At 66.1% G+C, this 115,343-nt stretch carries 104 protein-coding genes, 2 tRNA genes, 3 rRNA genes and 2 pseudogenes (2 of these 111 cut by a window edge); 33 read left to right on the forward strand and 78 right to left on the reverse strand.

Annotated features, from left to right (window positions below; all coding sequences use genetic code 11):
• Window positions 1–1,271, reverse strand: the 5' portion of a protein-coding gene (gene alsS / locus G6N38_RS27275; protein ID WP_163751230.1) for an acetolactate synthase AlsS. 424 nt of this gene lie to the left of the window's left edge; 1,271 of the gene's 1,695 nt are visible here — the first part of the coding sequence; its start codon is at window positions 1,269–1,271; its stop codon lies off the left edge, out of view.
• A gap of 86 nt (window positions 1,272–1,357) precedes the next feature.
• Window positions 1,358–4,168, reverse strand: a complete 2,811-nt coding sequence (locus G6N38_RS27280; RefSeq protein ID WP_163751231.1) for a helix-turn-helix transcriptional regulator — start codon at window positions 4,166–4,168, stop codon at window positions 1,358–1,360.
• A 213-nt stretch (window positions 4,169–4,381) separates the two neighbouring features.
• Between G6N38_RS27280 and G6N38_RS27285 the strand changes: the two genes are divergently transcribed.
• Window positions 4,382–4,711: a hypothetical protein gene (locus G6N38_RS27285; protein ID WP_163751232.1), complete on the forward strand. Its 330-nt coding sequence runs from the start codon at window positions 4,382–4,384 to the stop codon at window positions 4,709–4,711.
• A gap of 29 nt (window positions 4,712–4,740) precedes the next feature.
• On the opposite strand, the gene G6N38_RS27290 is transcribed toward G6N38_RS27285, so the two are convergent.
• Window positions 4,741–6,267 (reverse strand): serine/threonine-protein kinase, encoded by a 1,527-nt coding sequence (locus tag G6N38_RS27290; RefSeq protein WP_246227472.1) that lies wholly within the window; start codon window positions 6,265–6,267, stop codon window positions 4,741–4,743.
• 418 nt (window positions 6,268–6,685) lie between these two features.
• Window positions 6,686–7,606, reverse strand: a complete 921-nt coding sequence (locus G6N38_RS27295; RefSeq protein ID WP_163751233.1) for an AraC family transcriptional regulator — start codon at window positions 7,604–7,606, stop codon at window positions 6,686–6,688.
• Between the two features lie 136 nt (window positions 7,607–7,742).
• On the opposite strand from G6N38_RS27295, the gene G6N38_RS27300 reads away from it, so the two are divergent.
• Genes G6N38_RS27300 through G6N38_RS27315 form a run of 4 tightly spaced genes read left to right on the forward strand, consistent with a single transcriptional unit; the run spans window position 7,743 to window position 9,918 of the window.
• The gene (locus tag G6N38_RS27300; RefSeq protein ID WP_246227473.1) at window positions 7,743–8,375 is read left to right on the forward strand and encodes an NmrA family NAD(P)-binding protein; all 633 of its coding nucleotides are present in this window, start codon (window positions 7,743–7,745) and stop codon (window positions 8,373–8,375) included.
• Window positions 8,376–8,398: 23 nt separating this feature from the next.
• A complete protein-coding gene (locus G6N38_RS27305) occupies window positions 8,399–8,842 on the forward strand; it encodes a nuclear transport factor 2 family protein (RefSeq protein ID WP_163751234.1) in 444 nt (147 codons plus the stop codon).
• A 42-nt stretch (window positions 8,843–8,884) separates the two neighbouring features.
• Window positions 8,885–9,259, forward strand: coding sequence for a hypothetical protein (locus G6N38_RS27310; RefSeq protein ID WP_163751235.1), 375 nt, complete (start codon window positions 8,885–8,887; stop codon window positions 9,257–9,259).
• Window positions 9,256–9,918 carry a hypothetical protein gene (locus G6N38_RS27315; RefSeq protein ID WP_163751236.1) on the forward strand — a complete coding sequence of 221 codons (663 nt, stop codon included), beginning with the start codon at window positions 9,256–9,258 and terminating at the stop codon, window positions 9,916–9,918. Before G6N38_RS27310 ends, G6N38_RS27315 begins: the two co-directional genes overlap by 4 nt.
• A gap of 425 nt (window positions 9,919–10,343) precedes the next feature.
• On the opposite strand, the gene G6N38_RS30875 is transcribed toward G6N38_RS27315, so the two are convergent.
• The gene (locus G6N38_RS30875; RefSeq protein WP_246227474.1) at window positions 10,344–10,694 is read right to left on the reverse strand and encodes a hypothetical protein; all 351 of its coding nucleotides are present in this window, start codon (window positions 10,692–10,694) and stop codon (window positions 10,344–10,346) included.
• 25 nt (window positions 10,695–10,719) lie between these two features.
• On the opposite strand from G6N38_RS30875, the gene G6N38_RS30880 reads away from it, so the two are divergent.
• The 3 genes from G6N38_RS30880 to G6N38_RS27330 all read left to right on the forward strand — a co-directional run bounded on the left by G6N38_RS30880 (window position 10,720) and on the right by G6N38_RS27330 (window position 12,541).
• On the forward strand, window positions 10,720–10,956 hold the full coding sequence (locus tag G6N38_RS30880) for a hypothetical protein (protein WP_246227475.1): 237 nt from the start codon (window positions 10,720–10,722) through the stop codon (window positions 10,954–10,956).
• 167 nt (window positions 10,957–11,123) lie between these two features.
• Window positions 11,124–11,984: a nucleotidyltransferase domain-containing protein gene (locus G6N38_RS27325; protein ID WP_163751238.1), complete on the forward strand. Its 861-nt coding sequence runs from the start codon at window positions 11,124–11,126 to the stop codon at window positions 11,982–11,984.
• Between the two features lie 5 nt (window positions 11,985–11,989).
• On the forward strand, window positions 11,990–12,541 hold the full coding sequence (locus tag G6N38_RS27330) for an SLATT domain-containing protein (RefSeq protein WP_163751239.1): 552 nt from the start codon (window positions 11,990–11,992) through the stop codon (window positions 12,539–12,541).
• A gap of 69 nt (window positions 12,542–12,610) precedes the next feature.
• Here G6N38_RS27330 and G6N38_RS27335 read toward each other — a convergent pair whose 3' ends face one another.
• The 3 genes from G6N38_RS27335 to G6N38_RS27345 form a co-directional block, all read right to left on the reverse strand.
• Entirely contained in the window at window positions 12,611–13,483 is an 873-nt protein-coding gene (locus G6N38_RS27335; protein WP_163751240.1) for a DUF2971 domain-containing protein, read from the reverse strand.
• Between the two features lie 61 nt (window positions 13,484–13,544).
• Window positions 13,545–14,018, reverse strand: coding sequence for a hypothetical protein (locus G6N38_RS27340; protein ID WP_163751241.1), 474 nt, complete (start codon window positions 14,016–14,018; stop codon window positions 13,545–13,547).
• A gap of 278 nt (window positions 14,019–14,296) precedes the next feature.
• Window positions 14,297–14,476 carry a hypothetical protein gene (locus tag G6N38_RS27345; protein ID WP_220101374.1) on the reverse strand — a complete coding sequence of 60 codons (180 nt, stop codon included), beginning with the start codon at window positions 14,474–14,476 and terminating at the stop codon, window positions 14,297–14,299.
• Window positions 14,477–14,639: 163 nt separating this feature from the next.
• On the opposite strand from G6N38_RS27345, the gene G6N38_RS30885 reads away from it, so the two are divergent.
• Window positions 14,640–14,918, forward strand: coding sequence for a tyrosine-type recombinase/integrase (locus G6N38_RS30885; protein WP_246227476.1), 279 nt, complete (start codon window positions 14,640–14,642; stop codon window positions 14,916–14,918).
• Window positions 14,919–15,007: 89 nt separating this feature from the next.
• Here the strand turns inward: G6N38_RS30885 and G6N38_RS27355 are convergent.
• Together G6N38_RS27355 and G6N38_RS27360 are read right to left on the reverse strand one after the other, a co-directional pair.
• Window positions 15,008–15,081, reverse strand: a tRNA-Pro gene (locus G6N38_RS27355).
• A 79-nt stretch (window positions 15,082–15,160) separates the two neighbouring features.
• On the reverse strand, window positions 15,161–15,928 hold the full coding sequence (locus G6N38_RS27360) for a sulfite exporter TauE/SafE family protein (protein ID WP_407663024.1): 768 nt from the start codon (window positions 15,926–15,928) through the stop codon (window positions 15,161–15,163).
• A gap of 142 nt (window positions 15,929–16,070) precedes the next feature.
• Here G6N38_RS27360 and G6N38_RS27365 point away from each other — a divergent pair, with 142 nt between their 5' ends.
• Window positions 16,071–16,754: a nitroreductase family protein gene (locus G6N38_RS27365; RefSeq protein WP_163751243.1), complete on the forward strand. Its 684-nt coding sequence runs from the start codon at window positions 16,071–16,073 to the stop codon at window positions 16,752–16,754.
• Here G6N38_RS27365 and G6N38_RS27370 read toward each other — a convergent pair.
• The 23 genes from G6N38_RS27370 to G6N38_RS27475 form a co-directional block, all read right to left on the reverse strand.
• Window positions 16,751–17,062 (reverse strand): hypothetical protein, encoded by a 312-nt coding sequence (locus G6N38_RS27370; protein WP_163751244.1) that lies wholly within the window; start codon window positions 17,060–17,062, stop codon window positions 16,751–16,753. The two genes, G6N38_RS27365 and G6N38_RS27370, sit on opposite strands and share 4 nt — an antisense overlap.
• Window positions 17,063–17,112: 50 nt before the next feature.
• On the reverse strand, window positions 17,113–18,516 hold the full coding sequence (gene der / locus G6N38_RS27375; RefSeq protein ID WP_163751245.1) for a ribosome biogenesis GTPase Der: 1,404 nt from the start codon (window positions 18,514–18,516) through the stop codon (window positions 17,113–17,115).
• Window positions 18,513–19,193: a (d)CMP kinase gene (cmk, locus tag G6N38_RS27380; protein ID WP_163751246.1), complete on the reverse strand. Its 681-nt coding sequence runs from the start codon at window positions 19,191–19,193 to the stop codon at window positions 18,513–18,515. Before cmk ends, der begins: the two co-directional genes overlap by 4 nt.
• The gene (locus G6N38_RS27385; protein WP_163751247.1) at window positions 19,190–19,933 is read right to left on the reverse strand and encodes a pseudouridine synthase; all 744 of its coding nucleotides are present in this window, start codon (window positions 19,931–19,933) and stop codon (window positions 19,190–19,192) included. The genes cmk and G6N38_RS27385 overlap by 4 nt, the downstream gene beginning before the upstream one ends.
• Window positions 19,926–20,615, reverse strand: coding sequence for an SMC-Scp complex subunit ScpB (gene scpB / locus G6N38_RS27390; protein ID WP_163751248.1), 690 nt, complete (start codon window positions 20,613–20,615; stop codon window positions 19,926–19,928). The genes G6N38_RS27385 and scpB overlap by 8 nt, the downstream gene beginning before the upstream one ends.
• Window positions 20,616–20,617: 2 nt before the next feature.
• A complete protein-coding gene (locus G6N38_RS27395) occupies window positions 20,618–21,433 on the reverse strand; it encodes a segregation/condensation protein A (RefSeq protein ID WP_163751249.1) in 816 nt (271 codons plus the stop codon).
• A complete protein-coding gene (locus tag G6N38_RS27400; RefSeq protein WP_407663025.1) occupies window positions 21,430–22,308 on the reverse strand; it encodes a ParA family protein in 879 nt (292 codons plus the stop codon). Before G6N38_RS27400 ends, G6N38_RS27395 begins: the two co-directional genes overlap by 4 nt.
• A 77-nt stretch (window positions 22,309–22,385) precedes the next feature.
• Entirely contained in the window at window positions 22,386–23,438 is a 1,053-nt protein-coding gene (xerD, locus tag G6N38_RS27405; protein WP_246227477.1) for a site-specific tyrosine recombinase XerD, read from the reverse strand.
• The gene (locus tag G6N38_RS27410) at window positions 23,435–24,058 is read right to left on the reverse strand and encodes an NUDIX domain-containing protein (protein WP_163751250.1); all 624 of its coding nucleotides are present in this window, start codon (window positions 24,056–24,058) and stop codon (window positions 23,435–23,437) included. The genes xerD and G6N38_RS27410 overlap by 4 nt, the downstream gene beginning before the upstream one ends.
• Complete coding sequence (locus tag G6N38_RS27415; protein WP_163751251.1) at window positions 24,051–25,814, reverse strand: CTP synthase; 1,764 nt, start codon at window positions 25,812–25,814, stop codon at window positions 24,051–24,053. The genes G6N38_RS27410 and G6N38_RS27415 overlap by 8 nt, the downstream gene beginning before the upstream one ends.
• Before the next feature lie 147 nt (window positions 25,815–25,961).
• Window positions 25,962–26,903: a copper transporter gene (locus tag G6N38_RS27420; RefSeq protein ID WP_163751252.1), complete on the reverse strand. Its 942-nt coding sequence runs from the start codon at window positions 26,901–26,903 to the stop codon at window positions 25,962–25,964.
• 25 nt (window positions 26,904–26,928) lie between these two features.
• Window positions 26,929–28,113, reverse strand: coding sequence for a putative cytokinetic ring protein SteA (gene steA, locus G6N38_RS27425; RefSeq protein ID WP_163751253.1), 1,185 nt, complete (start codon window positions 28,111–28,113; stop codon window positions 26,929–26,931).
• Between the two features lie 171 nt (window positions 28,114–28,284).
• Window positions 28,285–30,036, reverse strand: coding sequence for a DNA repair protein RecN (gene recN, locus G6N38_RS27430; protein ID WP_163751254.1), 1,752 nt, complete (start codon window positions 30,034–30,036; stop codon window positions 28,285–28,287).
• A 7-nt stretch (window positions 30,037–30,043) separates the two neighbouring features.
• The gene (locus tag G6N38_RS27435) at window positions 30,044–30,967 is read right to left on the reverse strand and encodes an NAD kinase (RefSeq protein WP_163751255.1); all 924 of its coding nucleotides are present in this window, start codon (window positions 30,965–30,967) and stop codon (window positions 30,044–30,046) included.
• Window positions 30,964–31,773: a TlyA family RNA methyltransferase gene (locus G6N38_RS27440; RefSeq protein ID WP_163751256.1), complete on the reverse strand. Its 810-nt coding sequence runs from the start codon at window positions 31,771–31,773 to the stop codon at window positions 30,964–30,966. Before G6N38_RS27440 ends, G6N38_RS27435 begins: the two co-directional genes overlap by 4 nt.
• Window positions 31,774–31,782: 9 nt before the next feature.
• Entirely contained in the window at window positions 31,783–31,959 is a 177-nt protein-coding gene (locus tag G6N38_RS30305; protein WP_170314191.1) for a hypothetical protein, read from the reverse strand.
• 8 nt (window positions 31,960–31,967) lie between these two features.
• Window positions 31,968–32,993, reverse strand: coding sequence for an HAD-IIA family hydrolase (locus tag G6N38_RS27445; protein ID WP_163752479.1), 1,026 nt, complete (start codon window positions 32,991–32,993; stop codon window positions 31,968–31,970).
• A 1-nt stretch (window position 32,994) separates the two neighbouring features.
• A complete protein-coding gene (locus tag G6N38_RS27450; protein ID WP_407662840.1) occupies window positions 32,995–33,831 on the reverse strand; it encodes a tetratricopeptide repeat protein in 837 nt (278 codons plus the stop codon).
• Window positions 33,832–33,952: 121 nt separating this feature from the next.
• Window positions 33,953–34,066, reverse strand: a 5S ribosomal RNA gene (gene rrf, locus G6N38_RS27455).
• Window positions 34,067–34,200: 134 nt separating this feature from the next.
• A 23S ribosomal RNA gene (locus G6N38_RS27460) occupies window positions 34,201–37,316 on the reverse strand.
• A gap of 384 nt (window positions 37,317–37,700) precedes the next feature.
• Window positions 37,701–39,220, reverse strand: a 16S ribosomal RNA gene (locus G6N38_RS27465).
• The 16S, 23S and 5S rRNA genes sit together here, the layout of an rRNA operon.
• 399 nt (window positions 39,221–39,619) lie before the next feature.
• Window positions 39,620–40,891, reverse strand: a complete 1,272-nt coding sequence (tyrS, locus tag G6N38_RS27470) for a tyrosine--tRNA ligase (protein WP_163751257.1) — start codon at window positions 40,889–40,891, stop codon at window positions 39,620–39,622.
• 27 nt (window positions 40,892–40,918) lie between these two features.
• The gene (locus G6N38_RS27475) at window positions 40,919–41,530 is read right to left on the reverse strand and encodes a DNA-3-methyladenine glycosylase (protein ID WP_163751258.1); all 612 of its coding nucleotides are present in this window, start codon (window positions 41,528–41,530) and stop codon (window positions 40,919–40,921) included.
• A 59-nt stretch (window positions 41,531–41,589) separates the two neighbouring features.
• On the opposite strand from G6N38_RS27475, the gene G6N38_RS27480 reads away from it, so the two are divergent.
• From G6N38_RS27480 to G6N38_RS27490, 3 genes are read left to right on the forward strand one after another with little or no spacing between them, the layout of a single operon-like run.
• Window positions 41,590–42,354: an ABC transporter ATP-binding protein gene (locus tag G6N38_RS27480; protein WP_163751259.1), complete on the forward strand. Its 765-nt coding sequence runs from the start codon at window positions 41,590–41,592 to the stop codon at window positions 42,352–42,354.
• Entirely contained in the window at window positions 42,288–43,106 is an 819-nt protein-coding gene (locus G6N38_RS27485; RefSeq protein ID WP_163751260.1) for an ABC transporter permease, read from the forward strand. Before G6N38_RS27480 ends, G6N38_RS27485 begins: the two co-directional genes overlap by 67 nt.
• Window positions 43,103–43,714, forward strand: coding sequence for a TetR/AcrR family transcriptional regulator (locus tag G6N38_RS27490; RefSeq protein WP_163751261.1), 612 nt, complete (start codon window positions 43,103–43,105; stop codon window positions 43,712–43,714). The genes G6N38_RS27485 and G6N38_RS27490 overlap by 4 nt, the downstream gene beginning before the upstream one ends.
• On the opposite strand, the gene G6N38_RS27495 is transcribed toward G6N38_RS27490, so the two are convergent.
• From G6N38_RS27495 to G6N38_RS27505, 3 genes are all read right to left on the reverse strand, one after another.
• Window positions 43,711–43,911 carry a Trm112 family protein gene (locus tag G6N38_RS27495; RefSeq protein WP_163751262.1) on the reverse strand — a complete coding sequence of 67 codons (201 nt, stop codon included), beginning with the start codon at window positions 43,909–43,911 and terminating at the stop codon, window positions 43,711–43,713. The two genes, G6N38_RS27490 and G6N38_RS27495, sit on opposite strands and share 4 nt — an antisense overlap.
• A 7-nt stretch (window positions 43,912–43,918) precedes the next feature.
• A complete protein-coding gene (locus G6N38_RS27500; protein ID WP_163751263.1) occupies window positions 43,919–44,452 on the reverse strand; it encodes a hypothetical protein in 534 nt (177 codons plus the stop codon).
• 71 nt (window positions 44,453–44,523) lie between these two features.
• The gene (locus G6N38_RS27505; protein ID WP_246228107.1) at window positions 44,524–47,460 is read right to left on the reverse strand and encodes an acyl-CoA synthetase; all 2,937 of its coding nucleotides are present in this window, start codon (window positions 47,458–47,460) and stop codon (window positions 44,524–44,526) included.
• 161 nt (window positions 47,461–47,621) lie between these two features.
• Here G6N38_RS27505 and G6N38_RS27510 point away from each other — a divergent pair, with 161 nt between their 5' ends.
• The gene (locus G6N38_RS27510; RefSeq protein WP_163751265.1) at window positions 47,622–49,397 is read left to right on the forward strand and encodes an ABC-F family ATP-binding cassette domain-containing protein; all 1,776 of its coding nucleotides are present in this window, start codon (window positions 47,622–47,624) and stop codon (window positions 49,395–49,397) included.
• On the opposite strand, the gene G6N38_RS27515 is transcribed toward G6N38_RS27510, so the two are convergent.
• Window positions 49,398–50,606 (reverse strand): MFS transporter, encoded by a 1,209-nt coding sequence (locus G6N38_RS27515; RefSeq protein WP_163751266.1) that lies wholly within the window; start codon window positions 50,604–50,606, stop codon window positions 49,398–49,400.
• Window positions 50,607–50,651: 45 nt separating this feature from the next.
• Between G6N38_RS27515 and G6N38_RS27520 the strand changes: the two genes are divergently transcribed.
• Window positions 50,652–51,965: a hypothetical protein gene (locus tag G6N38_RS27520; protein ID WP_163751267.1), complete on the forward strand. Its 1,314-nt coding sequence runs from the start codon at window positions 50,652–50,654 to the stop codon at window positions 51,963–51,965.
• On the opposite strand, the gene G6N38_RS27525 is transcribed toward G6N38_RS27520, so the two are convergent.
• From G6N38_RS27525 to pheS, 13 genes are read right to left on the reverse strand one after another with little or no spacing between them, the layout of a single operon-like run.
• On the reverse strand, window positions 51,943–52,458 hold the full coding sequence (locus G6N38_RS27525) for a hypothetical protein (RefSeq protein WP_163751268.1): 516 nt from the start codon (window positions 52,456–52,458) through the stop codon (window positions 51,943–51,945). The genes G6N38_RS27520 and G6N38_RS27525 overlap by 23 nt on opposite strands.
• The gene (locus G6N38_RS27530) at window positions 52,455–53,015 is read right to left on the reverse strand and encodes a hypothetical protein (protein ID WP_163751269.1); all 561 of its coding nucleotides are present in this window, start codon (window positions 53,013–53,015) and stop codon (window positions 52,455–52,457) included. Before G6N38_RS27530 ends, G6N38_RS27525 begins: the two co-directional genes overlap by 4 nt.
• Entirely contained in the window at window positions 53,012–53,611 is a 600-nt protein-coding gene (locus G6N38_RS27535; RefSeq protein WP_246227478.1) for a hypothetical protein, read from the reverse strand. The genes G6N38_RS27530 and G6N38_RS27535 overlap by 4 nt, the downstream gene beginning before the upstream one ends.
• 31 nt (window positions 53,612–53,642) lie before the next feature.
• Window positions 53,643–55,055 (reverse strand): argininosuccinate lyase, encoded by a 1,413-nt coding sequence (argH, locus tag G6N38_RS27540; protein ID WP_163751270.1) that lies wholly within the window; start codon window positions 55,053–55,055, stop codon window positions 53,643–53,645.
• Window positions 55,052–56,260: an argininosuccinate synthase gene (locus G6N38_RS27545; protein ID WP_163751271.1), complete on the reverse strand. Its 1,209-nt coding sequence runs from the start codon at window positions 56,258–56,260 to the stop codon at window positions 55,052–55,054. The genes argH and G6N38_RS27545 overlap by 4 nt, the downstream gene beginning before the upstream one ends.
• Before the next feature lie 38 nt (window positions 56,261–56,298).
• Window positions 56,299–56,784 (reverse strand): arginine repressor, encoded by a 486-nt coding sequence (locus G6N38_RS27550; protein ID WP_163751272.1) that lies wholly within the window; start codon window positions 56,782–56,784, stop codon window positions 56,299–56,301.
• The gene (argF, locus tag G6N38_RS27555) at window positions 56,781–57,710 is read right to left on the reverse strand and encodes an ornithine carbamoyltransferase (protein WP_163751273.1); all 930 of its coding nucleotides are present in this window, start codon (window positions 57,708–57,710) and stop codon (window positions 56,781–56,783) included. The genes G6N38_RS27550 and argF overlap by 4 nt, the downstream gene beginning before the upstream one ends.
• A complete protein-coding gene (locus G6N38_RS27560; protein WP_163751274.1) occupies window positions 57,707–58,894 on the reverse strand; it encodes an acetylornithine transaminase in 1,188 nt (395 codons plus the stop codon). Before G6N38_RS27560 ends, argF begins: the two co-directional genes overlap by 4 nt.
• Entirely contained in the window at window positions 58,891–59,760 is an 870-nt protein-coding gene (gene argB / locus G6N38_RS27565) for an acetylglutamate kinase (protein ID WP_163751275.1), read from the reverse strand. Before argB ends, G6N38_RS27560 begins: the two co-directional genes overlap by 4 nt.
• On the reverse strand, window positions 59,757–60,980 hold the full coding sequence (gene argJ / locus G6N38_RS27570; protein WP_163751276.1) for a bifunctional glutamate N-acetyltransferase/amino-acid acetyltransferase ArgJ: 1,224 nt from the start codon (window positions 60,978–60,980) through the stop codon (window positions 59,757–59,759). Before argJ ends, argB begins: the two co-directional genes overlap by 4 nt.
• The gene (argC, locus tag G6N38_RS27575; RefSeq protein WP_163751277.1) at window positions 60,977–62,011 is read right to left on the reverse strand and encodes an N-acetyl-gamma-glutamyl-phosphate reductase; all 1,035 of its coding nucleotides are present in this window, start codon (window positions 62,009–62,011) and stop codon (window positions 60,977–60,979) included. Before argC ends, argJ begins: the two co-directional genes overlap by 4 nt.
• Before the next feature lie 58 nt (window positions 62,012–62,069).
• The gene (pheT, locus tag G6N38_RS27580) at window positions 62,070–64,565 is read right to left on the reverse strand and encodes a phenylalanine--tRNA ligase subunit beta (RefSeq protein WP_163751278.1); all 2,496 of its coding nucleotides are present in this window, start codon (window positions 64,563–64,565) and stop codon (window positions 62,070–62,072) included.
• Window positions 64,565–65,608, reverse strand: a complete 1,044-nt coding sequence (pheS, locus tag G6N38_RS27585) for a phenylalanine--tRNA ligase subunit alpha (RefSeq protein WP_163751279.1) — start codon at window positions 65,606–65,608, stop codon at window positions 64,565–64,567. The genes pheT and pheS overlap by 1 nt, the downstream gene beginning before the upstream one ends.
• A gap of 116 nt (window positions 65,609–65,724) precedes the next feature.
• On the opposite strand from pheS, the gene G6N38_RS27590 reads away from it, so the two are divergent.
• Window positions 65,725–67,305: an FMN-binding glutamate synthase family protein gene (locus G6N38_RS27590; protein ID WP_163751280.1), complete on the forward strand. Its 1,581-nt coding sequence runs from the start codon at window positions 65,725–65,727 to the stop codon at window positions 67,303–67,305.
• A gap of 7 nt (window positions 67,306–67,312) precedes the next feature.
• Here G6N38_RS27590 and G6N38_RS27595 read toward each other — a convergent pair whose 3' ends face one another.
• Window positions 67,313–68,110 carry a rhomboid-like protein gene (locus G6N38_RS27595; RefSeq protein WP_163751281.1) on the reverse strand — a complete coding sequence of 266 codons (798 nt, stop codon included), beginning with the start codon at window positions 68,108–68,110 and terminating at the stop codon, window positions 67,313–67,315.
• A 9-nt stretch (window positions 68,111–68,119) separates the two neighbouring features.
• Window positions 68,120–69,010, reverse strand: a complete 891-nt coding sequence (locus G6N38_RS27600) for an adenylate/guanylate cyclase domain-containing protein (RefSeq protein WP_163751282.1) — start codon at window positions 69,008–69,010, stop codon at window positions 68,120–68,122.
• 133 nt (window positions 69,011–69,143) lie between these two features.
• Between G6N38_RS27600 and G6N38_RS27605 the strand changes: the two genes are divergently transcribed.
• Entirely contained in the window at window positions 69,144–70,172 is a 1,029-nt protein-coding gene (locus tag G6N38_RS27605; protein WP_163751283.1) for an oxygenase MpaB family protein, read from the forward strand.
• A gap of 12 nt (window positions 70,173–70,184) precedes the next feature.
• Window positions 70,185–71,423, forward strand: a complete 1,239-nt coding sequence (locus G6N38_RS27610; protein ID WP_163751284.1) for an acyl-CoA dehydrogenase family protein — start codon at window positions 70,185–70,187, stop codon at window positions 71,421–71,423.
• On the opposite strand, the gene G6N38_RS27615 is transcribed toward G6N38_RS27610, so the two are convergent.
• The 10 genes from G6N38_RS27615 to G6N38_RS27660 form a co-directional block, all read right to left on the reverse strand.
• Window positions 71,413–71,775 (reverse strand): hypothetical protein, encoded by a 363-nt coding sequence (locus tag G6N38_RS27615; RefSeq protein WP_163751285.1) that lies wholly within the window; start codon window positions 71,773–71,775, stop codon window positions 71,413–71,415. The genes G6N38_RS27610 and G6N38_RS27615 overlap by 11 nt on opposite strands.
• Before the next feature lie 61 nt (window positions 71,776–71,836).
• Window positions 71,837–72,838, reverse strand: a complete 1,002-nt coding sequence (locus G6N38_RS27620) for an FAD binding domain-containing protein (protein WP_163751286.1) — start codon at window positions 72,836–72,838, stop codon at window positions 71,837–71,839.
• Window positions 72,835–73,380, reverse strand: coding sequence for a (2Fe-2S)-binding protein (locus G6N38_RS27625; protein WP_163751287.1), 546 nt, complete (start codon window positions 73,378–73,380; stop codon window positions 72,835–72,837). The genes G6N38_RS27620 and G6N38_RS27625 overlap by 4 nt, the downstream gene beginning before the upstream one ends.
• Window positions 73,380–75,653 (reverse strand): xanthine dehydrogenase family protein molybdopterin-binding subunit, encoded by a 2,274-nt coding sequence (locus G6N38_RS27630; protein WP_163751288.1) that lies wholly within the window; start codon window positions 75,651–75,653, stop codon window positions 73,380–73,382. The genes G6N38_RS27625 and G6N38_RS27630 overlap by 1 nt, the downstream gene beginning before the upstream one ends.
• Window positions 75,650–76,738 (reverse strand): NADH:flavin oxidoreductase/NADH oxidase, encoded by a 1,089-nt coding sequence (locus G6N38_RS27635; RefSeq protein WP_163751289.1) that lies wholly within the window; start codon window positions 76,736–76,738, stop codon window positions 75,650–75,652. Before G6N38_RS27635 ends, G6N38_RS27630 begins: the two co-directional genes overlap by 4 nt.
• Window positions 76,735–77,742: an amidohydrolase family protein gene (locus G6N38_RS27640; RefSeq protein WP_163751290.1), complete on the reverse strand. Its 1,008-nt coding sequence runs from the start codon at window positions 77,740–77,742 to the stop codon at window positions 76,735–76,737. The genes G6N38_RS27635 and G6N38_RS27640 overlap by 4 nt, the downstream gene beginning before the upstream one ends.
• Complete coding sequence (locus G6N38_RS27645) at window positions 77,739–78,203, reverse strand: cupin domain-containing protein (protein ID WP_163751291.1); 465 nt, start codon at window positions 78,201–78,203, stop codon at window positions 77,739–77,741. Before G6N38_RS27645 ends, G6N38_RS27640 begins: the two co-directional genes overlap by 4 nt.
• 37 nt (window positions 78,204–78,240) lie before the next feature.
• Window positions 78,241–79,431 (reverse strand): FAD binding domain-containing protein, encoded by a 1,191-nt coding sequence (locus G6N38_RS27650; RefSeq protein WP_163751292.1) that lies wholly within the window; start codon window positions 79,429–79,431, stop codon window positions 78,241–78,243.
• The gene (locus G6N38_RS27655; protein ID WP_163751293.1) at window positions 79,428–80,810 is read right to left on the reverse strand and encodes an MFS transporter; all 1,383 of its coding nucleotides are present in this window, start codon (window positions 80,808–80,810) and stop codon (window positions 79,428–79,430) included. Before G6N38_RS27655 ends, G6N38_RS27650 begins: the two co-directional genes overlap by 4 nt.
• 39 nt (window positions 80,811–80,849) lie before the next feature.
• On the reverse strand, window positions 80,850–82,316 hold the full coding sequence (locus G6N38_RS27660; RefSeq protein WP_163751294.1) for an aldehyde dehydrogenase: 1,467 nt from the start codon (window positions 82,314–82,316) through the stop codon (window positions 80,850–80,852).
• Window positions 82,317–82,420: 104 nt separating this feature from the next.
• Here G6N38_RS27660 and G6N38_RS27665 point away from each other — a divergent pair, with 104 nt between their 5' ends.
• Window positions 82,421–84,244 (forward strand): helix-turn-helix domain-containing protein, encoded by a 1,824-nt coding sequence (locus G6N38_RS27665; RefSeq protein WP_179968454.1) that lies wholly within the window; start codon window positions 82,421–82,423, stop codon window positions 84,242–84,244.
• Here G6N38_RS27665 and G6N38_RS27670 read toward each other — a convergent pair.
• Genes G6N38_RS27670 through infC form a run of 4 tightly spaced genes read right to left on the reverse strand, consistent with a single transcriptional unit; the run spans window position 84,227 to window position 86,277 of the window.
• Window positions 84,227–85,000 carry a TrmH family RNA methyltransferase gene (locus G6N38_RS27670; RefSeq protein ID WP_163751295.1) on the reverse strand — a complete coding sequence of 258 codons (774 nt, stop codon included), beginning with the start codon at window positions 84,998–85,000 and terminating at the stop codon, window positions 84,227–84,229. The genes G6N38_RS27665 and G6N38_RS27670 overlap by 18 nt on opposite strands.
• Before the next feature lie 29 nt (window positions 85,001–85,029).
• Window positions 85,030–85,419 (reverse strand): 50S ribosomal protein L20, encoded by a 390-nt coding sequence (rplT, locus tag G6N38_RS27675; RefSeq protein ID WP_011780528.1) that lies wholly within the window; start codon window positions 85,417–85,419, stop codon window positions 85,030–85,032.
• A gap of 48 nt (window positions 85,420–85,467) precedes the next feature.
• Window positions 85,468–85,662: a 50S ribosomal protein L35 gene (gene rpmI, locus G6N38_RS27680; protein ID WP_108059557.1), complete on the reverse strand. Its 195-nt coding sequence runs from the start codon at window positions 85,660–85,662 to the stop codon at window positions 85,468–85,470.
• 12 nt (window positions 85,663–85,674) lie between these two features.
• Window positions 85,675–86,277, reverse strand: a complete 603-nt coding sequence (gene infC, locus G6N38_RS27685; protein WP_163752487.1) for a translation initiation factor IF-3 — start codon at window positions 86,275–86,277, stop codon at window positions 85,675–85,677.
• A gap of 300 nt (window positions 86,278–86,577) precedes the next feature.
• Here infC and G6N38_RS27690 point away from each other — a divergent pair, with 300 nt between their 5' ends.
• The 5 genes from G6N38_RS27690 (at window position 86,578) to G6N38_RS27710 (ending at window position 92,761) form a co-directional block, all read left to right on the forward strand.
• Complete coding sequence (locus G6N38_RS27690; RefSeq protein ID WP_163751296.1) at window positions 86,578–86,913, forward strand: DUF1844 domain-containing protein; 336 nt, start codon at window positions 86,578–86,580, stop codon at window positions 86,911–86,913.
• Window positions 86,914–86,958: 45 nt separating this feature from the next.
• Entirely contained in the window at window positions 86,959–90,285 is a 3,327-nt protein-coding gene (lysX, locus tag G6N38_RS27695) for a bifunctional lysylphosphatidylglycerol synthetase/lysine--tRNA ligase LysX (protein WP_163751297.1), read from the forward strand.
• 87 nt (window positions 90,286–90,372) lie between these two features.
• A complete protein-coding gene (locus G6N38_RS27700) occupies window positions 90,373–91,782 on the forward strand; it encodes an alpha/beta hydrolase (protein ID WP_163751298.1) in 1,410 nt (469 codons plus the stop codon).
• A gap of 5 nt (window positions 91,783–91,787) precedes the next feature.
• Window positions 91,788–92,033, forward strand: a complete 246-nt coding sequence (locus G6N38_RS27705) for a PspA/IM30 family protein (RefSeq protein ID WP_163751299.1) — start codon at window positions 91,788–91,790, stop codon at window positions 92,031–92,033.
• Entirely contained in the window at window positions 92,030–92,761 is a 732-nt protein-coding gene (locus tag G6N38_RS27710) for an SDR family oxidoreductase (RefSeq protein WP_163751300.1), read from the forward strand. Before G6N38_RS27705 ends, G6N38_RS27710 begins: the two co-directional genes overlap by 4 nt.
• Here G6N38_RS27710 and uvrA read toward each other — a convergent pair.
• Window positions 92,758–95,664 carry an excinuclease ABC subunit UvrA gene (gene uvrA / locus G6N38_RS27715; RefSeq protein WP_163751301.1) on the reverse strand — a complete coding sequence of 969 codons (2,907 nt, stop codon included), beginning with the start codon at window positions 95,662–95,664 and terminating at the stop codon, window positions 92,758–92,760. The genes G6N38_RS27710 and uvrA overlap by 4 nt on opposite strands.
• Before the next feature lie 118 nt (window positions 95,665–95,782).
• On the opposite strand from uvrA, the gene G6N38_RS27720 reads away from it, so the two are divergent.
• The 3 genes and pseudogenes from G6N38_RS27720 to G6N38_RS27730 all read left to right on the forward strand — a co-directional run bounded on the left by G6N38_RS27720 (window position 95,783) and on the right by G6N38_RS27730 (window position 97,233).
• Complete coding sequence (locus G6N38_RS27720; RefSeq protein WP_163751302.1) at window positions 95,783–96,460, forward strand: MBL fold metallo-hydrolase; 678 nt, start codon at window positions 95,783–95,785, stop codon at window positions 96,458–96,460.
• Between the two features lie 145 nt (window positions 96,461–96,605).
• A pseudogene (locus tag G6N38_RS30890) lies at window positions 96,606–96,830 on the forward strand (TNT domain-containing protein); the annotation flags it as partial.
• A 58-nt stretch (window positions 96,831–96,888) separates the two neighbouring features.
• Window positions 96,889–97,233: an Imm63 family immunity protein gene (locus G6N38_RS27730; protein WP_163751303.1), complete on the forward strand. Its 345-nt coding sequence runs from the start codon at window positions 96,889–96,891 to the stop codon at window positions 97,231–97,233.
• A 26-nt stretch (window positions 97,234–97,259) separates the two neighbouring features.
• Here the strand turns inward: G6N38_RS27730 and G6N38_RS27735 are convergent, their stop codons facing one another.
• The 3 genes from G6N38_RS27735 to G6N38_RS27745 are packed head-to-tail and all read right to left on the reverse strand — an operon-like array spanning window position 97,260 to window position 100,986.
• Window positions 97,260–97,730: a hypothetical protein gene (locus tag G6N38_RS27735; protein WP_163751304.1), complete on the reverse strand. Its 471-nt coding sequence runs from the start codon at window positions 97,728–97,730 to the stop codon at window positions 97,260–97,262.
• On the reverse strand, window positions 97,727–100,534 hold the full coding sequence (locus tag G6N38_RS27740) for an MMPL/RND family transporter (RefSeq protein ID WP_163752491.1): 2,808 nt from the start codon (window positions 100,532–100,534) through the stop codon (window positions 97,727–97,729). Before G6N38_RS27740 ends, G6N38_RS27735 begins: the two co-directional genes overlap by 4 nt.
• Window positions 100,535–100,569: 35 nt before the next feature.
• Entirely contained in the window at window positions 100,570–100,986 is a 417-nt protein-coding gene (locus tag G6N38_RS27745; protein WP_179968602.1) for an MmpS family transport accessory protein, read from the reverse strand.
• Window positions 100,987–101,253: 267 nt separating this feature from the next.
• Between G6N38_RS27745 and G6N38_RS27750 the strand changes: the two genes are divergently transcribed.
• Window positions 101,254–101,700, forward strand: a complete 447-nt coding sequence (locus G6N38_RS27750; protein ID WP_163751306.1) for a MarR family winged helix-turn-helix transcriptional regulator — start codon at window positions 101,254–101,256, stop codon at window positions 101,698–101,700.
• 77 nt (window positions 101,701–101,777) lie between these two features.
• Window positions 101,778–101,903: pseudogene (locus G6N38_RS27755) on the forward strand (DUF2752 domain-containing protein); the annotation flags it as partial.
• A gap of 12 nt (window positions 101,904–101,915) precedes the next feature.
• Here G6N38_RS27755 and G6N38_RS27760 read toward each other — a convergent pair.
• The 4 genes from G6N38_RS27760 to G6N38_RS27775 form a co-directional block, all read right to left on the reverse strand.
• The gene (locus G6N38_RS27760) at window positions 101,916–102,926 is read right to left on the reverse strand and encodes a magnesium transporter CorA family protein (protein ID WP_163751307.1); all 1,011 of its coding nucleotides are present in this window, start codon (window positions 102,924–102,926) and stop codon (window positions 101,916–101,918) included.
• Between the two features lie 30 nt (window positions 102,927–102,956).
• The gene (locus G6N38_RS27765) at window positions 102,957–103,403 is read right to left on the reverse strand and encodes a universal stress protein (RefSeq protein WP_108059541.1); all 447 of its coding nucleotides are present in this window, start codon (window positions 103,401–103,403) and stop codon (window positions 102,957–102,959) included.
• A 544-nt stretch (window positions 103,404–103,947) separates the two neighbouring features.
• A complete protein-coding gene (locus tag G6N38_RS27770) occupies window positions 103,948–107,256 on the reverse strand; it encodes a hypothetical protein (protein ID WP_163751308.1) in 3,309 nt (1,102 codons plus the stop codon).
• A gap of 429 nt (window positions 107,257–107,685) precedes the next feature.
• Window positions 107,686–107,756, reverse strand: a tRNA-Cys gene (locus tag G6N38_RS27775).
• Between the two features lie 99 nt (window positions 107,757–107,855).
• Between G6N38_RS27775 and G6N38_RS27780 the strand changes: the two genes are divergently transcribed.
• Complete coding sequence (locus G6N38_RS27780; RefSeq protein WP_163751309.1) at window positions 107,856–108,560, forward strand: MgtC/SapB family protein; 705 nt, start codon at window positions 107,856–107,858, stop codon at window positions 108,558–108,560.
• Window positions 108,561–108,563: 3 nt separating this feature from the next.
• On the opposite strand, the gene G6N38_RS27785 is transcribed toward G6N38_RS27780, so the two are convergent.
• Together G6N38_RS27785 and uvrB are read right to left on the reverse strand one after the other, a co-directional pair.
• Window positions 108,564–109,967, reverse strand: a complete 1,404-nt coding sequence (locus G6N38_RS27785) for an MFS transporter (RefSeq protein ID WP_163751310.1) — start codon at window positions 109,965–109,967, stop codon at window positions 108,564–108,566.
• 46 nt (window positions 109,968–110,013) lie between these two features.
• Window positions 110,014–112,185: an excinuclease ABC subunit UvrB gene (gene uvrB / locus G6N38_RS27790; protein ID WP_163751311.1), complete on the reverse strand. Its 2,172-nt coding sequence runs from the start codon at window positions 112,183–112,185 to the stop codon at window positions 110,014–110,016.
• Window positions 112,186–112,258: 73 nt separating this feature from the next.
• Between uvrB and G6N38_RS27795 the strand changes: the two genes are divergently transcribed.
• The 3 genes from G6N38_RS27795 to G6N38_RS27805 are packed head-to-tail and all read left to right on the forward strand — an operon-like array spanning window position 112,259 to window position 113,858.
• Window positions 112,259–112,786: a ribonuclease FAU-1 family protein gene (locus G6N38_RS27795; RefSeq protein ID WP_246227479.1), complete on the forward strand. Its 528-nt coding sequence runs from the start codon at window positions 112,259–112,261 to the stop codon at window positions 112,784–112,786.
• A gap of 60 nt (window positions 112,787–112,846) precedes the next feature.
• Window positions 112,847–113,380, forward strand: coding sequence for a hypothetical protein (locus tag G6N38_RS27800; protein ID WP_163751312.1), 534 nt, complete (start codon window positions 112,847–112,849; stop codon window positions 113,378–113,380).
• 37 nt (window positions 113,381–113,417) lie between these two features.
• Window positions 113,418–113,858, forward strand: coding sequence for a nitroreductase/quinone reductase family protein (locus G6N38_RS27805; RefSeq protein WP_163751313.1), 441 nt, complete (start codon window positions 113,418–113,420; stop codon window positions 113,856–113,858).
• A 19-nt stretch (window positions 113,859–113,877) separates the two neighbouring features.
• Here G6N38_RS27805 and coaE read toward each other — a convergent pair whose 3' ends face one another.
• Entirely contained in the window at window positions 113,878–115,059 is a 1,182-nt protein-coding gene (coaE, locus tag G6N38_RS27810; protein WP_163751314.1) for a dephospho-CoA kinase, read from the reverse strand.
• A gap of 25 nt (window positions 115,060–115,084) precedes the next feature.
• On the reverse strand, window positions 115,085–115,343 hold the 3' end of the coding sequence (gene rpsA, locus G6N38_RS27815) for a 30S ribosomal protein S1 (protein WP_163751315.1). The gene runs 1,193 nt beyond the window's last position; 259 of the gene's 1,452 nt are visible here — the last part of the coding sequence; its start codon lies beyond the right edge, outside the window — the gene reads right to left on this strand; the stop codon is at window positions 115,085–115,087.

Raw genomic sequence — 115,343 nt, forward strand, 5'->3', positions numbered from 1 at the left:
TGTCCATTGGAGAACAGCAGGTGCCGTGGGTGGTACACCCGGAAATGGCGGGCCATGTAGATGTAGTTCGAGCCGATATCGCAGGCGATGGTGGCCTCGTCATCGAGGACATCGCGCATGGCCAGGACCAGCGCAGCGGGGTTGACCCCGGCATCGGTGTCGCGCACGGCGCGTGCCTGGGTATCGAGGTCGGCGAGCGCTCGGCGTTGTCGGTCGAGCTCGGCCTCGAAATCAGGACCGATACGAAGATCTGCGAGACCAGCGGTCAGGCGCTCGAGCGTGGCGGCGATCGCCCCGCGGAGCTCCAGGCTGGGTTGGTAGTGCGCGTCGAGCTGCGCGACGAGGGTGTCGATGTGGATGACCGTGCGGCCGGGGTCGGTGTTCCACAGTGCCGGGTCATATTCCACGGGGTCGAACCCGACGGTGATCAGAACATCAGCTTGCGCGGTCACAACATCACCGGGCTGGTTGCGGAACAGCCCGATACGGCCCAGGTACTGGTCTTCCAGCTCCCGGGAGATGATGCCGGCACCCTGAAATGTCTCGACAACGGGTAGTCCGGTTGCGCTCACCAGGGCGCGCAGTGCGGTGCAGCTGACCGGGTCGGCGGCTCGCATGCCTGCCAGGATCACCGGCCGCCTGGCCCTTCGGATGAGATCGCTTGCCGTGGCGATGGAATCCGCAGGTGCTGATCCCTGGACGGGCACCGCCGTGGGGCGCGTCAGCCGCGCCGCGGTGGGAGCTGCCAGTACATCCGACGGCAGGACGACAGCTGCGGCGCCTTGAGGCTCGGTCGTGCACGCGCGCATTGCGTTCATCACCGCCTCGGCGACGTTGTCTGGGTCAGCGATTTCACCGGTGAACTTGGTGACCGTGGCGAGCATAGCCGCGGCATCCATCGACTGGTGGGTACGTTTGAGCCGATTCTCACGGCTGACCGCGCCGCAAAGCGCGAGCACCGGGTCCTGCTCGGTGGTGGCGGTGAGCAGTCCCGTGGCCAGGTTGGTGGTCCCGGGACCGGAGGTCACCAGTACCACGCCCGGGGTACCGGTGAGGCGACCGATCGCACCAGCCATGAAGGCTGCGTTCTGTTCGTGGCGGCATACCACCAGCTGCGGTCCCCCATCGAGCAGGGCATCAAAGAGGGCGTCGACCTTTGCCCCGGGGATACCGAAGATGAATGGTACCCCTTGTGCTGCAAGAACATCCACGACGCGCTGCGCACTGCGGGTCGCCGCATCCGGTGCTTCGAAGTCACGCGCATTGCTCATCACCGGAGTATCCGACGCCCGGCACCCAGGGCGCATCAGTCGAGTGACTGACGACAAGCCGATCGGTGTCCGGAGCCTACGGACTGCTAGGGAGCGAACTCTCGCAGTTCATGCCTGCGGCTGATGCCCAGCTTCGGATAGACGTGGTACAGGTGCGAGCCGACAGTGCGCGGCGACAGGTTCAGCCGGTCGGCGATCTCGCGGTTGGTCAGCCCGGATGCGGCCAGCTGCACGATCTGTTGTTGCTGAGCGGTCAACGCTGCAAAGGCACCCGATGCGGGAGCAACCAGTGCGGTGATGCCGGCCGCCCGCAACTCCGCAGCGCTGATCTCGGCAAGGGGTTGTGCGCCCAGTTCGCTGAAGACGTCGGCCGCCGCGGTCAACAGGAGCTTGGCTTCGGCAGGTCGGCGGGCACGGCGCAGCCATTCGCCGTAGTGCAGACGGGCCCGGGCACGTTCCAGCGGCCAATCGTCGCCGGCCGGATCGAAGACAGCGAGCCGGTAATGGTGTTCCGCTTCCCGCGCCGTGGCGGCGACCAACGCAAGGGCCTGGTGGCGCAACAGCCCCAACCGCACCGGCGGATGGGTGCCCAACTGGGCGTCGATGGCGGCCAACAGCGGCCTCACCTCGTCGGTCCGCCCGCTGCGCGCGGCCGCCCACGCCACATCGGCGATACCGCGATAGGAAACCACAAAATGTGCGGGTTCCCCGTCGTCGGTGAACAACTGCCGGAATATCTGATAGGCGCCGTCGAAGTCGCCCGCGCACAGGGCGTGCCAGCCAGCGGCCCGGCGCAAGGCCACCTCGGTCGCGCGAGATCCTCCGGCCGCGGAGGACTCCCGTCGTGCGCGGTTCAGGGCCCGTGCCGCACCGTCCACGTCGCCCCGGTAGGCGAGCAGTTGCGCCCGGCATGCCCATGTTTCGCTATCCAACAACGCAAGGTCGGCGATGGCGGACAAAGACGCCGTATCGGCGAGCAAGGTCGACAGCGCTTTCCACCGCCCGGTGTCCAACAATGCCCACGCCAGCGGTGCCAGCGCGTAGCTGAATCCTCTGAGTCCCCCGTTGTTTTGGAGGAGTTCGGCGGCTTTGGTGAGATCTCGGGCGGCCAGGACGCTGTCCTCGGTGACGTATCCGGCCACCCCGGCGACCAACCGTCGGTATGGCTCGATAGGGGCCGCCACGGGCTGAACCCACCGTTCCCCGAGCCCGGCGGGTCGCCCGTGCGGGGAGTCGGGAATGTCGGCGTACATCCGGACGTAGGCCCGCTGGAGGTCGGCTGCGGCAGTGGGAAACGCGGCCGGAAGCGGGGGCTCCGAATCAGAACTGTCGGAGGCCAAGGCCAGCCAGCGGTGTAACTGTCGCCGGACCCGAGGTTCACCGGAGTAGTACGCGGCCGAGGCCGCCAGATACGTCAAGTGCAGTGCCACGCTGCCACGCGGTGGCGTGGGATCGTTGAGGACCGTCTGGATCAGACAAAAAGTTTCCAGTGGGTGCGCCGACTGCAGCAAGATCGAGGCACGGGTCAAGGCCGCGTACCCCCGCAGATCGGCGTCATCGGTGAGGTGCGTGGCATCGTCGCTCAATGCAAGCGCCCACGCGGGATCACCGCCGAAGTTCGCTGCCGTGGCGGCCAACCCGTAGCGTCGTGCGGCGTCGTTGCGGTCCGGGCTCAGCTCAGCGGCGCGTTGCAATCCCCGCGCGATGCGCAGGTGCCCGTGGTGGTCGCGGGTCGCCGGTGGTGCTGCCTGCTCCAGGGCCGCCGCGACCGCCTCGTCAGCCTCCGCTGTCGCCCACGCCGCATGCCAGGCGCGGTGGAACGGATCCAGGTGCGCGCATCGGGACAGGGCTTGATGGGCGGCACGGCGTTGCTGCGCCGAGCTTTCGGCGTAGGCCGCCGCCCGCAGTACGGGATGGCCGAACTGGACCAAGCGCTCGGCGGTGACGCGCACGACACCGGCCGCGACCGCCGGTGCCCAGTCGTCACCGACACCGGCGGCGTCGGACAATGCGTCGACCGTCTCTTCGCCAGCCCCCACCGCCGCGTAGAACACCAGGGTGCGCGTATCGGCCGGCAGACTGTCGAGTTGTTCGGCGAACCGCAGGTAGACACCGCCGGGACTGCCCAAGCCTTGGGTCGGAAACGTTGTCCCAGAACTACGGCTCAGTACACGTGCCGCCTCGATCAGCGCCGAGGGATTGCCGCCGGCCCACCGGAGCACCTCGCCGCGCACCCTCGCGGTGGGTGGATCAGGTTGCAAGTCAAGCAATTCAGCGGCCGCGGAATCCGACAACGCCGGAACCTCAACCACATCGACCATGCGGTCGAACCGGTGCACCGCCTCGCCCCCGCTGGCGGTCAGCAACGCCCGGGCTCGTCCGCCGAACCACCGTGCGATCACCGCGGCCACAACGTCACGCGAGGCGGCATCGAAACCGTCGACGTCGTCGATCGCCAACAGCAGGGGCATCGTCGCGGCGGCCGAGTCGAACAGAGCCGACATCGCTTGCACGACCAGTGTCGGTTCATACCGGGCGGCACCGTCCGGCGTTTCCAGGAGCTCGGTCACGATTCGCCCCAACGCCACGGGCAAGGTATCGACAGCGCCGACGATCGGCCAGATCAATTCGCTCAGCGCCGCGTATGGCCGCCCAGAAGTCGACCCGTCACCTGCGGAGTACACCAGGCGGACATCCGCACCGGACACTGCGGCCAACGTGGTGCGCAGCAGGACCGACTTTCCCACGCCGGCCGGTCCAACCAGCAGGAGTGCCGACGGAGCCCCAGCGGCCCCGCGCGCCACGTCGGTGGCCAGTGTCACCAGCTCATCGCGACCGACGAGGGGAAAACCGCCGGATCCGCCGTCCGGGCGCTCTTGCTGGCCGCTGTTTCCCACCGTCCGATTGTGAGCAGCGCAGCAGGCCTGATCAATGTTGGCAGTCACACACTTCGGCCATTTGAGTGTTCGAGTCTCCACGGGTAGGTCGCCGAAGGGTTCAGTTCTCGACCCCTCACAAATTTGGACGCTCTAAGAACTCTACGGCTCACTACCTACAAGAACCGGTGGCGATGGACCACCACCGGCAAGAACAGGAAGAGCAGACCGACGATGATGTCAAATGAACCGCACGTGCACCAGGATTCACTTGCCAGACGCCGCAACTACGCGACGCCCACGGCAGGACGGTCGTCGCGGCTCAAGGCGTTCGGCACGATCGTTGGCGCGGGTGCCGTGCTGGCTGCCGTGTTCCTCACCCTGGCCCAACCCGACACCAGTGTCGCTGGTCCCGGACACGTGGTCGCGGGCGGCAACAATAATCCCACCTATGCACCGCCAGCCGTTCCCGGCATGAACATGGGCGGCACGGTCACCGAAACGACGCCGTCTAGCGCGCTGCCCGTCGAGAAAGCCGTCCCACAAATCAAAGCCGGGCACTAGAGATTGCATAACCGCGTTGAGGATCTGTCCTACCGCGCGGCGAACTCGATCGCGGGCTCGCTGCCGAGCACCTCGCCATCCTTAACGATCTGAAGGCCCGTTCTGCTGATGTCATACCGGGTGCCGTCAGAGTTGTTGGTCACCACGATCGTAGAGCCAGAGTCGGTCACCGCGATGTTGGTGAGCTCAATTGTCGCCATGTCGCTAAGCCGTAAACCGCGGTAGTACGCGCCCCCTCCTGGGGACTGGCACACCACTAGTGCGGACTCCGGCGTGCGCATGACCGCAATGGCGCGATCGTTTCCACTGCAGCGTGCGTCACCGCCAAAGCCTACGAATCCGTGCACGTCGGCGTCGGCAAGCAGCATTGGCGCCGTCGAAGACTGGCTGGCCGGTGGACGGGCGACGTTTGTTGGGGACGCCGACACCGTCACGGTGATTGGGGCCTGGGGCGATGTTGGGCCTGCCGTCGTCTTGACGGACAGAGGGGCCGGCGGAGCCGAGGCAGAGCTCTGCTGCCGGTTTGCCAATTGCCAACCCACGAAGACGACGGCCGCTATCAGGCCCAGACCCAAGACAGCCAGGACCAAAACGGCCGGGCTGAAGAGACTCCTTCGAGCTGATCCTGGTGCGGCTTTCGATTCGGTCGGCGGCGGCGGGAGAAGTGCAGGGGCCGATCCCGGTGTGGCCATCGTGTTGCCTCCCTGCGCCACTAGGACGTCTACCGCACCGGCGAGCGCTTCAGCGAAGTGAGCGCAGGAGGCAAACCGCTGCGCCGGATCTTTCGCCAGCGCTTTCGCGAACGCGGCGTCAAGCTGCGACAGTTCTGGGCGAATGCTACCGAGTCGTGGCGGTGGCACACTGAGGTGCTGGGAGATCACGACAGCTGGGTTGGAGTCCACAAACGGCGCTGCACCCGTTAGTAAGTGGAACGCAGTGGCCGCCAACGCGTATTGGTCCGCCCGACCGTCCGACCGCTTACCCATGAGTTGTTCTGGAGCCGCATATGAGACTGTTCCGATGGTCGTATTCGTCGCAGTGATGCCGCTTGAGTCGTTGATCTGACGAGCAATCCCGAAGTCCGCCAACGCTATCCGGCGGGCGCCCATCGCCGGCTCAGAGCACAGGATGTTGGCCGGTTTGACGTCACGGTGCAGCATGCCGGCGGCATGAATGGAGTCCAACGCTGACGCGATGGCAGTGACAATGCTGATTACCTGGTCCACCGGCATGCCAGTGGGATACCGCATGCGCATCAAGTTTGCGGCATCTGCGCCGTCGACGTAGTCCATCGAGATCCACAATCGCCCCTCGGCTTCCCCGCGGTCGTGAATGGTGACCAGGTTTGGGTGCCACAGAGCCGCAGCCAGCTCCGCTTCGCGCAGGAACCTCAGACGGAATTCCTCGTTGGTGGTGAAGTCCGTAGAAAGCACCTTCAGTGCCTCGCGACGCGGCAGCCGGGGATGCTCCACCAGATAGACCTCGCCCATGCCCCCGGCCCCAAGCGGCTCGATGACACGAAATCCTGCGAAGTGCTCCCCCGACGTCAGTCTCACGTCCGGATCGTAACGACCGGGGGCGACGCGACGTCTCGCCAATTGCTGGATTTGTTCCAGCTCGCCTCCAGCGGTGAGCTTATTCGAACGTTCCGAAAATTAATTCGGATAGTTCTGATAGGAGCGTAACGGTGGCATCGCCAGTTCTGCCCACGTGGGACCGGTGAACATGACCGCATCGAGCTGCCGCGTTCAGTGCACCAAGCATTGACCAAAGTCGTCGCGACAGTGCATGCCGCCAATGCAGTCACCGACTCTCGACGATGTTCTCGCCTACCCTGAGCAACGCCGCAAACGCCGGCACCAGGCGCTCGCGGCCACAGCGGTGGACATCGATCCATGTTCGCCGCGCCGTTGGATACCTCGGTGCCATGACCTAGCCTGCAGCGCGACTGTTTTCACTTGCTGCCGCGGGTAGCTAATCCGCGCTCAGCACCCGCTGCTCCGTTTCGTGCTGGCGTCGCCAGGCGATCGGCGGCAGGCCGTGATGACGACGGAACGCCGCCACGAAGGAGTAGGGCGAGCCATAACCGACTCGAGTGGCGACGCCCGACAACCCAAGATCGTTGGTGCGCAACAAATCCCGGGCCAGCGACATACGGTGATCGGTCAGGTACTGCAGCGGCGGCTGGCCGAGCACCTCGCCGAAGGTTCGCGCGAATGCCGCTCGGGACAGACCCGCGACCGTCGCCAACTCGTCCACGGTCCACGGCCGAGAGGGGTCATCGTGCATGGCCTGCAGCACGTCTCGCAGACGCGGGTCAGCCGCCGCCCGATACCATCGCGGTGCGTTCGGGCTATGCCGGAAGTCAGTGCGAAGAGCCAGTACCAGCAGCACGTCGAGGAGCCGGTCCAGCACCGTTTGCTGCCCGGCTTCGGCGACCGTGAGTTCCCGTGACAGCAAGCTGATGACTTCCCGGAGGGGGTCATCCGCAGCCGAGGACAGAGTCAACACCGGCGGCAGCGCATCGACAACCCCGCCGGCGACGTCGCCGGCGAAACGGTAAGCGCCGCACAGGAACACCGTAGAACCGTGGTCCGGCGACCCGGCGGGCGGTAGCCGCCGACGGAAATAGTCCGGATCCATGCACACGGCGCCGGGCTCATGCGCCAGGTGGTGCGGCACCCCGCCGCGCACCAGGGTGATCTCGCCGGGGATCAGTTCGATCGCCTCGCGCACGTCCTCACGCCACAGCCACGCGCGGCCCCGGATCACCAGGTGCACCGCCAATTCGACCGAACCGCCGAGCAGCAATCCCCACGGCGGTGTCACAACGGTACGGGCGAAGACGGCGCCCGTCGCCCGGGCGCGCATCAGGTGGTCGTACAGCAGGTCCACGAGAATCAGAATGCGCTAGGCGCTCACGGCGAACAAGCCGACGAGACGCTCGCTTAACAAGTCAAGCGGATGAAGCATTGATGCACGCGCAGGCCGGGCGGAACAGTCGAGGCATGATCACCTGGTTCCGCCCACCATGCGCGTCCGGTTCGCCGACCAGGTGGCCGCGCTGCTGGACGCGGCCGTCGGATCCGGGGCCCGGCACGTGACTTTGCTCAGCGCGTACGGCGCGGATCGGGCACCGTCGGTGATCGACCTCGCCGCCGTGGAGAAGCTCGTCGCCGAACTCGGCGTCACACACACGATCCTTCGTCCGGCCTGGGTGATGCAGAACTTCACCGACGAGCACCTCCCCCTGATCGGCGACACGCTCATAGTTCCGAGCGGCGGTGGTGCCGAAGCCTTCGTCGACGCCGACGACATCGCGGCGGTGGCCGTCCGGACGCTGCTGGAACCCGCCGCGCACGACGGCGCCCGCTACCGCCTGACCGGTCCCTCGACACTCACCTTCAAGGAAGTCGCGGGGATCGTCGCCGAAGTCAGCGGCCGACCGGTGACGTATGTCGACGTCGATCAGCAGGCGTGGATCGACGGTGCGGTGGCCGCCGGCGTACCGGCCGACTACGCGGTGATGTTGCAGTGGCTGACCGGCACGATCATCAACGGCGACGGTGCTAGACCCACCGGGGACGTCGAACGAGTGCTTGGGCGCCCGGCCACCGACTTCGCGACGTTCGCCCGACGCAACGCCACGGCGTGGACCCACTGAACCAGAAGCGACAGGAGCAGAACGTGACCACGTACATCGACGACGCCTCGGCCTTCGGCGCCAACGGGTCGTTCTTCGACGTTATCCGCACCGGGCTCGCCGGGCTGGTCGACGGAGAGGACTACTTCGACCTGCTCGCCGAGGACGTCGTGTTCGAGTACGTCATCTCGGTGCCCGGGTATCCCCGCCGCGTCGAAGGCCGGGACGCGGTGCTGGAGTTGTACCGCGGCTACGACGACTACATGAGCATCTACAGCGCCGACGGGCTGCGCGTATACCGCGACCCGGACGCTTCAGTGGTGGTCCTCGAGTACGAGGTGCACGGTCATCCCGTGCACGGTGGAGGCGCCTACGACAACCGCTTCGTCTCCATCGTCACCGTCGCCAACGGGAAGGTGACGCACTGGCGGGACTACCTCGACCCGATCGCGGTGTTCAACGCCACCGGGTGGCCCACGATGAGCTGACGCGCCGACTCCCTGTCGGTGCTACGTGCCAAGCTGCGCATCATGACACTCGACAGCGAACCACTGGTGTCGTGCCAGTGCCGCGACTGCGAGTGCACCAACACCACCGGCCTTCTCGGCGGTGAGGGCGACACCTCGCTCTGTGCATGCTGCTACGTCGACTGTCCGCACGTGCACGGGCCAGACTGCCAGCGGCCCGAACACTACAAGTACTACGTCGACTGGTCGGACGAGGACGGCGAGTTCCTCGGTAGAGCAGGCGAATTCCCCTCGCTGTCGTTCGTGGCGCCCGCACCGCACGAGGCGCTGGCCGGGATCAAACCGCTCGTATCCGACGCACTGTGCGACATGGTCCAGACCGGGGAGTCACCGCCCGCGCCGGACGCAGCTCTTCTGGATGACGGCGCTCAGCCATGACCAGGATTCGCACTCTCCGTTTCCATTCCAAGCATGGTCCAGAGCTGCTTTTCGACACTGCACGCGAGCAATTAAAGGCGTTGGCCGGGCTGAGTCTGGAGATACCGCACGCGAAATCCCGCTTCACCGAGCGAGAGATCCCACTTGAGTATCTGAGCTACTTCCAACCCGAGCACTGGGAACTGGTCACCGTCGAAACTGCTCTGCGGACCGGCCGCATTACCTATATGTCGCTGCGTCGCAAACTCGAATCCAACAAGTACCTCTGGATCGTCCTCGCCTTCGAGCACGTGATCACCGCATGGATCACCGACAGCCCCAGCAACCGCGCATCGAATCCACTGATCGTCAACGACGGGCCGGTATGGGACGCCTTAGCCGAAGGCCTGGAGCCAAAAAAGACGCAAGCCATGTCCGAGTGGGAGCACGCGTACGTCCGGCGGGCTCGCGGACATCAGATACTCACCGCGCTCGCCACTCTCCCCCAGCGTCCCAATCGCGATCGACTCGCCCACGCTGCACAACTCGCCATCGCGGGCAGCACCTGGAATGAGGCAGCGGCCGCTGCCGGGTTTGCCAGTCGCAAGGGCCTGGACGCCACTGTCGCGCGCCTGCTGCGGGCAACTAAACGGAGCCGCCGCACGGGAGATGGTGACTGAACGTACTCCGTTGAGCCGCGATACCGAGCGCAACGGTCGCGCCGACCGAGCCCTCCCGCGACAGGGCATCGATGAGGACCAACTGGCGAATCTTCAACCCGCCATCGATAAATTCCGCCGGTCTCACCACGCGCAGTTATGGCGATGCCACACACACTTCTGATGCCGCGATTACGGCATTAATGCAGGTCAAAGCCTGCATCTCTAAGTCGGGCTGACAGGATTTGAACCTGCGACCACTTGACCCCCAGGCATCACATGTGTGTTCGCCTGTGTTCGCGGGGTGTCTTCGGAGGTTCGTAAGGCGTTGTGCCACAGGCGAATAAATTCACTACGGACCGCCCCGGATATCGGCGCATACCGGCGGACTTTTCGACCTGGTTTGGGTAGGCGTTTGGGTACGCCGACGGGGGTAAAAGCGGAGGTCAACGCGCGCGAACGGTGTCTGTGTGCAAGCAAACGGCGATGCCACGGGCTGCGGCCGAGCTATGCTGCCCACCCATGCGGGGGATTGCTATTGGTTTCGTTTCCATTGCCGTGTCAGTGGCGCTTGTCGGGTGCAGCGGCGGATCGAGCACCGACGTCGCCACGACCACCACAACCACCGCGTCGGCAGCTGACACCATCCCGCGCATATCGCCGGTGCCGATGCCAGTCCCGTCAAACACGCCCGCCGCGCCATCGACGCCGATCAGGCCAGTACCCGCTGCCGGGTCAGGATGCGATGAGGCACCGGCGCGGATCGTTGAGATGATTAACGCCGCTTTCAGCAACAACGAGCACCTCGAGAACATGCAGTCGGTGTCTGGCCCATCAGGCACCGTGATCGTCGGCGGCAACATCGTTGACGCCACCGGCACGCGGGTGTCGAGCGCGGACTCATGGGTGATGTCCGGCGGTGCGATCTACGGGTTGAGCAGCGACGCCCGACGGCACACCCTCGTACCTGACGGCCGCGACGTAATCGGCGACTGGACTACCTACAACGACGCCGTAGGCGAGTGCGTAGTGGCCGCCCTGCGTGCCGCGAATGGGTAGCTGATCACAAACCAGCGTTCCGGTTCGCTAACAGCGAATCGTGCGAGGCGTGTCGCACCTCGGGAGCCAGCCCCGTCAGAAGTAGCGTTCTTGGCCATGGGGGATGCCGGCCGCAGCTCTACATCCCTACTAGACCTCGGCGGGCGTGTCGCGGGGATCTGTCGACGATGAGCGATTCGGCGCTCGACGCGTTCGCCGCTTCCTTGGTCCCGCCCGCGCTCGATCGGACCACGGTCAGTGAGCGCCGGGAGCCGATCGAGGATGCAGTGAAGGCGAAGACGACCTCCGTCGGCCTCGTTGAGTCCGGCTCGTGGAGTCATGGGACTTCATTGAAGGGGCACAGCGATGTCGACTACATGTCCTTCATTCCTGGGACCTCGAGACCGGTCCTCCCATCGACGGCTCTATCGAACCTGAAACAGGCTCTTACAGGAGCCCATTGGTCCGTTACGAAATTGGACATTTCGAGTCCCACGGTGAAGGTCACGTTCTATGCGCCCCCGCACTTCGAAATCGTTCCTGCCTTCTACAAGGGAGAGCAAGGGGGCATCGTTGTTTTCCGGATTCCTGGGCCTAACGACGAGTGGATAGAGTCAATTCCCCTCGCACACAACAAGTATGTGAGCGAGGTCAACGACCGCCTCGGCAAGAAGGTTAAGACGCTCGTCCGACTGGTGAAGGCGTGGAAATACAGCCAGGGTGTTCCCGTTTCGTCGTTCTATCTCGAGATGCGGACGGTCAAGTACTCAAGCGACGAGAGCGCCATCATCTACGACATTGACCTGCGCGCGGTGTTCCGCCGACTCGTTGCCGGAGAGATGCGCCCTATGAATGACCCGCTCGGCGTTGTTCCACGAATCCCGGCTACATCGTCCGAGGCGAACCGCACCACCGCCCTGCGACAGGCACGCGAGGCTCTCGGCCACCTGGAAGCGGCCGAAGCCGCACAATCCGCTGGCAACCGCTCCGACTACTGGTCGCACATGACGTCGGTTTTCGGATACGACTACCCCTATCCCGGCTGGTGAGCGATATGTCTGCCTACCGATCCGCAATCACCGCCGAGCTTGAACGACTCGAAGAGGACATGCTCTTCACCGAGAAAGGGCATTTCGTAGCGGCAGAGGAACTGAAAAAGGCCCACATGTGGCTCGGGCTGATCGCCACTGTTAGTGCCGCCGCCGCCGCCGCGACGATCGTCGCTGATAAGTCGCCCGTGCTGTCCGGCGGCCTGGCATTATTGGCGGCCTTGGCATCGGCCATACTCACCTTCGTGAAGCCGGAAGAGACTGCTGCCCAACATCTTTCCGCCGCACGGGCCCTGGGAGCCATCCGGGTCGTTGCACGCCAGCATCGCGAAGTTGACCTTCACCCCGACGCAGCGGAGGACCACGCCGCCTGGCGCGGCTACGTTACAACCATCGGAACCGCCAAGACGGAATCGGATGCTGCAGCGCCTTCGATCAGCGATCGCCGGTTCGAGAAAGCGCGGCAAAAGATCCGCGCGGGCCACTTCAATCACGGCGAGGAAACCGAGTCGCGGCCGTCATCGCAAAGCATTCGAACCTGCCGCAAAAAAAGGTGACTACCGCGGGGTTAGTCAGCTAGCCACCCCCCATCAACATTCTTGGGGGTGTGGGTGGACCACATCAGGTCACCAATCGCGGTACGGAATCTTCGATGGCACAACGCTTGGTACGGGACTGCCCTCCTGACGTTCGGCCCTTTTGAAGCCAGTGCGCTGAAGGTACATGGAGAGTGACCGCAGGCGGAGGTCAGCATGAGCTCCGGGTCCGACAATGACTGTCGTAATTGCATTCTCGGCAAGAGGAATTTTCGTCCGTGGTGTCATGCCGTACTTACTCGGCGTGAAGAAGCAGCTATCCGACCGCACAGCTTGGACGATGCGAACCTCTCCCTCTTCGACGAACGTGCGATCTTTCATGAAGGCAGCCTTCTCAGCGAGAAAGTGCGCGGTCCAAAACTCACGAGACTCGTCAGGTATTGATTCGTTCTCTCTCATCTCCTCCAGCTGAGATTGCATGAGGAGAATCATTGCGGATGGAATGTCTACGTTGTGCTCGTCCGGGTAGTAGTTGACCAGCCCCATCCGGTGGAAAGCATCAAAGTGTTGAAACAGCGCCTCGGTGTCAAAGCCGATGCAATAGCCCGACTTCGCATATGCGCGCCATTGGCTCAACTGATCGGCATTCTTTGACAGACTGACGATGTAGCAGTCTGCGTCGTGAGCCCGCCGGACGACCCTACTCATTTCTGCAACGTCTTCGAGATGTTCCGCAAGACCAGCATCGGCTGCGCCGTCGGGACGGTCTTTCAGCAGGCCAGACCTGAGCTCGTCCAGCTCGACCTGAACGGCGTCAAGGCCAATCTTGAGTTCTGACGCGTCGTTTAAGTAGAGCGCATGGGTGCCCCACAGTTCCCCCGACCCGTAGATTCCTTCGAAGCCGTCTATATCGGTGTAGTGATAGAGCGTTTTCGGTAAACCGCGTTTTGGAGGCTTCGCCACGAACCGAATCGTATGCGCAAACCTCTCTGATGCACTGGAGGCACCGTCCCGCCCTGGTCAATCAGTAGAACCACCCGGCGGGTTGCGCGAGGTCGCCGGTGTTGTCGGCGGCGTGCCCGATCTCTGATAGTGGCACCGCGGTCTCGTTCGGTGTGGCGGCGAGAACCTCGGCCATGCCGGGGTCGGCCTCGATCAGCGTCACCCAATGCTTCCGGCGCGACGCCATGACCTTGCCTTTGCTGATCGCGTCATCGACGGCAGCCTCGATGCGTTCGCGCGCTGCGGCGGCGGCGATCCGGCGACCCTCCTGCGCATCGCGGCGCAGTGCTGCGGCGGTGTCGGTGTCGATGACCTCCATGCCGTTCCGCTTGGCCGCTGCGGCAATTGTCGACGGCTTGGCCGGGTCGAGCGCTTGCACCTGCGCGGCGAGGTCGGTTGCGGTTGCCGCGACCAGGTCAGGGTCGTTGGTGTCGGCAGGCAGGCCAAGCGCCTCGAGCAGTGCCGCGGTCCGCGTTTCGTTAAGCGTGCGTTCCATTGTGCTGCATCCCTTCCGAACTAGCTGATACCGAGCAGCTTCTTGACGGCGTACGGACGGTCCACCGCAAACGCCGGGACCGCGTAGGTCTGGACGACCCACGATCGCGTGGACTTGTCCTCCCATACATCGACGGTGCCCCAATAGCAGCTGAGAATCTGCGAGCCTCGCGATCTGATCGCGGATGATCGTCGGCGACTTGAGCGCGATGTCGACGGTGAGGGCGCGGCCGTTGAGTTCGGGGAGGAGCGCGTTAGGCATGGCGGGGTCCTTTCGGGTTAGACGTAGAACGCGATCTCGGCAATGGCACCGTCGGCGGCACCGGTGACGGCGAACCCGACGACGACGCCGGTGGTGGCGGTGGATGCCGCGCCGCCCGCGCCCACCTGCACGTCGGCACCGGCGGCGACGGCACCGGCGGCCGCGACGCGCACGACGCCACCGCGGGCTACGTGCACCTGTCGCGCGTTGATGGGGAGCTGGTGCTCACCGAACCGAAAACGGACCGGTCACGTCGGCGGGTGCCGCTGCACGCCGGGGCGGTGGCCGCGATCCAGGGGGTGGCGCAAACAACAGCTCCAGGAACGCCTCGCGGCCGGTGATCTGTGGACCGATTCCGGCGTGGTCTTTGCAACCGAGTTCGGGACGATGGTGGACCCGCGCAACATCCTCCGCACCGTCGAGATAGCTGCGAACAAGGCAGGCATCGAAGATGTCGGCGCGCACACCATGCGCCACAGCGCCGCGGTCGCGTGGTTCGAATCCGGGGTGCACATCAAGGCGGCCGCCGACCTGCTCGGCCACTCGTCGATCGCCATCACCGGCGACCTCTACGGACACACCAGCGACGACACGGCGCGTGCCGCGGTCGACGGTCTGGGCTCTGCCCTCGGCCTGTGAACAGGCGTGCGACGTGGTTTGGGTACAGGGTTTGGGTACAGACGGAAAAAGGCACCTTCCGAACCTCCGGAAAGTACCTCTGACCTGCGTCGGGCTGACAGGATTTGAACCTGCGACCACTTGACCCCCAGTCAAGTGCGCTACCAAGCTGCGCCACAGCCCGCGGCGCTGTCCGGGATCCCCCGGCAGCAGATCGAAAGCCTACCGTAGGCCCCCGCAGACACCCGAATCGGCCACAGGTGTCACACCGTCAACAGGCGGTAGAGCCCGATCAGGCCGACCACCACGATCACCGCGCGCAGCACGTTCGGCGAAAGCCGTCGCCCATAGTGCGCGCCCAGCCACCCCCCGATCAGCGACCCGGCCGCGATCAGCCCCGCCGCCTCCCAGCTCACCCGATCGAACGCCACCACCGTGTAGCCCACCGCGGCGACGACGTTGACCAGCAGCGACAGCAGGTTCTTGGCCGCATTCATCCGCTGCATGTCCTCGGGCAGCAGCGCGCCCATCACCCCGATCAGCAGGATCCCCTGCGCCGCGGTGAAGTACCCGCCGTAGATCCCTACCGCCAACGTGCCCAACACCAGCGCCGCCATCCGCTTCGGCGACACATGCTCTACCGACCGCCCCGTCGCCTCGGCACGCTGACGCGCATAGGCCTGGATTCGCGGCCCGATCACCACCAGCACCAACGCCAAGATCAGCAGCACCGGAACGATCTGGATGAACACCTTCTCTGGCAGATGCAGCAGCAGGAACGCCCCGATTGCTGCGCCGAACAGCGACGCCGGGATCTGCCAGCGCAGCCGATCCCACTGCCCGCCGAGCTCCTTGCGATATCCCCACGTCCCGGATACCCCGCCGGCCACCAGGCCGATCGCGTTCGACATCGTCGCTGTCACCGGCGGAAATCCCAGTGCCACCAGCGTCGGGAAGGTGATCAGTGTGCCCGAACCGACCAGCGAGTTGATCGCTCCCGCCGCCATGCCGGCCAAGGCGATAACGATCATGTGGGAGACAGACACTGAAAAACCCTATCCGGATTGCCGATCATCGCCGACAGTGGGCATCGCGCTCACCAAACAGTCTCCACTGCAACGTGATACGTCACACAGGACTACGTCGAGCACGAGACCAATAACCTCGTTCTCTATGAGCGAGATACCAAGTACCGACCAGGCGCTGGCCGCCCTGAGCATGCCCCTCCTCGACGCGATGATGACCCAGCGAGCCATCCGACGGGTAAAACCCGACCCGGTCGATGACGCCATCGTCGCCAAATGCATCGAGCTCGGGCTGCGCGCCCCCACCGGCTCCAACGGCCAGAACTGGGAATTCATCGTCGTCAAGGACCAACGGGTCAAGGACAAGCTCGGCAAGCGCTACCGCCAAGGCTGGTCGCTCTACGGGGCCATGGGCGAGCGGATGGCCAAGGGCGACGAATCGATGCTGAAGATCCTGCGCTCCGTGAAATGGCAGGTCGAGCACTTCAGCGAGATCCCGGTGCTGGTCATTCCCTGCCTGCGTGGTGGCATGCGCCTGCCCTACGTCCCGACCCCGTTCGTCGGTGAATCGTCCTTCTTTGGGTCGATTTATCCGAGCGTGCAGAATCTGCTGCTCGCCGCACGTGCCATGGGATTGGGCGCGTCACTGATCACGATGCCGCTGTGGAGCGTCACGTCGGCACGCAAAACTCTCGGCTTACCGCTGTCGGTAACCCCGGTCTGTGTGATTCCCCTGGGCTGGCCGAAGGGACGCTACGGCCCAACCACCCGTAAATCAGTCGAGGACGTGGTGCACCTCGACTCGTACGGAAATCGGTGGCTCAAGCCCTAACGGTGGCCACCGCCGCTGCCGGGGGCGCCGCCCGCCGGACCACCGTGGAAGTCGCCCCCACCAGCGTTGAATCCCGGTTCGGCCACTTCGGCCTCGGTCAGCATGTCACTGGTGTCCGGGATCACCGACGGCGCGCAGTCCATCGAGAAGCTGTCCTCGGTGTCAGTTTCCTGGCACGCCAGCACCCGGGGCGCAGCACCCTGAAAGGCGCCGCTGAACACGGCGACCGCGGGTGCAGCAGCAATCATTAATCCGGCGATCCCGTAGACCAGGCGACGGGCGGGCACTGAAGACGTAGCAAACTCCATGCCTGTCAATCTACTGGGTGGCAGCCGTGAAATCCCGTCAAACCCGCCGATTAACGCGGTTTGAGCTTGCGCTTCTCCCGAACGCGAACGTTGATCCGGATCGGACTGCCCTCGAAACCGAACGTCTCGCGCAGCCGGCGCTCCAGGAACCGGCGGTAGCCGGCCTCCAGAAAGCCACTGGTGAACAGCACAAACGTCGGCGGACGCGCGGTGGCCTGGGTCGCGAACAGGATCCGCGGCTGTTTTCCGCCGCGCACCGGCGGCGGTGTGGCCGCGACGATTTCCTTGATCCACGTGTTGAGCTGACCCGTCGAGATCCGGGCATCCCAGGACGACAGCGCGGTCTCCATCGCCGGTACGAGCTTCTGTACCGCCCGACCACTCTTGGCTGAAATGTTGACCCGCGGCGCCCATTGCAGCTGCGTCAGCTCGCGGTCGATCTCCTTGTCGAGCAGGTAGCGCCGATCCTCGTCGACCAGATCCCACTTGTTGAACGCCAGCACCAGTGCCCGGCCCGCTTCGATGACCATCGTCAGCACCCGCTGGTCCTGCTCGGTCAGTGGCTGTGACGCGTCGATCAACACCACCACCACCTCGGCGGCATCGATCGCGCTGTGCGTGCGCACCGAGGCGTAGAACTCGTGTCCGCTGGCCTGCCCAACCCGTCGGCGCAAGCCAGCGGTGTCGACGAAACGCCATGTCTTGCCGCCCAATTCGATCAACGAGTCCACCGGGTCGACCGTGGTACCCGCGACGTCGTGCACCACTGAGCGCTCGGCACCCGCCAGCCGGTTCAGCAGCGAGCTCTTGCCGACGTTCGGCTTGCCGACCAGCGCAACGCGCCGCGGCCCCCCGGCCGCCGGAGCGACCTCAGACGCGGTGGGAAGCGCCTCGACGAGCTCGTCGAGCAGATCGGCCACCCCGCGGCCGTGTATCGCGCTGATCGGATGCGGCTCCCCCAGCCCCAGCGACCACAATGCCGCGGCGTCGGCCTCACCCTTCTCGTTGTCAACCTTGTTGGCCGCCAAGAACACCGGCTTCCCCGACCGGCGCAGAATTCGCGCCGCGGCCTCGTCGCCGGTGGTCGCACCGACCGTCGCATCCACCACCAGGATGATCGCGTCGGCGGTCTGCATCGCCACCGAAGCTTGCTCGGCCACCAGCTGCTGCAGACCCTTCGCGTCGGGCTCCCATCCGCCGGTGTCCTGCACGACGAAGCGCCGCCCGATCCAGGAGGCGTCGTAGGACACCCGATCGCGGGTCACCCCTGGCAGATCCTGCACGACGGCCTCGCGACGACCCAGGATCCGGTTCACCAAGGTCGACTTGCCGACGTTGGGCCGCCCGACGATGGCGACCACCGGCGGCGGCGCGAACGCCTCGCCGTCCTCGCCCTCGAAACCCTCTTCGGTGAGCTCCCAGTCGCTTTCGTCAGACCAAGTACCGTCACTCATCGCACTGCCCCGCTTCGCTGTTCGACCAGCTGCAGCAGGTGTGCCACGACTTCGGCCTCGGTCATCTCGCTGGTGTCGACGATCACCGCGTCATCGGCCGGACGTAGCGGCGACACCGCACGCGTCGAGTCCAGGTGATCGCGGCGCCGCACATCGGCCAGCACCGTCTCGTAATCGTCGGACAACCCGACCGCGACGTTCTGATCGTTGCGCCGACGTGCCCGGGTCTCGGCCGAAGCGGTGAGGAAAATCTTTACATCGGCATCCGGCAGCACGACGGTGCCGATATCGCGGCCTTCGACCACGACATTGTCTGGCCCGGAGGCCAATTCACGCTGCAATGCCACCAGTCGGGTACGCACGCGGGGCACCGCCGACACCGCCGACACCGCACGGGTGACCTCGTCGCCGCGGATCTCGGCCGAAACATCTTCGCCGCCAAGATAAGCGCGATCGACATCCGGGTCGTTGCCCACCGATAACGGAACATCGGCGGCCGCCGCGATCGCCTCGGGATCGCTCAAGTCGACCTTGGCGCGCAGTGTCGACAGGGTCACCAGCCGATACATTGCCCCGGTGTCCAGGTAGTGCGCATCCAGCGCGCGCGCCAATCCTCGCGACACCGAAGACTTTCCGGTCCCGGCCGGACCGTCGACCGCGACTACCACACCACTCACAGCCCTACCGCCTTGTACAGTTCGCCAACTTCCTTGCGGGTCAACACGCGAATGCTGCCCGGCCGCTGCTCACCAAGTGTCACCTCACCGATGCTGACCCGCACCAGCGCCTCCACCGGATAGCCCACTGCAGCGAGCAGCCTGCGCACGATTCTCTTGCGTCCTTCATGCAGTGTCAGCCGCAACAACGTCTTACCCGGCACCGCATCGACGACCGCGAAATCGTCGACCGATGCCGGCCCGTCGTCCAGCTCGACACCCGCTCGCAGTGTCTTGCCCAAACCCTTTGGCACCGAACCGGTCACCGTCGCCAGGTACGTCTTGGGCACCTCGAACGACGGATGCATCAGCCGATGTGCCAACTCGCCGTCGTTGGTCAGCAGCAACAAGCCCTCGGTATCGGCGTCCAGGCGCCCGACGTGAAACAGGTTCTTGTTGCCGCGCACCCGGTGTTCGACCAGATCGCCGACACACGGCCGGCCACGGTCGTCCGACATCGTCGAATGCATGCCGATGGGCTTGTTGATCGCGAGATACATCATCGTGTCGTCCAGGACGATCCGCGACCCGTCCACGCGGATGTCGGCAGTGGCTGGGTCCACCCGGGTACCCATTTCGGTGACGATCTGTCCGTCGACCTCGACCCGGCCGTCGAGGATCATCCGCTCGGCGACCCGTCGTGACGCGATTCCGGCCTGCGACAAGACCTTCTGCAGTCGCACGCCTTCTGGTTCAGGCATCGGTGTCCACCTCGAAGGACTTGTTGGGCTCTGCGCTACCGCCACCGGACAGTTTGGCGAAACGTGGTTCGTCGTCCAGGTTTTCACTCATCTCGTCGATCACGTCGACGTCGGGAAGCAGCGGGGCAATATCGGGCAGGTCGGTCAGCGACGAGAGTCCGAGCCGCTCGAGGAACAGCTCAGTCGTCGCGAATGTCGTTGCGCCGGTGTCCTCGTCGGCGCCGGCCTCAGTGATCAGCCCGCGTGCCACCAGCGTTCGGATCACTGCGTCGACGTTGACGCCGCGTACCGCACTGACCCGTGCCCGGGTGACCGGCTGGCGGTAGGCCACCACCGCCAGCGTCTCCAGCGCCGCCCGGGTCAGCTTCGACCGTGACCCGTCCAGCAGCAGCCGCTCCACATAGGGGGCCAGCCGGGCCCGGGTGTACATCCGCCAGCCACCGCCCGCCTCACGCAGATCGATACCGCTGTCCCGGGCCGCCAACTCGCCGGCCATCAACTCCAGTTTGGCGGTGATTCGATACACCGGCTGTTCGGTCACTGTTGCCAACGTCTCTGCGCTGACGGGGGTCTCCACCACCAGCAACAGCGCCTCCAGCACCCGGCCCAGTTCGTCGTCGTCCAGATCGGCGTGGGCGACGTCGCTGTCCAGGTCGGGTACTTCGCCCGCGTCCTCGGTCATGGTTAGTTCTGCTCTTCTTCCCACTCGGATCTGACCAGCTCATCGTCTACCTGCCGGTCTCCGGTCCATGAAACCTGGAGCACACCAAGCGGTTCTAATTGCTCAAATGCTACCGTCCTGGCTCGATACAGTTCGAGCAGCGCCAGGAAGCGCCCGACGATCTGGATCGGCTCATCGCAGTCGGCAACCAACTCCGTGAACGACGCCCACTGCCCCACCCCGCGTGCGGACAAGAACTCCAGCAACCGCTCGGCCTGTTCGGGCACCGACACCTGCGATGCGTGCAGATGTTCGGTGCCGACGGTGGGCACCGGCCGTGGGGTGAACGCGGCGGCCGCGATCTCGGCGAAGCTGGCCGCGTCGACACCCAGCATGACCTCGGGAAGCAGGTCGGCGAACCGGTCCTCGAGCGCGACGGCGCGCGGGTAGCTCCGCAGCGCCGCGGCCTCCAGTTCGGCGAACATCACGGCGACGTGCTTGAACGCCCGGTACTGGAGCAGCCGCGCGAACAACAGGTCGCGCACTTCCAGCAGCGCCAGGTCCTCTTCGTCGTGCACTTCCCCGGAGGGCAGCAGCCGGGCGGCCTTGAGATCGAGCAACGTGGCGGCAATCACCAGAAATGTGGTGGTCTCGTCGAGCTCGAGTTGGGGACCGATCGCACGCGTGTACGCGATGAACTCATCAGTCACCTGATGCAGTGCGACCTCGGTCACATCGAGGCGATGGGCAAAGATCAGCTGCAACAGCAGATCGAAGGGACCCTCGAAGTTGGTCAGCGTGACACGGAAGCCCTTTTCAGGCGCCGGCTGCTCGGTCACTTGCCGAAGCGGTCGATGACCTCACGGGCCAGCGATCGATATGCCTGTGCACCAGCGGATTTCGGCGCCCAGGTGGTGATGGGCTCGCCGGCGACACTGGTCTCGGGGAAGCGCACGGTGCGGGTGATCACGGTGTCGAACACCAGGTCGCCGAAGCGTTCCAGGACACGTGCCATCACCTCGCGGGCGTTGACCGTGCGGTTGTCGTAGCGGGTGATCAGGATCCCGCTGATCGTCAGGCGCGGGTTGAGCCGCTCGCGCACCTTGTCGACGGTGTCGGTGAGCAGTGCCAGCCCACGCAGCGAGAAGTACTCGCACTCGGTCGGGATGACCACCCCGTCGGAGCAGGCTAGCGCGTTGACGGTGAGCAGGCCCAGCGACGGCTGGCAGTCGATCAACACATAGTCGTAGCGGTCGAGCACCGGGTGCAGCGCGCGCGCCAAGGTCTGCTCGCGGCCGACCTCGTTGACCAGCTGGATCTCGGCGGCCGACAGATCGATGTTGCTGGGCACCAGGTCCAGGTTCTTGACCCGGGTATTGATCAGCACCTCATCGATGCTCACCCGCGGCTCGATCATCAGGTTGTGCACCGTGTGGGCGAGTTCGTAGTGCGGCACGCCCAGCCCGGCCGATAACGCACCCTGCGGGTCGAGGTCCACCAGCAGCACCCGGCGGCCGTACTCGGCCAGGGCCGCCCCCAGGTTGATCGTGGAGGTGGTCTTGCCGACGCCGCCCTTCTGGTTACACATCGAGATGACCTTGGCCGGCCCATGCGAGGTCAGCGGCTGTGGTTCGGGAATGTGGCGGGGCGGGCGGCCGGTGAGACCGATAGCGGAATCGTCTGCCTCGTCGGTCACGCCGTGCCCCCCCGTCATCAGGCGATTCGGCGGCGTGGCGAACATCCGCGAAAGTCTAACGGTGTGCCGGCTCGCCGAATGGCAGACCCGCGACATCATGCCCGCGGATGTGCGCCGGCCCAGACCTCGCGCAGCGCGTGCACGGTGACCAGGGTGTAGATCTGCGTCGTGGTGACCGATGCGTGTCCCAGCAGCTCCTGGACCACGCGGACATCGGCCCCACCGTCGAGCAGGTGGGTGGCGAACGAGTGCCGCAGCGTGTGCGGCGACACCGCCGCCGAGATGCCCGCCCGCTCGGCGGCATCCTGCAAGACCTGCCAGGCGCTCTGCCGGGACAGCCGCCCGCCGCGCGCATTCAGGAAGATGGCCGGCGTGGCGCGTCCCCGGCGCGCCAGATCGGGGCGGCCACGGACCAGGTAGGCGTCCAGCGCCGCGATCGCGGGCCGGCCGACCGGAACCAGCCGCTGCTTACCGCCCTTCCCACGCAGCAGCACCGACCGCGCTTCGGTGTCGACATCATCGACATCAAGTCCGACAGCCTCGGAGATTCGGGCGCCAGTCGAATACAGCAGCTCCAGCATGGCGCGGTTGCGCAGGGTCAGCGGCCCGTCGGACGGGTTGTCCCCGCCGGCGCCGTCGAGCAGGGCCAGCACCTCGTCGAGGCTCAGGCTCTTCGGAAGACGCCGGCTGGGCGTGGGTGGCTTGACCGCCCTGGCGACGTCGATGCCGATAATCCCTTCCGCGGCGGCGAACCGGTGAAACCCGCGCACCGCGATCACCGCCCGTGCCGCCGACACCGCCGACAGGGGCACCGTGCCGGCGTCGGGGTCGCCGCGGCGCAGCGCCACTAGGAAGTCGCTGACGTCGTTCTCGGTGACGTTGGTCAGGTCGTCGATCCCACGCAGAGCCAGGTGCTCGACGTAGCGACGCAGGTCACGCCGGTACGAGCTGATGGTGTTGGCCGCCACTCCGCGCTCGATGGTGAGGTGGTCGAGGTAGCCCTGCAGCTGATCGTCGAGTGCGGTTCGGAGGGCAGGAGCGGAGCGACCCGGGATATCGGTTCGGAGGGCAGGAGCGGAGCGACCCGGGATATCGGTTCGGAGGGCAGGAGCGGAGCGACCCGGGACATCGGCCGAGAAGGTCGTCATGACCCGGCCTTCCCCGCGGCGAACGCGGTCGGGCGGTCGGGGAACGGCGTGTCCACGGGCCTGGTCGAATGGCCGTCCACGATCACCGCGTGCGCGGCCAGAATGCCCGCCACGGCAGTCGAATTCACGATCTCACCGGACAGCACCTGCTGTACAGCATCTTTGACGTGCACCCAGTGCACTTCCATGTCGGCTTCTTCATCGTGCCCTTCGGGGCGCCCGACATCACTCAGTCCCCGAGCCAGATACACCCGCAACGCCTCGTCGCTGAAGCCCGGAGAGGAAATCAAATCGACCAGCACATCCCAGCGTTGGGCAGTCAGTCCGGTTTCCTCACCCAGCTCGCGCGCCGCGGCAACCACCGGGTCCTCCCCCGGTTCGTCGAGCAGCCCGGCCGGCAGCTCCCACAACCGGCGCCCGACGGGATGCCGGTACTGATAGACCATCGCCACGCGGCCGGTTTCGTCGACCGCGGCGACGGCCACCGCACCATAGTGTTCGACGACTTCGCGCTTGGCGACGTTGCCGCCCGGCATTCGGACCTGATCAACTCGCAGGGCGAGAATGTTTCCGCGATAAACGGTTTCGGAGGATACGGTCTCGAAATCGTGCTTAGCCACGAGATGAGTGCTCTGGAACCTGCTCGGCCAGCGGCTGCGCCGAATGTTCCCTACCGTTGGAGTGCTGTTCGGGAATCTCCACCGGCAGCCGCTCGGCGGCCTTGTACTCGATGGCCGCACCAATGAACGACACGAACAGCGGATGGGGACGAGTCGGCCTGCTCTTGAGTTCAGGGTGTGCCTGCGTGCCGACCAGGAACGGGTGGACCTCGCGGGGATATTCGACGAACTCGACCAGGTGACCGTCGGGCGACGTGCCCGAGAACCGCAGGCCACTCTCTGCGATCTGATCGCGGTAGTCGTTATTGACCTCGTAGCGGTGCCGGTGTCGCTCGGACACATGCGTGGCCTGATAGGCCTCGGCCACAATCGATCCCGCTTCCAGCGTCGCGGGGTAGGCACCCAGCCGCATGGTGCCGCCCAGGTCGGCCTCGCCGGCCACCGCATCACGCTGATCGGCCATCGTCGAGATCACCGGATCAGGTGTGTCCTCGTCGAATTCGGCCGAGTTGGCTTCGGTCAGGCCGACCGAACGGGCCGCCTCGATCACGATGCACTGCAGTCCTAGGCACAGGCCGAGGACCGGAAGCCCACGTTGGCGGGCGTGGCGGATCGCGCCGATCTTGCCCTCGATCCCGCGGATGCCGAATCCGCCGGGGATCAGTACCCCGTGCACATCACCCAGTGCAGTCGCTGCGCCGCTGTCGGTCTCGCAGTCGTCAGAGGCCACCCAGCGCATCTCCACCTTCGCGCGGTGGGCGAAGCCGCCGGCCCGCAGCGCCTCGGCCACTGACAAGTACGCGTCAGACAGGTCGACGTACTTGCCCACCAATGCGATTCGCACGGTTTCCTTGGGGTCGTGCACCCGGCCGAGCAGGTCGTTCCATTGGGTCCAATCGACGTCGCGGAACGGCAGACTGAGCCGGCGCACCACGTAGGCGTCGAGTTCCTCCCGATGGAGCACCTTGGGAATGTCGTAGATCGACGGCGCGTCGGGAGTGGAGATCACCCCGTCGATGTCGACGTCGCACATCAGCGCGATCTTGTTCTTCAGCGGCTCAGGAACGTCGCGATCGCACCGCAGGATCAGTGCGTCGGGGCTGATGCCAATGCTCCGTAGCGCCGCCACCGAGTGCTGGGTGGGCTTGGTCTTGAGTTCACCCGACGGCGCCAGATAGGGCACCAGCGAGACGTGCAGGAAGAAGCAGTTGTCCCGGCCCACCTCGTGGCGGACCTGCCGCGCGGCCTCCAAGAACGGCAGCGACTCGATGTCGCCGACCGTACCGCCGATCTCGGTGATCACCACGTCAGGCCGGGCGCCGGACGCGTCGGGTTCGGCCATCGCCATGATGCGGCGCTTGATCTCGTCGGTGATGTGCGGGATGACCTGAACGGTGTCGCCGAGGTACTCGCCGCGGCGCTCCTTGGCGATCACCGCCGAATACACCTGACCGGTGGTCACATTGGCCGAGCCGGAGAGGTTGCGGTCCAAGAAGCGTTCGTAGTGGCCGACGTCGAGATCGGTTTCGGCGCCGTCCTCGGTGACGAACACCTCGCCGTGCTGGAACGGGTTCATCGTTCCCGGATCGACGTTGAGGTAAGGGTCGAGCTTCTGCATCGTCACTTGCAAGCCACGTGCGGTCAGCAACTGACCGAGACTGCTTGCTGTCAGACCTTTGCCCAGAGACGAGACGACTCCACCGCTGACGAAGAGATGCTTGGTAGCGGTCTGCGGGTGCTTACGCAGTGGTGGCAAGAGCAACCTCCGTGACGACGGGCAGGGGATCGCTGTGAACTAGCTGGGGCCTGCCGACCCACGGAATCTCACCCTAACACCGACGCCGACAAGGTGGCGCTAACACGCCAGTGGGCTGCGTTACTACGGGGTTACTCCCCGGCCGGGTTACTGCGGGACGGTGATCGACGAAGCACCAGGCCCGATGCCGAACTTGCCCGTCGGGCCACCGTTGATCAGGTTCTGCAGGGCCAGCACGGTGGTGATCCGGCCGGACTCGACGCTGATGTCGTCGACGGTGGTCACGTCGGCGGCCATCCCCGCGTCGGCACGAGTCACCGCCACCGCTGCGGTTCCGCTGGCGGAGCCGTCCCGGCCGGCCAGCACGGTCCCCGCCCCGTGCGGAGCCATGGCCGCGGCGAACCGCGCTACCGTCGAACCCTGGTTACCGGCGTCGTCCCCCAACGCTCCCCCGGTGACAATGACCGCGGTGTTGGCCGCGCCGATGTGATCGCCTGGGTAGGTCAGGAAGCCGGTGTCGCGCAGCGCAGCCAGCACCGTGTCGCGCTGGGTGTCGTCGGCGGGTCTGATCTCGGGCTTGCGATTGATCAGCAGCGCGATGCCGAGCAGATCACCGGCTTGGGATCCCTGATCGACCATCGTGGTGCTCAGCTGCGCCCCGGCGGGCACGATCGAGGAATTCACCACCGAGCGCAGCTTCTCCGCGGAATTCGCGTCGACGAACTGTTGGGTCAGGGCGATCGTCCCGGTGACCACGCCGCCGGCCTGGCCGACGATCCGGCTCATCGCTGCCACGTCGTCGTTGTCGGCGTCCGGCGTACGGATCAGCACCACCGATTTGCCGGCCAGTGCGTCGCGCACAATCCGGCCCGACATCTGGGCGTCGAAATCATTAGCAGCACCCAGCTTTTCGTTGACCGCATTGCGCTGATCGGTAAGCGTGGTGATCTGTTTGTTCAGATCCTGCTTTTCGGCGCGCAACCCGGACAGCAGCGTGTCCGAGAGCACGCCGGAACCCAAGAACACCCCGACAGCCAGCGCAAGGAATACTGCAGCCAGCGAAATGGCATGTTGGCGTAGCGAAATCACAGCGATGAGCCTTTCTGCCCTACGCCTAGGTCACCCAGCTCTGCACCCACAGCGAGAAACGGTTCCAGTAGGTCACGATCCAGTCGATGACGAACGTGTCGGCCCGCGATACCCACAGCGCGGCGATGATGGCGAACAGAACCGCCAGGATCAGCATGGCGATCGCGCCGCCGGAGATGTGGTTGCGGTACAGCGTGGCAACGGCTTTCGCATCAACCAGCTTCTCACCCACCTTCAACCGGGTGAGGAAGGTCGACGGATTGCTCTGTTGGCGGGACCGGTCGAAGAACTCTTCGATACTGGCCGAATGGCCTGCGGTGACAATCAGCGCTGCGCCATGGTGATCGACCAGTAGCAGCGCCAGGTCGGCGGCCGAGCCCGCGGCCGGGAACGTCATCGCCCCGATGCCCAGGTCCTGAATGCGCTCCAGACCGTTGGCGTGTCCGTCGGAGTCGGCGGGCAGCACCACCTGCGCACCGCTCTTGAGAACGTCGGCGCTCATCTGATCGGGATTACCGACGATCAGCTGTGGCCGATACCCGTGCTTCTGCAGAATGTCGGCGCCGCTCTCCACACCGACCAGCACCGGCTGGTACTCCTTGATGAACGGCTTGAGCGCTTTGAGGTCTTCCTCGGCGCCGGGTCCGTCGGCTACCACCAGGACGTGGCGGCGGTAGACGTCGACGTCGATCTCGGGGATGCCAATCCCGTCGATCAGCAGCGGGCTCTCGCTACGGATGAACTCGATGGTGTTGCCGGCGAAGGCCTCGAGATGCGCGACGAGTCCCGTCTTGGCGTCCTGCATGAGGTCGGCGATCTCTTCGTCGCTGCGCTCCACCCCGATGGCCAGCCGGCGATCGCCGGCATACACGCCACCGTTGTGCAGCCGAATCTTCGCGCCGTCCTTGATCTTCTTGAAGACCTCCGGGCCGGCGCTGTCGATCAGCGTGATGTTGTTGGCCACCAACACCTCCGGGCCGAGGTTCGGGTAGCGGCCCGAGATCGACGGGGAGGCGTTGACCACGCCCGCGATGTTGGCGTCGACCAGAGCGTCAGCGGTCATGCGATCCAGATCGAGGATGTCGAGCACGACGATGTCGCCCGGGCCGATGCGGCGCAGCAGGCGGTCGATGTCGCGATCGACGCGGGCCGTACCCGTGACGCCTGGTCGTGCACCGGTGTTACGCGAGAGAAGCGCTGACATCTTCATGGGGCGATTCTGTCGGCGTCGGCGCCTATATCAGCGGAGGCGCGCCGTAACAACAGCCCCACAAGTCACATTTTGTCACAGGAGTAACACGGTTTGGCCGCTGCCGGAAATGACCGTCGACGTGCACGCCGAGCAAGACTGGCCCCTGCGGCTACGCCGTGGTCATCCAGCTCAATTGAGCTGTTCCTCCTGCGCGGCTTCCAGCAGTTCGCGGGCGTGCGCGCGACCGGTGTCGGATTCCCCCAGGCCAGCCAGCATGCGGGCCAACTCGGCCACCCGCTGTTCGGTGTCCAGGCGACGTACCTCGCTGGTGCCGTTGCCGGCGCTGTCGACCACGAGGTGGCTGTCGGCGTAGGCAGCCACCTGCGGCAGGTGAGTGACGACGATGACCTGATGGCTGCGGGCCAGCCGCGCGAGCCGGCGCCCGATCTGAACCGCGGCCCGACCACCCACCCCGGCATCGATCTCGTCGAACACCATCGTCGTTCCCTCGGCAGAGGCAGCCAGCACCACTTCCAACGCGAGCATCACGCGCGACAACTCGCCCCCGGATGCGCTCTTGTTCAGCGGCAGGACGTCGGTGCCACGGTGAGCAGTGAAGCCGAACTCGACGAGGTCGATACCTTCGCCGCCGGCGTGCACAGTCTCGCCGGACGGCAACCGCAGCGGCGCGCTGTCGTCGTCGCGGGCCGGCATCAGCGATACCCCGACCGCGAAGTCGGCGTGCGTCATGGCCAGGCCGGTGAGCTCGGCGGTGATGGCCTTCGCCAGTCCCTTGGCCGCCTTTATCCGCACCTTGGACAGCTCCAGCGCAGCGGTGGCCACCTGCCCGGCGAGCTCGTCGACCCGGCGGCCCAACCCAGCCAGCGCATCCTCGGACACATCCAGCTGCGCCAGACGCTCCCGGGACTGCTTGGCCCACGCCAGCACACCGTCGACGTCGGCGGCGTACTTGCGGGTCAGGCTGCGCAGCTCGGCTTGGCGGGCCAGCTTGGTCTCCAGCGCGCTCGCATCGTCGGGCAGGTCGCCCAGGAAGTGGCCAAGCTCGCGAGCAACGTCACCGACGACGGTCAACGCGTCGGCAAGTTGCCGGGACAGGGCGCCAAGCGCAGGATCGTCGGTGGACTGCAGCAGTGCCACCGCACGGCCCAAAGTGTCTGTCGCCGAATGGGGTTCACCGTCAGTGAGCTCATCAACGGACAGATTGGTACGGGCACCGGCGACCGCCTCGCGCAGCGCGTCGAGTTCCGAGAGCCGGCGGATGTCGGCCACCAGCGACTCGTCCTCGCCCGGCGCCGGGTCGACGCCGTCGATCTCAGTGAGCGCGAATTTGAGCCGGTCGGCCTCCTGAGCCAGTTCGCGAGCGCGGTTGGTCCGGTCCACGAGGTCGCGACGGGCCACCTGCCACTGATCGCGCACCTTCTTGTAGCGCTCGAGTTTGGAGTCGACGCCCGCGAAGCGATCCAGCGCGGCGCGCTGCTCCTCGGGACGCATCAGCCGCAGCTGGTCGTTCTGCCCGTGCAGCGCCAGCAGCCCGGTGGTGAACGTGGTCAGCGATTTGGCCGGCACACTGCGCCCACCCAGATAGGCGCGCGACGGGCCGTCCCGGCTGACGGTGCGCAGGGCGATGATGCTGCCGTCGTCGTCGCGGTCGGCGCCGGACGAATCCAGGATCTCGTCGATGTGGGCGGCGGTCGCGTCATCGAGTTCGGCAGTGGCGAATCGGCCCTCGACGACGGCCCGCTCGGCCCCTGATCGCACCCGGGTGGCGTCGGCTCGTGCCCCGCCCAGCAGGTGCAGCCCGGTCACCACCATCGTCTTGCCGGTGCCGGTCTCACCGGTGAGCACGGTCAGACCGCGGTCGAACTCCGCGGTCGCGGCGCTGATCGCACCCAGTGACTCGATTCGGATCTCAGCCAGCATCGGCGCTTCACTGCCCCCGCCAGCCGGTGACCGGCAGGCGGAACTTACGCACCAAACGGTCGGTGAACGGCGCACTGTCCAGCCGCACCCACTTCAGCGGCGTCGTGCACTTGGTCACCTCGAGGCGCCCGCCGGCCGGCACCCGCATCTCCCGGCGGCCGTCGCACAACACCAGCGCATCGTGGCTGTCGTCCTCGATCTCGATCGCGATCAACGCGGTCGGGCTGGTGACCATCGGCCGGGCGAACAACGCGTGAGCGTTGTTGGGTACCACGAGAATTGCCTCCAGATCCGGCCACACGACCGGCCCGCCGGCCGAGAACGCGTAGGCGGTGGACCCGGTCGGGCTTGACACCAGCACACCGTCACAGCCGAAGGACGACACCGGCCGACCGTCGATCTCCAGGACCACACCAATGACCCCGAGCCGCGCGCCTTTCTCCAAGCTGGCTTCGTTGAGCGCCCAGCCGTGCGAGATGACCTCGTCCTTGGCGCGGACGGTGATGTCCAGCGTCATCCGTTCCTCGACGCGATAGTCGCGGGCGACGACGTGTTCGAGGACGGTGTCGATGACTTCGGCTTCGGCCTCGGCGAGGAAACCGATGCGCCCGAGGTTGATTCCCAGCACCGGGATCTCGGCGTTGCGAGCCAGTTCGGCGGCCCGCAGGAAGGTGCCATCGCCGCCGAGCACCAGCACCAGCTCGCAGCCAACCGCGGCGTTGGCCTCGGCGTCCACGACTTCGATATCGGCTCCCAGGCCCTGTATGTCGGCCGGGGCCAGAAGCTGCGCGCTGCCATCGACGGCCTCTGCGGAGAGCACCCGCAGTCCGATCCCGTTGTCGCCAAGCACTTTTTCCACCCGGCGCGCTGTCTCGGTGGCCTCGTCGCGACCCGTGTGCACGACGAGCAGGATCACCCGCTCAGAAGTCATTGCGGTCCTTCCGCGACGGCGCGGCGCACCGCGGTGTCCAACTCGTCTCCGTGTAGCCCGCGTTCGGTGTCCGCGCGCAGCCACAGGAAGTACTCGACATTGCCCGACGGCCCGGGCAGCGGGCTCGCGGTCGCGCCGACAGTCTGCCAGCCCAGCGCACCGGCGCGGGCGGCGACGGCCAGCACCGCGGACGTGCGCAGCTCCGGATCGGACACCACGCCGCCGGAGCCGACCTGCTCTCGTCCGACTTCGAACTGTGGCTTCACCATGGGAACGATATCGGCGTCGCCCGACGCGCATGCGGTCAGTGCAGGCAGCACGGTGGCCAACGAGATGAATGAAAGGTCGGCGACCACCAGCCCCGCCGGCCCGCCGATGGTGTCCGGGGTGAGGTCACGCACGTTGGTGCGTTCGATGACGGCCACTCGCGGGTCCGAACGCAGCGACCAGGCCAGCTGTCCATAGCCGACGTCAACGGCCACCACCTCGGCTGCGCCACGATCCAGCAGCACCTCGGTGAAGCCACCAGTCGAGGCGCCCGCGTCCAGACAACGACGGCCCGTCGCATCGATACCGAAGACGTCCAGCGCCCCGATCAGCTTGTGCGCGCCGCGGGACACCCAGGTACGCTCGCCGCTCGCCTCGACGGTGAGGTTGGCGGTGACCGCGACGGCAGTCGCCGGTTTGACCGCTCGCATTCCATCGATGCTGACCCGGCCCGCGTCGATGAGTTCAGCGGCCTGCTGCCGCGACCGTGCCAGTCCTCGACGAACCAGCTCGGCGTCAACCCGGGCACGCCGCGTCATCGGTCGATCTCAGCCCTTCTCCACCGATTCCAGCGCATTGACCAGGATCTGGTGCGCTTCCTCGAGTTGGCGGCCGACCGCGTCGATATCGATACCGGTGGTGTCGGCACTGTGCGGGTCGACGCTGGGCAACTGTGCCAGCGCGGCATCGATTTCGGTGCGGATCTGATCGGGGTCGATACTCATATCGCCGTTCACGCTAGCCGATCGACCGTCGTCAGCAGGGACCAGCGCTGCAGCGCGGCGCGTGCGGTGTCGTCACCCGCGTGCACCGCGAGGCGACGGCCGTCGCTGGCTGAATCCCAGACGGCTCGCGCGGTAGCCCGCACGATCGAGAGCCCGTCCCCACCCGGATCGCCTCCGGCGGTCACGACGGTGACCGCACCGTCGCTCACCTCGACCCGCCAGGCCGACTGCTCGACCACCGCCAGGCTGTCGACCCCGGCGTGTAGATCCCGAAGGTCGGCCCCGATATAGGTGGGGCGCTGCTCGGGTGAGGCATGGACCGCCTCGGCCGCGGTGCTGACCCCGCACAGCACCATCAGGCACGGCAGATCCGCAGCATTGGCACCGGCGATGTCAGTATCCAGGCGATCGCCGACCACCAGTGGGTCGTCAAATGAGCCGCGCGCGAGCGCATCTCGCATCAGCGCAGTCGCGGGTTTACCGGCCACCTGAGGTTCGGCGTCGGTGGCAGCTCGTAGTGCGGCGACCATCGAGCCGTTTCCGGGCAGCAGCCCCCGCTCAGTGGGCAGCGTGCGGTCGACGTTGGCGGCCACCCAGAGTGCGCCGGACCGGATCGCCAGCGCGGCTTCGGCCAGGTCCGGCCAGCCCGTTGAGATCGAATGCCCCTGCACGACTGCGGCGGGTTCATCGGCAAACTGGCGCACAGGGCGAAGACCGACTGCCTCGATCTCGCCCGCCAGCGCGTCGGTGCCGATGATCAATACCTTCGACCCGGGCGTGAGCTGCTGGGCGAGCAAGCGCGCCGCGCTTTGGGCACTGGTCACCACGTCGTCGGCGTGGGCGGTAAAACCGAGCTCGCGCAGATGGGCCGCCACATCGTCGGCGGCGCGGGACGCGTTATTGGTGACGAACAGCTTGCGGGTGTGCACTGCGTCGAGGGCCGCGATGGCGCCCTCGGTCGGCTCATGGCCGCGGAACACCGTGCCATCCAGATCAAGCAGCAGGCAATCATGCTGCTGGGCAAGGGTTGTCACGTCAGGCCAACTCGCCGACCCGGTCTTCGGCGTCGGTGACACCGTCGAGATCGGCGGCTGCGGCATGGATGAACCACTGCAATGCCTCGGCACCGCGGTCGAGTGCCAACAACGTTTCGGCGTAGGCGTAGAACAGTCGTGCGGCCGTGGAGCCGGTGCGCGTCGGGTCCAGCTGCGGACTGGACAGCACCGCCAGGGCCTGTTCGAGCTGGCCGAGATCGGCGCGAGCGCCGGCAGAGACGATCCGCAGCTCATCAGCGTCGTCGCCAGTGAGCTGCGCGGCCTCGGGGCTGCGGGCCAGCTCGATGGCACGTTCGGGCCGGCCAACACCGCGTTCGCAGTCCGCGATCAGCGGGAGCAGCGCAGACTTGCTGCCCATCCGCCGGGCGGCACGGAACTCCGAGAGCGCCTGAGCCCAGTCGCCGCACTGATAGGCGGCGATACCGACCGCCTCTCGGACGGCCGCGATTCGCCCGGAGCGTGCGCGGGCGGCCTGAGCGTGTTCAAGGGCGGCCTGCGGATCATCGTCGAGCAGTTCCCCGGCCGCGACGAGATGGCGGGCCACAGTGTCGGCGGTCGAACGATCCAAAGTTGAAAGCTCACCCCGTATTTCAGGCGAGAGTTGCTTGGCCTCGATGGACGCCGGAATGGCAGGGGCAGCCGGCCGCTGCGTGCCGTCGCCACCTTCGGGGGTGTGTTCAGGCTGGGCCCGACGGGCGCGTCCCGGACCCGACCGGTGCGGGACGTTACCGCCCCGGCGATCACGACCGGCAGAGCCGGCGCCCACGGGGCGACGCGGCGGACGCCCGCCGGAATTACCTTGCCTGTCATCGACCACCCGTAAAGGATACGGGCACCGGTCAGACGGCCACAATTCGGACAATTGAATTAGTGCAGGAAATCGACTGGAAAAAAAGGAAATGCCCCCCGATTTCTCGGGGGGCATTTCACTAAATTGTGTTCGGCGGTGTCCTACTTTTCCACCCGTGTTGGGTAGTATCATCGGCGCTGGCAGGCTTAGCTTCCGGGTTCGGGATGGGTCCGGGCGTTTCCCTGCCGCTATGGCCGCCGTAACTCTATTCACTCGTTGTTGAGTGTGAATCTGGTGTTTTGGTGGTGGGGTGCGGTGTTGTGATTGGTGTGGTGTGGTTGCGGGCAGATGTGCGTGTCTTACTTTTACCGAATCAAAAGGGTGTTTTGTTTTGGTTGTTGTAAGTTTTCGGCCGGTTAGTGCCAGTTCCCTGAACACCTTGCGGTGCGTGCAGGTCTGGTCTATCGATCCCGTGGTCTGCGGGGGGCCTTATCCCTCTAAAAAGGGTGAGAAACCTGGTCTTGGAGAAGGTTTCCCGCTTAGATGCTTTCAGCGGTTATCCTGTCCGAACGTGGCTATCCAGCGGTGCCCCTGGTGGGACAACTGGTAGACCAGAGGTTCGTCCGTCCCGGTCCTCTCGTACTAGGGACAGGTTTCCTCAAGTTTCTGACGCGCGCGGCGGATAGAGACCGAACTGTCTCACGACGTTCTAAACCCAGCTCGCGTGCCGCTTTAATGGGCGAACAGCCCAACCCTTGGGACCTGCTCCAGCCCCAGGATGCGACGAGCCGACATCGAGGTGCCAAACCATCCCGTCGATATGGACTCTTGGGGAAGATCAGCCTGTTATCCCCGGGGTACCTTTTATCCGTTGAGCGACACCCCTTCCACTCGGGGGTGCCGGATCACTAGTCCCGACTTTCGTCCCTGCTTGACATGTCCGTCTCGCAGTCAAGCTCCCTTGTGCACTTGCACTCAACACCTGATTGCCGTCCAGGTTGAGGGAACCTTTGGGCGCCTCCGTTACATTTTAGGAGGCAACCGCCCCAGTTAAACTACCCACCAGGCACTGTCCCTGGACCGGATATACGGTCCGAGGTTAGAAGTCCAATACGATCAGAGTGGTATTTCAACAATGACTCCACCCACACTGGCGTGTGAGTTTCACAGTCTCCCACCTATCCTACACAAACCGAACCGAACGCCAATACCAAGCTATAGTGAAGGTCCCGGGGTCTTTTCGTCCTGCCGCGCGTAACGAGCATCTTTACTCGTAGTGCAATTTCGCCGAGTCTATGGTTGAGACAGTTGAGAAGTCGTTACGCCATTCGTGCAGGTCGGAACTTACCCGACAAGGAATTTCGCTACCTTAGGATGGTTATAGTTACCACCGCCGTTTACTGGGGCTTAAATTCTCCGCTTCACCCCAAAGGGTTAACGGGTCCTCTTAACCTTCCAGCACCGGGCAGGCGTCAGTCCGTATACATCGTCTTGCGACTTCGCACGGACCTGTGTTTTTAGTAAACAGTCGCTTCTCACTGGTTTGTGCCACCCCCCACCGCTGCCCACCGCAAGGGTGATGACAGTAGGAGGTCCCCCTTCTCCCGAAGTTACGGGGGTATTTTGCCGAGTTCCTTAACCATAGTTCACTCGTACGCCTTGGTATTCTCTACCTGACCACCTGTGTTGGTTTGGGGTACGGGCCGTGTGTGTGCTCGCTAGAGGCTTTTCTTGGCAGCAAAGGATCACCGAATTCGCCTCACTCGGCTATGCATCACCTCTCAGGATATGTGTTGGACGGATTTGCCTATCCAACTCCCTACCGGCTTGCCCCAGTATTACCACTGACTGGTACGGCTACCTACCTGCGTCACCCCATCGCTTGACTACTACCCACCCGGGTCCCGCGCAGCCAGCAGTCCCCGCTCCCCGAAGGGATTGGTGGACCACCTTTTGGGCGGTTAGCAGAATGGATTCATCAGGGACGCTCATACACGGGTACGGGAATATCAACCCGTTGTCCATCGACTACGCCTGTCGGCCTCGCCTTAGGTCCCGACTCACCCTGGGCGGACTGGCCTGCCCCAGGAACCCTTGGTCTTTCGGCGGGCAAGGTTCTCACTTGCCTTATCGCTACTCATGCCTGCATTCTCACTCCCACACCCTCCACAGCTCCATTACCAGGCTGCTTCACCGGTGTGCAGGACGCTCCCTACCCATCCAACTCACGTTGAATGCCGCGGCTTCGGCGGTGTGCTTGAGCCCGCTACATTATCGGCGCACAATCACTTGACCAGTGAGCTATTACGCACTCTTTCAAGGGTGGCTGCTTCTAAGCCAACCTCCTGGTTGTCTCTGCGACTGCACATCCTTTTCCACTTAGCACACGCTTAGGGGCCTTAGCCGGCGATCTGGGCTGTTTCCCTCGACGTACGGAGCTTATCCCCCGCCGTCTCACTGCTGCGCTCTCACTTACCGGCATTCGGAGTTTGGCTGACGTCAGTAACCCTGTGGGGCCCATCGGCCATCCAGTAGCTCTACCTCCGGCAAGAAACACGCAACGCTGCACCTAAATGCATTTCGGGGAGAACCAGCTATCACGGAGTTTGATTGGCCTTTCACCCCTACCCACAACTCATCCCCTCAGTCTTCAACCTAAGTGGGTTCGGGCCTCCACGCGGTCTTACCCGCGCTTCACCCTGGCCATGGGTAGATCACTCCGCTTCGGGTCCAGAACACACCACTACACCAACCCCTACGGATTGGATACGCCCTATTCAGACTCGCTTTCGCTACGGCTACCCCACACGGGTTAACCTCGCGACATGTCCCTGACTCGCAGGCTCATTCTTCAAAAGGCACGCCATCACCCCACGTAAACGAGGGCTCTGACGGATTGTAAGCGCACGGTTTCAGGTACTATTTCACTCCTCCCGGGGTACTTTTCACCATTCCCTCACGGTACTAATCCGCTATCGGTCACTGGGAAGTATTCAGGCTTACCGGGTGGTCCCGGCAGATTCACAGCAAATTCCACGGGCTCGCTGCTACTCGGGTACCCATCACCACAGAGAACATGTTTTCACCTACGGGGCTCTCACCCACTACGGCAGACCATCCCAGGCCACTTCGGTTAACACATTCTTTTCTCACTGCAGCCCAGACCGGCAGATCTGAGAAGACAGGCCCCACAACACCGCACACACAACCCCTGCCGGGTATCACATGCATACGGTTTAGCCATCCTCCGCTTTCGCTCGCCACTACTCACGGAATCACTTACTTGTTTTCTCTTCCTACGGGTACTGAGATGTTTCACTTCCCCGCGTTCCCCCCCATACCCTATGTATTCAGGTATGGGTGACACGACATCACTCGTGCCGGGTTTCCCCATTCGGACATCCTCGGATCCACGCTCGGTTGACAGCTCCCCGAGGCATAACGCAGCCTCCCACGTCCTTCATCGGCTCCCAGTGCCAAGGCATCCACCATGCGCTCTTAAACACTTACAACACAAAAAACCAATTCGAAAAAAGAAATTGCACATCAACACACAAACCACGCCGAACCTCGTCAGAGGACCGACGCACCATTTGCGTGCTAGATGCTCGCAACCACTATCCACAAATCAAACACCACACCCCACCACCAAAGTGAGGCAACAACATGCCGACACCACCCAACGGTGACGCCACCCGGACAACCGGGCACGGGCTTGTTGTCTCAAAGCCCAATAGTGTGTCTGATGAATTTTCGCCGCCGGCATCCCCGCCGAACAACAGTCTGTCGTGCACCAGAACCCGATCCACTACAGATACGAGCCCATCCAACGAATCGCTTGAATCACCGAACCCCCACACGATGTGGGCGGGTCCAAGTCTCGTGGTGCTCCTTAGAAAGGAGGTGATCCAGCCGCACCTTCCGGTACGGCTACCTTGTTACGACTTCGTCCCAATCGCCGATCCCACCTTCGACGGCTCCCTCCCACAAGGGGTTAGGCCACCGGCTTCGGGTGTTACCGACTTTCATGACGTGACGGGCGGTGTGTACAAGGCCCGGGAACGTATTCACCGCAGCGTTGCTGATCTGCGATTACTAGCGACTCCGACTTCACGGGGTCGAGTTGCAGACCCCGATCCGAACTGAGACCGGCTTTGAAAGGATTCGCTCCACCTCACGGCATCGCAGCCCTTTGTACCGGCCATTGTAGCATGTGTGAAGCCCTGGACATAAGGGGCATGATGACTTGACGTCATCCCCACCTTCCTCCGAGTTGACCCCGGCAGTCTCTCACGAGTCCCCGCCATTACGCGCTGGCAACATAAGATAAGGGTTGCGCTCGTTGCGGGACTTAACCCAACATCTCACGACACGAGCTGACGACAGCCATGCACCACCTGCACACAGGCCACAAGGGAACCGACATCTCTGCCGGCGTCCTGTGCATGTCAAACCCAGGTAAGGTTCTTCGCGTTGCATCGAATTAATCCACATGCTCCGCCGCTTGTGCGGGCCCCCGTCAATTTCTTTGAGTTTTAGCCTTGCGGCCGTACTCCCCAGGCGGGGTACTTAATGCGTTAGCTACGGCACGGATCCCAAGGAAGGAAACCCACACCTAGTACCCACCGTTTACGGCGTGGACTACCAGGGTATCTAATCCTGTTCGCTCCCCACGCTTTCGCTCCTCAGCGTCAGTTACTGCCCAGAGACCCGCCTTCGCCACCGGTGTTCCTCCTGATATCTGCGCATTCCACCGCTACACCAGGAATTCCAGTCTCCCCTGCAGTACTCAAGTCTGCCCGTATCGCCCGCACGCCCACAGTTAAGCTGTGAGTTTTCACGAACAACGCGACAAACCACCTACGAGCTCTTTACGCCCAGTAATTCCGGACAACGCTCGGACCCTACGTATTACCGCGGCTGCTGGCACGTAGTTGGCCGGTCCTTCTTCTACAGGTACCGTCACTTGCGCTTCGTCCCTGCTGAAAGAGGTTTACAACCCGAAGGCCGTCATCCCTCACGCGGCGTCGCTGCATCAGGCTTGCGCCCATTGTGCAATATTCCCCACTGCTGCCTCCCGTAGGAGTCTGGGCCGTATCTCAGTCCCAGTGTGGCCGGTCACCCTCTCAGGCCGGCTACCCGTCGTCGCCTTGGTAGGCCATTACCCCACCAACAAGCTGATAGGCCGCGGGCCCATCCCACACCGCAAAAGCTTTCCACCACAACCCATGAAGGCCATGATCATATTCGGTATTAGACCCAGTTTCCCAGGCTTATCCCAAAGTGCAGGGCAGATCACCCACGTGTTACTCACCCGTTCGCCACTCGAGTACCCCGAAGGGCCTTTCCGTTCGACTTGCATGTGTTAAGCACGCCGCCAGCGTTCGTCCTGAGCCAGAATCAAACTCTCCAAACAAAAACCCCGGGACAAACCCGAAAGAATTCGAATCAGAACAAGCCTGAAACCAAACAAAAGACACCAAACAAACTGGCATCAAAAAAAAGCCACACCCCAACACGGGGGTATCAGAATGCGGCAAAAAACAACAACAAACTAAAAAAACCACCAAACACACTATTGAGTTCTCAAACAACACACCCCAGTACCCACTCGACCGCGCAGTAATCCCGCGACCCGAAGGCCGCGTACATATCGTGCGGACAAGAGGAACAACCCTGTTACCAGGTTTGATTCCCGGGAGGTCTTCGCGCTCCCCGGCTTGGCCGGGCCGCTCTGACTTGGAATAAGTTACGTGAGTGCTAACGGGGAGTCAAATCCGCTGCGTAACGCAGGTTTTCGACGCCGACAGGATCCTCAAACCCGCTGTACCCCAGCCACATTCCGCTTCCCGCGCCGCAGCACCATCCAGCGGCCGTGCAGAAAGTGGGACGGTTGTGCCACCCAGTCGTCGCTGTCGATCTTCTCGTTGTTGACTGAGACGCCGCCTTCGCTGATGGTGCGCTTGGCCTCTTTCTTGCTCGACGACAGACCCGTGGCCACCAAGAGGTCGACGATGCCGTCCGGGCTGCCCGGCCCCAACTCGGCCACTGAGGTTTCCCGCAGCGCCGCGGCCAGAGTCGGCTCATCGAGCCGGGAAAGTTCACCGCGGCCGAACAACGCCTGGGAGGCGTGTTCCACCGCCTCGGTCGCACCGGGGCCGTGCACCAGGGTCGTCAGCTCCCGGGCTAGCCGGCGCTGCGCCGCCCGCTCGTGCGGTCGAGTCGTGGTGGCCTCTTCGAGCTCGCCGAGCTCGTCAGCCGACAGGAAGGTGAACCAGCGCAGGTACTTGATCACGTCGGCGTCAGCGGTGTTGACGAAGTACTGGTACCACGCATAAGGGCTGGTCATCTCGGGATCCAGCCAGAGACTCCCCCCGCCGGTGGACTTGCCGAACTTCGTGCCGTCCGCGGAAGTGACCAACGGCACTGTCAGCGCGTGCACGGTCGCACCGACCGTCTGACGGACCAGTCGCACACCGGCGATGATGTTGCCCCACTGATCGGACCCACCGATCTGCAGCGCGCAGCCGTACCGCCGGTTGAGCTCCACATAGTCGTTGGCCTGCAGCAGCATGTAGCTGAACTCGGTGTAGGAGATGCCCTCCCCATCCAGCCGGCGGCGGATGGTGTCACGGTCGAGCATCACATTCACGGAGAAGTGCTTGCCGACATCACGCAGGAAATCGATGGCACTCAGCTGTGAGGTCCAGCTCAGGTTGTTCTCGACGACGGCACCACTGCCCGAATCGTCGAAATCGACGAACCGCTCCAACTGACCGCGAATCCGCTCGGCCCATTGCGCGACGGTGTCGGTGGTGTTCATCGTCCGCTCGCCGGTGTCACGAGGATCACCGATCATGCCCGTCGCACCACCGGCCAACACGATCGGGCGGTGCCCGGCCCGCTGGAATCGCCGAAGTGTGAGCAACGGCACCAGATTTCCCGCATGCAGGCTCGGCGCGGTGGGGTCGAATCCGCAATAGACGGTCATGGGCGGCTGCGCGGCTGCGGCGGCAAGCGCGTCGATATCGGTTGACTGGGCGATCAGCTCGCGCCAGCCCAACTCGTCGAGGATCGTCGTGGCCATGCGTTGATCTTCCCGTATGGGGTTCGCTCAGTCGCTCGCGCCCGGGAGTGGCGCGCGCGGACTGCGCCGGAAGGCCGACACTTCGGGACGTCCGGTAAGCCACAACCGCCACGGTCGATCGGCCGCCTGAGAGACCCCGACCCGCGGCCCGCAACTCTGGTGACCGCCTCCACCGAGTTGCAGCGTCACCGGAGATTCCGGGTCGAAGACGTCGACGCCGTTGTCCTCCATCACGACGCCAAGCGCCGAACACAGATTGCCGGGCCCGCGGGCCAGCGCCGTCGGGCGCACCAACGGACCGCGGCGGGCCTGGGCCACCTCCAGCCCCGACTCGATCGCGGCCGCCCGGATCAGGACCGCCGCGGCCGTTCCGTCCGGACCGCACACGACGTTGGCGCAGACATGAATGCCGTGGCTTCGATAGGTATAGAGCCGGCCGGGCGGACCGAACATCACCTTGTTGCGAATGCGCGGTCCCCGGAACGAGTGCGCGGCGGCATCCGGCCACGGCCCGTCAGACGGGCCGCCATAGGCCTCGACCTCAACGATCAGTGCGCTGACTCCGCGACAGCAGATCACCCCGCCAAGCAGCACGCGGGCCGCTGAGACCGGGTCGGTGTCCAGCAGATCGACACTCATCGGAGGAGATTCTGCCCCAGCCATTGACCCGCCGAAGTTCGGGGAGGATTATTCATCGTGTGATGAGTTCATCGAGCGATGAATTATTGACGAGCGGTGTCGAAGCCGCTGTTCACGTCGAGAACCTAAAAGTGGTCCGCGGCAAACGGGTCGCCCTGCACGACTTCTCCGTCCAGATCCCTCGCGGCACGATCACCGGACTTCTCGGCCCATCGGGCTGCGGCAAGACGACACTGATGCGCAGCATCGTCGGCACCCAGATCGTGGCTTCCGGAACCGTCACCGTGCTCGGACATCCGGCCGGCTCCCCCGCGCTGCGCCACCGCGTCGGCTACGTCACCCAAGACCCGACCATCTACAACGACCTGCGAGTCATCGACAACGTCCGCTATTTCGCGGCCCTCTACGGCGCGGCTGTGGCGACCGCCGACCGGGCGATCGACGACGTCGGACTGCTCGACCATGCCGAGGCCTATTGCGCCAATCTGTCCGGCGGGCAGCGCACCCGGGTCTCGCTGGCCTGCGCGTTGGTCAGCCAGCCCGACCTGCTGGTGCTCGACGAGCCGACCGTCGGGCTCGACCCGGTCCTGCGCGTCGACCTATGGAACCAGTTCGACAAGCTCGCCCGCCGGGGCACCACCTTGCTGGTGTCCAGTCACGTGATGGACGAAGCCGACCACTGCAACGACCTGCTGCTGATGCGCGAGGGCCGGCTGTTGGCCCACACCACCCCAGCCCGCCTGCGAGAGGACACCGGATGCACGTCACTGGAGGAAGCGTTCCTCTCCGTCATCACGCACAGCACCGCGGCCTCAGCAAGCTGAGCCCCCGGGCGTACCTGGCGACCACGACCCGTATCTTGCGCCAGCTGCGCGCCGACCACCGAAGTGTCGCAATGATCCTCGTGGTTCCGAGCGCGGTGATCACGCTGATGTACTTCATGTTCCACGATGTGCCGTCGTTCCCGGGCATGGTGTCGCCGTTCCAGACCGCGTGCCTGATCCTGCTCGGGCTGTTCCCGTTGTTCGTGATGTTCCTCATCACGTCGATCACCATGCAGCGCGAACGGGCGTCGGGAACCCTCGAACGCATCCTGACCACACCGCTGCGCCGACTGGATCTGCTGGCCGCCTACGGCACCGCCTTCTCGGTCGCCGCGGCTGCGCAGGCGATCCTGGCCTGCGTCGTGGCGTTCTGGCTGCTGGGCTTTGACACGAAGGGCAGTCCGGTCTGGGTGTTCCTCATCGCCGTCATCAACGCGGTCTTGGGCGTCGGACTCGGACTGCTGGCAAGTGCCTTCGCCCGCACCGAGTTTCAGGCCGTGCAATTCATGCCGGTGTTCATCGTCCCGCAGTTGCTGTTGGCCGGGATCATCGTGCCTCGTGATCAGATGCCGACCTGGCTGGAGTGGATCAGCAACGCCATGCCGGCCAGCTACGCGCTGGAAGCCCTGCGTGAAGTCAACGCCAACACCGGGTTGACCGATGTCGCCATCCGGGACATCGTCGTCGTCCTGGCGTTCGCAGTGGCAGCAATGGCGCTAGCTGCGGCGACCCTACGCCGGCGCACGCCGTGACCGCGGACCCGCAGCCGAAACGTCCCGGCCGCCCCCGCGGCACCACCGACACCCGGGACCGAATTCTGGCCAACGCACGGCAATTGTTCGCCCGAAACGGTATCGACAAAACATCGATCCGTGCGATCGCCGCTGCCTCCGGCGTCGACTCGGCATTGGTACACCACTACTTCGGCACCAAGCAGCAGCTGTTCGCCGCTGCGATCAACATTCCGATCGACCCGATGAGCATCCTGGTGCCGCTGCGGGATACCCCGGTCGAGGAACTCGGCTACGCCCTGCCGTCGATGCTGCTGCCACTGTGGGATTCGGAGATGGGCGCCGCGCTCATCGCCACAATCCGATCGCTATTGGCCGGCTCCGACGTCAGCCTGATCCGCTCGTTCCTGCAGGAGATCATCACCGCCGAAGTCGCACCTCGCATCGACAAGCCGCTGGGAAGCGGACGCCTGCGAGTGCAATTCGTGGCGTCGCAACTGGTGGGCGTGGTGATGGCGCGCTACATCATCGGGCTTGAACCGTTCGCATCGCTGCCTGCTGAACGGGTGGCCGCGACGATCGCACCCACCCTGCAGCGCTATCTCACTGGGGACTTGCCGGTGGATTAAGACCCCGACCGCGCGATCAGACGCTCGTGCTCTTCGGGGCCGATGTCGACCGCCTCGTCGACCAGCAACACCGGGATGCCGTCCTCGATGCGGTAGGCCTTGTGCAGCCGGGGGTTGTAGAGAACCTCATCGACGAGCACCAACGGACCGCGATCGGCCGGACACACCAGGATCTTCAGCAGCTTGTCGTCGAACACGATGCGATTACGGGCTCGGCGGGGCGGCCGCAGCCGGAGCACCGCTGCCGCCGATGGTAGGAGCGCCGTCGCTGGGCATCTGACCGGCGCCCATCACCGCATTGTTCTGCTGGCGCTGCTGCGCCTGCTGCAGGAGCTGCATCTGGGCGTAGATCTTCTGCTGGTAACCCAAGGTGTTCTGCAGCGCCTCGATCAGCGGCTTCTGGTTCGGCCGGTACTGCAGCGCGTTCTGGATCTCGGCGATGTTGGTGCGTGAGGGCTTGATGCCCTGGGCGCGCAACTTCATGACCTGCTTGATCAGGTTCGACAGCTGACCGCCACCGGCGCCCTGGTCGTACTCCTGGTCGATGAAGAGCAGCAACTGGTCGGCGCTCTGGAACTGCGGAACCCCATTGTCAGAGTTCGGGGTCGCCGGCGTGGTGACCGGATCGGCCAGCGCCTGCGGCGTGCCCATGCCGACCAGCAGCCCAGCGGTCAGGGCACCGATCGCCGTGCCGCGAACGGCGCGACGCCAGTGACGTGAAACGGCCTGGGTTGGCATGCATTCCTCCGACGCGTTGGCACCTGGGACTCTCGGCGAGCCTAACAGCGCTTCGCGACCTGGGCAGAAGCTCAGTCTTGGGTACCACCGAGATGAGCTCGTGCCGCAGCCGTCAAACGCTTGTACTTTCCCGTATCGGGCTCCAAATGCCAGGCGTTACGAGACGCCTTGGGCACTCCTTCGGCGCGCAACGCCGACGCCGTCGGCCGAGAGGTGGCGCTGAGCGGGATTTCCGGCACCACGTGGACGATGTCGGGCGCGGGTCCGACCGGCATCGCCGCGAAGGCGTCGGTGAGATCGGCGGTGGTGACGGCCATGCCGGGCCGCAGCGTGATCGCGGTAACCGCGATCGTGCCGCCTGGCACCTCGACGCCGTACGTCGCGGCGAGGTCCACGGCACTGATCCGGGTGACCGCATCGGTGACCGACTCCGGGAACACCACACCGCGCGCGGTGCGGATCAGCAAGGGCCGATTCCCCAGTAGCCAGAAGTCGCCGTCGGCGTCACGGCGGAACACGTATTCGGTGGAGATCCAGGTGTCACCAGAGGCGAAGACCCCCCGCTTGACCGACGCGGTCGGGTCGATCGGCCCCCACGGCCGGGCCAACAGCACACCGACCTGGTTGGGTTCGGCGACCACGACGAACCCCCGGTCGTCCTCCAGGATCAGGTCATCCATGGCCTCGTAGGCAGCCAGTTCCACCTGGCCGCCGCCGGGCAGCGGGCGGCCCTTGCTGCCCACCTTGGCGCCGGACACGTTGGCCAAGACGGCCTGCCCATCGGTGGTGGCGAAGAACTCCACGATGCTGGCCGGCGCGAACGCCTCGACGGTCCGCAGCCACAGGCCCGGCGGCATTCCCGAGCCGATGAACAACCGGACCGGATGGTTGCCATGCAGGAAGAGGGCCGGGTCGGCAGTGTCATCCACGACGTCACGCAACATCGTCCAGGTGTAGGACACGACGGTGACCCCGTACTGACGGACTTCAGCGCGGAAGCGGTCGGGTTGCAGCCCGCGCGACAGGGCGATCCGGGCGCCGCCGACAACCGCGCCACCGAGGCTGACCAGCAGCCCGGATTGGTGGTGCAGCGGGGTCAGGCAGTAGACAGTGTCGCTGCGCCCCAGTGCCGCGGCCGACGCGGTGCCGAATGCCGACAACGCCCACCGATAGTTGGTCATCTGCTTGGGTACCAAAACGCCGCCGACCGAATTGAAGGCGACGAAGGCCAGGTCCCGGGCGAAGCCAGGATTGGGCCGGTACCAACCCGGCAGCTCCACTGCGTCCGGATCGATCTTCTCCATGTCGATGACATTGCTGCCTTCGGGCAGATTCAGGTCGCGGCTCTCGCCGCCGCCGAGGACCAGTGCCTGGACCGGCAGCGCGAGTGCCGCTTCGAGGTTGCCAGGGTCGGTGATGACCTCGGTGACCCCACCCAGCCGGACCGCCTCCCCGAGGTCGGCGTCCGGCGGCATCAGGACGGCCACCGCGCCCAGCCGGGACAGCGCGGCCATCGCCACCAGCGCCGACGGCCGGGTGTCCATCAGCACACCGACCCGTCCGCCCTGGCGTACGCCGACGCCGATCAGCCCGCGGACCACGTTGTTGATCCGGCGGTTGACTGCCTCGTAGGTGTGCACCCGGCCGTCGAACAAAAGAAACTCGCCGTTGGGGGCGCCGTTGGCCTGCTCATCGATGATGCGGCCCAGCGAGATGCGGGTGTGGTCGTTGATCTGCCCCAGCCGGGTCAGCCGTGGCAGCGTACGGGCGGTTTCCACCGCCAGCGTGCGCGCCGACTTGTTGGCGTTGACCACCGCGTCTGCCGCACCGCGCGCCAGCGACAGCGCGAGCCCTGAGGCTTCGGCCACGCTGTGCATGAGCCGCGCGGACAGGGCCACCCCGGATTCGTCGGGCTCGGCGGTGCTGTCCTGCATCGGCGCGATATTGGCCGGCCGGGAGTCCTGGCCGGCCAGCCAGCGCACCCAGTCCGCCACCGTCGGCCACGTCGCCGTCGCCGCCTTGGACCCGACGACCAGGCCGAAGTGACCAGCTCGGATCATCACCTCGTAGACATCGGCGGCGGGTGCAGCGCGCTTGATGCCGCGAACCGAGGCCGGTTGGCCGATGTCGTCGACCTCGCCGACGAACGCCAACACCGGGCAGGTGATGTCGGACAGCGTCACCAGCTGGCCGTTGATCGCGAACCCGCCCGACATCATCCGGTTGTGGGCGATGAACTGCTTGAGCAGTTCGGACACCGCCGGACCGGACCAGGCGATCCAGCCCTCCGAATCCAGGAACCGCCGCTGCTGCTCCCGTGGCAGCAAGGCGTCCCGGTCATGTAGCTGGAACAGGAAATCCAGGCGCGCCTTGGCTGTTTTGAGCGGGTCCAGCATCTGAAATCCGGTGCGCGCCAACCAGCCTGGAATGTCAATGCGGTTGAAGACATGGTCGGCCATGAAGTCGGCGGCGACCGCACCCAGATTCGGCGGAATGCCCATTGGCAGGGCCGCCAGAGTGTCCACCGGGGAGCCGAACGCCACGATGCTGGCGATGTCCTTGGTGCGCCGGTAGGCCGCGGTCTGATAACAGAACATGCCGCCTTGGGAGTAGCCGGCCAGATGCACGCTCTGGCCGGTGGCGTCCTTGACGGCGTCGATGGCCTCGCTGAGCGCCACGATGTGGTCGGTGAGGTTGCGTTCCATGCCGCCCTCGACCTCGTCGGGCGAACCGAAGTCGATGACCCACGGGTCGATGCCCGCCTCGTGCAGGATGCCGACGGCGCCGTCTTCGCGGGTGACGTCCCACATGTTCGCCGACATCATCATCGGGTGGACCATCAGAACCGGCGGCCCGGCGGGCGGCCGGCCCGGCCGGTTGTCCGGCGGGAAGTAGCGCCGGAGCTTGTACATCGGCTTGTTTTCGACGATCTGGTGCGGCGAGGGCACCGCGCCGGTTTCCAGACCGCCCCAGCGCAGTACCTCGAAACCGTTCTGCGCCGTCGCCATCAGGCGTTCAACAGGCCTGGTGACCGCCGACAACTTCAGATCCACGGGTCTTCTCCCCTGTCCCACGTCCCTGCCGCATAAGGCCCCGACAGCCAGCACATCATGGCATAACGCCGATCTGTGTCCCGCTGCTTTGGTGGGGCACCAGTACCCTCATCCCAGTGGCACACCTGCTCGGCGCTGAAGCGCTCCATCTCGAGTATCCGACGCAGGTGGTCTTCGAATCCGTGACCGTCGGCGTCAACGACGGCGCCCGGATCGGCATCGTCGGGCGCAATGGCGACGGCAAGTCCAGCCTGCTGGGCATGCTCACCGGACGCATCTCGCCCGACGCCGGCCGGGTGACCCTGCGCGGCGGGCTGCGGGTGACCGCACTGGACCAGGCCGACACCATGCCCCCAGAAGCCACCGTGGGCGCGGTGCTGGTCGGCGACCTGCCCGAACATGAGTGGGCCGGCAACCCCCGCATCCGCGATGTCGTCGCCGGTCTGGTTTCCGATATCGACTGGCAGACCCCGGTGGGCCAACTCTCCGGCGGCCAGCGCCGCCGCGTCCAGTTGGCCGAGCTGCTGATCGGCGACTGGGATGTGATCGCCCTCGACGAGCCGACCAACCACCTCGATATCGAGGGCATCACCTGGCTGGCCGAGCACCTCAAGACCCGCTGGCCGCGCAACTCCGGCGGTCTGCTGATCGTCACCCACGATCGGTGGTTCCTCGACGAGGTCGCCAACACGACGTGGGAGGTGCACGACGGGATCGTCGAACCATTCGACGGTGGCTACGCGGCATACGTGTTGCAACGCGTCGAACGTGACCGCGTCGCCGCGGCCGCCGAGGCCAAGCGGCAGAACCTGATGCGCAAGGAGCTCGCCTGGCTGCGCCGCGGGGCACCGGCACGAACCTCGAAACCGAAGTTCCGCATCGACGCGGCCAACCAGCTGATCGAGGACGTGCCGCCGATCCGCAATGGTGTCGAGCTGGCCAAACTGGCCACCTCTCGGCTGGGTAAAGATGTCATCGACCTCCTCGACGTTTCGGTGGCCTACGACGGGAAACCCGTTCTGCGCGATGTGGAATGGCGTATCGGCCCCGGTGAGCGCACCGGCATCGTCGGCGCCAACGGCGCGGGTAAGTCGACGCTACTGGGATTGATCGCCGAGACGGTAGCCCCCGATTCCGGTCGGGTCAAGCGCGGCAAGACGGTGCGACTGGCGATGCTCGATCAGCAGTCCAGCCAACTCACCGATATCGCCGGCGATATGGTTCGCGAGGTCGTCGGCAGGCTGCCGGCCGGCTATCAGGTCGAGGGCAAGGAGCTGACTCCTACACAATTGTTGGAGCGCTTGGGTTTTCGCCGTGAGCAGTTGTCCTCGCGGGTAGGCGAGCTTTCCGGCGGGCAGCGCAGGCGCCTGCAGCTCATGCTGACGTTGCTCGAGGAACCCAACGTCCTGGTGCTTGACGAGCCGACCAACGATGTCGACATCGATATGCTCTCGGCCACTGAGGATCTGCTCGACTCGTGGCCCGGCACGTTGATCGTGGTGTCCCACGACCGGTATCTGCTGGAACGGGTCACCGATCAGCAGTACGCGATCCTCGACGGACACCTGCGTCATCTGCCAGGCGGTATCGACGAGTATCTGCGGATCAAGGCACGCAGCGAGACGGGCGGTGCGTCAACGTCGACTCGCGAGCCCGCCACCCAGGCACTTTCCGGTGCCGAATTGCGCAGTGTGGAAAAGGAAATCGCGTCCCTGGACCGGGCGCTGGTCAAGCTGTCCGACCGGGTCAACGCCAAACACGTCGAGCTGGCCGAGTTCGACCAATCTGATCATGTCGGCCTGGGCCGATTGACGCAGGAACTTCGCGAACTGGAGGCCGAGGTGGCCGACAAAGAGAACCGGTGGCTCGAGCTGTCGGAATTGGTCGACTAGCTAATCGACTGCGCGGCCATCCGATACCGGATACCGGCCGACCAGCAGCAGACCACTCGCTGCGACCAGCCCCGCAATCAGGATGGCAACGCTGACCACCTGTTTTTCGGCGATGACACCGAATGCGACGCTGCCCAGTGCCATCGAGCCCTGCAGAGTCATGTTGTAGAACGAGGTCATCAGCCCCCGCATGCGCTCCGGCGATGACGTCTGCACCGAGTACTGGTGGCTGACACTGAGGACGCTCCAGGAGAAGCCGAAGAACAGCAGAAATGACGCATCGAGCAGCATGCTGTCCCACCGGCTGATGCCCAGCACGGTGGCCGAGAATACCGCCAGCGCACCGGTTGTCAGCACATTGATTCGGATGTGGCGTTGCAGCAGCGGCATGACCGACACGCCCGTCGCGGTTCCGATGCCCAGGGCTGTCAACAGTCCGCCGTACCCGATCACCCCGGTCTGAATATTGTCCCGCGCCTCCAGCGGCAGCAGCGCCAGCACCCCGCCGACCGGGGCCATCAGCACGGCCGAGCGAATCATCGGGCCGTACAGTGCCGGCGATTTCCTCAAGTACTGCCACCCGTCGCGCAACGACCGGGTGACGGCCACACGCTGTTCGGCTGCGCCGGCTGCCGGTTTGGGCACATGACGCAACGCGAGGATCATCACGAGGTGCGAAAGCACCCGCACCGCGAAGACGAACGCCGCGCCGACGACCATGAGGAAGCCGCCGATGATCGGGCCGATCGCCTGGGCAAGCTTGCTGCTCAGCGCATTGAACGAAATCGCGGCGACGAGCTTGTCTTCTGGCACCATGTCGTGCAGGAACGGCTTCCAGGCCGACTGCTGGACCACCAGCCCGGCTCCGATCAGGAACAGCAGTGTCAACAGCGGCCACGGGGTGAGGTGGCCGAGCCACTCGATCAGCGCCAAGACGACGGCCAAGGAACCCATCCACAGGTGGGCGACGACGAGCAGCCTGCGATGACCGATGCTGTCGGAGATGATGCCCACCGGGATGCCGAGCACCAGGAACGGCAGGCTGGTGGTGGCCTGCACCAGGCTGACAAGGACCGCATTGCTGGTCAGCGACGTCATGATCCAGCCGGCGGCCAGCAGTAGCATCACCTGGCCCAGATTCAGCACCAGATTGGCCGACCACAGGTCGCGGAATTGGCGCTGGCGAAACAGCCCGTATCCCCCACCCACCCCGAGAAGTTATCAGTACCGGAGTTGATTCCTAGACTGTCCACCATGGGCTACCTGTTGCGGCCGTTCAGCGTCTGGGCACGGTACTTCCCGCAACTGCTTGCCTGCTATCTGCTGGGTCTGCTGGGCCGGCACCTGGCGATCGATTGGGCAGCGTGGGCCGGCTACGACAACGACTGGTGGGCCTCGCTGATCATGCCGCTGGCGGGCATGGCGCGGCTGGGCTCGTACGTGGCGATGTTCCTGGTGCTGCGCCCGGCTTTTCCGGTGCTGGCCACGCTCGGCCGGCGCCCGGCCCGCAGCATCGATCTGTTTTCCACCGTCATCGTGCCGTTCTTCGCGATCTATCTGGCCTGGCAGATGTTCCGGGAGGACTGGCTCGCTTTCGAGAGCCGAGCCCTGATCTATCGCGTCGGTGACTCGATGACAGCCGTGGCAGCCGGAGCTCCACCGACTGATCTGCATCCGCAATCGCTGCCCGTCGGGGCGGTCACCTGGGTCCTGATCGCGGCGGCATTGGTGACCCGCACGGCACTGAGCAAGCTCAAGGACCGGTTGCCGTCGTGGCTCGTCGCGATCCGGCTCTATGTCGATGCGCTATGGGTGTTCTTGGTGCTGAGCTTCTCGGTCAATCAGGGTTTGACGGTACTCATCAATCCGGCCGGGTGGATTGCGCAGCGCCGAATCATAGTGTGGCTCAGCACCACCCGCGCCGACCTGTTCTCTCATTTCGCGCCGCTGGAGAAAGCCTGGGACGCCGCCATGTGGATGCTGCGCACCGCGTTCGGCGGCGCGGCTGTCCCGCTCATCTGGCTGGCGCTGGCCGGCATCGTCTACGGCGTCACCGTGACTACCGACTGGCGCAAGGTGGCCCAGCGCGTCGTCGGCCGTCGTGCCGATGTGGTCTTCGAGCGATCCGCCCCGGCCGGCAAGCGGTGGCAGAAACGCTGGACCGTCTTACCGAAGACGCTGCGGGAGAAAGTCACCGACCACGCAATCGAGCAACTCGGCAAATTCCGGCCGATCACCGACTCGGCACGCATCGTGCTGCACGCCGGCGCATTGGCACTGGCGCTCTACGTACTGGCCTATGCCGGCCTGGCGTGGCTGGATATGACCGGCAGCTTCTACCGGGCCCAGCTCGGCGACGGCTATCTGCTGCGCGGTGCGGCCTGGCTGCTGGGCCCGCACCCAGAACCGTTCTGGGACGGGTTCGGCCAGACGCTGAGCCTCATTTCGCACGCCATCATCGAACCGCTGCGAATCTGCCTGATCGCCAGCACTTTTGCGTATTGCCTGGAGCAGGTCGCCCCGGATCCGGCGCCACCGCAGCCAGCTACAGCTGCAGCCGCACCCTGATCCGACCGTCCAAATCGACCACGTCGACCGCGGTCGGCACGACGTCACGCGGCAGCAGGAAGCTGAACTGCACCGGCCCTGTGCCCGTGCACCGGTCGGACGCGCCATCTGGCACCTGCGGCCCGTACCCCGTCATCCCCTCGGCCTGCCAGCGGCGCAGACCATCGGTGATCATGCCGATGCACATGTCGCCTTCGGGCGCACCGGTGCGGTCGATAGCGACCACCTGCAGCACCGTGCCGACCGGCAATGGCTTGGCTCCCGAACGAGTCGCCTTGTTGAGGTGCCGGACCCCGGTGATGGTCCAGGTCTGCCCGTCGAACGACCCTGTTGCGCCCGCGGCGACGACATGGGCCGGGACGACGGTATGGCGGTAGCGCGACCAATCCGGAGCCAGTTCGGTCACCACCAGAACCGTGAGCGCCAAGGCGACAACGACGGCGCCGATGATGTTGCGCTGCCACAACGCGGCGGGCGCCCGGAGCCGGCTCATCGTGGCACAGTCTCGGCCGGCGGGATGACGATCGAGTGCGACCGGTTGACGCTGGCGTCGGCGAGCGGGATGTCCATGACCAGGCGCGAGCTGAGCCGCTCATCACCGCCCCACACCCGAAGCACCACCGATTTCACCGAGTTCAGCACGTCGACCGGAACATCGAATATCCACACGCAACGCAGCGTGAGACCGGGCTGCACCAGTCCGTTGGTCGACAACAGCCGATCGGTCGGTGCGTAGGTGTTGGGTCCCACCAGTAGGTCGGCGCGCGGCAGCACAGGCGCATTCGTGGCATCCAGCGAGGTCGCGGCCATCAGCCACGTTCCGGCCGCGGCGATCTGTTTGTTTGACGGCGGCTTCTCGATCGTCGGGGCGATAGCCGCACCGGTCACGGTTGCCGACAGGTTGTCTCCGACCGCCGCGGTGTTGATCCCGGCATGGACATCGAACGGCGCATAGATGCTGGACTGGGCGGGCAGGTGATGCCAGATCAGTGCGGCCAGTGCGACCGCGACAACGGTGAGCACTGCCGCACCTGCGAACCGGCGACTCACGGTGCAACCTTGACAGGGACGCTGACCTGCCCGTAATCGGTGAGACTGTCCACCCAGGTCTGGCCGTAGGTGACCATCAACTCGTGGAACTGTTTCTTCCAGATCCGCAATGTCACCGAATCACCGTCGCGCAGTGCGTTTTCCGGCAGCGTCCACATTGTGGCGACCTGCTCGCTCAGGCCCGGCCCGAGCCGGGTGATGCGGCTACCGTCGGCGATCCGGAATACCCCGAAGAAGCGTTTGCCCGGCTCGTCATGAAGATCGAGTTCATTGTCGACGGAGGCAGGTACGGTGCCGTCGTTGCGCAGTGTCGCGGCGACGGCAAGGTAGCGCAAACCCGCTGCCTTCGGTGCCACCAGCCACGTGCCCGCACGGACCTCGCGAGGAAACGACGCGCGGTCGATGGTGACGGTGAACGCGCCGTCGCTGAACTCCTCACCCGGTTTGAACGGTGTCACCGTGGTGCTGACGGTGTCCAGGCCACCGAACAATGCGGTGGCCGCCAGGACCGCCACCGTCAGCAGTTGGCCCATCTGCGAGAACCCAAGACCGGCGAACCAGCGCCGGATGCGCCCCCCACCCGGTGTGCCCGCCACGAAAGCGATCGTAATAGGTCTCGCGGCGTGGTCAGCGTCGCAAACGAACCCGCAATCTCTCGGCGGTCTCTCGCACGACACCAAGCTGGTTGGCGACCTGCACCGGGGCTGTTCCGCCGCGGGCGTCGCGGGAGGACACCGATCCTTCGACAGTTAGGACCTCACGCACCTCGGGGGTGAGTTCGGCGCTGATCTGAGCCAGCTCGTCGCCGGTCAGCTCATCGAGCCCGACCCCGCGACCCTCGGCGACACGCACCGCTTCACCGGCGGCTTCGTGCGCGACCCGGAACGGCACCCCGCGGCGCACCAGCCATTCGGCGACATCGGTGGCCAGGGTGTAGCCGGCGGGGGCCAGCGCGGCCAACCGTTCGGTGTCGAATACCAGGGTGGCGACCAGCCCGGCCATCGCGGGCAGCACCAGCTCCAGCTGCGCGACGGAGTCGAACACTGGCTCCTTGTCTTCCTGCAGGTCCCGGTTGTAGGCCAGCGGCTGAGCCTTCAGGGTGGCCAGCAGGCCGGTGAGGTTGCCGATCAGCCGGCCGGACTTGCCGCGCGCCAGCTCGGCGATATCCGGGTTCTTCTTCTGCGGCATGATCGAACTGCCGGTCGACCAGGCGTCGTGCAGCGTGGCATAACCGAATTCGGTTGTGCTCCACAAGATGATGTCCTCCGCTAACCGGGACAGGTCGACGGCGATCATCGCCAGCACGAAGGCGGCCTCGGCGGCGAAGTCGCGGGATGCGGTGGCGTCGATCGAATTATCTGCCGCCGCAGCGAATCCCAGTTCCTCGGCGATGGCGTCGGGGTCCAGGCCCAGCGACGAACCGGCGAGCGCACCCGAACCGTAGGGCGATACCGCGGTGCGGTCGTCGAAATCGGCGATGCGGTCGACGTCGCGCAGCAGCGGGTGGGCATGGGCCAGCAGATGGTGTGCCAACAGGACCGGCTGGGCAGCCTGCAGGTGGGTTTTGCCGGGCATGATCGCGGTCGGGTGCGCGGCGGCCTGCGTCGCCAATGCCGACACCACCTCCAGGGCACCATCGGCGACGCGGCGCATCGCGTCGCGCAGCCACATCCGAAACAGCGTGGCCACCTGATCGTTTCGGGACCGGCCCGCCCGCAACCGGCCCCCGAGGTCGGGGCCGACGCGGTCGATAAGGCCGCGCTCGAGCGCCCCGTGCACGTCCTCGTCGGTGACCAGCGGCGTGAAGCTGCCGTCGGCGACGTCTCGGCCCAGGCTATCCAGACCGGCCAGCAGGCCGTCACGCTGCTCATCAGTCAGCAGACCCGCCCGGTGCAGCACTTTTGCGTGCGCCTTGGAGGCAGCGACGTCGTACGGCGCGAGCACCCAGTCGAAGTGCGTGGACTTGCTCAGCGCCGCCAGCGCCGGCGCGGGCCCGTCAGCGAAACGCCCACCCCACAGCGAGCCCTCGTTGGTGCTCACGTCTGATTGCCTGCCAGGTCCCGGCGGGCGGCGATCTTCGACGACAGGCCGTGCACGTGCACGAAGCCCTTGGCCGACGACTGGTCGAAGCTGTCGCCCTCGTCGTAGGTCGCCAGGTTGAAGTCGTACAGCGAGGTCGGGCTGCGCCGGCCGTTGACGGCGATATGTCCACCGTGCAACACCATCCGGATTTCGCCGGTCACATGCTCCTGGGTGTTGGCCACGAAGGCTTCCAGTGACCGCTTCAGCGGCGAGAACCACAAGCCGTCGTACACCAGCTCGCCCCACTTGCGGTCGGTGGTGCGCTTGAACCGGCCGAGCTCGCGCTCCAGCGTCACATGCTCGAGTTCGGTGTGGGCGGTGATCAACACCATCGCACCTGGGGCCTCGTAGATTTCGCGGCTCTTGATACCTACCAGCCGGTCCTCGACGACGTCGAGGCGGCCGACCCCCTGGGCACCGGCGCGCCGGTTGAGCTCGACGATCGCCTCCAGCACCGTGACGGGATTGCCGTCGATCGACACTGGCACACCGTGCTCGAAGCCGACGATCACCTCGTCGGGGGTGTTCCAGTTGAGCGTCGGGTCCTCGGTGTAGTCGTAGACGTCCTTCGTCGGGGCGTTCCAAAGGTGTTCCAGGAAGCCGGTTTCCACCGCGCGGCCCCACACGTTCTGGTCGATGGAGAACGGCGAACGCTTGGTGACGTTGATCGGGATGGCGTTCTCCTCGGCGAACGCGATCGCCTTCTCCCGGGTCCAGGCGTAGTCACGGACCGGGGCGAGCACCTCCAGATCAGGTGCCAGCGAGGCGAATCCGACCTCGAAGCGCACCTGGTCGTTGCCCTTACCGGTGCAGCCGTGCGCGACGATCCCGCCGCGGTGTTCGCGCGCCGCGGTCACCAGGTGCTTGACGATCAGCGGCCGGCTCAGCGCCGATACCAGCGGGTAGCGGTCCATGTAGAGGGCGTTGGACTGGATGGCCGGCAGGCAATACTGCTCGGCGAACTCGTCGCGGGCATCGACCACAACCGCTTCGACGGCACCGCAGTCCAGGGCGCGCTGGCGAACGACCTCCATGTCCTCGCCACCCTGGCCGAGGTCGATGGCCACAGCCACCACCTCTTTGCCGGTCTCCTTGCCGATCCAGCTGATGGCCACCGAGGTGTCCAGGCCGCCGGAATACGCCAAGATGACGCGTTCGGACATGAAGTGCTCCTTTGTCTTTTGGTCTCTACTGGATGTAGTTAGTGGATGGTCTCGAACATGGTGGCCAGTTGCGCGCCGGTCATCGGCTCGCGGGCCACCACAAAGATGGTGTCGTCCCCAGCGATCGTGCCGACGACGTCGGGCAACGCCGCCCGGTCGATCGCGCTGGCCAGGTAGTGCGCGGCCCCGGGCGGGGTGCGCAGCACGGCCAGGTTACCGCTGGCGTCGGTGGACACCAGCAGATCGGCAAGCAGCCGCGAGACGCGCTCGGTGCCGCCGGACACTCCGCGTACCGGGCTGCCATCCTCGGGTACGACGTAGACACCGACGCCGCCGTCGGCGCCGCGCAGCTTGACTGCACCGAGCTCTTCGAGGTCGCGCGACAGCGTCGCCTGGGTGACCTCGATTCCCTCGTCAGCCAGCAGCGCCGCCAGCTCGCTTTGGCTGTGCACCGACTGCGAGGACAGCAGCGCCACGATCCGGGCTTGGCGCCCGGCTCGGGTGGTGCTGACCTCGCTGGTCATGACTGCTCCAACAGCCACACCAGCAGCGCCTTCTGTGCGTGCAGCCGGTTCTCTGCCTCGTCCCACACCGCGCTGCGCGGGCCGTCGATCACCTCGTCGGTGATCTCGTGCCCGCGGTGCGCCGGAAGGCAATGCAGCACAACAGCTTCGGAATCGGCGTGATCGAGCAGGCCGGCATTGAGCTGGAATGGCCGGAATGGCCCGACCCGGTCAAGGCCGTCGTTCTCCTGCCCCATCGACGTCCAGGTGTCGGTGACCAGCACGTCGGCACCCTTTGCGCCGGTCACCGCATCCGCGGTCAGCGTGACCGTGGCACCGGTCTGCTGGCCGCGCCGCTCGGCGGCGGCGACGAACAGCGGGTGCGGCTCGAAGCCGGCCGGGGCCGCGATCGTGACGTGAATGCCTGCGGTGACTCCGCCGAGCATCAGCGAGTGCGCCATGTTGTTGGCGCCGTCGCCGAAGTAGGTCATCCGCAGGCCGCGCAGCGAGCCCTTGCGTTCGACCAGCGTCTGCAGGTCGGCGAGCACCTGGCAGGGGTGGAACTCATCGGACAGCGCGTTCACGACGGGAACCGTTGCCCCCGAGGCCATCGCGGCCAGGCGCTGCTGGGCGAAGGTGCGCCAGACGATCGCGTCGACGTAGCGTGACAGCACCCGACCGGTGTCCTCCAGGGTCTCCTCCCGGCCGAGCTGGGTGGCGCGCCCGTCGACGACGACGGCGTGACCGCCGAGTTGGGCGATGCCCATCTCGAAGGAGAACCGGGTGCGGGTGGAGTTCTTGTCGAAGATGACCGCGACACCGCGCGGGCCCTCCAGCGGCCGCCGGCTCATCGGATCTTTCTTGAGTGCGGCGGCCAGTTGCAGGATTTCGGCCTGCTCTTCGGGAGTCAGGTCGTCGTCGCGCAGGAAGTGCCTCAGGGTGCTCATTGGGCCGCCTCATCCAGGATCGCCGGTAATGCCGTCAGGAAATCATCGATCTGCACGTCAGTGATGATCAGCGGCGGCGCAAGCCGGACCACGTCCGGTGCGGCGGCGTTGACCAGGAATCCGGCGTCGCGGGCCGCGGTTTCGACGGCCTTGCTCTGTGGGGCAGTCAGCACAACACCGCGCAGCAGGCCGCGGCCCCTGACGTGATCGACCAGCGGATGGCCCAGCGCCTCGATACCGTGGCTCAGCGACTTGCCGAGCAGATCGGCGCGGTTGACCAGGTCTTCGGCGGCCAGCACCCGCAGCACCGCCAACGCGGCCGCGGTGCACACCGGGTTGCCACCGAACGTGCTGCCGTGCAACCCGGGGGTCAGGAGATCGGCGGTGGGTCCGATGGCCAGGCACGCACCGATCGGCAGTCCCCCGCCGAGACCCTTTGCCAGCGTGACGATGTCGGCAGTGATGCCGTCGTGCTGGTGGGCGAAGAAGGCGCCGGTGCGCCCGACGCCGGTCTGAACCTCGTCGAGAACCAGAAGCGCACCGTGGCGGCTGGTGATCTCGCGTGCGGCGACAAGGTAGCCCTCCGGCGGCACGACGACGCCGCCCTCGCCCATGATCGGTTCGAGGAAGACGGCTGCGGTGTCGTCGGCGACCGCGGCCTCGAGTGCTTCGACGTCCCCGTAGGGCACGTGCGTGACATCGCCGGGCAATGGTTCGAACGGCGCTTGTTTGGTGGGCTGTCCGGTCAGTGCGAGCGAGCCCATCGTGCGGCCATGGAAGGCGCCTTGGGCGGCAACGAGTTTGGTGCGCCCGGTCAGCCGGGTGATTTTGAAGGCGACCTCGTTGGCCTCGGTGCCGGAGTTGCAGAAGAACACCCGGGCCGGGGCGTCGAGCTGGTCGACGAGCGCCTCGGCCAACGCGATACCCGGTTCGGTGGCATACAGATTCGACGTGTGGCCCAGGGTGTTGAGCTGGGTCGTGACGGCCTCGATGATCGCGGGATGGCGATGGCCGAGGATGTTGACCGCGATACCGCCGAGCAGGTCGAGGTAGGTCTTACCGTTCTCGTCCGTCACCACCGCACCGTCACCGCTGGCCAGCGCCAGCGGCGGCGTGCCGTAGTTGTCCATCATGACCTCGGACCAACGCTCAATGAGGCTGTGTTGACTCCCCGTTTCGCTCATGGGACCACCTTCGTGCCCGTGCCTTCGTCGGTGAATAGTTCGACCAGCACACAGTGTTCGACACGTCCGTCGATCACATGCGCGCTGGGTACCCCGCCCTCGACCGCCCGCAGGCACGCCTCGATCTTGGGGATCATGCCGGTTTCGAGGTTGGGCAGCAGCTCGGTCAGCGTATCCGTGTCGACCTGGCTGACCAGCGAATTCCGGTCGGGCCAGTTGGTGTAGAGGCCTTCGACATCGGTGAGCATCAGCAGTTTCTCGGCGCCCAGCGCCGTTGCCACGGCTGCGGCCGCGGTGTCGGCGTTGATGTTGTGCACCACGCCGTCGATGTCAGGGGCGATCGTCGAAATCACCGGAATGCGGCCGGCCGCAATGAGATCCAGGACCGCCGCAGTGTTGACGTGCTCGACGTCGCCGACCAGGCCAATATCGGTGGCCACTCCGTCGAGCGTGACCCCCCGGCGCACTGCCGTCAACAACTGAGCGTCTTCACCGGTGATGCCGACGGCGTACGGGCCGTGGGCGTTGATGAGGTTCACCAGCTCGCGACCGACCTGGCCGAACAGCACCATCCGCGCGACCTCGAGTACCTCGGGGGTGGTAACCCGCAAGCCGCCTTTGAATTCCCCGGCGATGCCGAGGCGTTTGAGCATGGCACCGATCTGCGGCCCGCCGCCGTGCACCACGACGGGGTGGATTCCGGCGTTGCGCAGGAACACCATGTCGTCGGCGAATGCGGCCTTGAGCCGGTCGTCGGTCATCGCGTTGCCGCCGTATTTGACGACGACGATCTTGTCGTTCAGCTGTTTGAGCCAGGGCAGCGCCTCGGCGAGGACCGCGGCCTTGGCGTTCACGGTTGCGGTCATGAGCTGTAGGCCGAGTTTTCTTCGACGTAGGCGTGCGACAGATCGGTGGTGCGAATCGTCGCCTGCCCGTCACCCAGTTTCAGGTCGACGGTTACGTCGATATCGGCACCGGCCAGATCCACATCGCGGGCACCGGGTGCGCCTGCGCCGTCAACGCACACCGGGAAGCCGTTGAACGACACGGTGATCCGCTGTGCATCGATCTCGAACGGCACCATGCCCACCGCGGCCAGCACCCGGCCCCAGTTCGGGTCGGAGCCGAACAGCGCCGTCTTCACCAGGCTGTCGCGCGCAACGATCCGGGCCGCGATCACCGCATCGTCGTCGGTCGGCGCCCCGGTCACGGTGATCGCGATGCGCTTGGTGACGCCCTCGGCGTCGGCCTGCAGCTGCGCGCACAGGTCATCGCAGACCCGCAGCACGGCCGCGTCCAGATCCTCTTGAGTGGGCGCGATCTCGCTGGCGCCGGAGGCCAGTAGCAGCACGGTGTCATTGGTCGAGCAGCTGCCGTCGACGTCGAGGCGGTCGAAGGTCTTGGCGGTCGCCCTGCGCAGCGCGGTGTCCAGCGCGTCGGCGTCGGCCACCGCGTCGGTGGTCAGCACCACCAGCATGGTGGCCAGCGACGGCGCCAGCATGCCAGCACCCTTGGCCATCCCGCCGAGGGTCCAGTTCTCCCCCGATTCGATCGAGTGATGCAGCGCAACCTGTTTCGGCACGGTGTCGGTGGTCATGATGGCGCGCGCGGCTTCTTCGCCGCCGGTGAGCCCACCGGCGAGTTCGTGGACGATCTCGGTGACGCCGGCCAAGACCTTGTCAAGAGGCAACCGATCGCCGATCAGACCGGTCGAGCAGACTGCGACCTCGACCGGTCCGGTCTCGGTGCCCCATTCACTGAGGGCTGCGGCAACAGCTTCGGCGGTGGCGTGCGCGTCCTGAAAGCCGCCCGCTCCTGTGCAGGCGTTGGCGCCACCGGAGTTCAGCAGCACCGCGCGCAGCCGGCCGGTGGACAGGACCTGCTGGCTCCACAGCACCGGGGCGGCCTTGACCTGGTTGCGGGTGAACACCCCGGCGGCCGCATAGTCGGGGCCTTCGTTGAACACCAGCGCCAGATCCAGTGCGCCGGATTTCTTGATGCCTGCGGCGATCCCGGTCGCGCGGAAGCCTGCGGGGGCGGTGACCCCCTGATTCCGCACCAATTTGGTCTGATCAAGGCTCGTCACGGCGCCACTCCCACGATTGACAATCCTTCGGTCTCGGTCCAGCCCAGTGCGAGGTTCATCGACTGCACTGCCGCACCGGCCGTGCCCTTGACCAGGTTGTCGATGGCGCATACCGCGACCAGCACGCCGGCGTCGACGTCGACGGCCACAGCCAGCTGCGCGGCGTTGCTGCCGATCACCGCGCCCGTGCGGGGCAGCTGGCCTTCTGCCAGCAGGTGGATGAACGGCTCAGCGTCGTAAGCCTTTTCGTAGGCCGCGCGAATCTGGGACACCGGCGCCTGGGTGCGCGCGGTGCAGGTGGCCAGGATGCCGCGCGAGGTGGGGATCAGCACCGGCGTGAACGAGACGGTGACGGCCCGATCCGTTACCGCCCGCAAACCCTGGGCGATCTCCGGGGTATGCCGGTGCGCACCGGCGATGTTGTAGGCCCGCGCCGAGCCGATCACTTCCGAGCCCAGCAGGTCGACCTTGGCCGCGCGACCCGCCCCCGATGTGCCGCTGACCGCGACGACGGTGACGGCCGGCTCGACGAGGTCCTCGGCGACGGCGGGCAGCAGGGCCAGCAGGGCGGCCGTCGGATAGCAACCGGGCACCGCGATCCGGGTGGCGCCGCGCAGCCGATCCCGGCCGCCGGGCAGTTCGGGCAGGCCGTAGGGCCAGCTGCCGGCGTGTGGGGAGCCGTAGAAGCGCTGCCAGTCGTCGGCGTCGGTGAGCCGGAAGTCGGCGCCGCAGTCGATGATCAGCGTGCCCGCGCCGAGTTGTTCGGCCAGGGCTGCGGAATGGCCGTGCGGCAGGGCCAGGAACACCACATCGTGGCCGGCCAGGACATCGAGTTCGGTGGGTTCGAGCACCCGGTCGGCCAGCGGCAACAGATGCGGGTGGTGCTCGGACAGGTGGGTCCCCGCGCTGGCCGCGGCGGTGAGCGCACCGATCGTCAGGCGTCCATCCGCGTAGGCCGGATGCCCGAGCAACAAGCGCAGAATCTCACCGCCGGCGTAGCCGCTGGCGCCGGCAATCGCCACCGAAGTCATGCAGCCAATTCTGCATGGTTATGCACCATGATGCAAATACATTCCGCTGGGGCGGTGATCAGGCCCGGAGTTCGGCGCCGAGGCGTGCGGCGGCCGCGGCCACCGCAGCGTCCCGGGCGGCACTGGCCTCGTCTTCGGTCAGCGTCCGGTCCGACGCGCGGAACCGCAGCGCCAGCGTCAGCGACTTACGGTCCTCGCCAATCTGCGGCCCGGTGTACACGTCGAACAGCGCGACATCCTCCAGCAACTCCCCGGCACCGTCGCGCACGGCGTCGACCACGGCCGCAGCGGCGATATCACCGGCCACCACCAGACTGACGTCCTGGAACACCGCCGGGAACGGCGACACCCGCGGGGCGGGCAGCGTCTCAGGGATCGGCACGGCATCCAGATCCAGCTCGAGCGCGCAGGTGCCCTTCGGCAAGCCCGAACGTTCGATCACCGCCGGATGCAGCTGGCCGGCATGCCCGACGACTCGGCCGTCGACCAGGACCTCCGCACAGCGCCCCGGATGCCACGGCAGCAGCTGCGCGGCGCGCAACGTGATGTCCACCCCGCAGGCGCGCGCGATGATCCGCACCGCCTCGAAGGCGTCGGCGGCCTCGACCGGGCGCCCAGGCCCCCAGGGACCGCGGGGCTCACGCAGTCCGGTCAGCACGGCGCCGACGTGGACGGGCTGGCGCGGCAACGAAGCGTCCAGCGCGGCGATCTCCGTGTCGCTCGGCCGCCGATGCGTCGGGATCAGCTCGACGGCCTTGGTCTGTTCGGTCGGGTGCACCACCTGCGCGATGGAGAACAGCGCGACGTCGACGAAGCCACGAGAGACGTTGCGGGACAAGGCTTCCAGCAGTGCCGGCAAGAGCGTGGTGGCCAGGTGCGGCCGATCGGCCTCCAGCGGGTTGAGCACCGAGGTGGTGGCACGCCTGGGATCGGCAGCAGCCAGACCCCACGTATCGAAGATTCCCGCAGGCAGGAACGGGGTGGGCAACACCTCGACGTAGCCCGACAGGCCCAGCGACTTGCCGACCGCGCGGCGCCGCTTCTGCCCGGCGGTGAGCCCGCGGCCGGCCGGGGCGGTGGGCAGCACCGACGGGATCTTGTCGAGCCCTTCCAGCCGCAGCACCTCCTCGACCAGGTCGGCGGGCTGGACGAGGTCTGGACGCCAGCTCGGTGGCGTCACCACGAGAATGGCCCGGTCGGCGTCGTCCTCGACGACGTCGGCACCGATCTGGGTCAACCGCTTCACCGCGGCACCGCCGTCGTACTCGACACCGGCCATCCGGTCAGGGAGGTCGAACCGCATCCGCACCGGTGCCGGCGACCAGTTGTCGCGCGGCGGGTCACCACGCCAGTCGGTCAGCGTGGGCTCGACTGTGCCGCCCGCGATCTCGGCGAGCAGCGCCGCGCACCGGTCCAGTGCGGCCACCGAAATCGCCGGATCGACGGACCGTTCGTAGCGCCGGCCGGCCTCGCTGACCAGGTGCAGCCGGCGAATCGTGCGGGACACCGCGGCGGGGTCCCAGACCGCGGCCTCCAGCAGGATGTCGGTGGAGTCGTCATCGATCTCGGTGGTGCCCGCGCCCATGACGCCGCCGATGGCGGCGGTCGCGACGTCGTCGACGATCAGCACGTCGGCCGGATCGAGTTTGCGTTCGATGTCGTCGAGGGTGACGACCGTCTCCCCCGGCTTGGCGAACCGGACGATGAACTCGCCGTTGATGCGGCTGCGGTCATGTGCGTGCATCGGGTGGCCGATTTCGAGCATCACATAGTTGGTGACGTCGACGGCCGGTGAGATCGGCCGGATGCCGGAGAGCATCAACCGCCGGCGCAACCACCACGGCGACAAAGCCTTCGGGTCGATTCCGGTGACCGGGCGCAGCGCGAAACGGCTGACGCCGGTGCCGGATTCGACGGTGACCGGTAGCGCCGGGCCCTCGACGGGCAAGGGTGGAACATCGGCGGGATCCACGAAATCCAGGTCGTACGCGCAGGCGATCTCGCGGGCGATCCCGCGCACCGACATGCAGTAACCGCGGTCCGGTGTGACGGCGAGATCGAAGATCACGTCGTCGAGGCCGAGCACGCCGATGGCGTCAGCTCCAGGTTCCGCGGTTCCCGGCGGCAGCACCATGATCCCAGAATGGTCTGCACCCAAACCCAATTCGGCGGCCGAGCAGATCATGCCATCGGAGAGCCGGCCGTAGGTCTTGCGGCTGGCGATGTGGAAATCGCCGGGCAGCGTAACACCGGGCAGCGCCACCACTACGAGATCACCGACGGCGAAGTTCGTTGCACCGCAGACGATATCGCGGTCACCGCCCTCGCCGACATCGACCTTGCAGGCGCGGATCGGCTTCTTGAACTCGGTGAGTTCTTCGATGGCGGTGACCCGCCCGACGGTCAGCGGGCCGCTGACCGGTCCGAGCGTGATGATGTCCTCAACCTCATGGCCGACGCGGATCAGCGCCTGCTCGAGATCATGGGGCTCGACGTCCCAGCCCGGCGCACCGCGCTGGACGATGTCACGTAGCCAGCTGTAGGGAAGGCGCATCAGACCCCGACCCCGAACGGCAGCGAGAACCGCACGTCACCCTCGACCATGTCGCGCATGTCGGGGATGCCGTTGCGGAACTGCAGAGTGCGCTCCAGACCCATCCCGAAGGCGAAGCCGGAGTACACGTCCGGGTCAATGCCGGCCGCGCGCAACACATTCGGGTTCACCATGCCGCAGCCACCCCACTCCACCCAGCCGGCGCCGCCCTTTTTGTTGGGGAACCAGATGTCCACCTCGGCCGAGGGTTCGGTGAAGGGGAAGAAGTGCGGCCGCATGCGGGTGCGGGCTGTCGGCCCGAACTCGGAACGGGCGAAGGCGTCGAGGGTCCCGCGCAGGTGGGCCATCGTCAGGCCACGATCCACCGCCAGGCCCTCCACCTGGTGGAAGACCGGGGTGTGAGTCGAGTCGAGCTCATCGGTGCGGAAGGTGCGGCCGATCGAGACGATGTAGACCGGCAGCTCACGGTCAAGCAGAGTGCGCACCTGCACCGGGGAGGTGTGGGTGCGCAGCAGCTGCCGCGATCCCTCCGGGGCGATGTGGAAGGTGTCGGACTCGCTGCGCGCCGGATGGTCGGGCGGAAAGTTCAGCGCGTCGAAGTTGAACTGCTCGGTCTCGACCTCGGGACCTTCGGCCAGCTCCCAGCCCATCGCGACGAACGTGTCGGCGATGTGCTCGGCCAGGATGGTGATCGGGTGCCGCGCTCCGATGGGCTCGCGGGTCGAGGGCAGGGTGACGTCGATGGCCTCGGCCACCAGCACTGCTGCGTCGCGTTCGGCGCGCAATGCAGCCAGGCGCTCGTCGTAGCTGCGCTGGGCCTCGCCTCGGGCGACGTTGACCAGCTTGCCGGCCTCGGAGCGGTCCTCCTTGGGCAGGCGGGCCAGCGCCTGGCGGGCCAGCGCCAGCGGTGCGCGGTCGCCCAGGTGCTCGGTCTTGGCGCGGGCCAGCGCGTCCAGGTCCGCGGCCAGCTCGAAGGCATGCCGGGCCGCGCTGACAGCCTTGGTCAACGATTCCTGCGACAAGTCGACGGGTTGGTCACCCACGCGGCGAAACGCTCCTTCTCCAAACCGGGCTGTTTGCACCACGGATGTGACGCAAGTGCCGATCATAGGTGATGCCAGAATGACGTCTCGCAGGCATTTCACCCCAAGGACACCCAATGCTCAGAGCCCTCGCCATCACAGCAGTGTGGGCGGTAGCGCTGGCCCTCGCGGGGCTGGCGCTGGAATTCAGCCCGTGGTGGTGGCTGCCCGCAGGGCCGGTGGCCGCGGTCGCGGCACTGGGCACCTGGGATCTGCTGCAGACCCGGCACACGATCCTGCGGGCCTACCCGGTGCTCGGACACTTCCGGTTCCTGGCCGAGGCACTGCGCCCGGAGATCCGGCAGTACTTCATCGAGTCGAACACCGAGGCCACCCCGTTCGACCGGGAAACCCGCGACATGGTTTACGAACGGGCCAAGGGCACCAAGAGTGACGAGCCGTTCGGCACCGAGCGCGACGTCAACGCACTGGGCTACGAGTTCCTCCGGCATTCCCTGCGCGCCCATGTCGCCTCCGAGCTCGCGCCCCGGGTGCGCCTCGGTGGCGCGGACTGCGCGCAGCCATATGACATCGCGCTGTTCAACGTCTCGGCGATGAGCTTCGGGGCGCTGTCCGGCAACGCCATCGAAGCGCTCAATGGCGGGGCGGCCCGCGGCGGGTTCGCCCATGACACCGGTGAGGGCGGGATCAGCCCCTATCACCTCAAGCACGGCGGTGACCTGATCTGGGAGATCGGCTCGGGATACTTCGGGTGCCGCGACGCCGACGGGCATTTCGACGCCGCCCTGTTCGAGGGGAAGGCCGCACTGCCTTCGGTGAAAGCGATCTCGATCAAGCTGTCCCAGGGCGCCAAACCCGGCCTCGGCGGGGTGTTGCCCGGCGCCAAGGTGAGTGCGGAGATCGCCGCGACACGTGGGGTGCCGATCGGCCTGACGGTGGTCTCGCCGCCGGCGCACACCGCGTTTCACACGCCGGTGGAGATGATGCATTTCATCGCGACGCTGCGCAGCCTGTCCGGCGGCAAGCCGATCGGGTTCAAGTTGTGCATCGGGGCACGCACCGAATTCCTGTCCATCTGCAAGGGGATGCTGCACACCGGAATCACCCCGGACTTCATCATCGTCGATGGCGCCGAAGGCGGAACCGGCGCAGCCCCACAGGAATTCGAGGACCATGTCGGCATGCCGCTGACCGAGGGCCTGATGCTGGTGCACAACGCACTGGTCGGGACGGGGCTGCGCGACCACATCAGGATCGGCGCATCGGGCAAGGTGGCCAGCGGGGTGGACATCGTGAGCCGGATCTGCCAGGGCGCGGATTTCACCATGTCGGCGCGCGCAATGATGTTCGCGGTCGGCTGTATCCAGGCGATGAAGTGCAACACGAACAAGTGCCCCACCGGGGTTGCCACCCAGGACAAGGGCAGGGCGCGGGCACTCGACGTTCCTGACAAGACCGAACGAGTGGTCAACTTCCAGCGGGCGACCGTGGCCAGCGCTGCCCAGATCGTCGCATCCATGGGCCTGGGCGGATTCGACGAGCTCGAGCCGGCGATGCTCAACCGCCGCATCGAAGGCCAGCGCACCCGCACCTACGCCGAGATCTACGACTGGTTGATGCCCGGCGAGCTACTCGATGATCCGCCCGAGTCGTGGCGCTCGGATTGGATTGAGGCGTGCGCCGAGGAGTTCCGCTAGATCCCCGCTAGGAGGGCGCAGACAGCGGCGCGGCCGTGCCGGCCAAGGCGCGGCGGACCGCGCGGCGTCGGGCGATACGCGCGGCCACCAGGGCGCCCAGCACGCCGAGCGTGGCCGTGGTCAGGATCGATGGTCCGGTGTTGGCCATGATCAGGTAGCCGAACGACGCGGCGACCGCGAGCAGTGCGTACCGCGCGGTCGTCCAGTGCGCCGGGTGGCCGAACCGGGTGCCGACCACCATGCCGAGGACCAGGGCGACGCCATGTCCGACGTTGGTGAAGTCGCCGGCGCTACTCACCACTGAACCGAATGCCACGGCCAACCACCAGCCGGTCCACGCTGCGCGCCAGCGGCGCGGGATGGCCGCGGTGAGCGCACCCAGGACACCGACCGCGCCGTAACTCATGCCGACATCGGTGACGTTGGCAATCGACCAGGAGGTCAGCCCGGCAGCCAGCGCCGCGGCCAGCCCGGCGGCCACCAACAACGTCGCGCCGACGTGGCCGACAACGAACGCCACCGCCATCCGGCGGCTGCGCCACAGCAGTTCGGCCAGGCCGAGAATCGCGAAGAGGCCCGGCAGCCACACGTAGATGGGTCCCCGGTCGGTGACGAAGGCGCTGCCGATCAGTGTGCCCAGACGGCCTTCACCGAGATTGTGCAGATTGGTGCTCGCGCGCCAGACGACCTGATCGCGGACGTGCGGCCCGAGCGCCAGCAGCACGGCCGCCACCGTCACGAGCGCGGCCGTGTAGCCAAGCGTGAACCGAACGCGGTCCAGCCGCGAGAGCACTGCGAAAACCATCCCTACCTACTATGCCTGGGCCTCGAGATCGTCCCCGTCGTCTTCGACTGGCAGATCCCTGCGGGTTTTGAGGCGGTACATCACCAGATCGGTGGGTACCCCGGATGCCCGCGGAGCGAACACCTGGCGCCTGATCCGCTTGACCGTGACTCCGAGCGATTCGAGATCGTCGGGCTCGATCAGCTCCAACGTCTTCTCCGAGACGATTAGTCCGCCGCGGGTGGCGCGGTCCATCACCCGGGCGGTGATGTTGACATCGACGCCGAGCCAATCCGATCCGATGCGCTGCGGGCGACCGGTGTGGACACCGGCGCGCATCCGCGGCGTATACCCGTCGACCTCGACCGTTCTGACCGCGTCGCGGGCGGCCATGGTGGCCCGCACCGCGGTGACCGGGTCGGTGAAGACCGCCATAATGCCGTCGCCCATGCGTTTGACGATGTGTCCGCCCGCGTCGAGCAGCGGAGGCTCGACGACTTGGGCGACGCGGCGCAGCAGACGCAACGTGGCGTCGTCGCCGGCGGCGAGCGACCAACTGGAGAACCCGACGAGGTCGGTGAAGACCAGCGTCACCTCTCGGTCGCGCGGCCGTCCGGAGACGCGTTCGGTGAGCGCCTGCCAGAGCTGAAGTGTGGCCAAGCTCACCTCGCGGGTGGCCGCTTCCCGGTCGCGCAGCAACCGGTCGGCGACTCGCGCGGCCGCGCGGGCACCGCCATCGCCGGCGGCCGAGAGCGGGTCACCGAAGTCGGGGTCGCCGGGCAGCATGCGGCGGGCACGACGAACCAGGGCGATGATGCCCGGATTGTGGTTGGTGTTGTGCCACCACGCCGCGGGCCCTCGCCCGGGTTGGTTGACGTCAACGAGGGAATCGGGTTGATCGTCGAACGGCTCGACGTCCACGAGATCCAGCCTAGGGAAAGGATTTCGGGCGAGCCAACTGTGTGACGCGGCCAACGTATCGCTACGCCAAACGTGTGGTCACAGCTTCGTCGCCGACATGGACAACGGGTGTTGTCAGACCTATCGTGATCCGATGAGGTCAACGACGACCGCTCACCCCGCCACACCGACCCCGCTCGGGCCGGACTCGCTGACCTGGAAATACTTCGGCGACCTGCGCACCGGGATGCTCGGGGTGTGGATCGGGTCGCTGCAGAACATGTATCCGCAGCTGGGCGCCGGAGTGCAAGATCATTCGATCCTGCTGCGTGAACCACTCCAGCGGGTCGCGCGCTCGGTCTACCCGATCATGGGCGTGGTCTATGACGGCGAGCGCGCCCGGCAAACCGGTGAGCAGATCAAGGGATTCCACAAAGGGATCAAGGGCGTGGACAGCGCGGGACGGCGCTATCACGCGCTCGATCCTGAGACGTTCTACTGGGCGCACGCCACCTTCTTCATGCTGATCCTGAAGGTGGCCGAGTACTTCTGCGGCGGGCTGACCGAGGCCGAGAAGCGCCAGCTCTTCGACGAGCACGTGCAGTGGTACGCCATGTACGGGATGAGCATGAAGCCGGTGCCCGACACGTGGGAGGAATTCTGCGAGTACTGGGAGCGAGTGTGTCGCGACGAGCTGGAGATCAACAAGGCGACGCTGGAGATCTTCGACATCCGGATCCCGAAGCCCAAGTTCGTGCTGATGCCGACGCCGGTGTGGGACCAGTTGTTCAAGCCGATGGTGGCCGGGCAACGCTGGATAGCTGCCGGCCTGTTCGATCCAGCGGTGCGCGAGCGGGCCGGGATGCGCTGGACCCCCGGTGACGAGGTCGCGCTGCGGCTATTCGGCAAGGCCGTCGAGTTGGCGTTCTGGGCGGTACCCGACGAGATCCGGCTGCACCCGCGGGCGTTGTCGGCCTATCGACGGGCCGCCGGGCAGATCCCGGCCGACGCTCCACTGGTCGAGGCACCCGGTTTCACGGCACCCCCTAAAGACCGCCGTGGCATGCCCATGCACTATGTCCCTCGACACAAGAGCCTCGTCGCCCGTGCGGGGTCGCTGGTCCACACAACGTTCTCACTTGCCGGTTTGCGGCCCGCCCGAGGACGTACCGCCGCCGCCTGAACCGGAGAATCCATGATCGAATGGTCCGACGTCGATATTGCCGTGCGCGACGCAGTCCGCGAGTTCGTCGACAAAGAGGTGCGCCCGTATATCGACGATCTCGAGAGCGGCGATATGGAGCCCTACCCCATCGTCCGGAAGCTGTTCTCCACCTTCGGCATTGACGAGATGGCCAGGGAGTCGCTGTCCAAGCGGCTGGATCGGATGCGGGCCGGCACGGAGAAGAAGTCCAGCGGTGGCGGCGGCATGTTCGGCGACGGTGGTTCGGCCGGAATGGGTTTCGTTCTGATCAGTGAGCTGTGCCGGGTGAGCATGGGGCTGGTCACCGGGATGGGTGTGAGCCTGGGGCTGACGGTACCCACCATCCAGAGCCGCGGCACGCTGGCCCAGCAGGAGCGCTGGCTGCCCGAACTGGTGACGTACGAGAAGATCGGCGCGTGGGCGATCACCGAGCCGGATTCGGGTTCGGATGCGTTCGGCGGCATGAAGTCCTATGTCGTCCGGGACGGAGACGACTACATCCTCAACGGGCAGAAAACGTTCATCACCAACGGGCCCGACGCCGACGTCGTCGTGGTGTACGCCAAGTTGGACGAGGGTGATCCCTCGATCGACAAGCGCGACCGCAAGGTCCTGACGTTCGTGCTGGATCGCGGGATGGAAGGCTTCGTTCAGGCCAAGCCGTTCCGCAAGATGGGAATTCACAGTTCGCGCACCGGCGAGCTGTTCTTCAACAACGTCCGCCTGGGCCGGGATCGGCTACTGGGCGAGACTGAGAACAACTCCTCCGGCGACGGCCGGGACAGCGCCAGATCGAGTTTCGCCGCGGAGCGCATCGGTGTGGTGTCGATGGCGCTCGGGGTGATCGAGGAATGCTTGCGGCTGTGTACGGATTACGCCAAGACACGCACGTTGTGGGGCAAGGAGATCGGGCAGTTCCAGTTGATCCAGCTCAAGCTGGCCAACATGGAGGTGGCCCGGATGAATGTGCGCAACATGCTGTTCCGGGTGATCGAATGCGGGCAGACGGGTACACCGATCTCGCTGTCCGAGGCGTCGGCGATGAAGTACTACTGCTCGCAGGCGGCGACCGACGTGGCCATGGAGGCGATCCAACTGTTCGGCGGTAACGGGTATATGACCGAGTACCGAGTGGAACAGCTTGCCCGAGATGCCAAGTCGTTGATGATCTACGCCGGCAGCAACGAGGTGCAGATCACGCATGTGGCCAAGGGGCTGCTCAGCGGCTGAGCTCTCGGGTGAGGATCTCACCCGGCCCACAGGGTTGATGCCCGCCTTCGAGCGACAACTCGCGAGCTACTGCCCGTAGTGCGGCGACACGCTGACTAATCCGGTGCTCGGTGCCGCGAGGGATACCGAGCGTCGCCGCATATCGCCCGCGGCCTCGGCGGCGGACTCGGTCCCTGCCGATCTCCCATCGGAGGGCATCCGAAATCGTTTTGGACGGCCGACCCGCCACCGCGAACCCCCAGCCGTCGATCGCCGTGACGAGGCCGGCAACGGTTGTCGGGCCGTTGAGTTGCAGGTAGCGGGTCAATACGTAGCGGAGTTCGGTTCCCCGCAAGACCAGCGAGTTACTCATACCGACAACGTCGCACAACCCACTGACACGGCATTTTGTCGCTGAGAGGCGGGCACCAACCCTAGTTGTCCCCAGAGCCGCTGGCGGCCAGAGCACGCGCCAGTGCACGGTGTACCGCCGCGCGCCCGAGCTGGACCTTGAAGGCGTTCTGACTCAGGGGGCGAGCTTCCGCCATCGCCCGCTGTGCCGCCGAGCGCAACACCGAGTCGTTGGGTCGGCTGCCGATCAGAACCCGCTCTGCAGCCGACACCCGCCACGGTTTGGCTGCCACCCCGCCCAGGGCCACCGACGCTGACGCGATCACGTCGTCGACTACCTCGATTCCCACCGCCGCGGACACCAATGCGAAGGCGTAGCTGTGCCGATCGCGCAGCTTGAGGTACCACGAGTGCGCCGCAAACGGTGACTGTGGCAGCTCGACAGCGATGATGAGCTCCGCTGGTTTCAGGCAGTTTTCGAGATGCGGAGTGTCGCCGGGCAGGGCGAAGAACTCGGCAATCGGGATTGATCGCGGCCCGTCGGGGCCCTGGAGGTGGACGACCGCGTCGAGAATCGTCAGGGCCACCGCCATGTCGGACGGGTTGGTGGCCACACAGTGCTCGCTGGCGCCGAAGAGCGCGTGCTCGCGGTTGAACCCGTCACGTGCAGCGCATCCCGAACCGGGCACGCGTTTGTTGCAATGGTCGAATTCGGTCTGCATGAAGTAGGGGCACCGGGTCCGCTGCATGAGGTTGCCACCGACGGTGGCCATGTTGCGCAGCTGGGTGGTGGCACCGCTGAGGATCGCCTGCGAAAGCACCGGGTACTGGGCGCGGATCAGCGGATGGTTGGCCAGCGCGCTGTTGGTAACACCCGCACCGATGTGTACACCCCCCGAGGCGGTGGTGGTCACCGCCGTGAGGCCGAGGCGGCCGATGTCGACCAGCGCAGGCGGTTGGGCGACACCGTTTTTCATCAGGTCGACGAGGTTGGTACCACCGGCCAGGTAGGCGCCGCCGGTGTCGGCGACTGATCGGATGGCGTCGTCCACCGAACCCGCGTGCTGGAAGGCGAACGTCTTCACCGTGCCGTCGTCTTCCCCGCCGCGGCGATCGCATCCACCATGTTGGAGTACGCACCGCACCGGCAGACGTTGCCGGCCATCCGTTCCCGGATCTCGGCTTCGGTCAGCGCTGGGCAGCCGTCGCGCAGAGCGTGACGGTCACCGTCGAACGACGCAGCGGACAGGTCGCCGCGAGAGTGCTCGCGCAGCATCGCATGCGCAGACGAGATCTGACCCGGCGTGCAGTAGCCGCATTGAAAAGCATCGTGCTCCAGAAACGCTTCCTGTACGGGGTCGAGATCGTCACCGGCAGCGAGCCCCTCGATGGTCGTCACCGCTGCGCCGTCGATCGACACGGCCAAGGTCAGGCAGCTGAGGATCCGTTCGCCGTCAAGGGCAACGGTGCATGCTCCGCACAACCCGTGATCGCAGCCTTTCTTGGTGCCTGTCAACCCGATTCGTTCGCGCAGGAGGTCCAGCAGCGTGGTCCGGACGTCGACGCTCATCCGGTGAGGCGATCCGTTGATCCGCAACTCGATGCGGTGTTCGGGATGCGTGTCCATCAGTCCTCCGGGTTCATCAGCTGCTCGACGGTGATCGGCAGGTCTCGCAGCCTGCGGCCGGTGGCGTGGAAGACCGCATTGGCGACTGCGGCGGCGACACCGCACGCGCCGATCTCGCCGATCCCCCGAGCACCGATCGGGTCCAGGTCGAAGTCGGGCACGTCGATGAAGGAGATGTCGAAATCGGGACGGTCGGCATGGGTGGGGACGTAGTACTCACCGATCATTTGCGCGGTGCGTGTGTCGTAGGGCACCTGCTCCAGCAGCGCCATGCCGACACCGAAAGTGATGCCGCCCATCACCTGATTGCGGGCCAGGTCCGGGTTGAGCACCCGCCCGCAGTCGATGACAGCCACCCAGCGGGTCACTGTCGCCCGGCCGATTTCCTCGTCGACTTCGACTTCGCAGAAATGCGCACCGAACGACTGGGATGCGGTGCCGCGCGCCTGACCGCCGTCGACCGACAGGGTGAAGGTCAAGTCGTCCAGATAGCGCTGTCCTCCCCCGCGAATCAACTCGGCGACGGTCGCGCGGCGATCCGCGCTCACCACCTCGCCGCCGGTGACACCGAGTTCGTCGCGCGCGCAACCGTAGAAGGGTGTCGCCGGGTCGGCGCCGACCAGGGCGATCAATCGTCGTCGCCACTCCGACGCGGTGGCCAAGACCGCCGATCCCACCGTCGCAGTGGTTTGCGACGCTCCGCTGTAGGGCGCGTCGGGGAAGGAGGAATCACCGGAGTCGAAGGTGACCTGCGCCAGCGCCAAGCCGGTGGCATCGGCGGCGACCTGGCTCATGACGGTACGGACACCGGTGCCGACTTCGTGTGTGGCCGAAGCGAATCGGGCCGAACCGTCGGCGGCAGTGGTCACGCTGCACGACGCCGGCATCCGCCTGCCCGGATAGGTTGCGGTGGCCATCCCCCAGCCGATCTGCACCCCTCGATCTGACAGCGACCGCGGTGCCGCGGGCCTTTTCGCCCACCCGAACCGCTGCGCCCCGAGCGCGTAGCAGTCCAGCAGATGCTTGCCCGACCACGGTAGGCCGCTGGCCTGGTCGACGTCGGCATGGTTGCGGATACGCAGCTCCAACGGATCCACGCCCACTTCAACCGCCAATTCGTCGATCGCGGATTCCAGGGCGAACAGACCCGGCGCCTCCCCCGGCCCGCGCATGAAACACGGCGTGGCGGCGTTGATCCGCGCGACGCGGTGCGAGACCACCAGCCGCGGCGACTGGTAGAGCATCCGGGTGGACAGGCCGGCCGGCTCGCAGAAGTGCGCCACCGTCGACGTTTCGGTGACGGTATGGTGCTCGATGCTGGCCAGTGTCCCGTCGTGTTCCGCGATCAGCGTGAGGTCCTGCCGGGTGCGGGGGCGGTGCCCCGTGGAGGAGAACATCTGGCTGCGGCTGAGCACCAGTTTGACCGGGCGGCCGATCTCCCGCGCGGCGACCGCGGATAACACCACGTGCATCCACAGAAAGCTCTTGGAGCCGAAGGCGCCGCCGACCAAAGGCGAGATCACCCGGACGTTCGACTCGGGCAGGCCCAGATACGCGGCCAGCGCCGCTCGTTCGCCGGTGATCCACCGGGTGGTGTCATGGATGGTGAGCAGCTCGCCCGCCCATTCGGCGATGGTCGCCGACAGCTCGATGGGATAGTGCGCGTTCTGCGGTGTCGTGTACCTCGCGGCGACCCGGATGGGTAGCTCCGGTTCCTCGCGCGGGCCGCGATGGTCCTGCAACTTCTCTTCGTCCAGCTTCACGAAGTGGTCGGGGAAATAACTTCCGTGCCGGATCTGGTGGCCGCTGTCGTCGAGTGGTGGCGGCGCGGCCAGCACCGCGTCGACACTGAGCTGCGGCGGCAAGATCTCGTAACGCAGGTCGAACATCTCCGCGGCGCGGGTGGCGTTCTCTGCCGAATCCGCGACGACGAGCGCCATGTGTTGTCCGACGTGCTGGACCGTCAGGTCGGACAGCGGCGGCCGCCGCTCCATCGGCAGATCGAATGTCATGTCCACCGGAAGCGTCTGCAGTGGTGGGCAATTCAGCGGCGTCAGCACATGGACAACACCGGGAGCCGCGGCCGCACGGCGCGCACTGGTCCGCAGCGACTCGGTGGTCACCACCCCGTGTGGCACCTGCGATTGCACCACGGCCGCGTAGGCGAGGTCCCCGACGACGGTGTCCGCGGTGTACACGGCCCGACCCGTCACCTTGTCGCGGCCCTCCACCCGCGCCACCGGCTGCCCGACCTGCCGACCGCCATCGGTCATGGGAACGCCCTGGTGTACTGCGGCGGGGGCGCGAGCGGGACACCGAGGCTGCCGGCGGCATGGCGGGCCCACATCGGATCACGCAGCAGCGTACGGGCCAGGAACACCGCGTCGGCTTGTCCATCGGCGATGATCGCCGCCGCCTGCTCGGGATCGGTGATCATTCCGACTGCGGCCGTGGGAATTTGGGCCTTATCACGGATCGCCTCGGAGAACCGAACCTGATAGCCGGGTCCGACCGGGATCACCGCGTCGGGAACCAAGCCGCCGGTGGAGACGTCCAGCAGGTCGACGCCGAGCTCCTTGAGCCGGGCTGCCAGCACCACGGAATCGGCCAGCGTCCACCCCGGCCGGGGATCGTCGGTGTCACCGGCGAGCCAGTCGGTCGCCGAGGCACGGAAGAACAGTGGCAGCTCGTCGGGCCACTGCCGGCGAACCGCCGCCACCACCTCGAGTGCGAACCGCAGCCGATTCTCCAGGCTGCCGCCGTAGCGGTCGGTGCGGGTGTTGGACTGCGGGGACAGGAACTGGTGAATGAGATACCCGTGCGCGCCGTGCAATTCGAGCACCCGGAAACCCGCACCTGCCGCCCGCCGGGCTGCGTCGGCGAACGACCCGACGATCGATTCGATCTGGCTCAGCGCGAGCTCGGCCGGTGCGGGCAGCCGCCCGAACGAAATCGGGCTCGGGCCAACCGTGGGCCAGCTCTGGGGCTGTCGCGCTTCGTCGGGCCACGGCCGGCCGGTCGACCCCTTGCGCCCGGCATGGACGAGCTGAATCCCCGGCACCGCTCCCTGGCCGGAGATGAAGTCGGTGATACGCCGAAAGTTGTCGGCCTGAAGGTCATTCCACAGCCCGACGTCGTAGATGCTGCTACGCCCGACCGGATCGACCGCGGTCGCCTCCACCATGACCAGCGCCGCACCGCCCACCGCTCGCGAGCCGAGGTGCTGCACGTGCCAGTCAGTCGGCGAACCCATCTGCGGGCCGTCGGGAACCGCCGAGAACTGCATCATCGGCGACATCCAGACCCGGTGGGCGAAGGTGACCTCGCGCAGCGTCAGCGGTGCGAAAAGGCTGCTCACGATGCGGCTCGTGCCGCCGGCGGGTGGGCCGCCAACCCCAGGAACGTCTCCGCGGAGCGGCGCAACGAATCCGGTCCAGGCCCGTGCTCGGTGGCGAAACGGGCGGGTTCGGCTTCGGCCATGTCGAAGGGATAGTCGCTGCCGCAGAGGATCTTGTCGGTACCGGCAAGCTCGGCGAGCATCGCCAGTTGCGCGCTCCCGTGCGTGACGGTGTCGAAGTACAAGTCGCGGAACGACTCGGTGGGCCTGCGCGCCGCACGGGCGCTGACGTCTGTTCGCGCCGACCATGCGTGCGCCCAGCGGCCGACAAGGCCTGGCGCACAACCTCCACCGTGCACGAAGCAGATCCGCAGACCGGGCAGCTCGTCGATCAACCCGCTGAGCAGCAAAGTGGCGACCGCGGTTGTCGATTCGACCGGGTTGCCGATCAAGTTGGTCAGGTAGTAGTCCGACCATTCGGGGCGCGCCAGCTGCATGGGATGGACCAGCACCGCCAGGTTCAGCCGGGCCGCTTCGGCCAGGACGTGTCGAAGCGGATCGCTGTCAAGGGAGCCGCTGCCGACCAGCGGCGGAATCGCGACCCCGGCGATGCCCTCGATGTCGGCCAGCGCGCCGAGCTGACGGGTGACTTCGGCGCTGTCGCCGAGGGTGACCACCCCCATGCCCAATAGGCGCCCACCAGCACGCGCGACGACGTCACCCAGCGCGGCGTTGAAGTCATCGGCATATGTGGTGGCTCCGGGGCCGGGCACCAGCGGGAACGCGAACGGCGGCGCCGACAACACCCGCACGCCCACCCCCGCACGGTCCATGTCGGCAAGGGTCGCGCCCGAATCGCTCATCGCCTCGGTGGCGATGGACAGCGGCAGGTCACCGAGGTACAACTGGCCGCCGCGATCATGCATCGCCCCGTAGGGCGCGCCGGGAGGAAGACCGAACAAGGCCCGCGGCAGCCAGTGCGCATGGACGTCGACCACCCCGTCGACCAGTGGGGTCGTGATCACTGTGCACCTCGCTGTTCGGTCGTCGGATCGTTCAGGTCCAGGGGTGCGTTGACGCTGTCGACGTGTTCGACAGTGGTGAACACCAGATCATCCTCGCCGATGTTCTCGATATCGTGCAAAAGGAACTCGCCGGCGCCGAAGTGGAAATGGCGTGTCTCTCCGGCCTGGTACGAGACTTCGCGGGTGGTGCCGTCGTAGGTGTGCTGACGACTGCGCCCGGCGTTGACCGCGGTCCAGAAGTAGTCCAGTACATGCCGGTGAGCATGCCAGCGCTCGCCGGGGGCCAGCCTGATCTCCCAGACCCGGACCCGGTCGTTCTCGCTGAGCAGCCGCGATCCGACGTGGCCGTCGTAGGCGTGCTCGGCGAACTCGGCTTTGAGCCAGTCGGGCCAGGTCCCGAAGTCCGTCGCGACGAGGTCGCCGGCCAGCGGCAGGTCGGCGAGAAAACTGTTGTCGGTCATTGTGTTTCCGTTCTGTCGGGCTTATCTGTCAGTGGGCTTAGCGCCCGGGTCCGTATAGTCCGAAGCGCAGGTCGGGGTCGCCGGGACGCCAGGTGTTGTGGAATTGGGAGCGCTCCCCCATGTCCACGACACGACGCAGTAATGCGTCGCTGAGCTGAAGCTGGGCGGGTTCCCATTTGGTGAGCGCAGCGACGATGTCACCGCCGGAATCGCGCAGTGCCGCGGCCAGCGCCCAGCCGTCGGCGGCGGCCTTGGCTGTCCCGGCGGCGGCGTGCGGCCGGGATGCGCAGGCGGCATCGCCGATAAGGGCGACACGCCCCTGCGCCATCCGCGAGGACCTGACGTCGTAGAGGACTTGCAGATACGGATCCGCAGTTGCCAGCACCACTTCGGCGACCGCGGGCGCGAACAAGGCCGCGGCCGCGTCGCGCATCTCAGCGACGTAGCGGTCCTGAACCTGACCGGGGTGCACCGACACCGAACCGTGGAATCCCCGCTTGTCGATCGCCAGTTCGGTCAGCTCCGGGCCGGCCGGCACATTGCGGTACCAGACGTAATTCATCAGCCGGTGCGCCGGCCCCAAGCCTTCCTCACCGGGTATCGGGTACATGGTGATGTGCGAGTGCGGCACGACGTCGTAGGTGATCGCGTCCTGGAGCAGCTCGCGGGTCTGTGGGGTCAACGCCGACTGAGCCACCGTGCCGCGCCAGCCGACGTAGCCGGAGTAGCGCAGTTTGGCGTCGGGGTCGAAGCGTTCCCGCGCGGTCGAAGTGATGCCGTCGGCGAAGACCACCAAATCCGCTGATGCGGTGGCGCCGCTGACGAACCGCACCGTCGCCCGGTCGTCGTCCTGGCTGAAGCCACATGCGTATTCGCCGTAGTGGTAGTGGTCGGCGCCGAAGTCGGTGAGCAACGCCCGATAAAACGTCCCCCAGGACGTATAGGTCCAGGTCGCCTTCTCGCGGTGGACGACTTCGCCGTCGCGGTGCAGGTATTGGACGTACGAGGTCGAGGTGTGCAGGTCGGCCAGCTGCTGGCTGCTGCGCTCGGCGAACCAGCGCACCGTGTCCGGCTGCAACACGATCCCGCTGCCCCGCCCGTCCAGGGGTGTGGGGGTGCGTTCGTAGACCTCGACACGAAATCCGAGATCCCGCAACAGTAGTGCTGCAGTGAGCCCACCGATGGATCCGCCGACGACGACGGCCGTTGCGCTGGAGTACTCGTTCACGATTCGCTCTTTTCGGCGTGGTGGAGTGCGGGTTCGGCGACCGGGTCGGCCGGCATGGGCTCCCCCCGGGTCTCGGCGGCAAAGGCGAGCCCGACGATGGCGATGAGTCCCAGTGCGGCCACCCATGCGGTCGCCTGACCCAGGTCTCCGCCGAACCACCTGGTGGCGATAACGCCGGCGCTGAGCGGCCCGAGCGCGGTGACGTAGCGACCGACACTGTTGCAGACCGCCAGGGCGGTGGCCCGGACGCTGGGGGGGAACAGCTCCGGGGCGTAGATGAATGTGCCCGACAGCGCGCCAAAGAGGCCGAAGCCCAGAATCGGCATGGCAGAGAGGAATTCGGTGTAACTGCGGTCGAAGGGAAAGATCCACGCGATGCTGAGCGCCGACACGAGGAAGCTCATCAGGAAGGTCTTCCGACGACCGATCAGGTCGGCGATGAAGCCCCAGGAGGCGTAGCCCAGGACACCACCAGCATTGAAGAGCATCGCCGCGATCGCGACCCGGTGATCGGCCACGGCCGGCGACAGACCGGCGGCCGTCGTCAGCTGCCTGATGATCTGTGGGTACCAGGTGGATACGCTCCAGAAGGCGATCAGCGCGCCGGTGGCCAGGGCGGTGCATACCAGCATCGGTCGCCGGAATGGCGGGCTGAAGAGTCGCCACAGCACGAATCTGTCGTGGGATGTGCTGGTGCCCTGAGCTTTCCGCTGTCGCCGCGAATCCAGGTGGGCGCGGATCTCCGGCGGCTCCGGCACGAAGCGCCGGATGAACCACACCACGATGGCGGGCAGGCCGGCCAGCAGGAGCATGGCACGCCAGCCTTGGCTGCCCAGCAGCGCGTAAGCACCGGCAGCAGCGAAGAAGCCTGCGGCGTAGCCCGACATCATCACACCGCCGGCCCGCGCCCGGAACCGGTTGCGCCAGGTCTCGGCAATCAGGGCGGCCCCGACCGGGGCTTCCACCCCCGAGCCCAAGCCTGCGATGAAGCGCAGAATGCCCAGCTGCCACCAGTTGTCGACGAACGCCGCCGCGGCGCTGAACACTGCGTAGGTCAGGATCCCCGCCGACAGCACCTTGGTGCGGCCGAAATAGTCGGCCAGGATGCCGAACAGAATGCCGCCGGTCGCCCATCCGGCGAGGAACAGCGCCATCGTCAGGCCGCCGTAGACGCCGATCGAGGCGCGGGTGGCTTCCAGCCCACTGTTCGGCAGGAGCTCGGTCATGGCGGGACCGAGCACAAGGACATAGAGACTGCCTGCGAAGCCATCGAGCCCCCACCCCAAGGTGGTGCCGGCCAGCACCAGCCACTGGGTCCGGGTGATGTCCCGGCGCCAGCCGGTGCCCGCCCTGGCTCCGACTGCGGTGTCTATCGCCATTGAATTCCCCTCGCTGCGTTGTTGTTTGGCTGTGCTGGATCAGTTCAGCCGGTCGGATTGCCGGTCGCCGTACCAGTCGACCGAGTCGGCGGCGGTGCGCACCACGATGGTCTTGACCCAGGAGAAGTCGTCGAACGATTCGGTTCCGGCGTCCTTGCCCATACCGGATTCCTTGACCCCACCCCACGGCAACGAGGGCTCCAGCCGGTGGTGGTCGTTGACCCATACCATTCCGGCGACGATGTTGGAGGCGACCCGGTGCGCGCGGGCGACGTCGGTGGTCCATACACCTGCACCGAGCCCGTAGCGGTTGTCGTTGGCCATGCGCACGCCCTCGGCCTCGTCGTCGAACGGGATGACCACGGCGACCGGGCCGAAGATCTCCGTGCTCGCTACCGACATGGCCATGGTGGCTTCGGACAGCACAGTCGGTTCGAGGAAGAAGCCGGACTGAAGCGACGGCGCGAGGTCCGGGCACCCACCGCCGGCGGCGAGCCGCGCCCCCTCGGCGATGCCCGTCTCGATCAGCGCGCGAACCTTGTCGCGCTGGGTAGCACTGATCAGCGGCCCCATCTGCGTGGTGGGCAGGGTGGGATCGCCCAGCCGGATCGCGCGGGCGCGGGTTGCCAGCGCATCCACGAAGCGGTTGTAGATCCCGCGCTGGACCAGGAATCGCGAACCCGCGACGCAGGATTGGCCCGCGGCGACGAACGCGGCGAACGCCGCCCCCTCGGCGGCAATCGCCGGATCGACATCATCGAAGATCAGGATCGGGGTCTTGCCGCCGAGTTCAGCGGTCACCCGGGCGAACCGCGACGCCGTCGCGACCGCCGCGGAGCGACCCGCTTCGGTGCCGCCGGTAAGCGTGATCTTCGCGACGTCGGGATGCTCGGTGAGTCGTTGTCCGGCCGGCCGCCCGCCGGTCACGACGGAGAACACCCCGTCGGGAAGGCCGGCCTCGCTGAGGATGTCGGCCAGCGCGAGCGTGGTCAGCGGAGTGAGTTCCGACGGTTTGACCACCACTGTGTTGCCGTTGGCCAGCGCGGCGGACAGGCTGCGCGCCAGGATCAGCATCGGATGGTTGAACGGGGTGATGATGCCGCACACCCCGAGCGGAAGGCGCTGCTGGTAGGTCAGGTACGGCCCGTCGCCGGGGAGCACCGCGGTGCGCTGCGCGGCCAGTAGTCCGGCGTTGTAGCGGAACCACTCCGGAACCCGGGACAGCTGTGCCCTGGTCTCGGTGATCGGGCGACCGTTGTTCTGCGCCTCGAGCGTGTAGAGCCGCTCGTTGGCCGCCTCGATGGCATCTGCCAGGCGCAGCAGCAGCCGGCCCCGCTCGCTGCGCGCCATCTGCGGCCACGGCCCGCTGTCGAACGCCGCACGGGCTCGCGCCACTGCGGCGTCCACATCGGCGGCCGTCCCCTCGGCCACCGTGGCGATGACCTCGCCGGTCGACGGGTTGACGATGGGCCGAACGGTCGGTGTTTCGGCGCTGACGTAGCTCATGGATTATGAGTGTGGTCACACAACCTCACGCCATCAATGTTGTAAGAGACATATTTCTCACTTATTGATGTCTGACGAGACACTCACTGCGGCACAATGGACCGATGGCTGCCCCACCGTCGGCTCAACGACCAGGACTGGAATTGCTGACCTGGCTTGATGCGCTGGGCGTGCTGAGTGCGGCGGCGACCGCGGATGCCGACGTCGAACAGGTGCTCAGCCTGGTCGCCGACACCGCACGGACACTGCTCGGGTTCGACTTCTGCGGTGTCCTGGTGCCGGATCCGCCGCGCGACCGGCTGCGGATCGCCGGCTGGAGCGGACTCTCCGACGACTACGTCGAGCGGGTCAACTCCGACCGGCCGATCCAGCTGGACAGCACCTCGCCCTCGAGCCGCGCCTTTCACACCGGCACGCCGGTGGCGATCCGCGACGTGACCGCCGAACCGGAGTTCGCGCTATGGGCCGGTATCGCGCGCGAACAGGGCTACCGCGCAATGATCGCGGTGCCCCTGATCGCCCACAACGAGGTACTGGGAACACTCAACGGCTACTACGCCCCGATCCACACCTTCACCCAGCACGCCGTGCAACGCATGACCCTGCTGGCCAACCACGCCGCCATCGCACTGACCTCAGCCAACCGGCTCGACGAGCTGCGTTCGCTGAACGTGTCGTTGCTCGAACAGCGGGACGCATTGCGGCGCTCCGAACAGATCCACCAACGACTGCTCAACGTGACGCTGCGCTCCGGAGGACTGGACGGGATCGCGGCGACCCTGCGGGAACTGATCGGTCGGCCGGTGCTCATCGACGATGCCCGCCACGGTGTGCTCGCGCTGGCCGGTGACGGCGACCGGTTTCCCGATGCGGCGCTGCGGGCCTCGGCACTCGAGGGCAACGACGACGCCGCCGGATCAACACCGGTGCTCGTTGGCGGCGACCACGACGGGGAGGGCGACTCCGTGTTCGTCAGCACTGTCCGTTTGGGCAGCGAGGTCGTGGCGCGAATCTGGTTTCCTGCCAACGACTCTCCAGCAGATCCGATCGATCTGCGGGCAGTCGAGCACGGATCGCTTGTGGTGGCCCTGGAGTTGCTTCGGGCCCGAACCGCGGTCGAGGTCGAACATCGGCTGCGCGGTGAGCTTCTGGCCGACTTGTTATCCAGCCGAACAGCCCCACCCGAATCGCTGCTACTCCGGGCTCAACGCTTAGGCCATGATCTCAGCCTGCCGCACGTGGCGATAGTGGCCGCGCTGGCAGGGCAGGCGGACCCCCGCAGCTACGAGCGGGCGCTCGCACAGGTGTCCAAGCTCGCATCCGGCTACCGCCCCCGCCCATTGGTCGCCATGCACGCAGGACACATCGTCGTGCTGTGGCCGCTTGAGGCCACTCCAGTCCAGGCCCAACCGCCGGCATCGACCTCGGATCCACACCCCACCGCGGCAACTGTGGTGTTGCGAGCCCTGGAAGCGTCTCTTCCCGGTGTCGCGGTGACCGTAGCTGTCTGCGATCACGTGACCGGCGCCTACGGCGACTCCTACCGTATTGCCAAGGGAGCGCTCGAGATTGCAGTACGGGCCGGGCGCACCAACACGGTGGTCACGGTCGAGGATCTGGGCATCCTCGGCCTGCTCCTCCAGATCGACGACCCGGCCAAACTGAGCGATTTCGCTCTGCGCACCCTGGGGCCGGTGATCGATTACGACGCCAATCACCGGACCGAACTCGTTGCGACGTTACGTGCCTACATCTCGTGTCGCCGAGACCGAGCCGCGACGGCGACCGCATTGGTCATCCATCCCAACACAGTGGCCCAACGGCTGCGTCGGATCGAGAAACTCTGCAACCACGATCTCGACGACCCCGCGTCGGTCATGCACCTCACCGCCGCGGTGACGGTTCACGACCTAGCGGGGCCGCCCTGAGCCGGGCGTGGGTTCAGCGCGATGGACCCGCGCGCTCTGATACAGACAAATCGCCGCGGCAGCAGCAACATTCAAACTCTCCGCGCCGCCGGCCATCGGTATCGTCACCCGCTGATCGGCCAGTGCCGCCACCTCAGCAGACAACCCTTGGGCCTCCGCGCCGAACACCCAGGCCGTCGGCGGGCTCAACGCGGCGTCGTCCAGACTGACCTCGCCGTCCAGCGTCGTCGCCAGCACCTGCAACCCCGCACCGCGCAACTCTGCCAGCACCGCACCGGCATCGTCGGCGATCAGCACCGGCACCGCGAAGATGCTGCCCGCCGAGGACCGCAGGCACTTCCCGTTGTACGGATCCACACTGTGCCCGGCGAATACCACTGCCGCAGCACCCATCGCGTCGGCCAACCGGATCAGCGTTCCCGCGTTCCCGGGCTCCGACAGATCGACGGCGACTACCACGAGCCGTGGCGCAGCGGCCAATACGTCGGCGAGATCACCGTCGGGCAGCGTGCACACAGCGACCAGACCCGAGGGTGTCACCGTCTCCGACAGCGCCTTGGCAGCCCGCTCCGTCACCTCATGCACCGCCAGCCCGGCCAGCAGCTCCGCGTGGCGCTGCGCGGCAGCCTCCGTCGCGAACACCTCGAGCACAAGACCCCGGCGAGCCGCCGCCTCGACCAGATTCGGCCCTTCGGCCAAAAAGCGCCCAGCACGACGACGCCCGGTGTGGCGCTGCAATTTAACTGCAGCGACCACCCGGGCGGATCGTTCAGTGAGTGCCGTTATCAGGCGGCTTCACCGGAAGGTGCGTTGACATCCTCCGGCAGTGCGGCCTTGGCGACCTCGACCAGCGCGGTGAACGCGGCCGGGTCACTGACGGCGATCTCGGCGAGGTTCTTGCGGTCGACCTCGACGCCGGCGGCCTTGAGCCCCTGGATCAGCCGGTTGTAGGTGATGTCGTTGGCGCGGGCTGCCGCGTTGATGCGGGAGATCCACAGCTTGCGGAACTCACCCTTGCGGGCACGGCGATCCCGGTAGGCATAGGTCAGCGAATGCAGCTGCTGCTCTTTGGCTTTGCGGTAAAGCCGCGAGCGCTGGCCGCGGTAGCCCTTGGACGCCTTCAGTACTGTGCGCCGCTTCTTTTGGGCATTGAGTGCGCGCTTCACGCGTGCCATTGCGGTGTTCCTATTCTCGTTCGGTCAAAGGTTGAGGGGTTACGGCGCTTAGCCGTTCAGCATCGCGTTGACACGCCGGGTGTCGTTGGGCGCCACAGTGGTGCGGCCGTCGAGACGACGGGTCCGCTTGCTGGCCTTGTGCTCGAGCAGGTGGCGCTTATTCGCCTTCTGCCGCACGATCTTCCCGGTGCCGGTCTTGCGGAACCGCTTGGAAGCGCCGCTGTGAGTCTTGGCCTTGGGCATTGGTCCTCAGTTCTACGTGGTCTCAGGGTTTTCGGTGGGCTGTGGCTCAGCCGGGCGCCCAGCGGGGACGTCGGCGTCGTGCGCCGCCTTGGCGCGAGTCTTCGCGCCGCGGTGCGGTGCCAGCACCATCGTCATGTTGCGTCCGTCCTGCTTGGCGGACGTCTCAATGAAGCCGTAATCGGCCACATCGGCGCCCAGCCGCTGCAGGAGTCGGTACCCGAGTTCGGGCCGGGACTGCTCGCGGCCGCGGAACATGATCGTGACCTTGACCTTCGACCCCGCCTCGAGGAAGCGGATGACGTGACCCTTTTTGGTCTGGTAGTCGTGGTCGTCGATCTTGGGCCGAAGCTTCTGCTCTTTGACGACGGTCTGCTGCTGGTTCTTGCGAGACTCGCGCTCCTTCAGAGCCGTCTCGTACTTGTACTTCCCGTAGTCCATGATCTTGCAGACCGGTGGCCTGGCATTCGGGGCTACTTCGACAAGGTCGAGATCGGCATCCGCGGCGACGCGGAGGGCGTCTTCGATGCGCACGATGCCTACTTGCTCCCCACCCGGTCCGATCAATCGGACCTCAGGTACGCGGATGCGCTCGTTGACGCGGGTCTCAGTGCTGATGGGGCCTCCCTGGTTCGATTTCCTCTGGGGACCACCGCGGTGTCACACGTCGGGAGCAGCTGGGAACCTTCACACCACCAGCATTCTGCTCAAACGAACAGAAAGGCCCTGCAAAAGCAGGGCCCAATGCCGACCGATCACGGCTGCCGCCGCCTGCGAAACCGCAGAACAGATACCGTTGCGGTATCTGTGACCGGACCGCTTTACCTGCGGAAACTTCCGTGGCGAGCGGTGGGAGTGGGACTCCACTTGCTGTCCCTGGCGTACGCCGGGACGGTCGTGCATGCCAGTCTAGCAGGCATGACGGACCCCGAAAACATCCGCGAACTGGCCGACATTCCCGCCGTCGAGGTGATCACCCGCGCCGCGGTGATGCTGATGAGCGCCGCCGCCGAGAAAATCGGGTTGTCCGACCCGGATCCCGACGCCAGCGAACACCGCGACCTCGACGAGGCCCGCCGACTGATCACCGCGCTAGCCGGTCTGGTGACCGCCTCAGCCGAGTATCTCGGCCCGCACGCCGGCCCGGTTCGGGACGGACTGAAGAGTCTCCAGTTGGCATTCCGGGAAGCCAGTGCGGCGCCCGACGAACCCGGCACCGGACCGGGCGAAAAATACACCGGTCCCGTCTGGTAGCGCGGCACAGACAATTCGCACGCCGAGGGAATATCCTCGCGGCCTATGACCGTCACCACTAGTCGGCCAACGTCACGCTTCCGTTGGGTGCCTGCCGCAGCCGGCTGGATCATCGGCGTCATCGCGACGCTCTCGCTGCTGTCGAGCGTGTCCACGATCGTTCGGCACCTCATCCGGATGCCCCGGGAATTCATCAACAGCTACCTGTTCAATTTCCCGGACACCAGCTTCGCCTGGGCATTCGTGCTGGTGCTGCTAGCCGCCGCGCTCGCGGCCCGCAAGCGCATCGCCTGGTGGATTCTGGTGTTCTACATGGTGGCCGCGTCGGTATGGAACATCACCGACCTGCTCAGTGGCGACGAGACGGCGGCCGTGGACGCCGGCGAGGTCATCGGCTTGGTCTTCCACATCGCCGCGGCCGGCGCCCTCGTCCTGGCCTACAAGGAATTCTGGGCCAGGGTCCGCCGCGGCGCTCTGGTCAAGGCGGCCCTGGCGTTGGTGGCCGGCCTGGCCGTGGGCACGCTGATCGGCTGGATGGTGCTCGAATTCTTCCCCGGCACCCTGGCCCGCGAAGACCGCTTCTGGTACGCGCTGAACCGCGTCAGTGCGTTCGCCGGGGCTGGCGCCGAATCCTTCACCGGTCATCCGCACACCTTCGTCAACGCCCTGCTCGGTCTGTTCGGCGCGCTGGCGCTGATGGTGGCCGCGGTCGTGCTGTTCCAATCCCAACGCGCCGAGAATGCGTTGACCGGCGAGGACGAATCCGCCATCCGCGGTCTGCTGCAGGTGTACGGCAAGAACGACTCGTTGGGCTATTTCGCCACCCGCCGCGATAAATCCGTGGTGTTCGCGGCCAACGGCCGAGCCGCGGTCACCTACCGCGTCGAGGTCGGCGTCTGCCTGGCCAGCGGTGACCCGATCGGCGATCCGCGTGCCTGGCAGCAGGCGATTACGGCATGGCTGTCGCTGTGCCAGGACTACGGCTGGGCCCCTGGCGTGATGGGCGCGAGTTCCACTGGCGCCCAGGCATACCGCGACGCGGGCCTGAATGCCCTGCAGCTGGGCGATGAGGCGATCCTCTACCCCGACCAGTTCCACTTGTCGGGCCCGGACATGCGCGCCGTCCGCCAGGCCGTCACCCGCGCACGTCGCGCCGGGCTGACGGTGCGGATGCGGCGGCACCGCGACTTCTCCGCCGACGAGATGGCCGCGGTGCTGGCCCGCGCGGACGCCTGGCGCGACACTGAGACCGAACGCGGCTTCTCGATGGCGCTGGGGCGCCTCGGTGACCACGCCGACGGGGACTGCCTGCTGGTCGAGGCCGTCGATGGCGGCGATACCGGCGGGCAGGAAGGCAGCGACCCGGGGTCGGGCGAAGTAGTCGCGATGCTCTCGCTGGTGCCGTGGGGCAACAACGGATTGTCACTGGACTTGATGCGCCGCTCGCCGAAGTCCCCCAACGGCACCATCGAGCTGATGGTCACCGAACTGCTGCAGAACGCCGAAGATATTGGCGTCAGCCGGATCTCGCTGAACTTCGCAATGTTCCGCGCGGCCTTCGAACAAGGCGCCCAACTCGGCGCGGGCCCGGTCGCTCGACTGTGGCGGGCCATGCTGGTGTTCTTCTCGAAGTGGTGGCAGCTGGAGACCCTGTACCGGTCCAACATGAAGTACCAGCCGGTTTGGGTACCCCGGTATGCCTGCTACGAGGACGCGCGGCTGATCCCGCGGGTCGGTGTCGCCTCGGTGATCGCCGAAGGCTTCCTGGTGCTGCCGTTCTCCCGGCGCGGCAAGCAACACACCGGGCACTATTCGGCCGTCCCCGAAGACCTTGCCGCCACCGGGCGGCTGCACGCCGACGGCAGCGCGCCCGATCCGGACGAATCCGCCGAGGAGAAGTCGGGACACACACAGCGACTTCCCGACCAGGTGCGCGTCCGGATGGCCAAGCTCAAAACGCTGCAGCGCAACGGTGTCGACGCCTACCCGGTCGGCCAGCCCCCCACCCACACGATCGCGCAGGCACTCACCGCCGATGACACCGTCACCCTCAGCGTCGCCGGCCGGATCCTGCGGGCCCGCGACTACGGCGGCGTGGTGTTCGCCCAACTGCGGGACTGGTCGGGCGACGTGCAACTGCTGTTGGACAAGGCCACGCTCGACGGCGCCACCGAGGACTTCGCCGCCGTCGACCTCGGCGACCTGGTCGAGGTCACCGGACACATGGGCTACAGCAAGAACGGCACCCGGTCGGTTCTTGTCGAGCAGTGGCGCATGCTCGGAAAGTGCCTGCGCCCCTTGCCCGACAAGTGGAGGGGCCTGCAGGACCCGGAGGCCAGGGTGCGGGCCCGTTACGTCGACCTCGCGATCAACACCGAAGCCCGCGATCTCATCCGCGCCCGCAGCAATGTCCTGCACTCGATCCGGGAAACCTTGTTCACCAAGGGTTTTCTCGAGGTCGAGACGCCGATCCTGCAGCAGATCCACGGCGGCGCCAACGCTCGGCCGTTCAAAACCCACATCAACGCCTACGACCTCGACCTCTATTTGCGCATCGCTCCCGAGCTCTACCTCAAGCGGTTGTGCGTCGGCGGTGTCGAGCGAGTCTTCGAGCTGGGCCGGGCATTTCGCAACGAGGGCGTCGACTTCAGCCACAATCCGGAATTCACCCTGCTCGAGGCCTACCAGGCACACGCCGACTACCGGGTGTGGATCGACGGTTGCCGGGAGCTGATCCAGAACGCGGCGATCGCCGCCAACGGTTCCGCGGTCGTGATGCGGCCCCGCGATGGCGCCCCCGATCAGCTCGAGCCCGTTGACATCTCCGGAACCTGGACGGTCAAGACCGTGCACGACGCCGTCTCCGAAGCCCTCGGCGAGCAGATCGACACCGAAACCGAACTGACCGAGCTGCGCCGGTTGTGCCACGGCGCGCACATTCCCTACCTCACCCACTGGGATGCCGGTGCCGTGGTGCTCGAGCTCTACGAGCGGCTGGTGGAGGACTGCACCGAGGCGCCGACGTTCTACACCGACTTCCCCACCTCGGTGTCGCCGCTGACCCGCCCGCACCGCAGCAAGCCCGGCGTCGCGGAGCGCTGGGATCTGGTCGCGTGGGGTGTCGAACTGGGCACCGCGTACAGCGAGCTGACCGATCCGGTCGAACAGCGGCGTCGGCTGCAGGAGCAGTCCCTGCTGGCCGCGGGCGGCGACCCCGAGGCGATGGAACTCGACGAGGATTTCCTGCAGGCGATGGAATACGCCATGCCACCGACCGGAGGTCTTGGAGTGGGCGTCGACCGGGTGGTCATGCTGATCACCGGACGCAGCATCCGGGAAACGCTGCCCTTCCCGCTGGCCAAACCGCGTTAGCCCGCGCAGGCGGATTCACAGCGACCGCCAAGGAAACGTGGTCACTATGAAAGCGTGATACCGGCTAATCACCAACACATTTCGTTGATGCACGGATGGTTGCCGCTGACGGTGCAGATCGTGGCCGGGCTCGTTCTGTTGTTGGCTGTCGGCTGGCGGACGCGCCGCTGGCGGCTGTTGTGGCTGCCGCTGGCGGCCCTCGTCGGCATTGGCGCCGCGTGGTATGCCCAGTGGAGCATCTCCAATGACGGACTGGCCGGCGATCCGGCCCCGCACCAGCTGTGGGTGTGGATTGCCGTGACCACCCTGGCCGCCGTGGTGGCGGTCGTAGGCTGGCGCAGCGCGCGTTGGTGGCGGCGCGGAGTCTCGGTGCTCGCGATACCGCTGTGCGCGCTGGCGACTGCCCTGATGCTCAACCTGTGGGTGGGTTACTTCCCGACCGTGCAGACCGCCTGGAACCAGATGACCGCAGGCCCGTTGCCGGACCAGACCGACCGCGCCACCGTCACCCAGATGGTGGTCCAGCACGCCGTCCCTGCCCAGGGCACCGTGGTGCCGGTGACAATCCCGTCGGACTCATCGCATTTCGCGCATCGCCAGGAACTCGTCTACCTGCCCCCCGCGTACTACGCCACCAATCCCCCACCCAAACTGCCCACGGTGATGATGATCGGTGGGGAATTCAATACGCCCGCCGACTGGCTGCGGGCCGGTAATGCCATCAAGACGATCGACGACTTCGCGGCCGCCCATCACGGCAACGCACCGGTCTTCGTATTCGTCGACTCTGGCGGATCGTTCAACAACGACACCGAATGCGTCAACGGCCCGCGAGGGAACTCCGCCGACCATCTGACAAAAGATGTTGTGCCGTTCATGGTCTCGAACTTTGGTGTCAGCACCGACCGAACGAACTGGGGCGTCGTCGGCTGGTCCATGGGTGGCACCTGCGCGGTCGACCTGACCACCATGCATCCCGACATGTTCAGCACCTTCGAGGACATCGCGGGCGACTACGCGCCGAATTCCGGCACCAAGACCCAGACGATTACGCGGCTGTTCGGCGGCAACGCCGCTGCCTACGCTGATTTCGATCCAGCCACCATCATGACCAGACATGGTCTTTACCAAGGCCTTTCGGGGTGGTTCGCCATCTCGGGCAATCCATCGGCCCAGCGCACGCCGCCAACGGTGCTCGACGCCGGCGCCAGTGGCCTCGGTGGGCGCGATGCCGCCCCGAGTCCCGGCGACCCGACGGCTGCCGCGAACGCGTTGTGCGGGGTGGGCAGTGCCAACGGCATCGACTGCGCGGTGGTGGCCGAGCCGGGTAAGCACGACTGGCCGTTCGCGGCGCGCGCCTTCGCCAGCGCTCTGCCGTGGCTGGCCGGTCAGGTCCACACGCCGGGGGTCGCTTCGGTCGCCCTGCCGGGGCCGCCGGTGCGCCCGCCAGGCCCGGTTACGATCGCGGCCGCAGGAGGTCCGCCGGGGGTACGGTAATTCGTATGCCCGACGAACCAGCCACCAAACCCGCACTGGATTCCGGCTACAGCGACTCCGGGGTGCCCACCTTCGAATCGGTGCAGGAGAAAATCGAAACGCGGTATGGAACCGCGCTCGGCTCAGCCGAATTGGCCGCCGAGACGCCTGAGGGCCGTACCGCCGAGGAGCAGTACGAGGCCAGGCAGAAGGCGGCCGCCGAGCGGCTGGACGAGATCCGCGCGTCGATGCACAAGCCGAATCAGCCTTGAGCGGGCCCATCGTCGCGATCACCGGCGCCAGCAGCGGTATCGGCGCCGCGACCGCGCGGCTGCTGGCCGGGCGCGGCGCGACCGTCGTCCTTGGCGCGCGCCGCGAGGATCGGCTACACGCACTGGCCGACGAGATTAGCGACGCGGGCGGCACAGCCCTGACGGTCGCCACCGACGTGACGCAGCGCGCCGACGTCGAGCGGCTCGTCGATACCGCCGTGCGGGCGTTCGGCCGACTCGATGTGTTCGTCGGCAATGCCGGCATCAGCAAGATCGGGCCGACCACCGATCTCGACGTGGACGGCTGGTCGGCGATGATCGACGTCAACCTGCGGGGGGTGCTGCACGGCATCGCCGCGGCGCTGCCGGTCTTTCGCCGCCAGGGCCACGGCGATTTCGTCACTGTGGTGTCGACGGCCGGTATCAAGATCGTCCCGAACATGGGCATCTACGCAGCCACCAAGAACGCCGTGCGCACCCTATTGGAGGCGTTGCGTCAGGAATCCACCGACGGCGTCATCCGGACCACGTCCATCTCGCCGGGCTACGTCAACACCGAGCTGGACTCGTCGATCGGAGATCCCGAGGCCCGCCGTCAGACTCGCGCGGCCATGGAGAGTTTCGGCATGCCCCCGGAAGCGGTCGCCCGAGCCATCGCGTTCGCGATTGAACAGCCCCGTGATGTCGAGATCGGTGACATCACCATTCGGCCGACCGTGCAGGGCTAGCTGACCTTGCGCCGCCGGGGCGCTCGGGAGGTCTTCTTGGGGGCCGGTGCGGCCAGCACGTCGGAGAGGAACGTCCCGGTGTAGCTCTCGGGCACCGCGGCCACCTCCTCCGGTGTCCCCTGGGCGACGACGGTGCCACCACCGGAACCACCCTCAGGCCCCATGTCGACGATCCAGTCCGAGGTCTTGATGACGTCCAGGTTGTGCTCGATGACGATCACCGAATTGCCCTTGTCGACAAGGCCGTTGATGACCTTGAGCAGCTTACGGATATCTTCGAAATGCAGACCGGTGGTCGGCTCGTCCAGGATGTAGACGGTGCGTCCGGTCGAGCGCTTCTGCAGTTCGGCCGCCAGTTTGACGCGTTGCGCCTCACCGCCGGACAGCGTGGGCGCCGGCTGCCCCAGCCGCACGTAGCCCAGCCCGACATCGACGAGGGTCCGCAGATACCGGTGAATCGAGGAGATCGGCTCGAAGAACTCGGCGGCGTCCTCGATGGATAGGTCGAGCACCTCGGAGATGGTCTTGCCCTTGTAGTGCACCTCGAGGGTTTCCCGGTTGTAGCGAGCGCCGTGGCACACCTCGCACGGCACGTACACGTCGGGCAGGAAGTTCATCTCGATCTTGATGGTGCCGTCACCCGAACACGCCTCGCAGCGGCCACCTTTGACGTTGAACGAGAACCGACCGGGTTGATAGCCGCGGACCTTGGCCTCGGTGGTGGCGGCGAACAGCGTGCGGATTTTGTCGAACACACCGGTGTAGGTGGCCGGATTGGAGCGCGGCGTGCGCCCGATCGGCGACTGGTCGACCCGCACCAACTTGTCGACATGCTCGAGCCCGTTGATCCGGGTGTGCCGGCCCGGGACCTGCCGTGCGCCGTTGAGCTTGTTGGCCAGCACCGAAGCCAGGATGTCGTTGACCAGCGTGGACTTACCCGAGCCCGACACCCCGGTCACCGACGTCAGCACCCCGAGCGGGAACGCAACGTCGATTTCGCGCAGATTGTGTTCCCGCGCGCCGATCACCGTGAGCTGCTTGCGCCGGTCGATCGGGCGACGCATCTCCGGCACATCGATGCTCTGCTTACCCGACAGGTACGCCCCGGTGATGGAGTTCGGGTTACGCAGTAGGTCGGCATAGGGCCCGCTGTGCACCACCTGGCCGCCGTGCTCACCGGCTGCCGGACCGATGTCGACCACCCAGTCCGAGTGCGCGATGGTGTCCTCATCGTGTTCGACGACGATCAGCGTGTTGCCCAAATCCCGCAGGCGCGTGAGGGTTTCGATCAGACGACGGTTGTCGCGCTGGTGCAGCCCGATCGACGGCTCGTCGAGCACATAGAGCACGCCGACCAGACCCGACCCGATCTGGGTGGCCAGCCGGATGCGTTGCGCCTCCCCGCCGGACAGCGTGCCCGCCGCGCGGGACAGTGACAGATAGTCCAACCCCACGTCGAGCAGGAACCCCAGCCGCGACTGCACCTCTTTGAGCACCTGCCCGGCGATGGCCGATTCCCGGCTGCCAAGCGTCAGGTCATTGAGGAACTTCGAGCAGTCGGCGATGGACAGCGCGGACACCTCGGCGATCGACAGCGCGCCGTGCTCCCCCGCCGCCAGCGTCACCGCGAGGATTTCCGGCTTCAACCGGGTGCCGTCACAGACCGGGCAGGGCACGTCGCGCATGAAGCCGTCGTAGCGTTCCTTCATCTGCTCGGATTCGGTCTGCTCCATGCGCCGGTGCAGGAAGGCCATCACGCCTTCGAATTCGGCGTAGTACGACCGGGTCCGACCGTAGCGGTTCTTGTAGCGGACGTGGACCTGTTCGTCGCAGCCTTCCAGAATCGCCTTGCGCGCCTTGGCTGGAAGCTTGCGCCATGGGGTGTCGATGTCGAAGCCCATCGACTCGCCGAGGCCCGCCATCATCCGGGTGAAGTACTCCGCGGTGTGGCCCATCGCCCAGGGCGCTACCGCCCCTTCGGACAGCGTCAGGTCGGGATCGGGGACCACCAGCTCGGGGTCGACCTCTTTGCGGATGCCCAGGCCGCTGCATTCCGGGCAGGCGCCGTAGGGCGAGTTGAACGAGAACGACCGCGGCTCGAGGTCGTCGACCGCCAGGGCGTGGCCGTTGGGGCAGGCCAGTTTCTCGGAGAACCGCTGCTCCCTGTGCGGATGATCCTCGTCCCGGTCGACAAACTCCAGCACCACGATGCCGTCGGCGAGGTTCAGGGCTGTCTCGACCGAGTCGGTGAGGCGCTGCTTGGCGCTGGCCTTGACCGTCAGCCGGTCAACCACCACCTCGATATCGTGCTTCTCCTGCTTCTTCAGCTTGGGCGGATCGGTCAGCGGATGCACCACACCGTCCACCCGGACCCGGCTGTAGCCCTGGCTGTTGAGCTTGTCGAAGAGGTCGACGAACTCGCCCTTGCGGGTGCGCACCACCGGAGCCAGCACCTGGAACCGGATGCCCTCGTCCATGGCCAGCACCTGGTCGACGATCTGCTGTGGGGTCTGCCGGGCGATTCGCTCACCACAGACCGGGCAGTGCGGAGTGCCGGCGCGGGCGTAGAGCAGACGCAGGTAGTCGTAGACCTCGGTGATGGTCCCGACGGTCGACCGCGGGTTGCGGTTGGTGGACTTCTGGTCGATCGAGACCGCGGGTGAGAGCCCCTCGATGAAGTCGACGTCCGGTTTGTCCATCTGTCCGAGGAACTGGCGGGCGTAGGCCGACAGCGACTCGACGTAGCGGCGCTGACCCTCGGCGAAAATCGTGTCGAACGCCAGCGAGGACTTGCCCGATCCGGACAGCCCGGTGAACACGATCAGACTGTCGCGGGGCAGGTCCAAATCGATGCTGCGCAAGTTGTGCTCGCGCGCGCCTTTGACGATCAGGCGGTCAGCCACTAGCGCCCCTTCCTGCAGGTATATGGGCACGAAGAAGCCGCCGAGAGGGCATTCCATCTCGTACACGGCTCATTGATCCCCATGCTATGTCGACCCACCGACAAGTAACGTGGCGGCCATGACAGTCGTCGACGACACCTACACCGGACACGTCGAACCGCAGGCCGCGGCCCGCCGGACGCTGCCCGGCGCCACCATCATCAAGATGTCGGTGGGCCCGATGGACAACAACACCTACCTGGTGACCTGTTCCCGGACCGGCGAGAGCCTGTTGATCGACGCCGCCAACGATCCGAACCTGCTGGTCGACCTGGTGCGCGAGCATGGCCCGAAGCTGACGCTGATCGTGACCAGCCACCAGCACGCCGACCACTGGCAGGCGCTGGAGGCCCTCGCCGCGGCGACCGGGGTGCCGACCGCCGCCCACCAGCTCGACGCCGAACCGCTGTCGGTCAAGCCGGACCGCTTCCTGGCCGGCGGCGACACCATCACCGTCGGCGATCTGGTCTTCGACGTGATCCACCTGCGCGGCCACACCCCCGGCTCGGTGGCGCTGGCGCTGCGGCCCAGCGGCGAGCGCACCGCCACCCACCTGTTCACCGGCGACTGCCTGTTCCCGGGCGGGGTCGGTAAGACGTGGGAGCCCGGGGCGTTCGAGCAACTCCTCGGCGACGTCGACAGCCGGTTGTTCGGCGCTTACGGGGACGACACCGTCGTCTACCCCGGCCACGGCGACGACACGAACCTCGGCGCCGAACGGCCACATCTTGACGAATGGCGTCAGCGCGGCTGGTGACTGGACCGGTCCTCGCGGTTGTTGATATCTATGAGTCAGCAGGTCCGAGGGAGATGGGATGTCGCTTCGAGGGGGCAGGCTGATCGATGAGGCACCGCCGAGGCGCTGACTGTCGCCGACATTGAGCGTCGGAATGCCGGTGATGCCCGAAAGTGTTGGCGGAGAATACAACCGTTACATGATCACCGGCAAACAGCTTCCCGACGGGTGGCAGATCGTCGAGGGGCCGGTACAACCTTGGTTCGGGCAGACACCCGCGCCTGGTGTTCCCCAATTTATGATTGTCGGCCCCGATGGAGCCAAGGTTCCAGTGCGGGACCTCCTTGAGGAAGGTGTGCTTGATCGTGCCGGGCCGCCCCTTGGACGCTAAGTCGAGCGAACTGCAAGCCGAGATCAATCGGGTCGCAGCGCAACTTGGTATTCGACCGATGACCGTTGGGTTGTTGACCAACGACGGTCTTAACGTCTACGTCGACGACGCCGGCCTGTACCACTTCACGTTCTACGAGCGCGGCCAGCTCGGATTCGATCGGGCGGGGAGCCTTGACGACGCTCTCTACTGGTACTTCGAAGACAGAGTCGCAGACGACGCGGCGGCATGGTCTGACCGCAAACAGCGATTTCAATACGAGTACGACGAACTTAGTCGCTTCAACCCGGAATGGGCCAAGCGCCGCGTCCGCGAATTGGCCGCAAACTTTCGACGGCGCCGCCCCGATGAGCCCAATCCCGAAGGCATTTCGCTGCTCCCCGATATCGGCGAGCCGCTGTGACGGGCGACTGAGCCGCGGACGGCGGTCTAACCCACCGCAACCGGCTCCACGATCGTCGCCTTCGGCAGTCGCTTCTTCAGCCGTGCGCTCTTGCGCACCTGAATGATGAGGTTGGTGGCGGTGAACATCGGGATGAACCCGAGGAATGTCCGCTCCGACGGCGTGTGGCCGTGCAGGTACTCCAGGCTGCCGAAGACGTAGAAGATGCCGATCGTCATGAAGGTGGCGGGCACCGAGTAGGCCAGTGGGGATCTCCGGATGTCGATGATCCGCTCGGCGAGATTCCATTCGTCCTGCGTCATCGGTTCGTCCTTACGCAGCTTGCGCAACGCCTTCTGGTAGCCATTGAGATCGTCGCTGCCCGGCAGCGCCCCCAGGCGCAGCAGCCGTCGGGTGTAGACGAATGCCACAGCGCCGAAAAGGAATTCGAAGCCCAGAGCGATGAACATCAGAAGACCCCAGAGACGGAATCCCGGGGTGTGGGTGCTGAAGCTCATCGCGCCACCTCCAGGAATTTCGGCGACAACGGTCGCGGCCGCACCAACGTCGGCCACCAGAACCACGGCCCGAGAAGGCGAATCAACGACGGCACGATGAACGACCGCACGATCAGCGTGTCCAGCAAAAGGCCGATGCACACGGTCGAGCCCACCTGGGCGATCGTCCTCAAGTCGCTGACGAGCATCGCCAGCATGGTGAAGGCGAACACCAGACCCGCCGACGTCACCACGCCGCCGGTGCTGCCGAGAGCTCGGATCAGTGCGGTGTGCAGCCCAGTGGTTTGGTACCCGATGCCGATCTCTTCTCTGACTCTGGCGATCAGCAACAGGTTGTAGTCCGAACCCACCGCCACCAGGATGACGAACGTGATCGGTAGCACCAACCAGTGCAGATGCAGGCCGATAAGGTGCTGCCACACCAGGATCGACAGGCCGAACGCACCCGCGAACGAGAACGCCACCGTGCCGGGAATCACGATGGCGGCCATCAGACTTCGGGTCAGCACCAGCATGATCAGGAAGATCAACACAAAGGCGGCGATGGCCACAATCTTGAGATCCCCGGCGGCGTACCCCTTGATGTCTTTGTTGTTCGACGCCGCGCCACCAATGTAGATCTTCGCGCCGGCCAACGATGTTTCCTTCAGCGCCGCCTTCACCGCGTCGGGAAAGGCGTCGACATGATCGATGCCCTCGGGGGCCATCGCGTTGCCCTCGTGGGTGATCACGAAGCGTGCCGCCTTGCCGTCCGGTGACATCATCAGCTGCATACCGGTTTTCACGTCTTCGTTGTCGAAGGCTTCTCTGGGCATGTAGAAGTAGTCATCACTGCGCGACGCATCGAAGTCGTTGCCCACATTGATCTGATCGTCGAACGTCTGGTCTGTCTGGGTGGATTGCAGATGTGCCGGGCCATAGTTGTTGACGATGATGGTCTGCAACGCCTGAGTCTCGTCGCGCGTGATCTTCAACTGGGCGACCATCTGCGGCATGAGGGCATCGACGGCCTGGAAATCGGTGACGGCGTTGTGGATCTGTTCGTCCAGCGCGTCGATACCGTCGAGCCCATCGAACAGTGATCGGAACGCGAAGCACACAGGAACGTCGAAACAGTGTGGCTCCCAATAGAAGTAGTTCTTCAGGGGCCGGATGAAATCGTCGAGGTTCGAGATGTCCTGGTTGATCTCGTCGGTGACCTGCTGAAGATTCTCCAGCGTGAGCACCGTGGTGTGCAGATCGTCGGCCAACTTCTGGGTCAGGTCGATGGTCTTGCCCAGCGTCGCCACGGTGTCGGCCTGGATCTGGGCTTGTTGATCGGTGTTGTCGTTGGCATGTTCGTTGAACGGCAGCTGTTGACCGGCGGCACCACCCTGCACGGTGAACAGGTAGGGCACGTTGGCGTGGTCCAGCGGCCGGCCGAGGGGTCGGGTGATGCTCTGCACCATCGCCACACCGGGCAGCCGAATCAATTCCTTGGCGACCCGGTCCAGGGAGATGAAGTCCGCCGAGTTGCGCATGTCGTGGTCGGATTCGACCATCATCATCTCGGTGAACAGCTTGCTGGGCGGGAAGTGCCGATCCGAAGCCGTGAACCCCTGGTTGGCTGCGCCGCCCGCGGGCTGGTAGGCCCGGTCGTCATAGCTGACCTGGTAGCTGGGCACGAAGATCGCACCGAGTACCACCACAGCGGTGCTGGCCGCGAGGATCGGCACCGGCCAACGGACCACGCTGGCGCCGATCCGCCGATACAGGTGGCCGCGGTGCGGCCGCTTGGGATCGAACAATCCGAACAGGGTGCCCAGCGTGAGCAGCGCCGGGGCGAGCGTCAGTGCGGCGGCGATGGTGAACAGCATGCTGATCGCCACCGCCGGGCCCATGGTGTGGAAGTAGTCGAGGCGCGCGAACGTCAAACAGAAGCACGAACCGGCGATCGTGAGGCCGGAGCCGATGATGATGGGGGCCACGCCCCGATAGGCGGTGTAGTAGGCCTCTTCCCGGCTCTCGCCTAACTGTCTGGCCTCGTGGTAGCGGCCCAGCAAGAAGATGCCATAGTCCGTGCCAGCGCCCAGAGTCAGTGACACGACGATGTTCACCGCGAACGACGACATTGGGATGAATCCGTAGTGACCGAGGGTCGAGACGACGCCCTTGGCGATCAGGATCTCGAACAGCACGCTGTACATCGGCACGGCCACGTTGGTCAGGGATCGGTACACCAACAGCAGCATCACGAAAATCAAGATGACCGTGATGATCGTGATGTTGTTCAGGCTCGAGTTCGCGATCGACAACGTGTCCGACGCCATCGGTGCCGACCCACTGACGTAGACCTTCAGCCCATGCGGCGGACTGTTGTTCTTGACGATGTCCCGCACGGCTTCCACAGACTGGTTGGCCTGGATCTGGCCGACGTTGCCGGCCAGCCGCAGCAGCACGTAGGTGGCCTTGCCGTCGATGCTCTGCGCTCCGGCCGCGGTGATCGGTTTGCCCCAAAGGTCCATCACGTACTGGACGTGCTGGGTGTCTTGTTTCAGGCGCTGCACCAGGCCGTCGTAGTACTGGTGGTCCTGTTCGTCGAGCGGGTGGTCGGCCTCCAGGACGACCATCGTCAGGCTGGTGGAGTTGGACTCCTGGAACTTGTCGCCAATGTGCAACAGGGCGAATTGTGATGGCGCATAGGTCGGAATCTCGGGTCCGGCGAGTTCGGTGGCAACGTCCTCGACCTTCGGGACGAACGTGTTGGACACGACGGCGAGCAGCGCCCAGAAGATGATGATCGGGATCGCCAGCAGGCGGACCATTCTGGGGAAGAACGGACGCTGCGCCTGATGTGCGCTCACGCGGACTTCACCCTGCAGGTGACGTCCGCATTGTCGCGGGTTGCCGATTGTTCATCGCGGACAACGTCATTGACCAGCATCCGGCAGCCGACGTGTCCGCCGTGCACTTGGGCCGAGATGCTGCCGGACACTACCGTGAGTGTGGTCGTCTCGGTGTGCGACCACGGCAGCTCGGTGATATCAACCTTGTGCGGATGTCCGTCGATGTCGATGTAGTCCAGCATTCCGCCGCTCCCGACGTCGCCGAACAATTCGTAGGTCAGCCGCTTGGGCGTGAACTCCTCGGGCGCTTGCGGGGGGTTGACGGCCAGGATCGGTCCGGGAGCCGTCGACTGGTGCACCTTGTACATACACAGCGCCCCCACGCACACGGCGATGACGATCACCACGGGTAGCCAGGTTTTGGCCAGGATCATCCGGCCGGTCAAACGCCGGCCGTTCACCTCTTGCCCCATGTGATCGCCTCCGGGAACCCTGCAACTCAGGCCTTCGGGATTTATATCCCATCCAGAATAGATTGTTCAAGCGCAACCGAGCACGCCAGAGTGTCACCTCCACGGTCGCTGTGAGGTTTCTGTCAATGTCAATGGCAAGAAGCGCGTCATCCCGAGAGGCTGGCCCCTAACATCGAGATGCTCGCGTTTATTCCTTTTACATTACTTCAGTGATATACAGGCCGCATGGAATCAGCGGCCACTGACGGAATCGAGTCCATCTCCGAGATGATCTCGCTCGCGACGGACACCATGTGGCGATATCTGATCGACCGCGACGAGCTCAGCGCGAGCGCACTGTTGGTGCTGAATCGTCTGCATCGTCAGGGCCCGATGCGCCTGACGGCACTGGCGGCCGCCGAGAGCGCCAGTCAGTCGGGCATGACGCAGTTGGTTCAGCGCCTGGAACGTCAAGGGCTACTTGAGAGATGGAGCGATCCCGAGGACGGCCGAGCCTCGCTCGTGATGCTCGGAGAGGCCGGCGAGCGGAATTGGGCCGCGCGTGCTTCGGCCCGCACCCAGCGCATCGCCGAGTGGATGGCAGGGGTGCCCGAGGACGACCAGATAGCGCTATGGCTGGCGGCGAAGGTCGTGGTTCGCGTGCTCAGCGAGATGCGTGAAACGGCGGGGTAAACGCCAACCCGACCGAAACGGACAAGCCGACCAAATCTTCGTTCGCCGTTCGCGACTCCCGAGGCGAGATCAATCCGATGTCCCCAGGCGGGTTAATACCCATTTGCCCGACGAAAGCCCTTCTGGGCGTTGACTGTCTGGGCTGCAGCACTCTGCGGATGTTCTACTCGCTGATGCACGGCGACCTCCTTGCCGCGGTCAGATGTCTAGAAAACTCAAAGCCATCCGCGCCGTTTGAACGTGACGTAGAGCAAGCTCGACGCCAGAACGATGATCAGCGCGCTGGACACCAAACCACCGACGTTCTGAAATCCCGGATAGGGCACGTTCTGGCCGTACCACCCGGTCACTGCGGTCGGCACGGCGATGATGGCCGCCCATCCGGTGAGCTTCTTCATGATCGTGTTCAGCCGGGCGTCCTGGAGCGACAGATTCGTCTCGAACACCGTGGTGATCATGTCGCGCAGCGACTCCGTCCATTCCGCCGCGCGGATGACATGGTCGTAAAGATCCGAGTACCAGCTGTCCAGCTCGACGGTGTCGCCACGCTCAGCGCGGCGTCGCATGATGGTGTTGACCACCTCACGCATCGGCAGGACGACACGACGCAACTCCACGAGTTCCTTGCGTACTCGGTAGGTCGACCGCTGCACCGTGCGGGTCACCGCACGGTCGTCGAACAACCCGTCCTCGAGTGCTTCGATCGCGTCATCGAGCTGCTGGATGGTGTCGAACTGGCCGTCGACGATCACATCGAGCAAGCCGTGCAGCAGCGCCGGTGCCCCCATCTTCAGCAGGTCGGAGTTCTCGTCCCACCGGCGGACCACCTCGTCGATGTCGAAAACCGGCTTCTGCGGATCGATCTCGTGGCGCACCGTGACGATGCCGGCCGGCAGCACGAAGATCGACACCCGCGCCAAGAGCAGCCGCGACTCCAGGTCGTTGGCCAGTGTTGGCGCGAGCGCGGTGGCGTACACGGTGAGAAACGTGTGTGACGCATACCGGGTGGCTTTGGTGCGTTCGGAATGAGCGACGGTGTCTTCGACGGCGTGTTGGTCGAAGCCGAGTTCATCGGCCAGTCGGCACAGCACGTCATGATCCGGGTTGCACATATCGACCCATACCAAGGCGCCATCCTCAGCGAGATGGTTCGAGACGTCTTGGAGGGGAAAGTCCTCGGTCTTCAGATCGCCATCGACCCACAGGCGGGTTCGGCAGTGGGTCATCAGTCCAGTCTGCAGCAGCCTGGCGGATGCCTAACCGGTGGTGTGCACGATCAGCACGTCGGTCTTGGACCGGCGCGCCACGTTCGCGGGCACCGACCCCAGCAGGCGGCCAGCGATCGTGCTCAACCCGACGTTTCCGACGATCAGGAGGTCAGCGCCGACCTCTTCGGCGAGCTCCACCAGGGCATCGACCGGAGCGCCAACCACGGCGCGCTCTTCGACCTCGGCAGCGCCTGCGGCCTTGGCGCGGTCACGCGCTTCACGCAGGATCGCGTAGATGGGGGCGTTGCCCGCCATCTTGTAGCCCTCGTCCTTCAGCAGGTCGGCCGCGCGAGTGTCCTCGGAAGCCGGGAAGTAGGCGGTCGCCACGATGACCTTGGAACCAGGGCTGGAGGCAAGATAGCCCGCCCGGTCGACTGCACGCAGCGAGGAATCCGAGCCGTCCGTGCCGACGACTACGGTCTTGTAACCGCCCATTCGTACCCTCCCAGTCTCCAATTTCAACGCCGTCTGGAACATTAACGCCTCGGCCCCACGCAAGGATGCGATTCACGCCACGCGGCAATTCCAGACAGCCAAGCGATGCCACTCTACCGGGGAAAATAGCGCAGCCGACAGTGGCGTGAGCTGCCCGACATCAACGGAAGTCGCAAATCCACGTCGCAGCAGATTCGCGATTGTCGGGGCTACCACACATCAATGACGATCAAAGGTGTGAATTCAAAACGTCGTGAATTCGCCAGGTTTGGGCACCTCGACGTTCGGCGGCCGCCGCGGGGCGGCGATCCGGCTCAAGAGGAAGCGAGTCGCATGACCGCGCCTGGCGAGAACTTGAGCGTGCAACTGGCCGCCCACGGCAGCCTGGCCTGCCGGCTCGATGTGGGCCAGCGACGTCGCGGCAATGGTGGATCAGCTTGGCGTCGAGCACCTTTCGGCGATGGGTTGGCCGATGGGCGGCCAGGTGGGCACTTCCTGGCGCACCTGTGCTACCCGGACATCCTCGCGCCCGCTTGGCTTGCCGCTAGTTGTCGAACCACCGATTCATCGGGGGCTGCTCCGTGCCGAGGATCGCTCCTGCCGGTGCACCGGTTTCGGTGCCCGACTTCGTCGCTGACCATCCGGTGCCCATGCACAGCAGGTCGCGCGGCGTCGAGATCGTCGACGGCAGCGGGATCCCGAAGCCCGGGATACCCGGGATCGTGATCTGCGGCGGGGTGAGCAGCGTGGCCACACCCTGTGCCATCGTCCCGAACAACTGCGCCGGCGGGGTCGGCAAGGTGCCGGCGGCGTCGGAGATCGGCGCCGACGGAATCAAGGTTCCCAACCCACCTGGGGTCGGCCCGACGTAGTTGCCGGGGCCACCGGGCAGGACTCGCGGCGGCGTCGGCGGCGTCGCCGTGTGGTTGGCGCCGGGCGTGCCCGGCGTCGCGGCGGGCGGAGTCGGGACTCCGCCACCACCGCCACCACCCGGGCCACCGGGAACCGCGGCCGGCGGCGTGCCTGGAGTCACGGCGTTATTGGTGAACGGAGTTCCTGGCACTGCGGCTGGCGGGGTCCCTGGGACTCCACCACCGCCGCCACCCGGACCACCGGGAACCGCGGCCGGCGGGGTCCCTGGGACTCCACCACCGCCACCACCCGGACCACCGGGAACCGCGGCCGGCGGGGTCCCTGGGACTCCACCACCGCCACCACCCGGACCACCGGGAACCGCGGCCGGCGGGGTCCCTGGGACTCCACCACCGCCACCACCCGGACCACCCGGAACAGCACCCGGAGGCGTCGGAACACCAGCACCGCCGCCGCCGACAGCCGCGGCGGGTACAGCTGCACCAGCGTCAGCGGGCAGGCCGGCGGCGGCCGCAGCGATCGCTTCCGCGGGAACGCCGGCCGACGGTGCGATCACGCCAGAGGCATCGGCGACCGGTGCGCCGACAGCACCAACGGCACCGGAGGCGGCTCCGGGGACACCTGCACCCCCAGCGCCGGCACTCTCTGACAGTGCGGCCGCTGGTGCGCCAGCGGTTCCGGCGTTATCGCTGATCGGCGCGGCCGGAACTGCCCCGGCGTTATCGCTGATCGGCGCGGCCGGCACTCCGCCGGCGTTATCGGTGATCGGTGCGGCCGGCACTCCGCCGGCGCCAGGAACGCCACCACCCTCGCCGGTCGGCACGCCGGGAACACCACCGGGAGGCGTCGGCACACCACCGCCACCACCCTCACCGGGCGTACCGGGAACAGCACCCGGAGGCGTCGGCACACCACCACCGCCACCCTCACCGGGCGTACCGGGAACAGCACCCGGAGGCGTCGGCACACCACCACCGCCACCCTCACCGGGCGTACCGGGAACAGCACCCGGAGGCGTCGGCACACCACCGCCACCACCCTCACCGGGCGTACCCGGAACAGCGGCGGGCGGAGTCACTCCGGTTTCCACGACGTTGCCGCCTGGCGTTCCCGGGACTGCGGCCGGCGGGGTGGGAACGCCGCCACCGGTACCTTCACCGGGTGCGCCGGGCACTGCTGCCGGCGGAGTCGATAGATCTTGGACGCCAGTGGTTCCCGGTGTGCCGGGGATCACGGTGTCCGGAGTCGGCGGAGTCATCATGCCGGGGGTCCCCGGCGTACCGGGCACCTCGGCAGGAGTGCCGGGCACGTTCACATTGACCGGGACACCGGGGCTGCCGGGTACCGCCGCAGGCGGCGTGACGAGGCCCGGAGTCGAGCCTGAAATCGGGACACCCGGCAGGGTGACCGACGGGGTGCCGGGAACGTTGATCATGCCGCCGGGGGTTGAGCCGCCCGGAATCGATGCACCGGGAGGCGGCAGAGTTCCGGACGACTCGTTGATCACATTGCCCGGGGTCGCGGCTGGCGGGATGCCCGGGGTGTTGAGGATGAGGTTGTTCCCATTACCCGGGCCGCCGGGAACCGCCGCCGGGGGCGTCGACACCGAGGTGTCCACCTCGCCACCGGGAACAGCGGCCGGCGGGGCCGGCGGTGTGCCGCCGCCACCGGGGATCTCGCCGCCGGGAACGGCGGCCGGCGGAACCGGCGGTGTGACAACGGTTTCGGGCACTTCGCCACCGGGAACGGCGGCTGGCGGGGCCCCTGGGACGCCACCACCACCGCCACCGGGACCACCGGGCACGCCGGCCGGCGGGGTCCCTGGGACTCCACCACCACCGCCACCGGGACCACCGGGCACGCCGGCCGGCGGGGTCCCTGGGACTCCACCACCACCGCCACCGGGACCACCGGGCACGCCAGCGGGCGGGGTCCCTGGGACGCCACCGCCACCAGGCACCTCGGCAGGAGGCACCGCAGCGGGCGGGCCGGGAGGAACCGCACCGCCGCCGGGGACCGCCGCTGGCGGAACTGCTGCCGGCGGTGCGGGCACCAGACCGGACGCGTCAGCCAACGGGGCCGCGGGCACGGCGGCCGCCGGCGGCGGCACCAGCCCATTCGCATCTGAAATCGGCGCGCCGCCGGGCAGGGCACCGGCCGCGTCGGCCACCGGAGCACCGGGTGCGCCAGCACCAACGCCCGAACCGCCACCGGCACCGCCACCACCGGGCAGACCGGCTGCGGCGGGAGCGCCGCCCTCGCCGCCACCGGCGCCGGCACCGGGCAGGCCACCTCCCGCGTCGGCGACGGGGGCACCGACAGGTCCGGCGGGCACACCAGCGGCATCGCTGATCGGAGCGCTTGGCACTCCCCCTGGCGGAGTCGGGATACCACCGCCACCACCACCGGGCGGAGTACCAGGAACACCAGCAGGCGGAGTCGGAATACCACCGCCACCACCACCGGGCGGAGTACCAGGAACACCAGCAGGCGGAGTCGGAATACCACCGCCACCACCACCGGGCGGAGTACCAGGAACACCAGCAGGCGGAGTCGGGATACCACCGCCACCACCACCGGGCGGAGTACCAGGAACACCAGCAGGCGGAGTCGGGATACCACCGCCACCACCACCGGGCGGAGTACCAGGAACACCAGCAGGCGGAGTCGGAATGCCACCGCCACCACCACCAGGTGGAGTACCAGGAACCGTGGCGGGAGGCGTGGGGATGTTACGGGTGACGGTGGTGCCGGGAGCGCCAGGGACGGATGCCGGCGGGACGGTCACCCCGCCGGTACCTGGCGCTCCCGGCGAGCCGGGGACGCTCGCCGGCGGGACCCGGACGCTGCCCGGCACGGTCGCGGGCGGAATCGGGCCGCCGACATTGGGCGGATTATTGGTGAAAATCGAGTTTGACGTGCCCGGGATGCCCTGGGACAGGTCGGGCGGGGTGGTGAGCAGTTGATGCGTGATGCCCATGCACGGAACACCTGGGCTGCCGACATCGGCAACCACACGGGGGCTGAACAGTGGAGCAGTCCAGAAAAACCCCGCAGTCGCCATGGCGGTGACCGCCGCCACGCGAGAGCTGGTCCGAGACATTATTTCCCCGTTTCTGTGAGAGGCCTGAAGGGCAAACTACAGACGTGTAAGTAGGGGAACGCGGGGGCCATTCAGGGGGTTATCGAACTGATACGAAGCAGTGTTGCTGCGGTTACACCGGTGACAATTTCACTGTGCAAATACCCGCTGAAGTGCGGCTCCCCCGCAGTCAGGTCCGCCAGAGGGCGTCAGAATTTTTGCGCTCGTGTGAACACCGGGCTTGCTGCGGCAGCACTTTTTCTCCGGCTTCATGCCGCCGAGATCTCGTGCCTTCACGAGCGGCAACAACAACTACCGAAACATACGAGCGAGTGACGGGATTCGAACCCGTGTGAACGGCTTTGCAGGCCGGTGCCTAGCCACTCAGCCACACCCGCGTGTCAGAACCTGACTGTTCCAGCTTGGAGCCGACGCGCCGACCGTTTGGCTCAGCGTGATTGCTGACCGGACCGGCCCACGGCACATACGGTGGCGACATGCAGACCTGGTTGGCCGATCCCTCGCTGCTCGGCGGCCCCGGACAGGGCACCCGGCAGATCCTCGAACTGCTGATCGCCTTTGGCCTGACCGCGCTGATCGGCCTGGAACGCGAGGTCCACGGCAAGAGCGCGGGCCTGCGCACCCAGGCCATCGTCGGTACGGCATCAGCCCTGATTCTGATTGTGAGCAAGTACGGCTTCTTCGATGTGCTGAACGCGGGCACCGTAGAGGTCGACCCGTCCCGGGTCGCCGCCCAGATCGTGTCCGGGATCGGCTTCCTCGGCGCGGGCCTGATCATCACCCGCCAGGGTGCGGTCCACGGGCTGACCACCGCCGCGGCGATCTGGGAATGCGCGGCCATCGGCATGGCCGCCGCGGCCGGACTGGTCAAGCTCGCGATCATCGTCACGATCCTGCACTTCGTGATCGTTCTTGGCTTCAATCCGCTCAGTAAGCGCCTCAGCGGTCGGCTCGCCGGCTCGGTGCGGCTGCGCGTCACGTACGAGATCGACAGCGGGGTACTTACCCAGATACTCGCCGCCTGCGACAAACACCAGTGGAGCCTCAACGATCTAGCCAGCGCCCCCGACGGCGGTGTCCTGCTGACACTTTCGGGATCACGAATTCGGAACGCACCGAACACGATCGCGTGCGTGACGGGTGTCACTGGTGTGCGCCAGCTCGACGACCACCACGAATAGTCCCTAGTGCGCCTGTCCGCGGCCCGACCGGTAGGACGCCACACAGCCGACGACAGCCAGCACCGCAAACGCTCCGAACATCAGCGAGCTCGCCGTTGCGTCGGGAGCCGCCCGCAGGTTCACCACAACCCCGGCCAGTCCGGCCCCGAACGCGCCACACATCAGCTGGACGGTGTTGATCGCGGCGGCGGCCACGGCTTGTTGGGCTGGGTCGTCGACGACCGCGCCCATCGCCCACGCCGACAGGTGCGGCCACGCCATTCCGATTCCCGCACCGGTGATGACCAATGCGAGGGCCCACAAGGCCACAATTCTGGTTGAGGCGGAATCGGTTTGGGTGAATGCGGCCAGGGCCAAACCCGTGGCCATCACCAACGGAGCGATCGCCACCACCCGCACGGTGACCCGCGCGTTGGTGATCGACGCACTTGCGATCTCACCGACGGTCCAGCCCACCGACAGCGCCGCGCCGAGGAACCCCGCCACCACCGGCGCCAATGCACCCAACCGCTGCCCGAACAGCGGGACATACATGTCCACCATCGTGGCCGCCATCAGCAAGCCGAGCGTCAGGTAGATCCACTTCAGCGGTCCGGGCTCAAACGCCTTGCGCGGCAACACCGCAGCCGAAACTCGGCGGTCGACGACGATGAACACCAGAACCAGCGTCACCCCCACCGCGAGCAGGCCGCCGATGGCGGCCGCGCTGTGCGGTATCACCGCAACACTGACGGCGAGTGCCGCCATGCCGAGCAGCAGCAACGACCGCACCGGAATCCGCGTCCGGGCCATCTCCTGATCCGACTGCGTCCGCGCCGGCAAGGCCAGCGGGACCAGCAAGCTCATTGCCACCGCAAGAATCGCGAGCATGCCGAATCCGCCACGCCAGAAACCGAATTGGGCGAACAAACCCCCGGTCGCCGGACCCACCAGCGTGCCGATTCCCCACATCGCCGACACCACGGCCGACGCCCGGGTCCATAACCGGTCGGGCATCGCCGCACTGATCACCGCATACCCCAGGCCTGCCAGCACGCCGCCGGCCAGCCCTTGCACCACCCTGCCGACCAGGAGAAGCTGCATCGTCGGCGCCAAGGTGCACAGCGCGCTGCCGGCGGCGAAGGACAACAGCGCACCCAGATAGGCCGTTCGCGGCCCGAACCGGGTCAGCATCGAGCCGACCGTCGTCGCCGCCATCACCGACGCCACCAGATAGACCGTCGTCACCCAGGCGTATAGCCGCTCGCCACCGATATCGGCGACCGCACTGGGCAGCAGGCTGATCGTGATGAATTCGTTGGTGGCATAGATCGCCACACCACCGGCCAGAACCACCACAGCACCGAGGTAGTCCCGGCCCAGCAGTTCACGCCAGCTACCCGCGGCCGATGCCGTCGTCTCGGTCATTGCATCACCGTAAAGGCTCAACCATGGTTGAGCTCAAGCGCCTGACCTACTTCAGACCTGCGGCATCCATGCCGCGCAATTCCTTCTTCAGATCGGCGACCTCGTCGCGGATCCGCGCGGCCAACTCGAACTGCAGATCGCGTGCCGCCGTCATCATCTGAGCGGTCAAATCCTTGATCAGGTCGGCCAATTCGGCCCGCGGCATGTTCGACGTGTCCCGGCCCTCGATGATGCCCGCGCTCACCGCCCGGCCCGGCTCACCCTGCGCGCGACGGCCGCGTGACGCGTTGCGCCCCGACCCGCCGATCTCGACCGCTTCCGTATCGTCGGCCTCCCGATACACCTGATCGAGGATGTCGGCGATCTTCTTACGCAACGGTTGCGGGTCGATCCCGTGCTCTTCGTTGTAGGCGACCTGCTTGGCCCGGCGACGGTCCGTCTCGTCGATGGCTTGGATCATCGAATCGGTGAGTTTGTCGGCGTACATGTGTACTTCGCCGGAGACGTTGCGCGCCGCGCGGCCGATGGTCTGGATGAGGCTACGGGCAGAGCGCAAGAAGCCTTCCTTGTCGGCGTCGAGGATTGACACCAGCGACACCTCCGGAAGGTCTAGACCCTCCCGCAGCAGGTTGATGCCCACCAGCACGTCGTAATCACCCAGCCGCAGCTGCCGGAGCAGCTCCACCCGGCGCAAAGTGTCCACCTCAGAATGCAGGTAACGCACCCGGATGCCCGTCTCCAGCAGGTAGTCGGTGAGGTCTTCGGCCATCTTCTTGGTCAACGTGGTGACCAACACCCGCTCGTCACGCTCGGCCCGCGCGCGGATCTCGCCGATCAGGTCGTCGATCTGGCCCTTGGTCGGCTTGACGATCACCTTCGGGTCGATCAGACCGGTCGGCCGGATGACCTGTTCGACGAACTCGCCGCTGGTCTGGCTGAGCTCGTAGGGCCCCGGCGTGGCCGACAGGTACACCGTCTGCCCGATCCGGTCGGCGAACTCTTCCCAGGTCAGCGGGCGGTTGTCCACCGCCGAAGGCAACCGGAAACCGAACTCGACCAGGTTGCGCTTGCGAGACATGTCACCCTCGTACATGCCGCCGATCTGCGGGACGGTGACGTGCGACTCGTCGATGACCAGCAGGAAGTCCTCGGGAAAGTAGTCCAGCAGGGTCGCGGGCGCCGAACCGGCGGCGCGGCCGTCTATGTGCCTTGAGTAGTTCTCGATGCCCGAGCAGAAGCCGACCTGGCGCATCATCTCGACGTCGTAGTTGGTCCGCATCCGCAGCCGCTGGGCCTCCAGCAGCTTGCCCTGGTTCTCCAGTTCGGCCAGCCGCTCGGTCAGTTCCTCCTCGATGCTCGAGATGGCGTGCGCCATCCGTTCCGGACCTGCGACGTAATGGGTGGCCGGGAAGATACGCAGCGAGTCGACCTGACGGACCACATCACCGGTCAGCGGGTGCAGGTAGTACAGCGCCTCGATCTCGTCCCCGAAGAACTCGATGCGAACCGCCAGCTCCTCGTAGGACGGGATGATCTCGACGGTGTCACCGCGCACCCGGAACGAGCCGCGGGTGAACGACATGTCGTTGCGGGAGTACTGCACGTCAACCAGCAGCCGCAGCAGCCCGTCGCGCGGCACCTCCGCGCCGACCTCCAGCTCGACCGACCGGTCGAGGTAGGACTGCGGAGTGCCCAGGCCGTAAATGCACGACACCGATGCGACGACGACGACGTCGCGGCGCGACAACAGGCTCGATGTCGCCGAGTGGCGCAACCGCTCCACATCGTCGTTGATCGAGCTGTCCTTCTCGATGTAGGTGTCGGTCTGGGCGATGTACGCCTCGGGCTGGTAGTAGTCGTAGTACGAGACGAAGTACTCAACAGCGTTGTGCGGCAACATCTCTCGTAGCTCGTTGGCGAGCTGAGCGGCCAGCGTCTTATTGGGTGCCATCACCAGGGTCGGCCGCTGCAGACGCTCGATCAGCCAGGCCGTGGTCGCCGACTTGCCGGTGCCCGTCGCGCCGAGCAGCACCACGTCGCGCTCCCCCGCCCGAACGCGGCGCTCCAACTCCTCGATCGCGGCGGGCTGGTCGCCGGCCGGGTCGTACTCGCTGACCACCTCGAACTGGGCGCCAGCGCGCACCAGCCCATTGACGGCATCGGCGGCAGGTCGGTATTCCGAGTGCGCGAGCACCGGGTGTTCGGTTGCGAATGCCATAACGTCCAGGTTAAGCGCCCCCACCGACACATTCATTCCTCGCGAAGACCCCGGACACCCATAAGCTGACCCCGTGGCCGAACCACCGGGGACGACAGCCGTCCATCCGCCAAAACAGGAGACGTTCGACCTGGTCGGCTACACCAATACCGACCCGAAAGGCATCCTGCGAGCCGTCGACGAATACCGGGTTACCCCATGGGGGCTGTACATGGCCCGCCCGACCCCGGGCCGCGCCCAGTTCCACTACCTCGAGTCCTGGCTGCTGCCGTCGCTGGGGCTGCGGGCCAATGTCTTCCACTTCAACGCCGGCTATGAGCGTCCGCAGGACTACTACCTCGACATTGGGCACATCGACGTGGGTGATACGGCCTGGCATGCCGAAGACCACTACCTCGACCTCGTCGTCTACACCGGGGACCGCACCGACCTCGTCGATATCGACGAACTGTTCGCGGCCCACCGCGACGGCCTGGTGACCACCGCGACCGCCGAGGCCGCGCTGCGGCATGTTGTGGTTGCCGTCGAGGGCCTGGCGCGCCACGACCATGACCTCAACGCCTGGCTCGCCGCCGACGGAATCTACCTGACCTGGCTCTGAGCCATTCGTGACGGGGCAACTAATCGGCACCCCCGTACCCAACGAGTAGTCTGCCTAGCTATGAGTCCCATCAAGCGCGGATGGTTGAGGTTCGCCGTCGCGACCCTCCTTGCCGTGGGTTCTCAGTTAACCGCGGCTACCGCGCTGGCCGACCCGGCACCGACGCCACCGCCCGCGCCGGCACCAGCGGCCAACGGCGGTTCCGACCCCCAGCTGCTGCACAACATCACCTACCGGGCCCGAGCGGACGGCACCTCCCGCGGCGCTGTCGTCGCGTACAAGATCGATGACAACAACGTCAACAGCGACCAACCCACACTGCTGCCGGGGATGACCTTCGAGGTCAATACGGTTCTCCACGATCCCAACAAGGCCGGGATGGAAATCTCCATCCAGTGGCCCTACGGATCGAACTTGCACTGCGAGATCCTGGTGGACGACGAGATCGTGGCGCAGGCAGACCAATTCATCGCACCGCGGCTATTCCGCCCCAAAGATGACCCGCTCTACGGCACGCTGCAATGCGGCGCCCCCTTGGACACTCCCGCCCCGACAGCAGCACCCGTAGCGGCCCCACCGCCGCCAGCGACGTAAACGGCTCGGAGTCCGTATTCGCCGATACGCTGGGGACGTGCACAAACCCGATAGTGTCGCCGAGGTCAGCGCCTGGCTGCTGGAAAACGGTCACCGGCTCATCCTCGCGCTCACAGGCGGCCGCTACCCGCGCACCGTGATGGGAATGCTGCCCGTCGAGTTGCACACCGTCGGCCGCAAATCCGGCAAGCCGTACGCCAACCTGTTGACCTCCCCGCTCCACGATGACCACCGCATCGTCGTCGTGGCATCCAAGGGTGGACACCAAGATCACCCGGACTGGTACAAGAACGCGATGGCCAGCCCAGATGTCACGGTGACCGTTGACGGCGCGACAGTTCCGATGCTGGCCCGGTGTGCCAGCCCGGAGGAACGAGCCGAATTGTGGCCGCAAGTGGTCAAGGCCTACAAGGGATATGCGGGCTATCAGCGCAACACGTCCCGGGAAATCCCGCTGCTGATCCTGGAACGCCGCTGACACTCCCCCGGGCGCGACGTCAGGTTCCGGGCGTCCAGCCGGTGCTCGCCGCCCATTCCCACGCCCGCCGGTACGCATCGAGGAACCACGGTTCCTTGGCCTCGGCGTAGGCACCCATGTCGGTATGCCCGGCAGCCGAACGCTTGACGGCCAGATAGTCCGCCTGCACACCGGGATTGGCGATCAACCAGTCCACGAACAGCAGCGCGAACTGCTGATTGGGCCACCCGTCCACCCGAATATGTATGTTGGTAGGCCGACCCGGATCGCCTGAAGCATGAAAGCGCTTGTGCCACAACGCCGGATCAGTACCCGCCTTGGGCGCGTCAGAGGTGATCGCCTCGACTCGCGGATAGCCGGCCCGCAACAGATCCTCGGCGAGCTCGTCTGCGAGCTCGAGGGAGGCGACCGTCACCTGGACGTCAATGACGTCCTTGGCGTCCATGCCGGGCACCGCCGTCGACCCGATGTGGTCGATCCGCACGGCCCGGTGCCCGCAGGTGGTGTTGAGCCGCGCCACGATCCGGCGGGCCTGGTCGGCCCAGGTGGGATCGGCCGCGACCAGTGCGGGCGCACTGGCCACCGGGGTACGGGTGGCCAGGTTGTGCGCGAACGGCAGAATCCGCTGATACCACAGCTCACGGGCCTGCTCGACGAGCCGCCCCGACGTACCGGAGTTGTCCAGCCAGACGTCGGCGACCAATCGTCGTTGCTCCTCGGTGGCCTGCGCGGCGATGCGAGCTCTGGCGTCGGCCTCACTGAAACCGCGGTATTCGATGAGCCGCTTCACCCGCACCTCGGGGTCGGCGTTCACGATGACGACCAGCGGGAACATCGGCGCCATCTGTGATTCGACCAGCAGCGGGATGTCCTCGACGATCACCGCGTCCTCGCCGGCGGCGGCGATCAGCTCAGACCGCCGGGTCGCCACGAGCGGGTGAACGATGCCGTTCAGGGTCTGCCGCTTCTCCTCGTCGCTGAACGCGATCGTGGCCAGTGCCGGCCGATCCAGAGCGCCGTCGGGCTGCAGGATCTGCGCCCCGAACGCGTCGACGAGCCTGGCCAGACCATCGGTGCCGGGCTCGACGACCTCACGGGAGATGACATCCCCATCGACGACGATGCCGCCACATTCTGAGAATGTGGCGGACACCGTCGACTTTCCGGCGCCAATACCGCCGGTTAAACCGATGCGCAGCATCGAATGGAGTTGTTAGGCAGCCTGATTAAGCGTTGCCCGCCAGCTTCTCACGGAGAGCCGCGAGCTGAGCATCGCTGGCCAGCGAACCGCCGGCCGACTCACCCGAGCTCGATGACGAGGAGGAACCGTTGGCCGTCGCGGGACGGCTGGCGGCCTCGGCCTCGGCAGCGGCGAACTTCTCCATCTGCGTGGTGTGCATCTTGTGCCGGCGCTCGGCCTCCGCGTAGCGGGCCTCCCACTCGGTGCGCTGCTTGTCGAAGCCCTCGAGCCATTCGTTGGTCTCG

It is taken from the genome of Mycolicibacterium helvum, from assembly GCF_010731895.1.
Classification (GTDB): Bacteria; Actinomycetota; Actinomycetes; order Mycobacteriales; family Mycobacteriaceae; genus Mycobacterium; species Mycobacterium helvum.

Excerpts from the sequence above, each read along its gene's own strand:
- G6N38_RS27285 (WP_163751232.1), top strand. The coding sequence starts at position 4,382 with ATGATGTCAAATGAACCGCACGTGCACCAGGATTCACTTGCCAGACGC.
- G6N38_RS27300 (WP_246227473.1), top strand. The coding sequence starts at position 7,743 with ATGCGCGTCCGGTTCGCCGACCAGGTGGCCGCGCTGCTGGACGCGGCC.
- G6N38_RS27310 (WP_163751235.1), top strand. The coding sequence starts at position 8,885 with ATGACACTCGACAGCGAACCACTGGTGTCGTGCCAGTGCCGCGACTGC.
- G6N38_RS27315 (WP_163751236.1), top strand. The coding sequence starts at position 9,256 with ATGACCAGGATTCGCACTCTCCGTTTCCATTCCAAGCATGGTCCAGAG.
- G6N38_RS27325 (WP_163751238.1), top strand. The coding sequence starts at position 11,124 with ATGAGCGATTCGGCGCTCGACGCGTTCGCCGCTTCCTTGGTCCCGCCC.
- G6N38_RS27330 (WP_163751239.1), top strand. The coding sequence starts at position 11,990 with ATGTCTGCCTACCGATCCGCAATCACCGCCGAGCTTGAACGACTCGAA.
- G6N38_RS27340 (WP_163751241.1), bottom strand. The coding sequence starts at position 14,018 with ATGGAACGCACGCTTAACGAAACGCGGACCGCGGCACTGCTCGAGGCG.
- G6N38_RS27360 (WP_407663024.1), bottom strand. The coding sequence starts at position 15,928 with ATGATCGTTATCGCCTTGGCCGGCATGGCGGCGGGAGCGATCAACTCG.
- G6N38_RS27365 (WP_163751243.1), top strand. The coding sequence starts at position 16,071 with ATGAGCGAGATACCAAGTACCGACCAGGCGCTGGCCGCCCTGAGCATG.
- G6N38_RS27370 (WP_163751244.1), bottom strand. The coding sequence starts at position 17,062 with ATGGAGTTTGCTACGTCTTCAGTGCCCGCCCGTCGCCTGGTCTACGGG.
- der (WP_163751245.1), bottom strand. The coding sequence starts at position 18,516 with ATGAGTGACGGTACTTGGTCTGACGAAAGCGACTGGGAGCTCACCGAA.
- G6N38_RS27385 (WP_163751247.1), bottom strand. The coding sequence starts at position 19,933 with ATGCCTGAACCAGAAGGCGTGCGACTGCAGAAGGTCTTGTCGCAGGCC.
- scpB (WP_163751248.1), bottom strand. The coding sequence starts at position 20,615 with ATGACCGAGGACGCGGGCGAAGTACCCGACCTGGACAGCGACGTCGCC.
- G6N38_RS27400 (WP_407663025.1), bottom strand. The coding sequence starts at position 22,308 with ATGACGGGGGGGCACGGCGTGACCGACGAGGCAGACGATTCCGCTATC.
- xerD (WP_246227477.1), bottom strand. The coding sequence starts at position 23,438 with ATGACGACCTTCTCGGCCGATGTCCCGGGTCGCTCCGCTCCTGCCCTC.
- steA (WP_163751253.1), bottom strand. The coding sequence starts at position 28,113 with ATGAAGATGTCAGCGCTTCTCTCGCGTAACACCGGTGCACGACCAGGC.
- recN (WP_163751254.1), bottom strand. The coding sequence starts at position 30,036 with ATGCTGGCTGAGATCCGAATCGAGTCACTGGGTGCGATCAGCGCCGCG.
- G6N38_RS27435 (WP_163751255.1), bottom strand. The coding sequence starts at position 30,967 with ATGACTTCTGAGCGGGTGATCCTGCTCGTCGTGCACACGGGTCGCGAC.
- G6N38_RS27440 (WP_163751256.1), bottom strand. The coding sequence starts at position 31,773 with ATGACGCGGCGTGCCCGGGTTGACGCCGAGCTGGTTCGTCGAGGACTG.
- G6N38_RS30305 (WP_170314191.1), bottom strand. The coding sequence starts at position 31,959 with ATGAGTATCGACCCCGATCAGATCCGCACCGAAATCGATGCCGCGCTG.
- tyrS (WP_163751257.1), bottom strand. The coding sequence starts at position 40,891 with ATGGCCACGACGATCCTCGACGAGTTGGGCTGGCGCGAGCTGATCGCC.
- G6N38_RS27475 (WP_163751258.1), bottom strand. The coding sequence starts at position 41,530 with ATGAGTGTCGATCTGCTGGACACCGACCCGGTCTCAGCGGCCCGCGTG.
- G6N38_RS27485 (WP_163751260.1), top strand. The coding sequence starts at position 42,288 with ATGCACGTCACTGGAGGAAGCGTTCCTCTCCGTCATCACGCACAGCAC.
- G6N38_RS27500 (WP_163751263.1), bottom strand. The coding sequence starts at position 44,452 with ATGCCAACCCAGGCCGTTTCACGTCACTGGCGTCGCGCCGTTCGCGGC.
- G6N38_RS27505 (WP_246228107.1), bottom strand. The coding sequence starts at position 47,460 with ATGGCGACGGCGCAGAACGGTTTCGAGGTACTGCGCTGGGGCGGTCTG.
- G6N38_RS27520 (WP_163751267.1), top strand. The coding sequence starts at position 50,652 with ATGGGCTACCTGTTGCGGCCGTTCAGCGTCTGGGCACGGTACTTCCCG.
- G6N38_RS27525 (WP_163751268.1), bottom strand. The coding sequence starts at position 52,458 with ATGAGCCGGCTCCGGGCGCCCGCCGCGTTGTGGCAGCGCAACATCATC.
- G6N38_RS27545 (WP_163751271.1), bottom strand. The coding sequence starts at position 56,260 with ATGTCCGAACGCGTCATCTTGGCGTATTCCGGCGGCCTGGACACCTCG.
- G6N38_RS27550 (WP_163751272.1), bottom strand. The coding sequence starts at position 56,784 with ATGACCAGCGAGGTCAGCACCACCCGAGCCGGGCGCCAAGCCCGGATC.
- argF (WP_163751273.1), bottom strand. The coding sequence starts at position 57,710 with ATGAGCACCCTGAGGCACTTCCTGCGCGACGACGACCTGACTCCCGAA.
- G6N38_RS27560 (WP_163751274.1), bottom strand. The coding sequence starts at position 58,894 with ATGAGCGAAACGGGGAGTCAACACAGCCTCATTGAGCGTTGGTCCGAG.
- argB (WP_163751275.1), bottom strand. The coding sequence starts at position 59,760 with ATGACCGCAACCGTGAACGCCAAGGCCGCGGTCCTCGCCGAGGCGCTG.
- argC (WP_163751277.1), bottom strand. The coding sequence starts at position 62,011 with ATGACTTCGGTGGCGATTGCCGGCGCCAGCGGCTACGCCGGCGGTGAG.
- pheT (WP_163751278.1), bottom strand. The coding sequence starts at position 64,565 with ATGCGCCTTCCCTACAGCTGGCTACGTGACATCGTCCAGCGCGGTGCG.
- G6N38_RS27590 (WP_163751280.1), top strand. The coding sequence starts at position 65,725 with ATGCTCAGAGCCCTCGCCATCACAGCAGTGTGGGCGGTAGCGCTGGCC.
- G6N38_RS27595 (WP_163751281.1), bottom strand. The coding sequence starts at position 68,110 with ATGGTTTTCGCAGTGCTCTCGCGGCTGGACCGCGTTCGGTTCACGCTT.
- G6N38_RS27605 (WP_163751283.1), top strand. The coding sequence starts at position 69,144 with ATGAGGTCAACGACGACCGCTCACCCCGCCACACCGACCCCGCTCGGG.
- G6N38_RS27610 (WP_163751284.1), top strand. The coding sequence starts at position 70,185 with ATGATCGAATGGTCCGACGTCGATATTGCCGTGCGCGACGCAGTCCGC.
- G6N38_RS27615 (WP_163751285.1), bottom strand. The coding sequence starts at position 71,775 with ATGAGTAACTCGCTGGTCTTGCGGGGAACCGAACTCCGCTACGTATTG.
- G6N38_RS27625 (WP_163751287.1), bottom strand. The coding sequence starts at position 73,380 with ATGGACACGCATCCCGAACACCGCATCGAGTTGCGGATCAACGGATCG.
- G6N38_RS27630 (WP_163751288.1), bottom strand. The coding sequence starts at position 75,653 with ATGACCGATGGCGGTCGGCAGGTCGGGCAGCCGGTGGCGCGGGTGGAG.
- G6N38_RS27645 (WP_163751291.1), bottom strand. The coding sequence starts at position 78,203 with ATGACCGACAACAGTTTTCTCGCCGACCTGCCGCTGGCCGGCGACCTC.
- G6N38_RS27655 (WP_163751293.1), bottom strand. The coding sequence starts at position 80,810 with ATGGCGATAGACACCGCAGTCGGAGCCAGGGCGGGCACCGGCTGGCGC.
- G6N38_RS27660 (WP_163751294.1), bottom strand. The coding sequence starts at position 82,316 with ATGAGCTACGTCAGCGCCGAAACACCGACCGTTCGGCCCATCGTCAAC.
- G6N38_RS27665 (WP_179968454.1), top strand. The coding sequence starts at position 82,421 with ATGGCTGCCCCACCGTCGGCTCAACGACCAGGACTGGAATTGCTGACC.
- rplT (WP_011780528.1), bottom strand. The coding sequence starts at position 85,419 with ATGGCACGCGTGAAGCGCGCACTCAATGCCCAAAAGAAGCGGCGCACA.
- rpmI (WP_108059557.1), bottom strand. The coding sequence starts at position 85,662 with ATGCCCAAGGCCAAGACTCACAGCGGCGCTTCCAAGCGGTTCCGCAAG.
- G6N38_RS27690 (WP_163751296.1), top strand. The coding sequence starts at position 86,578 with ATGACGGACCCCGAAAACATCCGCGAACTGGCCGACATTCCCGCCGTC.
- lysX (WP_163751297.1), top strand. The coding sequence starts at position 86,959 with ATGACCGTCACCACTAGTCGGCCAACGTCACGCTTCCGTTGGGTGCCT.
- G6N38_RS27700 (WP_163751298.1), top strand. The coding sequence starts at position 90,373 with ATGCACGGATGGTTGCCGCTGACGGTGCAGATCGTGGCCGGGCTCGTT.
- G6N38_RS27705 (WP_163751299.1), top strand. The coding sequence starts at position 91,788 with ATGCCCGACGAACCAGCCACCAAACCCGCACTGGATTCCGGCTACAGC.
- G6N38_RS27720 (WP_163751302.1), top strand. The coding sequence starts at position 95,783 with ATGACAGTCGTCGACGACACCTACACCGGACACGTCGAACCGCAGGCC.
- G6N38_RS27730 (WP_163751303.1), top strand. The coding sequence starts at position 96,889 with ATGACCGTTGGGTTGTTGACCAACGACGGTCTTAACGTCTACGTCGAC.
- G6N38_RS27735 (WP_163751304.1), bottom strand. The coding sequence starts at position 97,730 with ATGAGCTTCAGCACCCACACCCCGGGATTCCGTCTCTGGGGTCTTCTG.
- G6N38_RS27740 (WP_163752491.1), bottom strand. The coding sequence starts at position 100,534 with ATGGTCCGCCTGCTGGCGATCCCGATCATCATCTTCTGGGCGCTGCTC.
- G6N38_RS27750 (WP_163751306.1), top strand. The coding sequence starts at position 101,254 with ATGGAATCAGCGGCCACTGACGGAATCGAGTCCATCTCCGAGATGATC.
- G6N38_RS27760 (WP_163751307.1), bottom strand. The coding sequence starts at position 102,926 with ATGACCCACTGCCGAACCCGCCTGTGGGTCGATGGCGATCTGAAGACC.
- G6N38_RS27765 (WP_108059541.1), bottom strand. The coding sequence starts at position 103,403 with ATGGGCGGTTACAAGACCGTAGTCGTCGGCACGGACGGCTCGGATTCC.
- G6N38_RS27770 (WP_163751308.1), bottom strand. The coding sequence starts at position 107,256 with ATGGGCATCACGCATCAACTGCTCACCACCCCGCCCGACCTGTCCCAG.
- G6N38_RS27780 (WP_163751309.1), top strand. The coding sequence starts at position 107,856 with ATGCAGACCTGGTTGGCCGATCCCTCGCTGCTCGGCGGCCCCGGACAG.
- G6N38_RS27785 (WP_163751310.1), bottom strand. The coding sequence starts at position 109,967 with ATGACCGAGACGACGGCATCGGCCGCGGGTAGCTGGCGTGAACTGCTG.
- uvrB (WP_163751311.1), bottom strand. The coding sequence starts at position 112,185 with ATGGCATTCGCAACCGAACACCCGGTGCTCGCGCACTCGGAATACCGA.
- G6N38_RS27800 (WP_163751312.1), top strand. The coding sequence starts at position 112,847 with ATGAGTCCCATCAAGCGCGGATGGTTGAGGTTCGCCGTCGCGACCCTC.
- coaE (WP_163751314.1), bottom strand. The coding sequence starts at position 115,059 with ATGCTGCGCATCGGTTTAACCGGCGGTATTGGCGCCGGAAAGTCGACG.